The organism is Yersinia artesiana, from assembly GCF_902726545.1.
Classification (GTDB): domain Bacteria; phylum Pseudomonadota; class Gammaproteobacteria; order Enterobacterales; family Enterobacteriaceae; genus Yersinia; species Yersinia artesiana.
The window spans coordinates 1-93,672 of record NZ_CACVAD010000016.1; the positions used below are offsets into that span (position 1 = coordinate 1).

Below are 93,672 nucleotides of genomic sequence, written 5' to 3' on the forward strand. Positions count from 1 at the left end.
GCATATTGTTTGTCAATATCAGGATAGAGGACTGAAATGCGAAAAAAAATAATACAAATAATGTATATAAGTGTTTTTCTTAGTGTAGGGATAGGGTATGTATTGGGTCGAATCTATTCATTTTATCACCCCATGAACGGCTTGGAAGGATACTGGGAAGTCAATTATGATCTTAATGATTTTAAGGAAGGCTATCATATTTGCTCAAGAGTTAGTGTTTTAGACAGAAAAATAGATGTGTCAGCAGACGTATATGACGGGAGGGATTATCTGAAGGCCAGGCGAGATATAATGTTTAATGTGCAAGATGTTAAGCAAAATATATTTATTGGTAAGGTGTTATCTCTTTCTATTGTTGATGGCAACGATTGCTATTTGAATGATTTCCTAAATACACCTTATGGCGTAAGTCATCCTGTTTTTTATCAGTTGAATGAAAATACTATTTTAATGGAACAATCACAGGGACACCCTGTTAATAGCTTACGTTTATTGACTCGTACTGACACATAACTATGTCTTTTTATTGATTGAAATATGTTTGTCATCTTGGGGAGGTAATATTGCCGTATCTATCATAGCTAAGTGTAAAAAATAATGCTCTCTCACGTTGGCTTTTTGTTATGAAACTCGTTCCTGGTGTTAAATCTATAAGCTCACTTACGAATGGAAGATTTGGTATCCTGGCGGGTCTTGTTTTGGTTATTAGTCTATTCTCTTTACTCCAATTATTTTCCATCGGATTTTTATCTCATATATTAGATAACACAAAAGCTAATGTTGAAAAAACACGCCATAGCCATCAGCAAGAAGTATTAATGGATCGTGCAAGAATGGAGTTATTAATCGCTAGCGATAAACTCAATCGAGCAGGAATCTATTATATGGAGGATAAAGAGACCGGTTCTGAAGGTAGTTGGCAAAGTCTCTTGAGTGAAGCAACACAATCTATGCGGCAGTCACAAGAGGATTTCAGTCAGTTGTTATTGGTTTCTGCGCACGATGATCGGCCTGAGTTCATTGCTGTGAAGGAGAGTTATCTACAGTTATATCAAGGTCTATCAGAAATTAGTCAGGGATTGGTCAAAAACAACAATATTGATGTCTTTTTTGAAGTCCCTATTCAGGGTTTTCAAAGTGATTTTACTGAAAAGTATTACCGTTATCTGCAGGAAAGCGAAAATAACCGCACGGAAATGGATAACCAATTGCTCGCTTCTTTGTCCTCTGCAAAGCAGGCCGTTATCATTGCTTTGATTATCTTATTGTGCCTTGCATTCTCTGTTTGGTTAGGTGTGACTCGCTGGGTCATTCGGCCGCTTAATTATCTGATTGCCCAAATTCATGTGATTGCTGCGGGGGATTTATCCCATCAGATTGAGCATAACACTTTTACCAGCCGGGAAGTTCGGCTGTTGGCGGTCAGTATATACCAGATGCAACAAGGCTTAGTTGCATTGGTTAGCCAGGTACGTGGTGGTGTCGATGTTATTCTGACTGGCGTAAATCAAATCGCCGCAGGCAGCCATCGTATTTCTGAGCAAACACAATCACAAACAGAGTCACTGGCTGCCACGACACAAAATATGTATCAACTTACTGAACGTGTAAAACAGAATTCTAAGAGTGCTGATCAGGCGAATCAATTGGCGATTGAAGCCAAATTTATTGCCAGTCAAGGGGGAGATATGATGTCTGGCGTGGTGAATTCGATGGCTGATATTTCTGCGGGATCGCAGGAGATAGCCGAGATTATCACTTTGATTGAATCGGTAGCTTTTCAGACCAATATTTTGGCCTTAAATGCGGCAATTGAAGCTGCTCATGCTGGTCAGCACGGGCGGGGATTCTCTGTTGTTGCACGTGAAGTGGGAATATTAGCGCATCAAAGTGGTCATTCTGCTCTAAATATTAAACGCCTTATTGGTAACTCTTCAAAATCCATATCGGCAGGTGCTGATATGGTGGGGCGTTCTGGTGACAACTTACGCGCAATTATTGGAGCGGTCATAAAAGTGACTAATTTGATGGCTGAAATATCGACTGCATCACAAGAACAAAGTAAGGGTATTGAAGATATCACTGCTCGGGTAGGAATGATTAATGACGTCACCCGACTGAATGCTGATTTAGTCGAGCAATCCACTCAAGCCTCAGAAGTGTTGCAGAAACAAATATTTCAGCTTAACCAGTCGGTGGCACGTTTTTGTTTACCTGCCACTGTACGCCCCCCTCAACATGTTCATGAGGAGGTCGCAGTTAGTTTTTAATGTGCCATGACAGTTGTTAATAATTTGCGCCAGCCAGACGGGGTTCCATAATACTCATTCCGTCGCCGTGTAATACCAGAGTGAGCTTCGGAATATCTTGCGCAGCTTGTACCCGTGGTGCGGCGCCATAACACCAGCCACATAAATGGATCGAAAATGTAATGTAACTTCGTGGCGGTCATCGTATCTTACTCTATTGTCTTTTCTGGCTAGTAAGTGACGAATAGCATTAGCCGTTTACTGCGGCCATTTCATTTCGTTTTTAAGTACCTTGGCACTTAATTCCAAACTGGATTCATCTTTCAGTTCGGGGTAATGTTTTTTCATTGCTGTTATCAGTTCAACTGAGTCTTTTGCTTTGGGAATTTCTGTATTTAACGTGGTTAAATAGTTTTGAGTAAATGTCACTGATTCCAATGTTTGTGGTGCGTTATCAAGATAATGTCCCGGAACCACTATAATGGGTTTTAATGCTTTGATTTTTCCCAGTGTCGTCAGCCAATTCTGGCGAGACTCAGGAGTTTGAGTATCGGCGACCCATAAATGAATATTGCCTGAGACCGCAACACCGCCGACTACTGCTTTTAATGACGGGATCCAGACAAATGTCTTTTCTGGTGATGGTCCATCTAAGCCTTCGACGTTAATTTCCTGCCCATCAACAGTAAAGCTTTTGCCTTGCAATTCTTGTGGAACAATGACTTGTGTTGGAGCATTCTCTTTGAGAATAGGGCCCCAATAAGCCATTTTCCCCTCTTTAGTGGCCTTAATTTCTTCAATAGTCTGCGGTGTGGCGATCACTTTAGCTTGTGGGAATGCTTGGGCAATGACATCAAGGCCGAAATAGAAATCAGGATCTGCCTGGCTGATATAAATAGTGGTCAGCTTTTTGCCACTTTGCTTAATTTTCTTCACTAGCGCTTCAGCATCATTGCGCTGAAATTGCGCATCAATCAGAGCCACTTCTGTTTTACCGCTAATAATTTCAGATGATACCGGGAAGATACTTTTTTCTCCGGGATTATAGACTTCCATTTTTAGCTGTTCAGCGGCATGAGCTGTTGAGACAGCAGCGAAAGTTGTCAGGCCCGCAAAGGCCATTTGTAATAGTGTTTTATTTAACATGTTTGTATTCCTGAGAGTCACTGGGGGATGGGCTAGATAATAGATTGCTTATATCGATAGAAAAACTCGATAATGGACAATTATTTGTTGCTTAAATCGAGCTAATTATGGATAGAATTACCGCAGCAGAGGTATTCGTCACCATTGTTGAGCGGGGCAGTATGATTGCCGCTGCAGAGGCTTTGGAGATGTCGCGGGCTATGGTGACACGCTATTTGGCTGAGATGGAGCAGTGGGCAGGCGCTCGTTTGTTACACCGGACAACCCGTAAGTTAAGTTTAACTCATGCGGGGGAAGCGACCCTGGCGCGTTGTCGGCATATGCTTGAATTTGCTAAGGACATGGATTTAGTCGAGGGGCAAGAAAATGAAGAACTGCGCGGTTTATTGCGGATCAGTTGCTCTCAATCCCTTGGACAAAGTGCATTAGTTATTGCTGTTAGTGAGTATTTACGCCGTCATCCACAAGTGGCAGTGGATTTGCAGATGAATAACCGAGCTGTCAATCTGGTGGAAGAGCGTATTGATTTAGCGCTGCGTATTACCAATGATTTAGATCCAAACTTAATCGCTCGTCCGCTATCTATCTGCCATTCCGTTGTTTGTGCTTCTCCGGGTTACCTTTCCGCCAAAGGAACGCCGAAAACCCCAGCTGATTTGGCCGTCCACAACTGCCTGACATACTCTTATTTTGGCAAAAGTTTATGGCATTTTGACCAACAAGGCGTCAAATCATCAGTTGCGGTAGGCGGAAATCTCAGTGCCAATGAGTCAGTGGTGTTACTCAGCGGAGCATTAGAAGGGGCGGGAATCACCTTGCAGCCTGGTTACTCTGCCGCGCCGTATATTGCCAGTGGTGAGTTAATCAAGCTATTACCCGATTATCAGCCTCAAGAGATGGGAATTTACGGTATCTATACTTCACGTCGGCAAATGCCAGCCACATTAAGGTCGATGTTGGACTTTCTGGTGGAGTGGTTTACTACCCACCCACTGCCGACTTGAAACCGCAGCGGTGTTAGCTGCATTCACTCACCCGAATCACTGACTTGAGTCAGCTCATCGGGATTCGTTTATTTGCTGCCTTGCTGCGCCTCCAATTAGTTTGTGGGCCTGCCGGCTTGAAACCGCAGCGGTGTTAGCTGAGCGGTTACATTCTCAAACATATTTTTATTATTGGCACAGAGCTTAAATTATTTTAAATTTCATTTAGTTATCAATGAATAGAGAGATATATTACTTATCATGCTATTTATAACTCTGTTCATTACTGGTTATTATTCCTTAACTCATGCTATTTCTATCTGTACCCGTCACCTGGCATTCGATTGGGTATACAAATTAAATAATTATAAATAATAGGGTTATTGCGGCTTTATCCGGCAATTCGGCCCTCATCTACCTTTTCTATTCACTACAACATACCGGTTAATTAATCATTTACCGGCAACATTTTGATCTGCCTGGGAGCTTTATTATGCCTGTTGCGCTACTGGCATTAGCACTAAGTGCTTTTGCTATTGGAACCACTGAATTTGTCATTATGGGGCTGCTGCCTCAGGTGGCGGGTGATCTGCACATTTCGATTCCAACGGCAGGTTGGTTAATCAGTGGTTATGCATTGGGAGTGGCTATCGGCGCGCCTATCATGGCTGTCCTGACCGCTAAATTGCCGCGCAAAAAGACATTGTTGTTATTAATGGTGATTTTTATCATTGGTAACCTGATGTGTGCATTGGCATACAGTTATGATTTCCTGATGTTATCCAGGGTTATTACCGCACTGAGCCATGGGGCCTTTTTTGGTATTGGTGCCGTGGTTGCTTCTAATTTGGTGGCCCCTAACAGGCGGGCATCCGCAGTGGCTCTAATGTTCACCGGCCTGACACTCGCCAATGTGCTGGGGGTTCCCTTGGGAACGGCGTTGGGGCAAGCTTTCGGCTGGCGCTCGACCTTCTGGGTGGTGTCGGTCATCGGTTTATTCTCACTGGCAGCACTTTACCGCAAGTTGCCTTCTTCTCAGGAGGAAGCCCCAACCGAGTTACGTAAGGAGATTGCTGCGCTGCGCGGAGGGGGGATCTGGTTATCTTTGCTGATGACGGTCTTTTTTGCCGCGGCGATGTTTGCCCTGTTTACTTATATCGCCCCAATTCTGACTGAAGTGACTCAGGTTTCTGAGCATGGCATCAGTTGGACCTTGTTGTTGATGGGCGTGGGCCTGACATTGGGCAATATTGTGGGTGGGCGGTTGGCGGACTGGCGTTTATCCGTGAGTCTGACGATGACTTTCTTACTCATCGCGATATTTTCCGCTCTATTTAGTTGGACAAGTTACTCATTACTGGCCGCGGAAGTGACACTCTTCTTGTGGTCTGCTGCGGCATTTTCAGCCGTGCCTGCCTTGCAAATTAATGTGGTCGCTTACGGTAAAAAAGCCCCTAATCTGGTCTCAACACTGAATATTGCGGCCTTTAACGTTGGCAATGCCTTAGGCGCGTGGGTCGGAGGTGTGGTGATTGCCAAAGGATTGGGATTGACCGTCGTCCCGCTGGCCGCCGCAGCACTGGCGGTTGTTGGTTTGCTGCTATGCCTGTTTACGTTTTCCCGCGCGCGCGCCGGTAAGATCAGCGCGGTTTAATTAAGAGATGAACACTGTTGGGCAATCACCGTCGCCAGACGTTGTTGGAAGGTGATTGCCTGCTGTTTTAAATGCTCGATAAAGGTATCGACCAGGCTGGATGATGGGCGATGTATCGGTTGTATCAAGCTGATAGTAAAAGGAATATCAACACTAAATGGCCGAATGCAAACACCTTCATTGACTCCAGCACCAATATAATCCAGAGCGGTTAATGGATTAACAATAGAAACCCCCACCCCTTCTCGCACCATGGCACAAACTGAAGCTGCGCTGTGAGTTTCCAAAACTAATCTTCGATTAATGCCTTGTTCAGTAAAGAGATTATCCAATAACTGTCGGTAACTGTCGGTGACTGACAGGCTGATAAAGTTCTCGCCCTGAAAATCTTGCGGAGTCAGTACGGCTTTTTCCTGCAAGGGGTGGCCACTGGGTAATACGCAAACTTCATTTACGGTCATCAGCGCATGGCGCACCGTGCCCGCCGGGGTTTGCGTATTCTCAGTCAAGCCGAGGTCGTGCCGCTGGGCCGAAAGCCATTCCTCTAATAAAGGTGATTCTTGCGGGATAACGCTCAGACTAACTTCCGGATAGCGGTCAATAAAAGGTTTACACACCGCTGGAAGCAATGACTGAGAAAACACTGGCAGGCAGGCAATAGAAAGCTGCGCATGCTGGAATTGGCGTATCCCTTCGGCAGCCTGTTTAATACGATCAAGCCCATAATAGGAGCGCTGAACCTCTTCAAATAAGCGCAGACCTTGCACTGTGGGGTATAGCCGCCCGCGCACGCGTTCAAACAATTTTAATTGGACTAATTGCTCAAAACGAGCCAATTCGCGGCTGACGGTAGGTTGTGATGTTTGGAGTAATAACGCGGCTTCAGTCAGATTACCGGTAGTCATAACACCATGAAAAATCTCTATTTGTCGTAGGGAAATAGTGGGCATGACAGCTCTCCTGCGGTGGTGACTGTTTAATCTAACCCATATCATAAATGAATAGACTAAGGGTAAATAGATATTTTCTTCACACCCACGATGTTGTTAATAATAACCCATCAGCGAAATCCTTATTTTCGCCCCGTATATTGACCCAATTATTAGGAAGACCTATGCCGCGCGCCCTTAACGACACTTCTTCGGCACTGACCGCCCAAAACCTGATTACCTTACCCGAACGTTTTGGTTGCCCGGTATGGGCTTATGATGGCGAAATTATCACTCAAAAAATCAATCAATTGCGTCATTTTGATGTGATTCGATTTGCCCAGAAAGCCTGCTCGAATATTCATATTTTGCGCTTGATGCATGAGCAAGGTGTGAAAGTTGACTCGGTATCTCTGGGGGAAATTGAGCGCGCGTTGCAGGCTGGTTTTCAACCGGGGCAAGAACCTGCTGAGATTGTCTTTACTGCCGATTTGCTGGATCAGGCTACCTTACTGCGGGTGACGGAATTAAACATTCCGGTTAATGCGGGTTCCATTGATATGCTCGATCAACTGGGGCAGCATGCGCCCGGTCACCCGGTTTGGTTGCGGGTTAATCCAGGTTTCGGTCACGGACATAGTCAGAAAACCAATACCGGCGGTGAAAACAGCAAACACGGTATTTGGCATGAGGACTTGCCGCAAGCCATTGCGAAAATTCAACAATATGGATTAACCCTGGTGGGGATACATATGCATATTGGTTCCGGTGTTGATTATCAGCATTTGGAACAAGTGTGTGATGCCATGGTGCAGCAGGTGATTGCGCTAGGGCAGGATATCAGTGCTATTTCCGCCGGCGGTGGGTTATCAATCCCCTATCAATCTGGCGATGATGAGATTGATACCGAGCATTATTACGGCTTATGGAACAGCGCGCGCGAGCGGATTGCCGCGCATTTAGGTCATCCCGTCAATCTTGAAATTGAACCCGGTCGCTTCCTGGTTGCTGAAGCTGGAGTGTTAATCGCGCAGGTTCGGGCGGTGAAAAATATGGGGCGTCGGCACTATGTCTTGGTGGATGCGGGCTTCAATGATTTGATGCGACCAGCCATGTATGGCAGTTACCACCATATTTCAGTATTACCAGCTGACGGGCGCTCACTTGCCAACCAACCGCTGATTGATACTGTGGTTGCTGGCCCGCTTTGCGAATCGGGGGATGTGTTTACTCAGGAAGCGGGGGGCGGGCTAGAGACTCGTAAATTGCCCGCCGCCAACATTGGCGATTATCTGGTATTCCATGACACCGGGGCCTATGGTGCTTCAATGTCTTCAAACTACAATAGCCGGCCATTATTGCCAGAAGTCTTGTTTGAACAGGGGCAGCCGCGGTTAATCCGCCGCCGCCAAACCATTGCAGAACTTATTGCGTTAGAATTGATTTAATCATAGTGAGCCAGCATCTCAATCATCAACCGATGCTTGCGGGCTGGCGACCGAATGGCGACGCACCAGTGTTGGGCTGAACATATTGGTGGTTTCAGGAAGTGGCGTGTTATTGGCTAGCGCCAGTGCTAATTCTGCGGCCTGTGTTGCCATCGCCACGACGGGATAGCGAATGGTGGTCAGCCGCGGGCGCAGATAACGGGAGATCAACACATCGTCAAAACCGATCAGTGAGATCTCTTGTGGCACTTCAATACTGTTATCGCTGAGCACAGACAATGCCCCTGCAGCCATCGAGTCGTTATAACAAGTGACCGCAGTGAAGTTTCGGCCACGACCAAGTAAGTCGGTCATGGCTTGTTCACCGCCGATTTCATCCGGCGTACCGTAGGAAATTAAACGGTCATCAACCGCAATACCAAACTCTTCCAGAGCATCCAGATAACCTTGCAGACGATCAGTGGCATCAGAAATTTGATGATTGGAGCAAATAATCGCTATTCGTTTATGCCCTTGCTGAATCAGATGACGGGTTGCCAGCCAGGCACCATAACGATCATCCAACGCCACACAGCGGGTTTCAAAACCGGGGAGGGTGCGGTTAATCAATACCATGCCAGGGATTTGCTGCATTAATGACGTCAATTCTTCATCAGATAATTTTTTGGCATGAACCACCAGTGCGGCACAGCGATGGCGAATTAATTGTTCGATAGCCTGACGCTCTTTTTCTGCATCATGGTAACCGTTTCCAATCAATAGAAAATTACCGGTGGCATAAGCCACTTGCTCTACCGCTTTGACCATAGAACCAAAGAAGGGATCTGATACATCAGAAACAATCATACCGACGGTTTCTGTGGATTGCTGCGCTAGCGCCCGCGCATTGGCATTCGGGTGATATTGCAACTGCTCCATGGCGCTGCATACCGCCTTTCTTGATGTTTCACTGGCCTTGGGCGAATTATTGATAACACGAGATACCGTAGCGACGGAAACACCCGCCAACTTGGCAACATCCTTAATAGTGGCCATTTTTCTTCCAGAGATTTTCAGGGTAATCGCTTACATCACTCAGTTTTACGGAAAACGAAGCTATCTGCAAGGGGGGATGATCGCAACTTGGTGAGAAAAGACCACAGAAAAGAAAATTAGGAGTATGGCGCGCAATTGGTGACAAACAGAGTCACTCCACCAGATATCGGCCAACAAAATAGCCAGCGGTAGCTTAGTCCAAAACGATTATGCTTAGTCAAAATTATGCTTTGGGCTTACATTCATGTGAATGTTACTTTTATGATCTATTCAATTGCCTGAGATCGCCATGTCCATCACCCGTTACCCCCAGCTTGCCCACTGGGGCGCTTATACCGCAGTTGTCGAAGATGGCAAACTGATCCGCTGTGAACCTTTTGCTGATGATCCCAATCCTTCACCATTATTGGATTCCATTACCCCGATGGTGTATTCCGACAAACGTATTCGCAAACCCGCCGTGCGTCGCTCGTGGCTACAGCAACGTGAAAAAAGTGATCGCACTTTACGTGGACGGGAAGATTTTGTTGAGGTGGACTGGGATGTCGCGCTGGATTTAGTCGCAGAAGAGAATCGCCGTGTGAGAGATCAGTATGGCCCATCAGGGCTATTTACCGGTTCCTACGGCTGGTCTTCTGCTGGGCGTTTACATCACGCTCGCTCATTAGTCAGGCGTTTCTATTTCAGTGGCGGTGGTGGTGTTGATCAGTTGGGTAACTACAGTTGGGGTTCGGCACAGTTTTTCTTACCTTATGTCATCGGGACTTTTAGCCCACTGACCGGCAGGGTGACCTCCTGGCCCAGTGTGGTGGAGCACTGCGAACTGTTTATCGCTTTCGGCGGATTGGCGCTGAAAAATGCTCAGGTGTCCTCTGGCGGTTCGGCGGAACATTCATTAAAACCCTGGCTGGAGAAATTGGCACAAAAGGGCACGCCGGTGATTAATATCAGCCCGATGCGCGATGATTGCCCGGACTTTGTGAATGCAGAATGGATCCCCATTCGCCCTAACACCGATGTGGCACTGATGTTGGCACTGGCGTATGAAATTCAGCGCCTTGAGGGGGAGGATAAGGCTTTCCTGGCTTCTCATTGTGTGGGCTATGAGCAATTAGCTGATTACATTCGCGGAGTGAATGATGGCGTAGCGAAAACGCCGGACTGGGCCAGCGACATTACCGGTATTCCGGCGGCAAGAATTAGTCAGTTGGCACAGCAACTTATTGGTGTGCGCAGCTTTATGACTTGCTCCTATTCCATCCAGCGCGCGCATCGCGGTGAACAACCTTACTGGATGGTCATTGCGTTATCGGCCATGTTGGGGCAAGTGGGCTTACCCGGCGGCGGTTTCTCATTTGGTCACGGCTCAATGAATGGTGTGGGTAATCCCAGAATTGATACCCCAGGGCCAAGTATGCCGGTGGGGAAAAATCCAGCGGGGCTGGCGATTCCGGTGGCGCGGATTTGTGACATGTTGCTGCAACCGGGGCAGCCTTATCAGTTTCAGGGGGAAACTCATAACTATCCGGACATTCATTTGGTGCACTGGGCGGGCGGCAATCCTTTCCACCATCATCAGCAATTGAACCGGCTGGTGGAGGGCTGGCAAAAGCCGGATACCGTGATTGTGCAGGATATCTGGTGGACACCCGCGGCGAAAATGGCAGATATCGTGTTGCCGGTGACCAGCTCGCTGGAGCGCAATGATATTGGTGGATCGTCTCGGGATCGCTATGTATTGGCAATGCATCAGGCCATTGCCCCGCAACATCAGGCTCGGCACGATTTTGATATTTTCGCTGACTTAGCTGAGCGGCTAGGTTATCGCGACACCTTTACTGAAGGGCGCGATGAAATGGCGTGGATCAAACATATTTATCAGGAGTGCGGTGTCGCACAACAGCCCCATGAGGTGGAATGGCCTGATTTTGAGACGTTCTGGCAACGGGGACATGTGGATTTACCGGCTCCGCAGAAAGAGTTCGTTTTCTTCGATGCTTTCCGCACCGATCCGCAGGTTAATCCTCTGCAGACGCCGAGCGGTAAAATTGAATTATTCAGTGAAAAAATCGCCAGTTATCAATATGAGGATTTTGCCCCGCATGCCCAATGGAAGCCACCTATTGAATGGCTGGGTGCGCCGCAGGCTGAGCAATGGCCGCTGCATTTGATTTCTATCCAGCCGAGTGATCGTCTGCATAGCCAGCTTGATCCTGCTCCCTTGGCGCAGGGGAATAAAACCGCCGGTCGCGAAACCCTCTATATGCACCCACAGGATGCTGCTCACCGTGAAATAACGGAAGGCAGTCAAGTTCAGGTGAGTAATTTACGCGGCAGTTGTCTGGCGGGGGTACGCATTACTGACGGTGTGACACGTGGTGTGGTGCTAATGGCAACGGGGGCCTGGTTTGATCCCGGCTTTGGTGGCAAGCAGCCTTTTGGTAGCGAACAACATCAAGTTGAGCAATCCGGTAATCCTAATGTCCTGACATTAGATATTGGCACTTCTCGTTTGACCCAAGGCCCGAATGCGATGAGTTGTCTGGTTGAGGTGGCACTGTATTAATACAGTTGTACTTATTCAGCGGTACTGGTGCATCGGATGTACCGCAATGAATTACAAACCTTTTCGTCTTTCTGACAATGTTCACTCCTGGTTACACTTTGCACGTAAATGTTGCGATTGCTTGCTGGCTGAGGTTTCACTTAAACGGATAGAGTAGTGATCCCAGAGGTATTAATTGGTGAGTAATCAACATACGCTGTGTGTTAAAGCCAGTTTTTTATTTGCACCGACCTACGCAGATGCGTAGGTTTTTTTTTATTTGTTACCTCTGCGGCACCCTCTTCGCGCTATTCTCTCTCATACTATAGTATTCTCTCCTGTGTATATTCATCGACTTATAGAGAAACAGACATGGCTTATCGTTTGCTGCGCGCTCTTTTCCGTGGGTTATTTCGCGTCACCATTGATGGTATTACTGACCAGTTTTCGCATCCAAAACTGATTATCACGCCTAATCACGTTTCTTTCCTTGATGGGGCTTTGTTAGCGCTGTTTCTCCCGATAAAACCGGTATTTGCGGTCTATTCCAACATTACTGAAAGCTGGTATATGCGTTGGTTGAAACCCTATGTGGACTTTGTCGCGCTTGACCCGACCAAACCAATGGCAATCAAACACTTGGTTAGAATGGTCGAACAGGGCAGGCCGGTGGTGATATTCCCCGAAGGGCGCATCACGGTGACCGGCTCATTAATGAAAATCTATGATGGTGCAGCATTTGTTGCCGCGAAATCAGGTGCAGCGGTGGTTCCTATCCGTCTGGAAGGCCCTGAATTTACCCGCTTTGGGCGACTGGGGGAGGTGTTAAAAGTCCGTTGGTTCCCGAAAATCAGTATTCATGTACTGCCCGCGACCACTTTACCTATGCCACAAGCACCGCGTGCCCGTGACCGCAGGGTGCTGGCGGGTGAGCGCTTACACGCCATTATGATGGCGGCGCGGATGGCTATCGTGCCACGGGAAACACTTTTTGAAGCGTTGCTATCCGCACAAACGCGTTATGGGCGTTTTAAACCGTGCATCGAAGATATTTCCTTTAAAGAAGATAGTTATCAAACTCTGCTAAAGAAAATCTTAGGTGTCAGCCGTATCCTGCAACGTTTTACTGCGCAGGGAGAGCATGTGGGGATGCTATTACCCAATGCGACTATCACGGCTGCGGCGATTTTCGGTGCGACCCTCCGTGGCCGCATCCCGGCGCTACTTAACTACACCTCCGGTGCCAAAGGCCTGAAAAGTGCCATCACTGCTGCGTCCCTGAAGACTATTATCACCTCGCGCCAGTTCCTGGAAAAAGGCAAGCTGACACATTTACCTGAACAAGTCACAGAGGCCAATTGGGTCTATCTGGAAGATTTAAAAGATACGGTTACGCTGGCTGATAAATTATGGATTTTATTCCATTTATGCTGCCCACGTCGGGCGATGGTGCCACAACAGGCCGATGATAGTGCCTTGATTTTGTTTACCTCCGGTTCAGAAGGCAACCCGAAAGGCGTGGTGCATTCACATGCCAGCTTATTGGCAAACGTTGAACAGATTCGCACCATTGCAGACTTTACGCCGCGTGATCGCTTTATGTCATCACTGCCACTGTTTCATGCTTTTGGTCTGACGGTCGGTTTATTCACACCGCTAATGACCGGCAGCCGGGTATTTCTTTATCCAAGCCCGCTGCATTATCGGGTGGTGCCAGAATTAGTGTATGACCGTAACTGTACCGTATTATTTGGTACGTCCACTTTCCTGGGGAATTATGCCCGCTTTGCCCATCCATATGACTTTGCCCACTTGCGTTATGTGGTAGCTGGCGCTGAAAAGCTGGCTGATAGCACCAAGCAGATTTGGCAGGACAAGTTTGGTATTCGTATTTTGGAAGGTTATGGCGTGACAGAATGCGCGCCAGTCGTGGCAATTAACGTGCCGATGGCGGCAAAAGTGAATACTGTGGGCCGCATTTTGCCGGGCATGGAATCTCGCGTGATCCCTGCGCCGGGAATCGAACAGGGCGGGCGCTTACAATTGCGCGGCCCGAATATTATGCGCGGTTACCTGAGAGTAGAGAAACCGGGCGTGCTGGAGCAACCCTCCGCTGAAAATATACAGGGTGAGCAGGAAGCGGGTTGGTATGACACCGGTGATATTGTGGCTATCGATGAACAAGGGTTCTGCGCCATTCGTGGCCGCATGAAGCGCTTTGCTAAATTAGCCGGAGAAATGGTATCACTGGAAAGTGTCGAGCAGCTTGTACTGCGAATTTCACCAGAAGGGCAGCATGCGGCAGCCACGAAAACAGATAGCGCCAAAGGGGAAGCCTTGGTGCTGTTTACCACCGACAGTGAGATAACACGCGAGAAATTAGTTAAAGCAGCGCGGGAAAGCGGTGTGCCTGAACTGGCTGTACCGCGCGACATTCGGGTGGTGAAAGCCTTGCCTCTGTTGGGGAGCGGCAAACCTGACTTTGTGACATTAAGTAAAATGGCGGAAGATCCGGAGATGAGCGCATGAGTCAGCAAGCATTAGCAGATAAGCCGTTGTTATCCAGAGGGATGATAGCGGTTCTATGTGCGCAGTTTTTCTCGGCTTTTGGTGATAACGCACTGCTTTTTGCTACGCTGGCATTAATTAAGCAGCAGTTATATCCCGACTGGAGTCAGCCTATTTTACAAATGGCATTCGTCGCGACCTATATCATTCTGGCTCCGTTTGTCGGGCAATTTGCCGATAGCTTTGCCAAAGGGCGAGTGATGATGGTGGCGAATGGCTTGAAGCTGGCCGGTGCGCTGGTTATCTGTTTTGGTTTTAATCCGTTTCTGGGATATAGCCTGGTGGGCGTGGGGGCTGCGGCCTATTCACCCGCTAAATATGGTATTTTGGGTGAAATCACCTCTGGCGAACAGTTGGTTAAAGCCAACGGTATGATGGAAGCTTCAACCATCGCCGCTATTTTACTCGGCTCGGTCGCGGGGGGCGTGTTGGCAGACTGGCACTTGGGCGCGGCATTGGGTGTGTGCGCACTGGTATATGCCATTGCGGTGGTCGCTAATATGTTTATCCCAAAGCTGGCTGCTGCTCGTTCAGGCAGCTCATGGCGACCTCTGGCAATGACCGGCAGCTTCTTTACTGCTTGCCGGGTCTTATGGCGCGATGGTGAAACTCGCTTCTCATTGGCGGGAACCAGTCTATTTTGGGGGGCAGGGGTTACTCTGCGTTTCCTGTTGGTGCTCTGGGTGCCTATCGCGCTGGGGATCACGGATAATGCCACCCCTACATTGCTCAATGCGATGGTGGCAATTGGGATTGTTGTGGGCGCAGGAGCTGCGGCCCGTTTCGTCACACTGAAAACCGTGAAGCGCTGCTTACCGGCGGGTGTACTAATTGGTGTGGCAGTGGCGATTTTTGCTCTGCAACACAGTATGCCGATGGCCTATCTGCTGCTGATTATCATCGGGATTTTGGGCGGGTTCTTTGTGGTTCCGCTTAATGCTTTATTGCAGGAGCGCGGCAAGAATAGCGTCGGTGCCGGTAATGCCATTGCGGTGCAAAATCTCGGTGAAAACACCGCGATGTTGCTGATGTTAGGTTTGTTCTCAGTGGTCGTGAAACTTGGCGTGCCGGTGATAGCGGTGGGGGTTGGTTTCGGCGTGATATTCGCACTGGCAATTGCGTTACTTTGGGGCTGGCAGTGGCGTCAACAGCGACATAAAGCCGCTGAATGATTTGAAAGGTTACATAAGCTGTCTACAGACAAACCCCGACAACTCGATCTTGCAAAGTGAAGGCAGGCAGAAGAGTAAAGCGTCCGCGCCAAGGATGGCGCGGGTCGAGCCTACATGGATGTATTGACGGCGTCTTTACGATCTGCCTGTTTTCACCGCTACGGGCACTTTGTCATTAACCTCAAGGCCGCATCCAGCGGCCTTTTGGCTATTTGAAGAGAGACAGGATTAAGGCGCAGGGAAGGTAAAGCGGGTGTGAATCTCTTCCAATGCATTCAATACTTCCTGACTTAACACCACATTCTGGCTATCAATATTGCTTTTCAGTTGTTCCAACGTGGTTGCACCCAGCAATGTGCTGGCAACAAAAGGTTGCTGGCGTACAAAAGCCAGTGCCATCTGCGCGGGATCCAGCCCATGACGTTTTGCTAACGCCACATATTCAGCCGTGGCTAATTGAGCTTGTGGCCCGGTATAACGAGTGAATCGGCTAAATAAGGTATTACGCGCCCCGGCAGGTTGTGCACCATTAAGGTATTTACCGCTCAGGGTACCAAACGCCAGGCTAGAGTAAGCCAGCAGTTCCACACCTTCGTGTTGACTTATCTCGGCCAAACCGACTTCAAAACTGCGGTTAAGCAAACTGTAGGGATTTTGAATCGACACAATACGCGGTAAAGCATGCTTTTCTGCCAGATGCAGATAACGCATCACCCCCCAAGGTGTTTCATTTGATACGCCGATATAACGGATTTTACCGGCGCGCACCTGCTCGCTCAGCGCTTCCAGTGTCTCAAGCAGGGTGGCTAGTGCCTTATTTTCACTTGTTTTATTTTCAATGGTCTTATCTTCAGTGTAACGGTAATTCAGTTTACCAAAACAGTTGGTTTCTCGTTGCGGCCAATGTAGCTGATAAAGATCAAGATAATCGGTATTAAGGCGTTTAAGGCTGGCATCCAGCGCGGCACGGATGTTTTTCCGATCCAGTGCCATATCATGGCGAATGGGCTTATCGTTGCCGCGTGATGGCCCGGAGACTTTGCTGGCTAAAATAATTTTGTCTCGACTACCGCGGGCTTTGAGCCAGCTACCAATGTATTGCTCGGTTAACCCTTGGGTTTCTGGTTTTGGGGGAACCGGGTACATTTCTGCGGTATCAATCAAGTTAATACCGGCTGCAACGGCATAATCCAGTTGAGCATGGGCATCGGCTTCACTGTTTTGTTCACCAAAAGTCATGGTGCCCAGACCCAGCAGGCTTACTTCTAATGAACTGTGGGGGATACGATGATATTGCATTGCCGACCTTCCTTTGTGTCTGAAGTTATCAGGCTAAGTCAAACCCGCCTTACCCGACTATAACTAAGCACTGCGGCAGGGGGAAGAGGACAAAGAAAAAGTGCAGAAAATAGTGGGAAAGGGGCGCGACGAATCGCACCCGAGATATTTTTATTTTACTGGCTTATTTTTCTTTCCGCGCATGAGGTTGAGGGTTTCAACACCCATTGAGAAGAACATGGCGAAGTAGATGTAGCCTTTCGGAATATGAATCTGGAAACTTTCCAACATCAGGGTAAACCCGACCAAAATCAGGAAAGATAATGCCAGCATTTTGACGGAGGGGTGGCGGTTAACAAACTCACCAATCGGCCGGGCAGCAAACATCATTACGCCCACGGCAATAACGACTGCGGCCATCATAATGAACAGATGATCTGACAGCCCTACCGCAGTTATCACCGAGTCCAGGCTAAAGATGATATCCAACAGCATGATTTGCACGATAGCTGCAAAGAAAGAACTGACATTACTGCTATGGTCGGTATCACTGCCCTCAATGGTCTCATGAATTTCTTTGCTGGCTTTCCAAATCAGGAACAAGCCACCCAACAGCAAAATGAGATCCCGCATCGAGACGCCATGACCGGCCAGAGTAAACAACGGCTCCGTCAGGCGGATAACCCAGGCGATAGAAGCCAGTAATGCCAAACGCATAAGCATCGCACCGGCCAAACCAAGGCGACGGGCTTTGTTTTGCTGCGCTTTAGGTAATTTTGCGACCACTAAAGAAAGGAAAATAATATTGTCTATGCCGAGAACGATCTCGAGGATAGTCAGTGTGCCTAGCGCCAACCAGGCATTTGGATCGGCAATCCATTCAAACATTGTGCCTTACACCTTACGGAAATTACGGAGTTTGCGGAAACACAAAGATACAATTATACGCGTTTATTGGTTAAGCGGAATAATAGGATTCATCCGTTAAAGCAAAAAGTGTCGGGCCAGCATTGGGCCGGTAAAGGTTTTTTTCAGATAAAAGCCACGGGGTAAGGTCATGATGGGCTGCCCGTGTTCGCCGATGGCTTCAGTTAATGCGCGGCTATTGGCCGCTTTCGGGCGCAGCTGTAAGACTTCGCCATGACGAGCCGTAATAGTTTCAACTTTGCCCAAAACGATAAGATCCATTAACTCTTCCCAATCGCGGCGCAGCAATTCTTCCTCTTCCTCATTCGGGCTCCACAATAAAGGAGCGCCAACCCGGCGCAGTGCTAACGGAATTTGCCGTTCACCTTCAACAGGCACCCACAACACGCGGGCCAATTTATGCCGTACATGGCTGCTTTCCCAGGTGATGCCGCTATTACCGGTCAGGGGGGCAACACAGACGAAAGTGGTCTCCAGCGGTTTACCTTGGGCGCTGATAGGAATGGTTTTCAGCTCGATACCAATATTGGCAAAGTCCTGTTCAGGTTTACTGCCCGCGCTGGCTCCCAGATAGAATTCCAGCAACATACCAACCCAGCCCTTTGTCCGTTTTAAATCGGCCGGAATGTTCCAGCCCGCTCTGCTTGCCAATTCGCCGAGAGTAAAACCTGAGAGTGCTTCAGCACGTTGAAAAAGTTGATATTCATCAGTGGGCGGTGCCGGGGGCAGTGAATAAACAGACATAAAATGAAAACCTGCTAAAGTCGGTTAAAAAGTGAACTGAAATAAAAGTGACCGTAGATGTATTGTTATCCCGTCCAGCAGAAACAAATAATAGCATGATTTAACGGAAGTTTTCTTTCCTTCCGCCCGATAAATACTTCCAATTGAGCTATCTTGTGCACCTGCTGACAGGAATAATGAACAGGATCTTACACCTATTTATCCACAGATTTATTGGATAACCTCAATAAATCACGATCACTGGTTCAATTTACAGCCTTGACGGCAGGTTTTTTTGCGCGTTTTGCCTTTTTTTGCATAACTTTGCCTCATTATCTGTGGATAAAAACCACATTGATGGATCTTTAGCCAGACTCAGATCCAAAACGGATATAGATCACATTTTGAGGTAGTAAATACCTGTGGGAAACCTGTTATTTTATTGAAATTAATCATTTATTTTTTCTGGTATTTTTGTCGTATAATTACGTTAAAATGAGTTGTACCTGCTTTTCCCTAGAGTTCTACACACCTATATCCACAGAAAAAGTGAATAAAATGGCGCGCGCGGCCCTTAGGGTGTTTATAACTTTGCCAATATCTGTGAGTTATCCCAGAGTTATCAGGTTTCGCTGGCGGATAAGCAGTGGTTTACCGCCTGTTGCTAGTGTGAAACAATCAGAGCATCTTTGAGTTTTAAGCTTATCGAGGTAGTCCGGTGATCGATGATGATGGCTACCGCCCGAACGTGGGTATCGTAATTTGTAATCGGCAGGGCGAAGTGTTGTGGGCCAGGCGTTACGGTCAGCACTCCTGGCAGTTTCCCCAAGGGGGGATAAACCCCGGTGAGACACCAGAGCAGGCAATGTATCGTGAACTTTTTGAAGAAGTAGGACTTAACAAAAAAGATGTCCGAATTCTGGCTTCAACTCGTAACTGGTTACGCTACAAATTACCAAAACGTTTGGTGCGTTGGGATACAAAGCCGGTATGCATCGGCCAAAAACAGCGATGGTTTCTACTACAGTTAATGTGTAATGAAGCCGATATCAACATGCAACGCAGTAGTACTCCGGAGTTTGATGGCTGGCGATGGGTCAGTTATTGGTATCCGGTGCGTCAGGTGGTGTCTTTTAAACGGGATGTTTATCGTCGCGTGATGAAAGAGTTTGCTCCAACCGTAATGCCTGTGCAGGAGGCAGCTCCGCCACGGGTACCGCCCGCTTATCGCCGTAAAAGAGGTTAAGTTAAGCCGATCATGCTCACGCGTTTGCGAGAAATAGTTGAGAAAGTGGCGATGGCAACCAGCCTAACGGATGCGTTAGAGCTGTTGGTCAATGAAACCTGTCTGGCGATGGACACGGAAGTCTGCTCGATTTATCTGGCAGATAATGACCGCCGTTGTTATTACCTGATGGCGACACGGGGTTTGAAAAAGCCCCGTGGTCGCACCATTACGCTGGCTTTTGACGAAGGGATTGTCGGGCTGGTAGGGCGCCTGGCCGAGCCTATTAACCTGGCCGATGCACAGAGCCACCCCAGTTTTAAATATGTTCCCCAGGTTAAAGAGGATCGCTTCCGGGCATTTCTCGGCGTGCCTATTATTTATCGCCGCCAATTGCTTGGTGTGCTGGTGGTTCAGCAGCGTGAACATCGTCAGTTTGATGAGAGCGAAGAGTCGTTCATGGTCACGCTGGCAACACAACTGGCGGGTATTCTTTCTCAATCTCAGCTCAATGCCATTTTTGGCCAATACCGCCAAACACGTATCCGCGCACTGGCTGCGGCACCCGGGGTTGCGGTTGCTGAGGGCTGGCAGGATACTTCGCAGCCTTCCCTCGATTTGGTTTACGAGGCCTCGACACTCGATACTGCTCAAGAGCGTGAACGCCTGACACAAGCGCTGGAGGAGGCCGCGGCCGAATTCCGCCGCTTCAGTAAGCGTTTCGCCGCCAGCTCACAAAAAGAGAGCGCGGCGATTTTCGATCTCTATTCCCACTTGCTCAATGACGCTCGCCTAAAGCGCGAACTTTTCGCTCAAATTGACGCCGGATCAGTGGCGGAATGGGCGGTTAAGCAAGTCGTCGAACAATTTGCCGCGCAGTTTGCCAGCTTGCAAGATACTTATATGCGCGAGCGCGCCAGTGATCTGCGGGCATTGGGCCAGCGCTTGTTGTTTCATCTCGACGACAGCACTTCTGGTGCCAGCCAGTGGCCTGAGCGTTTTATTCTGGTGGCCGATGAACTCACCGCCACACTATTAGCTGAAGTACCACAAGATCGCCTCGCCGGTGTGGTGGTGCGTGATGGGGCTGCTAACTCCCATGCCGCCATTCTGGTGCGCGCCATGGGGATCCCGACAGTGATGGGCGCAGATATTCAACCTGCGCTGCTGAATCAGCGGTTACTGATTGTTGATGGTTATCGCGGAGAAGTGCTGGTTGATCCTGAACCGGTGCTGGTCAAAGAGTATCAACGGCTGGTCACGGAAGAGATTGAACTTAGTAAGCTGGCTGAAGATGATGTTGAGCAACCCGCCGCGCTGAAAAGTGGTGAGCGGATCCAGGTGATGCTCAATGCGGGCCTTAGCCCGGAACATGAACAACTGTTGGGCGGGCGAGTGGATGGCGTGGGCCTCTATCGCACCGAGATCCCCTTTATGCTGCAAAGTGGCTTCCCATCAGAGGAAGAGCAGGTGGCACAGTATCAAGGTATGTTGCAGCTTTACCCGAACAAACCAGTCACACTCAGGACTCTGGACATTGGTGCCGATAAACAGCTTCCTTACATGCCGATCAGTGAGGAAAACCCCTGCCTGGGCTGGCGTGGTATCCGTGTCACACTCGATCAGCCAGAGATCTTTTTGATCCAGGTCAGAGCGATGCTTAGGGCTAATGCCGGAACCGGTAATCTGGGTATTTTATTGCCGATGATCACCAGTTTAGAAGAGGTCGATGAGGCAAAACGCTTGATTGATCGTGCTGGTCGTGAAGTTCAGGAAGTTTTGGGCTATGAATTGCCCCAGCCTAAACTGGGTGTGATGGTTGAAGTGCCAGCCATGATATTTATGCTGCCGTATCTGAAATCACGAGTCGATTTTATCTCGGTCGGCACTAACGATCTGACGCAATATTTGCTGGCGGTAGACCGTAATAACACGCGTGTTGCTTCGCTGTATGACAGCTTGCATCCGGCGATGCTACAAGTGCTGAGTCACATTTTGGCTCAGGCGACACAGTATGGCCTGCAAGTGAGTTTATGTGGTGAAATGGCGGGCGACCCGATGGGCGCTTTGTTGCTGGTTGGGCTGGGGTATCGCAACCTCAGCATGAATGGCCGCAGTGTGGCGCGCATTAAATATCTGCTGCGCAATATTGATTTAGTGGATGCACAAGCTTTGGCTGAGCGGGTATTAAACGCCCAAATGACCACGGATGTACGCCATCTCACGGCGGCATTTATGGAGCGTAGAGGGTTAGGTGGTTTGATTCGCGGCGGAAAGTAATGTTACAGAACTTTACCTACTGTGGCTCCCCTGAGTGGCCTTGGGCTATGCTATTATGCGCAACTTGTGGCCCTAACCGGGCAAGTATATTCATTTTCTCAAAATATGAGACATTTCGTGGTGATAGATGAGCAATAGCTATCTGGCGTTTCCTAAATTCGATCCGGTCATTTTCTCAATTGGCCCGGTTTCCCTGCATTGGTATGGCCTGATGTACTTGGTGGGCTTCGTCTTCGCTATGTGGTTGGCGGTTCGTCGGGCCAATAAGCCGGGCAGTGGCTGGACCAAAGAAGAAGTCGAAAATCTCCTTTACGCCGGCTTCCTCGGGGTGTTTGTCGGTGGTCGTGTTGGTTATGTTCTGTTCTATAACCTGCCGCTGTTCCTCGATAATCCACTGTATCTGTTTAAGGTGTGGGATGGCGGCATGTCGTTCCACGGCGGTTTGATTGGTGTTATCTGTGTGATGCTGTGGTTTGCTCGCCGCACCAAGCGCCATTTCTTCCAGGTTGCTGATTTTATTGCGCCACTGATTCCATTTGGCTTAGGCGCTGGCCGCTTGGGTAACTTTATCAATGGCGAGCTGTGGGGCCGGGTCACCACGGATACTCCATGGGCGATGCTGTTCCCGACTTCTCGGGGCGAAGATATTGCGATTGTTGCCGCCGACCCTGCTAAGTGGCAGGCAATCTTTAATCAATACGGTGTATTGCCGCGCCACCCTTCGCAATTATATGAAATGATTCTGGAAGGGGTGGTGCTGTTTATCATCCTGAACCTGTTTATCCGCAAGCCGCGCCCCATGGGCAGTGTTTCAGGCCTGTTCCTGATTGGTTATGGCGCGTTCCGTATTATTGTGGAATGTTTCCGCCAGCCTGACGCCCAGCTTGGCTTGTTCGACGGCGTGATCAGCATGGGGCAGATCCTCTCTGTACCTATGATTCTGGCCGGTATCATTATGATGATTTGGGCGTATCGCCGTCCTGCGCAACAACTTTCGTGAGGTAACATGAAACAGTATCTGGATTTGATGAAAAAAGTGCTGGAAGAAGGCACGACCAAAGATGACCGCACCGGTACTGGAACGCTGTCGATTTTTGGGCATCAGATGCGTTTCAATTTACAAGATGGTTTCCCACTGGTAACCACCAAGCGTTGCCATTTGCGTTCCATCATTCATGAGTTGTTATGGTTCCTCAACGGCGATACCAATATTGGTTATCTGAAGGAAAATAACGTCTCAATCTGGGATGAGTGGGCCGATGAAAACGGTGATCTTGGCCCGGTTTATGGTAAGCAGTGGCGCGCTTGGGGCGCTGCTGATGGCCGCCAGATTGACCAACTGAGTAAGGTAGTGCAGCAGCTTAAGCAAGACCCAAACTCCCGTCGTATTATCGTTTCTGCATGGAATGTGGGTGAGTTGGATCAAATGGCTTTGGCACCGTGCCATGCTTTCTTCCAGTTTTATGTGGCTGATGGCAAGCTATCTTGTCAGCTATATCAACGCTCTTGCGATGTGTTCCTCGGCTTACCATTTAACATTGCCAGCTATGCATTACTGGTACATATGATGGCACAGCAATGTGATTTGGCTGTGGGTGATTTTGTCTGGACGGGGGGCGATACGCACTTATACAGCAACCATATTGAGCAAACTCACCTGCAATTAAGCCGTGAACCGCGGGCTCTGCCAAAACTGATTATCAAACGTAAACCTGCTTCATTGTTTGATTATCGTTTCGAAGATTTTGAAATTGAAGGTTACGATCCTCACCCTGGCATCAAAGCCCCGATTGCTATCTGATGTTAAACCGGAGCCAAATGGCTCCGGTTTATACCCGTCATACTTCAAGCTGCATGTGCGTTGGCTACGTTCAATAACCCGAATCACTTACTTGTGTAAGCTCATCGGGATTATCTCTCTTGCCGCCTTCCTGCAACTCGAATTATTTAGGGTATATACCACTAATTTTTAGCCTGCAACAACCCCTTTAATAGCCATTCCTTTCATTTTATCTACTACGTCTACTGGCAAAAAATTGCGAAGCGCGCCGCACCTTTATTGGTATTTATGTCGCTATAAATAAAATTTTGCGTACCACTTCCAGCCTTCATTAAGCGCTACTGGATCTCAATTTTTCACGACGTAAACTCACGCCATGAAAACCAATCTACGACTCAATAAACTGCGTTTGATCAGTGGAAATATTATTAAAAAACAAAAAGGTATTAGCCTTATTGAACTGCTATTAGTCATTGCCTTGGCCGGTATGATGACTGTATGGGGGGTACAGAGTTGGCACCATTACCGCCAACGGGAAAGACTTGCGGACAGTGCTCGCCAGTTACTTGCTTTTTTAACACATTTACAGGCCAAGGCTAATCGCAGCAACAGCACAACATTACTGTGGATACGGCAAGACAAACAGGGGTGTTTAGGCAGTGGCAATGAGCCAACAGGAGCTTGTTCATTATTAGAGGGGGAAATATTTATTCCACCTTATTCTAATGTTTCTATGACGATTTCTTTAAATAAAGAAATCGGTTTTTATGGCATCAGAAACACGGCGCAGGCAGGAAATATTGTGCTCAGTAACCCGGCCGGGCGTATCCGGTTAATTATCTCTAGCCGTGGGCGAATCCGGCTATGTAGTGAGGGGCAATCAATAGCAGGGATTCATTTATGCCAGAAATAGCAAAGAAGCTGGATGCCTCTGTACCTGAGCATTTTTCGCAGAAATACAGGGCCGGTTTTACCCTGCCAGAAATGATGCTGGCACTGAGTATTGGCAGCATGATTATTATGGCCGCCACACAAGTTTTCCCCCAATTACACAAGCAAATATCAATATTGCAGCAACATTATCATCTGGAGCTGGCGCTAAGCCAAATTATGGCGGCCCTGGAAAAGGATCTTCGGCGGGCGGGATTTTGTCACGGCGAGTGTCAGGGAAAGGCAATTACAACAGCTAGTTACCCAAATGAAGCCTCAAACTCTTGCCTGATTGTTGCTTATGACCTCAATCGCAATGGCCGGTGGGAAGGGGAGAAACATCAGGAATCTGAATACTTTGGTTACCGTCTGCGTAATAAAGCATTGGAAGGTCAGCGTGGCGCACTGAATTGTTCGGGCAGCGGTTGGGAAAAACTGTTTGATCCGAAAGAAATCACTATAACGCATTTTTCTGTTAACCGATTGCTGCTGCAAACCGCAGAACCGGTTTATCGTGTGCAACTGGCGGGGCAAAAAAAAGGTCATCCAGAGATACACCGCCGACTGACTTATACCATTCGCGGGAATAATTTATGAGACTGGAACAACAGCAGGGGACGAGTACTTTGGCTGCCATCGCTACTCTTTTTGCACTTGGTTTATTTCTGCTATCAGCTTTACATCGGCAATTGGATAATATTCAGAGAATTACCGTGGAGGAACAGCACCACTTACGTGCCTTTAATCAAGCGGCATCTTCATTGAATTGGGGCGTAACCCAGAGTTGGTCATTCAGCTTGCCGTGGCAGAGGGGAGCAGTATGGCATTGTCATGAGCAGCCACAATATGGCTTAAAAGCCTGCATTAGACCGTCATCGCTGGCTGGCTTTTTTATTCTTAGAGGAGAGAGCCAATCTTTCGGAACTCAGCCGCCTTTGATGCTCTACCAGCGAACTAAACTGAATTCAGAACAAGGAAATAAAGGGCAGTATCGATTGATGAAAGCTGCTCATGGTTGGCTAGATTTTTGCCCGGACAAGGATGCTAAATTTTGTATTTAGTCAGATATCGTGACCCGCCACAACATGCTAAAAATCATACTCAACAGGGGTTTAGCCTGCCAGAGGCCTTAATTGCAGCACTTTTTTTCTCAGTCTCGCTGCTGGGATTGCTGCAATACCATCAGGTACTTTTGCAGGGTTTCTCTTCTTTATGGCAGCAACGGCAAGCGTGGTCTTTGCTTAATCAACATATTGACAGTGGTGGTGACAAGTCTGCTAAGGCGCTTATCTCTGGAATCAAACCTCACTGGCAATACCGTCAGTTTATAAAGCGAATTGACGGGGAGTGCACTGAGTTTACATTCACCCTGAGAATACAGCCGAAGCAGCAGGCAGAATTAAGTCGTTGGTTTTGTAATACGAGTGAGGGTAGTTAGTCGTATGGCTATAAAGAGGATAATGACGATAACCTATTGCGCTCATTCATTATCAAGCTAGAGTATTAAACTTCAGGATTTATCCACAAGTGATAATCAGCTGGTTTAATCATTTATGGATATTCTCCATAGTGCCTTAAGGGAGTCATCATGTTCACGGTTTATCATTCTAATCAATTGGATTTACTCAAAGCGCTAACAACTGCGCTGATAGAACGAGAACCGTTGGATAACCCTTTTCAGCAAGAAGTGGTACTGGTGCAAAGCCCTGGTATGGCTCAATGGCTCCAAATGCAATTGGCTCAACAATTTAGCATTGCAGCTAATATTGAATTTCCATTGCCAGCAACCTTTATCTGGGAAATGTTTACCCGTGTGTTACCCGGCATCCCAAAAGAAAGCGCATTTAGCAAAGATGCCATGACATGGAAACTCATGTGGTTATTACCGGATTTATTGGAAAATCCGGTATTTTCTGCGATGAAACGCTATTTAAGCGACGATAGCGATAAGCGTAAAATTCACCAACTTGCGGCACGAGTCGCTGACCTGTTTGACCAATATCTGGTGTATCGCCCTGAATGGCTTGAGAGCTGGGAACGTGGTCAACTCATTGATAATTTGGATGATGCCCAGCAGTGGCAAGCTTTACTGTGGGTTGAATTAACGCGCTATACCCGCCAATTAGAACAACCGGAATGGCACCGCGCCAATCTCTATCAGCGTTTTATTCGCACACTTCTTGAATCCGATGTTTGTCCGGCAGGGTTGCCCAAACGAGTATTCATCTGTGGTATATCCGCATTACCCCCAATCTATTTACAGGCCTTACAAGCACTGGGTAAACACATCGATATCCATTTGATGTTTACTAACCCGTGCCGTTATTTCTGGGGGGACATTCAGGATTATGCTTTTCTGGCGAAATTACAAAGCCGTAAACGCAGGCATTATCGTGAATCGCTGGAAGTAAAATTGTTCCGTGACCCTGAGCGGGCGGAGCAACTATTTAATGCTGATGGTGAACAAGACCTTAGTAACCCGTTATTGGCCTCATGGGGGCGACTTGGCCGTGACCACATGTATCTGTTATCCCAGGTTGATGAGATCCAAGAGGTTCATGCTTTTGTTGATATCGAACCTGATAACCTATTACATGGTATTCAACACGATATGCTGGAGCTTGAAGACCATGCCGTTATTGGTACTACACCAGAGACATTAGCGCATAGCCACCAAAAGCGAGTTTTAGATCTCAGGGATCGCTCCCTAAGCATACACGTCTGCCACAGCTCTCAGCGCGAAGTTGAAGTCTTACAAGATAATCTGCTGCGATTATTGGAGGCCGACCCTGAACTGACTCCGCGTGACATTATTGTCATGGTCGCTGACATTGATAGCTATACCCCCTATATTCAGGCCACATTTGGTAATGCTACAGGGGATCGCTATTTGCCATTTGCGATTTCAGACCGCAAGGCTAGCCAGGCACATCCCGCACTTCAGGCTTTTATCTCTCTACTTGATTTGCCCCAGAGCCGTTTTACTTCTGAGCAGGTATTAACCCTGCTGGAAGTGCCCGCTTTAGCCAATAAATTTGGTATTACCGAAGATGGATTGCGCCGTTTACGGCAATGGGTTGGCGAGTCAGGTATCCGCTGGGGATTAGATGATGACAATGTGCGTGAGTTGTCTCTGCCCGCAACCGGTCAGCATACCTGGCATTTTGGCCTGACTCGTATGCTGCTGGGTTATGCTATGGACAGCAATGCCGGTGACTGGCAAGGGGTTTTGCCCTATGACGAATCCAGCGGTTTAGCGGCTGAGCTTGCCGGGCAATTAGCGGATATGTTGATGCAATTGAGCCAGTGGCGACAGCAATTAAGCGAATCTCGTTCACTGAGTGAATGGCTACCATTATGCCGTCAATTATTAGAGACCTTCTTTGAGCCCGATAATGATACTGAAGCGGTGCTGGTTCTGATTGAGCAGCAATGGCAGAAGGTTATCAGCTATGGTATTGCTGCCCAATATCCGGATATCGTGCCACTGAATCTGTTGCGGGATGAACTGGCTTCGCGCCTGGACAATGAACGTATTAGCCAGCGCTTCCTCGCGGGGCCAATCAATTTCTGTACACTGATGCCAATGCGTTCAATCCCGTTTAAAGTGGTGTGCTTATTAGGGATGAATGACGGTGTTTACCCACGAACACTACCGCCGTTGGGTTTTGACTTGATGGCTAAACAGGTTCGCCGTGGTGACCGTAGCCGCCGTGATGACGACCGCTATCTGTTCCTTGAAGCATTACTCTCCGCCCAGCAGCAACTCTATATCAGTTATATCGGACGCTCGATTCAAGACAACAGTAAGCGCTATCCTTCAGTTCTGGTTAGTGAGTTGATTGAATACATTTCACAAAGTTATCACTTGCCAGGTGATGAAGAACTCAGTGCAGATGACAGTGCCAAACGGGTCATTCAACATTTACTCTGCTGGCATGCGCGTATGCCGTTTGCAGCAGAGAATTTTACCCAAAATAGTGAGTTACAAAGCTATGCCGCTGAATGGTTACCTGCTGCTGAGTCCCGAGGGGCGGCACACCCAGAATTTACTCAGCCTCTGCCGCCAGAACCCTTACCTGAAATCACTCTTGATGAATTAATCCGCTTTTATCGCCACCCTGTGAGGGCATTTTTCCAACGCCGGTTGGGGGTGAATTTCGTTATTGAAGAAACGGAACTGCCCGATGAAGAACCCTTTACTTTGGATAATCTCAACCGTTATCAGTTTAATACTCAACTATTGGATGCATTGATAGAAGAAAGTGATATCAATACTGTCTTCACCCATGCCCGTGCGGCGGGTAACCTTCCTTATGGTTCTTTCGGCGAGCTTTACTGGGAAAGCCAGCAAGAAGAAATGCTGCCATTAGCTGAACAAATTCGTGCTGAACGCAAAGATAGTCACAGTATTGAACTAAATATTGAGTTTGGGGATACCACCCTGACTGGATGGATGCATCAAATTCAGGAAGATGGCTTGGTTCGCTGGCGACCCGCGGCACTGACAGCGGTCGATGGGCTTTTATTGTGGATTGAACATGTGGCGTATTGCGCCGCCGGCGGTGAGGGTGACAGCCGAATGTATGGCCGTAAAGGAACCGCATGGCGTTATGCCCCACTGGATTGTGATGAAGCCCGGCAATATTTACAGCAGTTAATCAGTGGCTATCAGCAAGGTATGTGCGAACCTTTACTACTACTGAGTAAAAGCGGCTGGGCATGGTTGAGTCAGTGCTTTGATCGCGAGTCTGGTCAAATTTTGTGGGATGAAGAAACACAAACCAAAGCCCGAATGAAACTTTTACAGGTTTGGCAAGGTGACCAACGGATTGCCGGAGAAGGTGAGGATAACTATATACAACGGGTATTCCGCCTGATGGATAATCAACATCTCGACACGATATTAAACGAAACTGAACGTTATTTATTACCCATAGCTCGCCATAATAAGGCGTGATAGCTGTGCATGACCAAACCAGATTTTAGTGCAGATTGAATACCAGAAGCCGGATATATGTTTTAGCGGCAATTTTAAGGGGTTAGGGGAGAAACGGAATGCATAAACAGTTTGCCCGTATCATTGGCATATTTTTCTTATTAGGTCTGCTGGCCCCATTGAGTTGGGCCGACACTCCTGCATGGCAACCACTGGCAGAAGTTATTCACAAAAGTGAACATGATCTGCGTAAATATCAGGCAATAAAATTGCCTAATGGTATGACAGTGTTGTTAGTCTCTGATGAACAAGCGCCGAAGTCTTTAGCTGCTTTGGCATTGCCTGTTGGATCACTGGAAGATCCTAATAACCAACTGGGATTAGCCCATTATTTAGAACATATGTTACTGATGGGTTCTAAGCGTTTTCCTGAGCCAGGTAGTTTCTCTGAGTTCTTGAAAAAGCATGGTGGTAGCCATAATGCGAGTACGGCTTCGTATCGAACCGCTTATTATCTTGAAATTGAAAATGATGCATTGGCCCCGGCGGTTGACCGTTTGGCTGATGCTATTGCGGAGCCGCTACTAGACCCCATTAATGCCGATCGTGAACGCAATGCGGTGAATGCAGAATTGACGATGGCTCGTTCACGCGATGGCATGCGGATGGCGCAGGTGAATGCGGAAACACTTAATCCAGCTCATCCCAGCGCGCGTTTCTCCGGTGGCAATCTGGACACACTTAAAGATAAGCCAGATGGTAAATTACATGATGAGCTTCTGAGCTTCTATCATCGCTACTACTCGGCCAATCTGATGGTGGGGGTACTGTATAGCAATCAATCTTTGGAGCAATTAGCACAATTAGCCGCTGATACCTTTGGTCGAATTCCGAATCGGGATGCAAAAGTACCACCGATTACAGTACCCGCGGTCACACCAGATCAAACCGGTATTATTATTCATTATGTGCCGGCTCAACCGCGTAAACAGTTGAAAGTCGAATTCCGTATTGAAAACAACAGCGCAGAATTTCGTAGTAAAACAGATACCTATATCAGTTATTTGATAGGTAATCGCAGCAAAGATACCTTGTCTGACTGGTTACAAAAACAGGGGCTGGCTGATGCAATCAATGCAGGTGCTGACCCGATGGTAGACAGAAATGGCGGCGTATTCTCCATTTCAGTATCCCTTACCGATAAAGGCCTGGCTAATCGGGATATCGTGGTAGCGGCCATTTTCGATTACATCAACATGCTACACAAAGATGGCATTAAAAAGAGTTATTTTGATGAAATCGCCCATGTATTAAATCTGGATTTCCGCTATCCCTCAATCACGCGGGATATGGATTACATTGAGTGGCTGGTGGATATGATGCTGCGGGTGCCTGTCGAGCATGTGCTTGATGCCCCTTATCTGGCTGACAAGTATGACCCGAAAGCCATTGCTACACGACTGGCTGAAATGACACCGGAAAATGCCCGTATCTGGTTTGTCAGCCCAGAAGAACCTCATAACAAAGTCGCTTATTTTGTTGATGCCCCTTATCAGGTCAACAAAATCAGCCCGCAAGAGATGCAAGAATGGCAGAAATTGGGGAAAGATATCACGCTGAGTTTACCGGCACTTAACCCGTATATTCCGGATAACTTCTCTTTAATCAAAGCCGATAAGAATATCACCCGACCACAGAAAGTGGCTGAACAGCCAGGGCTGCGGGTGTTCTATATGCCAAGTCAGTATTTTGCTGACGAACCTAAAGCCGATATCTCCGTTGCTTTCCGTAATCCACATGCACTGGACACCGCCCGTCATCAGGTTCTTTTTGCTTTGACTGACTATCTGGCTGGGCTGTCATTGGATGAGCTGAGTTATCAGGCTTCAATCGGTGGGATCAGCTTCTCGACCGCGCCGAATAATGGCTTGTATGTCAGTGCAAATGGCTTCACTCAGCGGATGCCGCAATTGCTGACTTCTTTGGTTGAAGGCTATTCCAGTTTCACGCCAACAAAAGAGAGATTGGCACAAGCTAAGTCTTGGTATCGTGAGCAATTGGAAGTCGCCGAGAAGGGTAAGGCTTATGAATTGGCTATTCAGCCAGCGAAGTTACTGTCTCATGTCCCTTATGCAGAACGTAGCGAGCGACGTAAATTGCTGGACAGCATCAGCGTGCAAGATGTTGTGACTTATCGCGATGACCTGCTCAAGCAGTCTGCGGTAGAAGTCTTAGCAGTAGGTAATATGACTGCCGAGCAAGTGACATCTCTGGCCGAGTCATTGAAAAAACAACTCAGTTTGACTGGAACAACCTGGTGGACTGGTGAGGATGTCATTATTGATAAAGCCCAACTTGCCAATATGGAACGGCTGGGTAGCAGCTCTGACGCTGCACTGGCAGCCGTCTATGTGCCGACGGGTTATACCGAAATTGAGGGTATGGCTTACAGTGCCTTGTTGGGGCAAATTGTGCAGCCGTGGTTCTATGATCAACTGCGCACCGCAGAACAACTTGGCTACGCGGTATTTGCCTTCCCAATGTCAGTTGGGCGTCAATGGGGCTTAGGCTTCTTACTGCAAAGTAATAGCAAGCAGCCTGATTATCTTTATCAGCGCTATCTTGCGTTCTACCCACAAGCTGAGAAGCGGCTGCGGGAAATGAAACTGACTGATTTTGAGCAATATAAACAAGCGTTAATCAACCAATTACTGCAACGCCCACAAACGCTGGATGAAGAAGCTAGCCGATACAGCAATGATTTTAATCGCAATAATTTTGCCTTTGATAGCCGTGAGAAAATGATTGCTCAGGTAAAACTGCTGACGAACACGGCATTGGCAGATTTCTTCCAGCAAGCGGTTATCAAACCACAAGGCTTGGCACTGCTTTCTCAGGTTAAAGGTCAGGGGCAAACCGAAGGGGGGTATGCGGTGCTTAAAGGATGGACGACCTACCCAACAACGTCAGCCTTGCAAGCAACCTTACCGCAGAAGGTATTGGCTCCATGACATCAATGACTCCCCAGCGGCTGGAACCGCTAACGCTCCCCTTGTATGGCGAGAGGCTAATTGAAGCTTCCGCCGGTACTGGTAAGACTTTTACCATCGGGGTTCTTTATCTCAGATTGTTGCTTGGCTTAGGCGGGGAGGCGGCGTTTCGTCGCCCCTTAATGGTCGAGGAAATCCTGGTGGTGACTTTCACCGAGGCGGCAACTGAAGAGTTAAGAGGGCGAATTCGTAACAATATTCATGAGTTAAGAATCGCTTGCGTTCGGGGAGTCAGTGATGACCCAATGCATCAGGCTTTGTTAGCTGAAATCATTGATTTGAGTGAGGCCGCAGCACAATTACTGGCGGCTGAGCGCCAGATGGATGAAGCGGCAATTTATACTATTCATGGTTTTTGTCAGCGAATGCTGGCTAACAATGCCTTTGAATCGGGTATCTTATTCGAGCAAACCTTGGTGCAAGATGAGCTGCCATTACGTAGGCAAGCTTGCGCCGATTTCTGGCGGCGTCATTGCTACCCACTCCCGTTGGCTGTCGCCAGAGCGGTTAGTCAGGAGTGGAGCGGGCCGGAGGCATTACTTAAAGATCTTTCTGCTTACTTACAAGGTGAAACGCCAAAATTTCGACAAGCGCCCGGTGATGATGAAACGATACTCAGTCGACATCAGCAGATAGTGGAACAAATTGATGCAGTTAAGGCGCAATGGCGCGCTGCGGCTCCAGAGTTAGAGGCGTTAATTAGTGGGTCTGGTGTTGATAAACGCAGCTATAGTGCTCGATATTTACCTAACTGGCTGGAAAAAGTCGGTAGCTGGGCTGAACAAGAAACGGGTGATTATCAGTTACCCAAAGAGTTAGAGAAATTTCGCCAATCAGTATTATTTGAAAAAACCAAAAAGGGTGAGGCTCCCCAGCACGATGTCTTCCATGCTATAGACCGTATATTCGAACAACCGCTGACACTCAGAGATCTGATTTTAGCCCGGGCTATCAGCGAGATACGAATCTCTGTGCAGCAAGAAAAACGCCAGAGGGCAGAGTTGGGGTTTGATGACCTGCTCAGTAAACTGGATGCGGCATTGCAACAACCTGGCGGAGAATTGTTGGCTCAATCCATTCGCACTCGTTATCCCGTAGCAATGATTGATGAGTTTCAAGATACTGACCCGCAACAATACCGTATTTTCCACACACTTTATGGTGGGCAAGAAGAGTGTGGCCTATTGCTGATTGGTGACCCTAAACAGGCTATTTATGCTTTCCGTGGTGCCGACATTTTTACTTATATTCGTGCTCGCTCAGAAGTAAGTGCCCACTACACATTAGAGACTAACTGGCGCTCATCCTTCCCAATGGTGCAATCAGTCAACCGACTTTTTAGTCTGGTCGATATTCCTTTTTTGTTTGAGCAAATTCCCTTTATAAATGTGGCACCTGCACAAAAAAATAAACATTTATCATTTGAAATAAAAGGGAAAAAACAGCCAGCTATGTCTTTCTGGTTGCAGCCTGGGGAAGGTGTAGGGGTTAGTGAGTACCAACAGTTAATGGCTCGGCAATGTGCCGTCCAAATCCGAGACTGGCTTACTGCCGGGCAAAAAGGCCTGGCGCAATTAGTGACAGCCACAAGTTCAAGGCCGGTTCAGGCATCAGATATCACCATATTGGTGCGGAGCCGGGCAGAGGCGGCACTGGTGCGCGATGCCCTGAGTGCATTGGCTATCCCATCCGTGTATCTCTCCAACCGTGACAGCGTATTTGATACTGCGGAGGCCAAAGATCTGCTGTGGCTATTACAGGCTGTTTTGGCTCCCGAGCAGGAGCGGGCATTACGCAGCGCTATGGCGACCGGCATCTTGGGGCTGGATGCGCGAATGTTGGATGAGCTGAATCACGATGAGCGGGCTTGGGATGCTTTGGTTGATGAGTTCGATGGTTATCGCCAACACTGGCAGCGCCGTGGAGTGCTCCCGATGCTGCGGGAGATTATGGCTCAGCGCCATTTAGCTGAGAATTTGCTGGCAACTCAGGGCGGTGAACGGCGGCTAACAGATTTGCTGCATCTGGGGGAGTTATTGCAAGAAGCAGCATCACAGCTTGATAGTGAGCACGCACTAATCCGTTGGTTGGCACAACAAATAGCACAACCGAATCATCAGTCTGATAACCAACAACTTCGTTTGGAAAGTGATCGCCATTTGGTGCAAGTCATTACTATCCATAAATCCAAAGGATTGGAATACCCGCTGGTTTGGTTACCTTTTGTGGGCAATTTCCGCCAGCAGCAAGATGTGCTTTACCATGATCGCCACAGCTTTGAAGCATTACTTGATCTGAATTCTGATGAAGAAAGTCAGGCTTTGGCGGAGGAAGAACGTCTGGCTGAGGACTTACGGTTATTATACGTAGCACTTACCCGTGCGGTTTATCATTGCAGCATAGGTATTGCCCCGCTGATTAAAGGGGGGCGAAAAAAACAGGGTGAAAGTGATATGCATCTCAGCGCGTTAGGCTATCTGGTGCAACAAGGTCAGGCGGGAGATGCGCAGTATCTTGCAGATAAACTGGCAGAGTTGGCGGCGCTGGCAGATGGAGAGATTTCTGTTTCACAAGCCGGGCAACTGGATGAGACACCTTGGCAGCCGCAGCAGGATGAGTTGCCAGCCCTTGCCGCTCGTCAGTTTAACCGCCAAATTAACGATTTTTGGCGGGTCACCAGCTATTCCGGCCTACAACAGCATGGTTCGAGTAAAGGCGGAGCCTCACCGGCGCTGAGTGTACCATTACTGGAGTTATTACCAGGGTTGGATACTGACGCTGTTGGTGAGCAAGCATTAATAACTGAGCCTCAGTTAACCCCTCATACTTTCCCAAGAGGCGCGGCACCCGGTACTTTCCTGCATGATTTACTTGAGCCTTTGGATTTCAGTCAGCCTCTTGAACAAGACTGGCTGACAGAACAGTTACAGCAACAAGGTTTTGGTGAGCAGTGGTCACCTATGCTGTATCAGTGGTTAAATGACATTGTACAAACCCCTCTGAATGAAACCGGTGTGACATTGGCGCAATTGACGCCACAGAGCAAGCAAGCAGAGTTGCAATTTTATTTGCCAATAGACACTTTGCTGCAAGCCCGTGAGCTAGATAGCTTAATCAAGCGCTATGACCCACTCTCTCGCCAGTGCCCGGTGCTGGATTTTCAGCAAGTCAAAGGAATGCTGAAAGGGTTTATTGACCTGGTTTTCTGCTGGCAGGGTAAATATTATTTACTGGATTACAAATCCAACTGGTTGGGTGAGGATAGCAGTGCCTATACCCACGATGCTATGACCCAAGCCATGGCGGAGCATCGTTATGATTTACAATATCAGCTTTATACTCTGGCATTACACCGCTATTTACGTCATCGGTTGAGTCATTATGACTATCAGCGCGACTTTGGTGGTGTCATTTATCTCTTTCTACGTGGTGTTGATAAACAACATCCGGGGAATGGCATTTTTAGCTGCCGCCCAGAGCGAGAACTCATCGAAGGGATGGATTGTTTATTCAGTGGCCGTGAAGTAGACCCGCATATGAGTGACAACAGTGGTATGGCGATATCCGCTGAGGGTACATCGATATGATGACGTTACTGGAGCAAGCGGTTCGTGACCACTTACTACGGCCACTGGATGTTCAGTTCTCGCGGATGATAGCCGGTGATAATGATCCCATGCTGCAACTGGCAGCCGCTGTTCTCAGTGCTGAAGCTGGCGCTGGGCACGTGTGTCTACCATTGAGTTATTTGCAGCCAGATCAACTATTTGGTGGCCGACAGCCAGCGCTATCACAAGCACTGTGGCAGGCTGTCGGTGCGCCAGATCCATTACATTGGATACAAAAACTCAATAGCTCTCCGGCAGTTAGCGATGGTTCGCGGCCCACCCCCTTAGTGTTGCAAAATAACCGTTTGTATCTACAACGGATGTGGCAATACGAAGGGGATGTGGTGCGCTTTATTGCCAGTGACAATACGTCGTCGCTTATTAACCAAGGCAGTGACGACAACGAAACCAGAGACGTCAACGAAACATTATTAAGAGATACGCTTGATCGCCTATTTGGGCCGGCAGAAAATGAGGTCGACTGGCAAAAAGTGGCTGCTGCGGTAGCCGCTACCCGGCGTATTTCTGTGATTTCCGGTGGCCCAGGGACGGGGAAAACGACGACGGTAGCCAAGCTATTGACTGCGCTGATACAACTGAGCCAAGGGCAACGTTTACGTATCCAGCTTGCCGCTCCAACCGGTAAAGCTGCCGCGCGGTTGACTGAATCCCTGGGGAACGCTATTCGCCAACTCTCACTGACTGACGATGAACGCAAATTATTCCCAGATCAAGCATCTACATTGCACCGCTTATTGGGCGCGCAACCTAACAGCCAGCGCTTGCGGTATCACTGCGGTAACCCGCTAAGCCTTGATGTGCTGGTGGTTGATGAAGCATCAATGGTGGATTTACCCATGATGGCGCGGCTTATTGCCGCATTACCCAGCAAAGCTCAGGTGATTTTTCTCGGTGACCGAGACCAATTAGCTTCGGTAGAGGCGGGGGCGGTACTGGGGGATATATGCCGCTTTGCTGAGTTGGGTTACAGCGAGCCTAGAGCTAAACAGTTAACTCGCTTAACGGGATGCACATTGGTGGGAAACATCCCGATTGGTGAAGTGGAGACAGATACCGTCAATGTCCGTGATAGCTTGTGTTTGCTGCGCAAAAGCTACCGCTTCGATGAAAAGTCCGGTATTGGGCAACTTGCTTTAGCGGTTAATGCTGGGAAATACCGTGATGCGTTAACCGTTTTTAACGGTACATATTCGGATGTTGAGCGCTTTTCTCTGGCAGATTCCGATGATTATCAGGTATTGCTGGAGGACTGTGCTGCTGGTTATCAGCGCTATCTTGAACTGGCAGCCGCCGGTGCTCATGCGGTGGATGTACTTGCTGCATTTGGCCGCTATCAACTGTTATGCGCATTACGCGCTGGGCCATTTGGTGTCAGTGGCTTAAACGAGCGGATCGAACAACTATTGCATCGCAAACGATTAATCGAGCGAACTCCAGGACCATCGGGGCGTTGGTACGTTGGCAGGCCGGTGATGATAGGGCTTAATGACAGTGCACTCGGTTTATTCAACGGCGATATTGGTATTGCTTTACCTGATCCTGAAGGTGAGTTGCGGGTGCATTTCCAATTACCAGACGGCAATATCAAATCGGTGCAGCCGAGTCGTCTTCCCAGCCATGAAACTGCTTATGCTATGACCGTACATAAATCTCAAGGGTCGGAGTTTGAACATACTGTATTGGTTCTACCTAATACATTTATGCCCGTGTTAACTCGGGAATTGGTCTATACCGCGATTACCCGCGCACGCCAGCGTTTGACACTGTATTGCAGCGATACAGTATTAAGCCATGCGATACGTACTCCTACACTTCGCGTAAGCGGATTGGTGGATCGTTTGAATCAATTGAAGTGAAAATATCGAAGGGGCGAATGCCCCTTCAGATTACAAATCGGCCAATAAAATCTTTGAGCGGCGCTGATAGTTATACAACTCCTGCTTCTGAATTGGTAATACCTCAACCTCTGCGGGAGTAAAACCGCGCTCCTGGAACCAGTGGATACTGCGGGTGGTTAACACAAACAGTTTTTTAAGCCCCATTTGTCGCGCCTGATTCGCTACCCGTTTTAACAACATTTCACCACGGGAGGAACTGCGATAATCCGGATGTACCGCGACACAGGCCATTTCACCAATTTGCTCTTCGGGGAAAGGATAAAGTGCGGCACAGGCAATAGTCAGATTATCTCGTTCGATAATGGTGAATTTGTCTATTTCCATTTCAAGCTGCTCGCGTGAACGGCGCACTAAAATACCTTGCTGCTCCAGTGGGCGAATCAGTTCTAATATGCCGCCAATATCATTAATGGTTGCGCGACGGACTTGCTCCGCACTTTCCATGACAATCTGGGTGCCGATACCATCACGAGAAAACAGTTCTTGTACCAGAGCGCCATCTTCCTGATAACTCAGTAAATGACTCCGGCGTACACCGCTGCGGCACGCTTTCACGGCCCCACGTAGAAAACGTACTGTTCCTGAGTTGTAATCACCTTCTTGTTCCAGTTCTTCAATTCGTTTTTGAGCATCATTCGGGAACAGTTCTGAAATAATATTACCTTCGCTATCTGTCACCCCTTGGGATGAACAGAAACCGATCATTTTCTCAGCTTTCAGTTTGATAGCTAATTGAGTTGCAACTTCTTCAGAGGTCAAATTAAAGCTCTCGCCGGTCACTGATACTGCCACTGGCCCCAGCAACACAATAGCGCCATTGTCCAATTGGCGATGAATAGCCTCTTCATCGATCCGGCGAATACGACCGCTATGGCAATAATCAACCCCATCATCCACACCCAACGGCTGAGCAATAATGAAGTTACCGCTGACCACATTGATATGCGCGCCCTGAAGCGGAGTATTATTCAAACTCATCGATAATCTTGCAGTGATATCCAACTGCAATAAACCCGCCGCTTGCTTAACCATTTCTAACGTACGGGCATCAGTGACTCGGATATGCTTGTGATAAATAGGTTCGTAGTGATGCTGTGCCAGATTGCTGTCGATTTGTGGCCGGGCACCATAGACCACGACCAGCCTGATCCCAAGGCTATGCAGCAAGCCTATATCGTTGACGATATTAGAGAAGTTTTCATGTTCAATCGCCTCGCCACCCAGCATGACAACAAATGTCTTGCCGCGGTGCGCGTTGATATAGGGAACTGAGTGGCGAAATCCCTGGACCAGTTCAGTACTACGTTCCTTCACGGCAGACCCTCTTTGAATTTTTATTCGATATTTTTGTATTTTTATTCTTTTTTGATCAAGATGGCAAGCACGAAATTGCTATTAAATGCATATGTATGGCACAGACGTATTAATAAATTGAATAACATAAAAATGTTTTTCTGATGACAGCGTGGGAGTGATTCGTTAAAGTTTTTCCTCGTGAATTTTTTTTGTTCGATTTTTATTCATATTTTGGTAGTTACTTTGGAGTTACATGGCAGATTCAAATCATAATTCTGGGCGCCGGCGTCTACTACAAGGTGCTGCCGCGACCTGGCTACTGAGTGTCAGTCGGGTTGGATTTGCTGCTACTTCCCATATTATTGCCGTCAGGATTTGGCCGTCTTCAACCTATACCCGCGTTACGTTGGAATCCAATACACCGCTTAAATATCGTCAATTTGCGCTAACGAATCCGGATCGGATCGTGGTTGATATTGAAGGCGTACATCTCAATAGCGCATTGAAAGAGATGACTAAGCAAGTTCAGTCCGGTGACCCTTACCTTAAGCAGGCACGGGTTGGGCAGTTTGATAAGAATACGGTTCGCCTGGTCTTGGAGCTGAAGCAAAGTATTAGTCCGCAACTGTTTACTCTTAAACCTTTTGCCGAGTTCAAAAATCGTTTGGTGGTAGATCTCTATCCACAAGAGGGGAAAACCTCGGCGGAAGATGATCCGTTACTGGCACTATTGGAAGATTACAATAAAGGTAATGTAGAGCGCACTTTGCCCGCAGAAGCCCCCAAAGCAGGTAAGGCAGGACGGGACAGGCCGATTGTTATTATGTTAGACCCAGGGCATGGCGGGGAAGATCCAGGGGCGATTGGCCGAAATAAAACTCGCGAGAAAGATATTGTGCTGCAAATTGCCCGTCGGTTGCAGGCGCTGATTAAGAAAGAATCAAATATGCGGGTATTTATGACGCGTAATGAAGATGTCTTTATCCCACTAAAAGTCCGGGTAGCGAAAGCCCGTAAGCTGCGTGCGGATTTATTCATTTCGATTCATGCCGATGCCTTTACCAGCCAGGCGGCCAGAGGTTCCTCTGTCTTTGCGTTATCGACTAAAGGAGCAACCAGTACTGCTGCGCGTTTTTTAGCGCAAACACAGAATGAGGCCGATCAGATTGGTGGGGTTAGCAAAAGTGGTGACCGCTATCTTGACCATACCATGATTGATTTGCTGCAAACCGCGACGATTAATGACAGCCTGAAATTTGGTAAAGAAGTGCTCAATCGCATGGGGAAAATTAATAAACTACACAAGAACCGTGTTGATCAAGCGGGCTTTGCTGTGTTGAAAGCACCCGATATTCCATCGATTTTGGTTGAAACGGCGTTTATCAGTAATTTGGAAGAAGAGCGAAAGTTGCGAACCAGCCATTTTCAGCAACAAGTGGCCGAATCCATATTTGCCGGTATCAAAGCTTATTTTGCTAATGGTGGGGCGATGGCCCGACTTTAATGAATGGATGTTGCTATTAATCGAAATATAGCAGGGGGCGGGATAGCCCTTGCTTTACTTGAATGCCAGAAACAAAAAAACACCCGTAAGGGTGTCTGATGGCGATATGAAATGATTAAAAATTGGTTGCGGGGGCCGGATTTGAACCGACGACCTTCGGGTTATGAGCCCGACGAGCTACCAGGCTGCTCCACCCCGCGTCCGATTGAGCGCACTATACTCTGGATGAGATCTGTTGCAAGTAGTTTTGCCACTTAATTATGGTAAAAAAGGTTTTTCGATTAATTTATCAACTATCTGTTTCCTTTTTCCCCACAACAGCGTCAGGGGATTTTTTTCTGCATGCTGATTCCTTTATCTATAGGCGTTTGTTATCGTTCGCCGGTAGATAAAATAAGTAAGAGAAGGCGTGAAATGACAAGTCGTTGGGGCAAATACCTACTGAGTGGAATAATGATTGCCGTTCTGGCCGGTTGCCAATCTCGGCCAACCGATCGTGGGCAACAATATAAAGATGGGCGTTTGGAGCATCCACTGGAGCTGGTGAATGAGCCACACGCAACAGGTAAGCCAGTCAACGCCAAAGATTTCTCTGATCAGGTGAAAGTGATTAACCAATCTTCACCGGGTCTGTATAACCGCAACAGCAGTACATTCAATGCAGTAGAAAATTGGATGTTAGCCGGAGCAGATACCAGTAAGTTAAGCCTGTTTGGTTTGAATGCTTATCAGATGGAAGGTGTGGATAATTTCGGTAATGTACAATTTACCGGTTACTACACGCCGGTGCTTCAGGCCCGTTATACCCCACAAGGCGAATTCCGCCACCCACTTTATCGTATGCCTGCCAAAGGAAAGGGGCGTCTACCTGAGCGCGCAGCTATATATGCGGGCGCATTGGATAACAAAAATTTAGTTATTGCGTACACCAATTCGCTGGTAGATAACTTTATGATGGAGGTGCAGGGCAGTGGATATGTTGATTATGGTGATGGGCGACCACTGACTTTCTTCGGCTATGCGGGGAAAAATGGTCATGCTTATCGCAGTATTGGCAAAGTGCTGATTGACCGTGGGGAAGTGGCGAAAGCGGATATGTCGATGCAAGCTATCCGTCATTGGGCTGAAACTCACAGTGAAGCTGAAGTTAGAGAGTTATTAGAGCAGAACCCATCCTTTGTCTTCTTCAAGCCGGAAATGTATGCGCCGGTGAAAGGAGCCAGTGCTGTGCCATTGATTGCCAAAGCCTCGGTTGCTTCTGATCGTTCACTGATCCCACCGGGCACGACCCTGTTGGCCGAAGTTCCTTTATTGGATAATCAGGGTAAATTCACCGGGCAATATCAGATGCGTTTGATGGTGGCATTGGATGTCGGTGGCGCGATTAAAGGCCAACATTTTGATATTTATCAGGGGATTGGTCACGAAGCAGGGCAAGCTGCTGGCTTCTATAACCATTATGGCCGCGTTTGGGTGTTAAAAAATGCGCAAAGTAATGGGCCGCTGTTTACCGCTTATCAAAGTGGCAAAGCAACAGCTCAATCAGGCGATGGTTCCTCACTATTAGTCAGGAATCAAGGCCAGTAGGTCAGCGGTTGATGTGATTGATTCTACTCTTTCTCAGGCGGCCAATTGGCCGCTTTTGTATTCGTATTATTTCTACAGGCTATAAAGGTAATCAGTTATGAAGGTAACAAGTCTATGAACACAGCCTATTCCGACGCTTATCTACAGCGATTTGGTGGCATTGCTCGCCTTTATGGGCAGCAAGCGCTGACACTTTTTTCGCAGGCGCATATTTGTGTTATCGGTATCGGTGGCGTGGGTTCATGGGCGGCTGAAGCGCTAGCGCGTACAGGTATTGGTGCGATCACCTTGATTGATATGGATGATGTTTGCGTCACAAATACTAATCGCCAGATCCATGCTTTACGCAGCAATGTCGGCCAGGCTAAAACAGAAGTGATGGCAGAACGTATTTTAGCTATCAATCCTGAATGCCAAGTGACTTGTATTGATGATTTTATTACTGCGGATAATGTTGCGGAGCTTTTAGATAAAAACTTTAGCTATGTTATTGATGCTATTGATAGTGTTCGCCCCAAGGCAGCACTGCTGTCCTATTGCCGCCGGTATAAAATCCCGGTAGTGACCACTGGTGGTGCCGGCGGGCAAATTGATCCGACTCGCATTGAGGTAGTGGATCTGGCGAAAACCATTCAGGATCCGTTAGCGGCGAAGTTACGTGAAAGGCTAAAAAGTGATTTTAACGTAGTGAAAAACAGCAAAGGTAAATTGGGAATCGACTGTGTGTTCTCCAGCGAGCCATTAGTTTACCCGCAAAGTGATGGTTCGGTGTGCGCGTCGCGTAGCACGGCTGAAGGGCCGAAGAAGATGGATTGCACCTCAGGTTTTGGTTCGGCTACCATGGTCACCGCCACGTTTGGCTTTGTTGCCGTTTCTCATGCATTGAAGAAAATGATGGCGAAAGCCGCCCGTCAGGGGCAGTAGCCATCATTGCACATATTTAGCCGCAATCGCCCGCACACCCTGCGCCAGTGCTTGTAAACCGCTGGCGCGCGAGGTGCTTAATTGCTGCCGTAACCCCAATTGGTCAAACAGTGCCAAGGGATCTTCTGCCAGTACCTGCTGCGGGGTTTTGCCTTCCACCGCAGTCAGAATAACGACCAGCAACCCACGAACAATGCGGCCCTCGCTATCACCGTAGAAATGTAAACGACCATCCGGTAAGCACTCATGACCCAGCCACACTCGGTTTTCACACCCCGTTAGCTCCAGTTCATTTTGTTTTAATGCTTCGGGCAATGGCGGAAGTTGTTTGGCCAGCAGGATTAACTGGCGGTAGCGGTCTTCCCACTGTTTATAAGCACTAAATGTCTTAAGCAGATGGGCGGCAGTAATATCGTGACCAAACGGGTGTGGGGCTATCATTATTTTTTCTCTTATTAACGACGTTAATCTTGCAATAATTCCAGAGCCTTGGCGATCGCCGAACACAAAGTATCAACGTCGTTTTCTGTATTATAAGGCGCAAATGATGCGCGCAGGCTGCCACTGACTCCTAGCGCCGCCATTAGTGGCTGAGCACAATGTTGCCCAGCACGCAGCGCGATCCCTTGTTCTGCCAGTAACGTCACTAAATCGCTGTGATGAACGCCATCAAAAGTGAATGCTAACAAGCTTGCTTGCTGGCAGCGGAAGCTACGAAAACCGGGCAATTGAGCCAGTTTATTCTCCGCTAACGTCGCCAGATTTTGGCTATAAGCTTCGGCCTCGTCCAGGTCGATATGTTCGAGCCAGCTAAGCACGGCCGATAAACCAATCACGCCAGCAATATTAGGAGTGCCAGCTTCAAAGCGGTAGGGCACTTCGTGGGGGGTAAAACCGCCGAATGAGGCATGAGTTAGCATTTTACCGCCGCCTTGCCAGGCAGGCATTTCTTTTAGCAGTTCAGCTTTGCCATACAGTACGCCAATACCGGTTGGCCCATACAATTTGTGGGCGGAAAAAGCATAAAAATCAATATCAAGTGCTTGAACATCTGCGGGACTATGAACAATACCTTGCGCGCCATCGACCATAACAATACAGCCATGTTGATGGGCGAGTTCAATGGCTTCTGCTAATTGTGGACTACCGCCTGTCACATTAGACATCTGACCCAGCGCTAATATGCGGGTTTTATTGCTAAATAACTGCGGCAATAACGATAGGTTGGGCAGATGATCCAAGTCGATCGGCAACTTAATGATTCGGGCACCTGTTTGTTCGGCAACCATAATCCAGGGTATTAAGTTGGCATGATGTTCTGCTTCACTAACAATGATTTCATCCCCGGCTTGTAGGCGTGGGCGAGCATAACTTTGTGCTACCAAATTAATGGCTTCGGTTGTGCCGCGAGTCCAAACAATATCTTCTGCGTCTGGCGCATTGATAAAGTCAGCTACCTGCTGGCGGGCCTCTTCAAAACGAGCAGTCAATGACAACGCCGATTGGTGTTGACTGCGATGCACTGTTGCGGCGTCTTGCTGATAAAATAACTGTGTTGCTTCAATCATGGCGCGTGGTTTCAGGGCCGTCGCTGCGCTGTCCAGATAGATTATTTCATCATTAATTGCCGGGAATTCCTGGCGAAAATCCGTTGGATTAAAAGACTTCATTCTGTTGTTCGCATCCTTTGGTTCACTTCGGAACTGTCTCATTTTAGCCACAATTAGCCTACTAATGGCCTTGGTGGCTGGCAATATGTCTCAAGAGGGTTATGCTGAATAGTAACGGACATAACCATTTGTCTGGTAATGGAAACGATTTTTTTAGCATTTTAATCTGCAAGGAGTCACCCATGAAAAAGACAGCTGCCGTAATCTCTGCACTTATGCTCACTTTTACCTTAGCAGCCTGTTCAAGCAACTATGTCATGCACACTAATGATGGTCGCACTATCGTTGCTGATGGTAAACCTAAAGTAGATGATGAAACTGGCATGATAAGTTATATCGATGCCAATGGCACCGAACAGCAAATTAATCGTTCAGAAGTCAAAGAAATGGCTGAAGGCAAGTAGTTAAGCCGTGAAGTTGTTCTCAAAAAGAAGCCTGATCCGGTTTGGAAACCCGCTACAACAACTTAAATTTAAGCATAACTATGTGCAATGCAAAGTGGCGCTTACATTTAGTTTTTGAAAAGAAATAAGCGGGCTCTGAAAATAAGGCCAAAAAAAAGCACCGCGAAAATAGCGGTGCTGCATAAAATCACTATGGACAGACAGGGTAAATGTACAGGAAGTGAAAAAAAACAGTAGCTTAGCTACTATGTCTGGTACACCAGACCATTTGCAAACACAACATCACAACCACAAAGCCAAAAGCAATTCAGTACCTGGATACTAAACCTACTTTTCGTTCCGGCTTGGGAAGTGCCGCCACTATAGGTATTTGCTGGCGCATCATCAACGGACAATTTATAATGTCTCGGATTACAAAAACTAATAAGTAAACAAAGGGTTTCATCTGAAGATGAGCCGTTATAAAAAAGTATCCAATTCATGTCAAAACGATTACCACCACTGAACGCCTTGCGGGTCTTCGATGCGGCCGCACGCCACCTGAGTTTTACTAAAGCGGCTGATGAATTATTTGTCACGCAAGCCGCGGTTAGCCACCAGATAAAGTCACTGGAGGATTTTCTCGGACTAAAACTGTTCCGTCGGCGTAACCGTTCTTTGCTGCTGACCGAAGAAGGGCAGAGTTATTACCTCGATATCAAAGAGATTTTTACCTCCATCAATGAAGCCACTCGCAAATTGCAGGCACGCAGCGCGAAAGGTGCTCTGACCGTCAGTCTTCCCCCCAGTTTTGCTATCCAATGGTTGGTTCCTCGTCTGTCCGGATTTAATGCGGCTTATCCGGGCATTGATGTCAGAATTCAGGCGGTAGACCGGGAAGAGGATAAACTCGCTGATGATGTCGATGTGGCGATATTTTATGGTCGGGGAAATTGGACCGGTTTGCGTACTGAACGCCTGTATGCCGAATTTTTGCTTCCAGTTTGTGCTCCCAGCCTGCTAATGGGCGAGAATGGATTAAAAGTACCGGCAGATCTGGCTAATCACACCTTGTTGCATGATACTTCCCGCCGGGATTGGATGGCGTATACCCGTCAATTGGGGGTACCGCAGATTAATGTGCAGCAAGGCCCAATATTCAGCCACAGTGCGATGGTGGTTCAGGCTGCTGTTCATGGTCAAGGTATTGCGTTGGTGAATAACGTTATGGCGCAATCTGAGATTGAAGCGGGTCGATTGGTGTGCCCGTTTAGTGATGTGCTAGTGAGTAAAAATGCTTTTTATCTGGTTTGTCATGACAGTCAGGCAGAACTGGGTAAAATAGCCGCCTTTCGTCAGTGGATATTGGCAAGAGCGGCTAGCGAACAGGAAAAGCTGCGTTTTCGCTACGAAAACTAATTTTACTCGTTCCCAGACGATATCAATTCAAGGTTAATGGCGATGAATGGTCGTGTAATGCTGATATTTGCCGCTCTGAGCGGTTTTTTCTATGTTGCTTTCGGTGCCTTTGGTGCTCATGTATTGAATGCCTCTTTAGGGCCGAATGAAATGGCCTGGATCCGCACCGGGCTGGAGTATCAGGGGTTCCATACATTGGCGATCCTGGCACTCGCTGTTGCCATGCAACGGCAGATAAGTATTTGGTTTTATTGGAGTGGAGCCTTGTTAGCGCTCGGAACGCTACTCTTTAGTGGCAGTTTATACTGCCTGGCTCTATCGCACCTGAAATTGTGGGTATATATCACGCCAGTGGGCGGAGTATGTTTTCTGGCGGGATGGATTTTGATGTTGGTTGGCGCGCTGCGTCTAAGAAAAAGGGCAGAACGCCATGAATAATAAAATTGCTTTATATTGCCGCTCAGGTTTTGAGAAAGAGTGTGCGGCGGAAATTACCGCCAAAGCAGCACAGCTCGAAATCTTTGGTTTCGCGCGGGTAAAAGAAAATAGCGGTTATGTGCTGTTTGAATGCTATCAGTTGGAAGATGCGGATCGTTTGATTCGTGAAGTGCCATTCCGCGAATTGATTTTCGCCCGCCAAATGATGGTTGTGGGCGAGCTACTGAAAGACTTACCGCCGGAAGATCGCGTATCACCAATTGTTGGTATGCTAACCGGTGTTGTCGAGAAAGCCGGTGAACTGCGCGTTGAAGTTGCTGATACCAATGAAAGCAAAGAGTTACTTAAGTTTTGCCGTAAGTTGACGGTGCCGTTGCGTAATGCAATGCGTGAGCAAAAAATTCTGTCTGCTCGTGAGAACCCTCATCGGCCAGTGGTGCATGTATTCTTTATTGCATCGGGTTGTTGTTATGTTGGTTATTCTTATAGCAACAATAACTCTCCGTTCTACATGGGTATTCCGCGCCTTAAGTTCCCATCTGATGCGCCAAGCCGTTCAACTCTTAAACTGGAAGAAGCTTTCCATGTGTTTATCCCCGCAGACGAATGGGAAGAGCGTTTAGCCAGTGGTATGCATGCTGTCGATTTAGGCGCTTGTCCCGGTGGTTGGACTTATCAGTTAGTCCAACGAAGCATGATGGTTCAGGCCATTGATAATGGTTCTATGGCGCAAAGTTTGATGGATACCGGGCAGGTTACGCATCATCGTGTGGATGGCTTTAAATATGAACCAACACGCAGCAATATTTACTGGTTAGTGTGCGATATGGTGGAGAAACCGGCCAAAGTCACGCAACTCATTATCAAATGGCTGGTCAATGGTTGGTGCCGCGAGGCAATTTTTAATCTGAAGTTACCGATGAAAAAACGTTTTGAAGTTGTTTCGGAGAATCTGGAAATGATTGATGAACAGCTAAAAGAAAATGGTATTAATGCCCATATTCAGGCTAAGCAACTCTATCATGACCGCGAAGAAGTTACGGTGCATGTGCGGCGTATTTGGTCTGGTGTGCCGGGCCGCCGTGATGAGCGTTTTTAAAATTTGGTGATATATACCCTAAATAATTCGAGTTGCAGGAAGGCGGCAAGGGAGATAATCCCGATGAGCTTACTGTCGTAAGTGATTCGGGTTATTGAGCGTAGCTAACGCACATGCAGCTTGAAGTATGACGGGTATACACGCAAAGGGCCAGTTGGCCCCTTGTTTTTATGCTGACATCACCGATTCAAACGTAGCTGCTGCAAGTTACCACTTAATGGCAAATCAGTTTTCAGTGTCGCTATTCGTTTGCAAATAAAGGCCATTTCCTGATGCTGTTGCAACTTTTTACGCCATTTCTCTGGCACCGAGTCTAGCTCTTGATAGAGTTCCTCCAGATTGCTGGCTTGTTGCAATAATAGCGCGGCAGTTTTTGCTCCAATACCGGCGACTCCCGGAATTTTACTGCTACTGATCCCGGCAAGCCCCCAGTAGTCAGGTAATTGGTGCGGCAAAACGCCAAACTCCTGCTTGACGAACGGCATATCCAACCAGCGTTTTTGGAAGTAATCGCGAATCTGAACATTCGGTGCCAATAGTTGGCAATAGCCTTTGTCGGTTGAAACAATAGTAACTTGATGCCCGGCCCCACCAATTTTTATTGCCAACGTTGCAGCAAGGTCATCCGCTTCATGGCCCGGCGAACTCCAGCAATTAACTCCCAATGAGTGAAATGCTTCACGGATCAGCGGCATTTCTTGTTGCAGATTATCTGGCATCGGTGAGCGGCCCGCTTTGTAATCAGGTAGAGCCTGATGACGCCAACTATCCGAACGGTCATCTTCATCAAAAACGGCGACAGCATGTGTTGGTTGGCTATGTGAAATAAGCTGTTGCAGCGCATGCTGACAAGCATTCACACAAGGTGAACCTTGCACCGCATGAATGCGGCGAATCAGATTAAGGGCATCGACAATAAGAAGGTGGATTTGCATGAACGGTCTTAAAACCTATCCCATAGGGGTTATTTATTGGCCCTGCTTTGCTATAAAGAGCTAACCTAACAGTGCTCAAGTAACCTTCAGGTAGCGCCAGCCGAAAGTCCGTGCCAACGCTATCTCTGAGGGCTATTTATTCTTTAACTACAGATTTCATAGCAAGGTGTATAAGCACTGCCTGGTAACTTCATCCGCTGCTGGATAATAAAACCTTGCAACAGCTGGTCCATATGTTTCATTAGTAGAGGATCACCATGCAACTTGAATGGCCCGTGAGCTTCAATGGCATGGATACCCACTTCTTTGACGTTACCCGCCACAATGCCGGAGAAAGCGCGGCGTAATGCGGCAGCCAGCTTCTCAGGGGGTTGATTGTGGGATAAGTCCAGATTAGCCATGTTCTCATGAGTTGGCTCAAAAGGAAGCTGCAAGTCCGGTTCGATACGCATAGACCAGTTGAAGCTATAAGCATCACCGGTATTACGGCGATTTTCTTTCACCAATGGCATCGCTTTTTTCATCTGACGAGCGACTTCATCTGGGTCATCAATAATTATCTGGTAGTATTTGCGTGCTTCATCACCCAGAGTGTTCATGATGAATTCATCCACGACTCTGAAATAATCAGCACTCTCTTTTGGCCCAGTTAGGATCAGGGGTAAAACCTGCTCCTTATTATGCGGGTTCATTAGAATACCTAACAAATAAAGCAACTCTTCTGCTGTTCCCACACCACCAGGGAAAATAATGATGCCGTGGGCGATACGAACAAAGGCCTCTAGCCGTTTCTCAATGTCTGGCATGATAATTAGTTCATTGACTAACGGGTTTGGTGGCTCTGCGGCAATGATTGACGGTTCGGTCATACCGATAAAGCGGCCTTGTCTGTAACGTTGTTGGGCATGACCCACTGCGGCACCTTTCATCGGTGCTTCCATGGCTCCCGGCCCACAGCCGGTGCAGATATTCAATTCACGTAAACCCAGTTGACTGCCGACTTTGCGGGCATACAAGTATTCGGTTTCACTGATTGAATGGCCGCCCCAGCACACAATCATATTGGGATCTTCGTCAAGATGTAGGGCTCGGGCATTACGCAAAATTGAAAAGACCAAATTGGTCAAATGACTGGAGCTTTCCATATTCAGATGTTGGAAACGCCCGGCGTTTACGATTTGACCATTCACAAACAGAATATCACGCAAGACCGCAAACAGGTTTGCCTGCAAAGAGCGAATAATTTTACCATCAACAAAAGCATGCTCTGGTGGGTTAACCAGTTCGAGTTTTACACCGCGTTCGCGGCGCAGGACATTGATATCAAAGGTTTCATTGCGAGATAAAAGCTCTTTGCTGTTATCGGTCAGGCTACCTGAGTTGAGCACAGCCAATGAGCAATTACGGAATAAGCGGTACAGATCACTGCTGGCTGTACGTTTGAGCATATCCACTTCGAGCTGTGATAACAGATCCATTGAGCCAAGTGGGCTGACATGTGTAATCAAAGTTACTCCTTTACACCCCAAGGGGTGGTAGTGCCTGAGTATCAGAGTGCTGCTTTCTGTGTTCCGTGGAATATCAGAGAGGCCACTAAGCATCCATTACTGATTTTTATACTGAAAATAACATAAGGAACCTATAAATAACCTTAACGTCGTCGCTCACTTTTTGCCAATACTAACGTGCTGCTGGTGATAAAGTTGCGCAGGTGTCCGCATTTATTGTCGCGCCAGGCGGCCGGTCGATGGCACAAAATCAGTATTGGAACGCCATGGATTGATATCCAGCCCTCCGCGACGGGTATAGCGCGCATAAACTGACAGTGTATCAGGCCGGCAGAAACGCATAATGTCATTGAAAATGCGTTCGACACACTGCTCGTGAAACTCATTATGATGACGGAAAGAGATCAGATAGCGCAGTAAGGCTTCGCGGTTAATTTGCGGGCCACTGTAGCTGATTTGGACTGAGCCCCAATCTGGTTGGTGAGTTATCAGACAGTTAGATTTAAGCAAGTGGCTGACCAGGCTCTCTTCTACGCGGTTTTTACCCGCAGCATTTTGCAGATAATCGGCATTGAACTCATAGCTATCGATACGAATATCTTGCTCATCCAGACATTCTCCCGCGAAGTTGGCTATCGGTTGATGCGTCATTTCATCCAGATGGTATAGCGTGACACTCACTTCTCCTTGGGCACAGGCGGATAAATCCTGTTGCAAAGTGGTGCGTACACTTTCCCAGTCAGTAAATGCAGTTTGATTAAAACTGTTGAGGTAAAGTTTAAAGCTTTTTGACTCAATGAGATTAACGCTATCCGCATTTAGGCTAATTTCACCCACAGCAACTTGTGGTAAGCCCTTACTGTTTAGCCAGGATAGCTCATATAACGTCCAGATATCAGCACCATGAAAGGGCAGGTTATCGGGATATAAACCGAGAGGTTCGCGGTTCATACTGCGTGGCACGGCCTGCAATAAGGTCACGTCGTAGTGATCACAATACGCGGTGGGTTTGCCTAGCGTCAGTTCCGCCAGAGCCTTGTGGTCTTGATATGAAGACATGCTGTTACCATGATGAGAGAAAGGTACAATAGCTGTAGTTTATCAATTTATGCCGCGTTTAACTGCATTTCTAAGTAGGGCAACGCCTTTTACCTTGGTGCAGCGCAAGTCGCCGCGATACAGAGAATTAACAATGGATCAGAACGTTTCAACGGCACTCAAGAGCTTTACTCAGCGCTATATTGACTTATGGCAGCAGCAAACCGGGCGGCCACCAGCCAGTGAGGAGCTTTATGGGGTACCTTCCCCCTGTAATGTAGAAACTCAAGATAATCAGGTGTTTTGGTTGCCGCAGCCTTTTGTTGGTGAAGCTAATCTTGCCAATATTGAACGGGCACTGGAGATTCAGCTTCATCCAGATATCCATGAGTTTTATACCCAGCAATATGCCGGAGACATGAAAGCTGATTTAGGTGATCACCGTTTTACCTTGCTCCAGGTCTGGAGCGAAGATGATTTCATCCGTTTACAGGAAAATCTCATTGGCCATCTGGTGACACAGAAAAGGCTGAAACTCTCGCCGACACTGTTTTTAGCGACAACGGAATCGGAAATGACCATGGCTTCACTGTGTAATGTCAGTGGTAATGTTGTGTTAGAGGAGTTTGGTAGCGGAAAACGGACCTTACTGGCATCGACTCTTGCTCATTTTCTGGATGCATTACGTCCTGTATTTCCTGAAGAAAGATAGGATTATTGCCCATTTGAGCACAACGCGTGTGAGAGATCTCGCACACGCGTTGTGAGACATCACTTCTATTCCTTTTATGTGAAATTATTGTATTAGATTTATCTTCAATAAAATCATTTTGTTATAAACATTCATTTTTTTATATATAAAAGCATCGCCTTCATTCTCCTTACAGTACCTTGTCTCTCTTTGTCGATTAAGCGATCCTTTACTTGCCCGATAGGATCTGGCGGAAAGGAAGGTGTCAGGATGGTGCCACTTCAGGATGAAGGACACAGGGACTGCTTAGGACGAGTGAAGGGATGTTTCAGGAAGAAACAAAGGACACCTCCAGGATGGAGATTGAGAGCCAGTTCAGGATGATTGGTGGGTTAGGATAACTTCAGGATTGACACCGGGATGGTGTAGAACAACGCGATGGATTGCTGGTTAGGATAACCGCACGGAAAAGTTTTCAAGGATTGAGCAGGGAGCATCACTTTTAGCTGGATTGCTATGAAACGAATAGAGGGGTACTGGTCAAACAGTACCCCTTTTTTTATCTTCATTTTGCTCAATCCACCTCTGTCGTCTAGGGTGTGAGTTTGGGCATATTGTTCTTCAATGGTATGCTTGGCCGCCGTTGAACCAGCACGGTGAATGGTTGTTTTTTGGTTGAGAGCATAATCATGAATACAGAAAATCAGGTGCGCCTGAGCCTACAGAATATCGAGCTTGCCATGCGGGAAATTGATCTTTGGCAATCAGTTCCGCCACAAGCCGAGGCTTTTGAAAGTAATGAGCCTTTTAGCATTGACACCATGGATGCTGAGCAGTGGTTGCAATGGGTACTTATCCCGCGAATGTATGCATTGTTGGAGTCGAAAGGGCCACTCCCCACACGTTTTGCTATTACACCCTATTTTGAAGAAGCGCTGACTGGCGAGGGTCGCCCGGATTGCACCTTACTGCTGGTAGAACTACAGCGTCTCGATGACCTGCTGAATAAAGAAAGTCACTAATGCTGGAAATACTCTATCAAGACGAACATATAGTTGCGGTAAATAAACCTGCCGGCTGGTTAGTTCATCGCAGTTGGTTGGATAGCAATGAAACCGTTTTTGTCATGCAAACGGTACGTGATCAAATTGGTCAGCATGTTTATACCGTTCATCGCCTGGATCGCCCGACATCGGGTGTCCTGCTAATGGCGCTGTCCAGCGATGTGGCTCGTGCCCTTTCGTTGCAATTTGAACAACATCAGATTCAGAAAACCTATCATGCGGTCGTTCGTGGATACGTGCTGGAAGATGGCACTATTGATTATGAGATGACTGAAGAGCTAGACAAGATCGCGGATAAATTCGCTCGCCCCGATAAGGCACCACAGCCTTCAGTGACCCATTATCAGGCTCTGTCTCAAGTAGAAGTACCTATTGCCATCGGGCGCTATGACACTGCGCGCTTTAGTTTAATGGAGTTAAAACCAGAAACGGGCCGCAAGCATCAACTTCGCCGGCATATGGCGCATATTCGCCACCCGATCATCGGTGACAGCACCCACGGCGATCTGCGTCAGAATCGTGGGATTGCAAAGCATTTTGATTGCTCGCGGCTGATGCTTCATGCCAGTCATTTGCAGTTGAATCACCCTGTGACCGGAGTGCCACTAAGTTTGACGGCGCGTTGGGATGAATCCTGGCAACAACTGATGTCACACTTTGGTTGGCTGGATATTGCCCCTCATCTTGAAAGGGTTGAGTTTGCAGTAACGGCGAGTCAGGATAGTGCGTAATTTTTTTCGTTAAAAGGAAATGTTTTTTATGGCTCAGGTCGGGATTTTTGTCGGCACGGTGTACGGTAACTCACTGTTAGTTGCAGAAGAGGCCGAGAGCATACTGAAAGAACAGGGGCATGAGGTCAAAGTGTTCGATGAGGGGACTTTAGAAGCCTGGCAGTATTATCGTCAACATTATGTGCTCGTGGTGACCTCGACAACCGGACAGGGGGATTTCCCTGACAGCATTGCTCCGCTTTTTGTCGCTGTCCGTGATCAGGTTGGATTTCAGCCAGAATTGCGTTATGGCGTCATTGCGTTGGGTGACAGCAGTTATGATAACTTCTGCGGAGCCGGGCGTGCATTTGATGAGTTATTACAAGAGCAGGGTGCGACACGAATTGGCGAAAGGCTGGAGATTGATGCCATTGAACATCCGGAACCTGAGGTTGTTTCAGCTTCGTGGGTGGAGCAGTGGGGTCGTCTACTTCAATAACTATTTATTTCAATAACTGTTTATTTCAATAATTATACCACCATGCTTTAACTCGAGCTATTTAGGGTATTAATCCTTTACTCATGAAGTTGCAGGTGAGAGCGATGTTTATTCACCTGCAACAACAATGACTTTAGTGATACAACGATGCCACCGATTTAGCGGCCGCTGGTCAGTTTTTCCAGGTCAGCTTCAATCTCGGCAATCTTATTGGTCACTACACTCTCTAAATGACGCAAGTCATCCAGAATCTTACGTTTCAAATCAACTTCAACTTGATCGCGTTTGCACAGTTGATCAAGTTCATCAATGACATAGCGTAGATTTGGGTTGATTTCATTGATTTCTTTATAGCCATGACCAGCATTATCAGCAACTACAGTTTTGCGTTGGCGTGGGTATTTGAACTTCACACTCTTAGCAAAAAATTCACCTTTATCTTTGCGGAAGTAAATTTTCAGAATGTCGTTATTGGCCTCCTGACGCAGGCTATAGCGATCGACATCTTCTGGTTGTGTGATTCCTAAGCTTTTCAGATTGTCATACATAGCGCCACCTTTTTAGTTTTATATTCCACAGTTTATGATTATGACGGTAATTTTCGCCAAAGAATGTGATTAACCCACAAGGCAAAAAAATAGCGGGGGATTAGCCCGCTATCTTCAATCTTAGTCGATAGTGCGTAATAACTCATTGATGCCGACTTTTCCGCGGGTCTTCGCGTCAACTTTCTTCACGATAACCGCGCAGTACAGACTGTAGCTGCCGTCTTTCGATGGCAAATTGCCTGAAACAACGACCGAGCCTGCGGGAACGCGACCATAATGGATTTCACCGGTTTCACGATCATAAATACGGGTGCTTTGACCGATGAATACGCCCATAGAAATAACCGAGCCTTCTTCAACGATAACCCCTTCGACCACTTCTGAGCGCGCGCCGACAAAGCAGTTGTCTTCGATAATGGTCGGGTTAGCTTGCAGTGGCTCCAACACGCCACCAATGCCAACACCGCCGGACAGGTGAACGTTCTTGCCGATTTGTGCGCAAGAACCGACAGTTGCCCATGTGTCCACCATGGTGCCTTCATCAACAAAAGCCCCGATATTCACGTAGGAAGGCATTAGCACAGTATTGCGCGCAATGAATGCGCCTTTACGCACGGTTGCCGGTGGTACGACACGGAAGCCTTCACGTTGGAAACGGGCTTCATCATAGCCAGCAAACTTCATTGGGACTTTATCGTAGTAACGCGTTTCCGCACCTTCCATGACTTGGTTGTCATTGATGCGGAAAGACAGCAGCACGGCTTTTTTCAACCACTGATGGGTAATCCATTGACCGTCAATCTTTTCTGCAACCCGCAGGGCACCGGTATCCAGTAAATCAATTACATGGTTAATCGCTTCGCGCGTTACGGTGTCTACGTTTGCCGGAGTGATATCTGCACGGCGTTCGAAAGCGGTTTCAATAACGTTCTGTAGTTGCTGCATACTGTTCTTTCCCGATGTTATACCCTTCGAACTTGAAACCATTGCAATGTAAGCAATAACATCAATGATCTTGGGGGCGATTGTAAGAAAATTAATGACTAAAAAGCTATTTGTATCACAGTTTATCGTTCGGATTGAGGGTATCTGTCAACCGTTGTGCTAATTCACGACGCGTTTCAATGCTTAAAGCACGGCGATCCTTATCAGCTAACACAAATAAATCCTCCACTCGTTCGCCGATCGTGGTGATACGTGCACTATGCAGTGATAACCCTAAATCAGCGAAAATGTCACCGACGCGTGCCAGTAAGCCCGGCTGGTCCAGAGCAATAAGCTCCAGATAAGTCCGGCGTTCATTATGTGTTGGCAAGAAATTGGTTTCGGTCGGGACACTGAAATGGCGTAATTTGGGCGATAAACGTCTTACCCGTGGATGTTGATAGTTTTGTCGGGTCATCGCTTGCTGCAAGGCATGGATGATAATAGGGTGCCTATCTTGCGCTAATGGGCTGCCATCAGGTTCCAACACAATAAAGGTATCCATCGCCATGCCATCCCGGTTGGTAAAAATTTGCGCGTCATGGACACTCAGGTTGCGGCGATCCAGCTCACCCACCACCGCAGCAAACAACGACGGGCGATCAGGGCACCAGATAAAGATTTCAGTCCCACCACGCGTTGCCTGGCGGCTTACCAGTACCAATGGTTTGGTTGAGTCATGTTCCAGTAGATGGCGAGCATGCCAGGCTAATTGATTGGGTGAATGACGCAGGAAATAATCCGCCCGACAGCGGCTCCAGATATGGTGCAGCGCTTCTTCATCAATATTATCCATGCGCAGCAATGCTAACGCCTGAAGCCGATGATGGCGAACGCGTTCGCGTAAATCCGGGCTGTTTTGCATTCCGCGACGTAGCTGTTTCTCTGTAGCGAAATAAAGTTCGCGCAGCAGGCTTTGTTTCCAGCTATTCCACAGGTTTTCATTGGTGGCACAAATATCAGCGACGGTCAGGCTGACTAAATAGCGCAAGCGGGTTTCACTTTGTACTTCTGCTGAAAATTGCTGTATCACCGCCGGGTCTTGAATATCACGACGTTGAGCGGTTACTGACATCAATAAATGGCAACGGACTAGCCAGGCAACAAGCTGGGCCTCGCGGGAGTTCAGCCCATGCTGTTCGGCAAATTCCAGCACATCGTGCGCGCCTAATATTGAATGGTCACCCCCCCGTCCTTTGGCGATATCATGAAACAACGCCGCGAGCAGCAAGAGTTCAGGCTGAGGTAAGCGCGGATAAAGTTCGACACAAAGAGGGTGACGCGGGCGGGTGGTTTCATCGGCAAAACTTTCGAGTTTAAGTAACACTCGGATTGTATGTTCATCGACGGTATAAGCATGAAACAGGTCAAACTGCATCTGCCCGACAATACTGCCCCACTGCGGCATATAAGCCCACAGCACACTGTGGCGATGCATAGGTAATAGCGCTCGGGAAACGGCACCCGGATGTCGTAAAATGGCCATAAACAGTTTGCGTGCTTCAGGGATATTACATAGTGGCTGCTTCAGGTGACGACGTGCATGGCGTAAACGGCGTACCGTGGTGGAGTAGATACCTTTGATGTCCTGATTGCGCACCATGAGATAGAACATGCGCATAATGGCTTCAGGTTTCTCAACAAACAGATTTTCATCACGCAAATCGATTAAATCGCCACGTAATTGAAATTCATCATCCAGCGACCGCGGTTTCTCATTGGCATCCAGCGCCAATATGGCTTCATCAAATAGCTGCAATAGCATGTTGTTCAGCTCACTGACCCGGCGAGTCATGCGATAAAAATCTTTCATCATGCGCTCGACCGGCTCATTCCCTTCGCCCTGATATTGCAAAAGTTGGGCAACACTCAGTTGGCGGTCAAACAGCAGGCGGTTATCGTAGCGGGTGAGTACCAAATGCAAGGCAAAGCGGATACGCCACAAAAAACTTTGGCTTTCAATCAGTTCGTTGCGCTCGGCTTTAGTGAGAAAACCAAAATCAACCATCTCACTCAATGACGTCGCACCAAAATGGCGGCGGGCAACCCACTGAAGAGTATGAATATCCCTTAATCCACCGGGGCTGCTTTTGATATCCGGTTCCAGATTATAACTGGTACCGTGATAGCGTTTATGCCGCTCTTGTTGCTCCACCACTTTGGCATGGAAAAATTTTGGCGAGGGCCAGAAGTTGTCGCTGAAAATATGTTTTTGCATCTGTAGGAATAGAGCAACATCGCCACAAATGAGGCGCGATTCAATCATATTGGTAGCAACGGTGAGGTCAGCCAAGCCTTCCAGCAAACACTCTTCCAGAGTACGCACACTGTGGCCGACTTCCAGTTTTAGATCCCAGAGTAAGGTGATCAACTGGCCGACGCGCTGCGCGTGTTCATCATTGAGGCGCTGTTTGGACAGAATTAGCACATCAATGTCTGAAAGCGGATGCAGCTCGCCACGACCGTAACCGCCGACGGCGACCAGCGCAGTTTCTGGCACGTCATCGAAGCCATAGAATGTCCACAGTCGACCTAACAGGCGATCAATGTAATCACTGCGTGCCGCAATTAATGTCTCCGCACTGATTCCGCCATTGAATGCATCAGCCTGCCAGGACTGGAAAGTTTCCAATCGCTGCTTGAGCTCTGGACAATTAAGCTCGCTATCAAGATAGGTTGTCGGAGATGCGGGCTGCTCAGGAATGACCTTCGTTACCACGGGAGGTACAGAGTGCTCGGTGTGATTGTCAGACATATGCTTACCTGGTAAAAGACGCAGCCCATAAAAAAGCCGGCGGCTGCCGGCTTATCATTATTACTCGTGCGTTATGATGTTGGGGATAGTGTCATCCTTGCGCAACGTCATTATTTCGCAGCCGTTATCAGTTACCACAATAGTATGCTCATACTGCGCCGACAAGCTGCGATCTTTAGTTTTTACTGTCCAACCGTCTTTCATGGTGCGGATGCGATAATCGCCAGCATTGACCATAGGTTCAATGGTGAAAGCCATACCGGCTTGCAGCACAACACCACCATCATCAGCATCATAGTGCAGAACCTGTGGCTCCTCATGGAAACCTTCACCAATGCCGTGACCACAATATTCACGCACTACTGAGAAGTTTTCTGCTTCTACAAACTTCTGGATCTCTTTGCCCAAGGTGCGCAGACGGATGCCCGGTTTAACCATTTTGATGGCCAGATACAGGCTCTCTTGTGTCACTCGGCATAAGCGCTCACCAAGAATGGTAGGCTTGCCGACAATAAACATTTTTGATGTGTCGCCATGAAAGCCATCTTTAATCACGGTAACGTCGATATTGACGATATCGCCATCTTTCAGGACTTTTTCATCACTTGGAATACCGTGGCAGATAACTTCATTTACTGAAATACAAACTGATTTTGGAAAGCCGTGATAACCGAGACACGCGGAAATAGCTTGCTGGTGGTTGGTGATATGGTCGTGACAAATACGATCAAGTTCGCCAGTGGTGACGCCTGGTTTGACGTGAGGCTCAATGATTTCCAGCACTTCAGCAGCCAAACGGCCAGCAACGCGCATTTTTTGAATATCTTCAGGTGTTTTGATTGAGATTGCCATGCAAAAGTGTCCGTAGGGGCTATAGATGACCAGCCGCCGTTAATAAATAGATATGAATAAGCAGGTAAATATCGATTAATAAAAAATCTACGCTAAAAATCTGTTGCTAATGGTACCAGCCCTGCAATTTGCTGCCAAACTTTCGTTTGCAATGGCGACACTAAATTCAACAAAAGTTGGTGTGTTGTGGCTGTTTATGGTATAAAGCGCGCCGGCGAACCGCACTCTCTTCTTGGGTATATCCTGATAAGAAAGTGTTGTTTAGTCGAGTAATACCAATCGCACTCATATGTGTAAATAACACACACGTGTCGACACATACGCCGGGGTGCCCTAAAGTTTTTGATTATCATCAATCGCTTATGGGGTCGGCGTTATGGGACACGTGGAGGCATAACCCCAACTGATACTATAGAGGTTTTAATCATGGCAACTGTTTCCATGCGCGACATGCTCCAGGCCGGTGTTCACTTCGGTCACCAAACCCGTTATTGGAACCCGAAAATGAAGCCTTTCATCTTCGGCGCACGTAACAAAGTTCACATCATCAACCTGGAAAAGACCGTACCATTGTTCAACGAAGCTCTGGCTGAATTGAAAAAGATCTCTTCCCGTAAAGGTAAGATCTTGTTCGTTGGTACTAAACGCGCAGCAAGCGAAGCGGTAAAAGAAGCTGCCAACAACTGCGACCAGTTCTTCGTGAACCATCGCTGGTTGGGCGGGATGCTGACTAACTGGAAAACTGTTCGTCAGTCCATCAAACGTTTGAAAGATTTGGAAATCCAGTCTCAAGACGGCACCTTCGACAAGCTGACCAAAAAAGAAGCGCTGATGCGTACTCGTGAACTGAACAAGCTGGAAAACAGCCTGGGCGGTATCAAAGACATGGGCGGCTTACCAGACGCACTGTTCGTTGTTGATGCTGATCACGAACACATCGCTATCAAAGAAGCTAACAACCTGGGTATCCCGGTATTCTCTATCGTTGATACTAACTCCGATCCAGATGGCGTTGACTTCATCATCCCAGGTAACGATGACGCAATCCGTGCAGTTAAACTGTACCTGAGCGCTGTTGCTACTGCCGTCAATGAAGGTCGTTCTCAAGATCTGGCCGTTCAAGCGGAAGAAAGCTTCGTAGAAGCTGAATAATAAGTCAGGCTCGTCGTGAGCCCTTATTAACCAGGTATTGAATATGTTGGTTAGGGGGCCTTTTATAGGCCCCCTTTGCGTATCTAATGTGAGATCTTGTTTTCACAAGAGAACCGAGGAAATTGAAATGGTTGCTATTACCGCTGCTTTGGTAAAAGAACTGCGTGAGCGTACTGCCGCAGGCATGATGGAATGTAAAAAGGCGTTGGTTGAAGCTAACGGCGACATCGAGCTTGCCATCGACAATATGCGTAAATCTGGTCAGGCTAAAGCTGCCAAGAAAGCAGGCCGTATCGCTGCTGAAGGTATCATCCTGGCTAAAGTATCAGCCGACGGCAAATTCGGTGTGATTCTGGAACTGAACTGCGAAACTGACTTCGTTGCTAAAGATGCTGGCTTCAAAGCATTCGGCGAAGAAGTTATCAACGCAGCTCTGGCTGACAAAATCGCTGATATCGACGTTCTGAAAGCTAAGTTCGAAGAACAACGCGCTAACCTGGTTGCTAAAATCGGTGAGAACATCAACATTCGTCGTGTTGCTGTTCTGGAAGGCGATGTTCTGGGGACTTATCTGCACGGTGCACGTATCGGTGTTATGGTTGCGGCAACTGGCGCTGATGAAGAGCTGGTTAAGCACATTGCTATGCACATTGCGGCAAGCAAACCTGAATACGTTAAGCCAGAAGATGTTCCTGCTGAAGTTGTTGCTCGCGAGCACCAAATCCAGTTGGACATCGCTATTGAATCCGGCAAGCCACGTGAAATTGCTGAGAAGATGGTTGAAGGCCGTATGCGTAAGTTCACCGGCGAAGTTTCTCTGACTGGTCAGAACTTCGTAATGGACCCAAGCAAAACTGTTGGCGATCTGTTGAAAGAAAACAACGCTGACGTTGTAAACTTCATCCGCTTCGAAGTGGGCGAAGGCATTGAGAAAGTTGAGACTGACTTTGCTGCTGAAGTTGCAGCAATGAGCAAACAGTCTTAATGCTAAAAATGGGGCCGCCATCAGGCGGTTCCATTTTATCCATTCGATACCCGTTATACTTCAAGCTACAGGTGCGTTGACAGCCTCAATCTGGTCAGTTTTCAACGTGCAAAATTACCTGAAGTTCTGATGGTCAATTCCCCAATATTATTACTGCTGCTTAGGACAGAACACCATGGCAACCAATGCAAAACCCGTATATCAGCGTATCCTGCTTAAGCTTAGTGGCGAAGCCCTGCAAGGTGCAGAAGGTTTTGGTATCGACGCAAGCGTTTTGGATCGCATGGCTCAAGAAGTGAAAGAGCTGGTCGAATTGGGCATTCAGGTCGGTGTGGTGATTGGCGGTGGTAACTTGTTCCGCGGTGCCGGTTTGGCACAAGCTGGGATGAACCGCGTAGTGGGCGACCACATGGGAATGCTGGCTACCGTAATGAACGGCCTGGCAATGCGAGATGCACTGCACCGTGCCTATGTGAACGCCCGCCTGATGTCTGCTATTCCACTTAACGGTGTGTGTGATAATTACAGCTGGGCCGAGGCAATCAGCCTGCTGCGCCACAACCGCGTGGTTATTTTTGCTGCGGGTACGGGTAACCCATTCTTCACTACAGATTCTGCGGCTTGCCTGCGCGGTATCGAAATTGAAGCTGATGTTGTGTTGAAAGCAACAAAAGTCGATGGGGTCTACTCCGCAGATCCGGTGAAAAATCCTGACGCAACACTGTACGAACAGTTAACCTATCAGGACGTTTTAGAGCGTGAGTTGAAAGTTATGGATCTGGCAGCCTTCACTTTGGCCCGTGACCACAACCTGCCAATTCGTGTCTTTAACATGAATAAACCTGGCGCTTTACGTCGCGTGGTGATGGGTGAGAATGAAGGGACGTTGATCACTAAAGAAGTGGCAGCGGTAGCTAAATAAGCGATTTCCCGTACTGTCAGGGGCATCTGGATTGAACGCTTGCCCCTTTAACCAGCAACTGTTGGTTTGTATATTCACCGGCTATACTTAAGTTATGGCCTGACAAGTAACCAGTTTTCAAGGGTTCACAACGTGATTAACGAAATTAGAAAAGATACCGAAGTACGCATGGAGAAATGCTTAGAAGTCTTCCAGAATCATATTAGTAAGATTCGTACTGGTCGCGCTTCTCCGAGCATTCTTGATGGCATTCAGGTTGAGTATTATGGCACTGCTACGCCATTGCGCCAGTTGGCTAACATCGTTGTTGAAGACTCCCGTACTCTGGCGTTGACCGTCTTTGACCGCAGCTTGAGCGCCGCCGTTGAGAAAGCGATCATGACCTCTGATTTAGGTCTGAATCCTTCTTCTGCGGGTACTGTTATTCGTGTTCCACTGCCAGCATTGACTGAAGAGCGTCGTAAGGACTTGATTAAAGTTGTTCGCGCAGAAGCAGAGCAGGGCCGTGTCTCTATCCGTAACGTGCGTCGCGATGCAAACGAAAAAGTGAAAGCTTTGTTGAAAGATAAAGAGATCAGTGAAGATGAAGATCGCCGTTCTCAAGATGAGATACAAAAGCTGACCGATGCTTTCATCAAGAAAGTTGATGCAGCATTGGCGGCCAAAGAAACTGAGTTGATGGATTTCTAATCCTCACCGACAACAGCATAGCGTCGCTTAGGCGGCGCTTTGTTTTTAGATGGCCCAATGTTTTATTGAGTTGATGCTTCATTCAATCAATATATCATTAAAACAAAATGTTATCGGCAGTAAAACGCCATAAGTTGGGTTTGGGGATAATCGTTATACTGCCTGCTATGCAGGTTGGTGAATGCCTCGCCTATCATAAAAACAGTTATTCAGAGCACTCTCATGAAGCAACTGACTATTCTTGGTTCTACAGGTTCCATCGGCAACAGCACTCTGGGTGTTGTGCGCGCTAATCCCGAATTATTCAAAATCACTGCATTGGTCGCTGGTCGCAATGTCCTCCAGATGGCACAACAATGCCTCGAGTTTGCCCCCCGTTATGCAGCCATGTCTGATGAAACCTCGGCAAAAGCGTTGCGCCTGTTATTGGCAGAAAAGGGTTCACGAACTGAGGTTTATTCCGGCGAGAAAGCGGCGTGTGAACTGGCAGCGATAGATGATGTCGATCAGGTGATGGCCGCTATTGTCGGTGTCGCAGGGTTGCCTTCCACGCTGGCGGCTATCCGTGCAGGTAAACAAGTATTACTGGCTAACAAAGAGTCGTTGATTACCTGCGGCAAGCTTTTTATGGATGAAGTGAAGCACAGTCGTGCGCAATTGCTCCCCATCGACAGCGAACATAATGCTATTTTTCAGAGTTTACCTGAAAAGGTTCAGTCTCAATTAGGCTATTCTTCACTGAGTGAGAATGGTGTTTCCCGCATTATTTTAACAGGCTCTGGTGGCCCACTACGTGAAACGCCATTAGCGCAATTTGCAGATGTCACTCCAGACCAGGCTTGCGCGCATCCAAACTGGTCTATGGGGCGTAAGATTTCGGTCGACTCTGCGACAATGATGAACAAAGGGCTAGAGTATATTGAGGCGCGTTGGCTATTTAACGCGAGTGCAGAACAGGTGGAGGTTATTTTACATCCTCAATCTGTCATTCATTCGATGGTGCGCTACCATGATGGCAGTGTGTTGGCACAGATGGGCACCCCAGATATGCGGACACCTATTGCACATGCGATGGCGTATCCAATGCGTGTGAATTCAGGTGTTGCACCGCTGGATTTCTGCAAAATACGTGAACTGACGTTTGCTGAACCGGATTATCAACGTTATCCCTGCCTGAAGCTGGCTATTGATGCCTCTAATGCAGGTCAGGCCGCAACAACCGCCCTGAATGCTGCCAATGAAATTTCTGTCATGGCATTTTTAGATTCGAGAATTCGTTTCACTGACATTGCAGTGATTAACCGTATCGTAGTGGAGCAGTTATCATTACCAGAGCCAGCCAGTGTAGATGAGGTATTGGTGATTGACCGTAAAGCCCGTGATGCAGCCGTTCAGGCAATAGCAAAATTGAATAATTAAAAGCCTCATTGGCTGATGTGGGAATTTGTTAGGTCAAGGCTGAGATGATATAGTCTGCACCGTCAATAGACAGATAGACTGTTGATTAGTGGCCCAATAGGTATTTAAACCGTCTATTTTGGCTGTCACTTAAGAAGCCGTGACTTGGTACACGGCTTTTTTTGTGCGCTTGCTGCCTAATGTTCGGGACGAACAATTGATTTATTGAGGAAATGAGTTCGCATTATGTCGTCTGTAAATGAAGATAGGGCTAACTTGTCCCCCCTGACTCCACGCCATGTTGCCATCATCATGGATGGTAATGGGCGTTGGGCTAAAAAACAGGGTAAATTAAGGGTCTTCGGTCATAAAGCGGGAGTAAAATCAGTTCGTCGGGCGGTCAGTTTTGCTGCCACTCATCAGTTAGATGCGCTCACGCTGTATGCTTTTAGCAGTGAAAACTGGAATCGCCCTGCTCAAGAAGTCACCGCACTGATGGAGCTTTTTGTTCGTGCGCTGGACAGCGAAGTAAAAAGTCTGCATAAACATAATGTTCGTTTATCGGTCATTGGTGATATCAGTCGATTTAGTGAACGTTTGCAGCAACGGATCCGTCGCTCAGAAGAGTTAACGGCAAATAATGACGGTCTGAGACTGAACATTGCTGCCAATTATGGTGGCCGTTGGGATATCATTCAGGGAGTGCGTCACTTAGCTGAACAGGTACAGCGAGGAGAATTGCAACCCAAAGATATCTGTGAAGAATCGCTAAACTCATATATCTGCCTGCATGAACAATCTGAGGTAGATTTAGTGATCAGAACCGGTGGTGAACATCGCATCAGTAATTTCTTGTTGTGGCAAATCGCTTATGCTGAACTTTACTTTACTGATGTACTCTGGCCTGATTTTGATGAACATGTCTTTGAAGGTGCGCTGAATGCATTTGCACAACGCGAGCGTCGCTTCGGGGGAACTACACCTATCGATGCCACTGCATCCTAGGGGGAACTTTTGCTGAAGTATCGTCTCATAACTGCTTTGATTTTGATTCCGGTTGTCATTGGTGCACTGTTCCTGCTTCCGCCGGTTGGTTTTGCTATTGTCACTCTTGTCGTCTGTATGCTTGCGGCGTGGGAGTGGGGGCAATTAGCCGGGTTTGCCAGTCGTTCTCAGCGTATTTGGTTAGCCATACTTTGTGGCTTTTTGTTGGTATCAATGCTGCTTAGCTTACCGGCGTACCAGCATTCAGCTCATCTTCCACAAGTGAGTGTCCCTCTCTGGCTCTCTATGGGGTGGTGGATTGCAGCATTGCTGTTGGTACTGACCTATCCACGTTCTGCATCGGTCTGGCGCGACTCACGTCTGTTACGTATAATTTTCGGCATTCTGACCATTGTCCCATTCTTCTGGGGCATGGTTGCACTGCGCCAGTATGGCTATGAACAGGATCACAATATCGGCGCCTGGTGGCTGCTGTATGTGATGCTCTTGGTGTGGGGAGCCGATTCTGGTGCCTACATGTTCGGTAAATTATTCGGTAAACATAAATTAGCGCCTAAAGTCTCACCGGGTAAAACGTGGGAAGGATTAATTGGCGGTTTACTGACATCAGCTCTGATATCATGGTTGTTTGGTCGATATGCTCCGTTGGATATCATCCCAGAAAAACTGTTAATCTGTTCCGTGGTTGCGGCATTGGCCTCGGTACTCGGCGATTTGACCGAAAGTATGTTTAAACGTGAAGCGGGAATTAAAGACAGTGGTCATTTGATTCCTGGTCATGGTGGGATACTGGATCGTATCGATAGCCTGACCGCAGCTGTGCCGGTATTTGCCTGCTTAATGCTGTTAGTGTTTTAATCCGTCACTGACGGGGAGTTTAGGGAATATGATGAGCATACTCTGGAGCCTGGCCGCGTTTATTGTCGCACTGGGGATCTTAATTACAGTGCATGAGTTTGGTCACTTTTGGGTGGCACGGCGCTGTGGTGTCCGCGTTGAACGCTTTTCGATTGGTTTTGGTAAAGCACTATGGCGCCGGACTGATCGTCAGGGAACTGAGTATGTTATCGCCCTTATCCCGTTGGGCGGCTATGTTAAAATGCTGGATGAGCGCGTAGAGGCAGTTGCTCCTGAATTTCGCCATCAATCTTTTAACAATAAAACCGTCTTACAACGCGCTGCAATCGTCAGTGCGGGCCCTATTGCCAATTTCCTTTTTGCTATTATTGCTTACTGGCTGGTGTTTATCATTGGCGTCCCAAGTGTGCGTCCGGTTGTGGGTGATATTTCGCCACAATCCATTGCTGCGCAAGCCAATATTTCTCCGGGAATGGAACTTAAGTCTGTCGATGGTATCGAAACGCCTGACTGGGATTCTGTTCGTTTGGCTTTAGTTAGCAAAATTGGCGACAAACAAATGCAAGTCGGTGTTGCCCCATTTGGCTCTGCTAATGTGGTGCAAAAGACACTCGATTTGCGTCAGTGGCAATTTGAGCCTGATAAACAAGATCCTGTGGTTGCGCTAGGCATTATCCCGCGTGGCCCGCAGATTGAAGCCGTCTTGGCAGAAGTCCAGCCAGGGTCAGCGGCAGAAAAGGCGGGTTTACAAGCAGGGGATAGGGTAGTTAAAGTTAACGGACAGTTGCTGGATCGTTGGCAAACATTTGTTTTACAAGTTCGAGATAACCCCGGTAAAGCGCTGGTGTTAGATATTGAAAGGGGCGGTACCCCCTTGTCTTTAACCTTGATACCAGATACAAAATCGGTTGGAGAAAACCGCAGTGAAGGTTTTGCGGGTGTAGTGCCGAAAGTTATACCGCTTCCGGATGAATATAAAACGATTCGCCAATATGGTCCGTTCACTGCACTCTACCAAGCTGGGGATAAAACCTGGCAGTTGATGCGGTTGACGGTAAACATGTTGGGTAAACTGATTACTGGTGATGTTAAGCTGAATAACTTGAGTGGCCCGATATCTATTGCACAAGGTGCTGGGGTTTCAGCTGAGTACGGGTTGGTGTATTACCTGATGTTTTTGGCACTGATCAGTGTCAACTTGGGCATTATCAATTTGTTCCCGTTACCGGTGTTAGATGGTGGACATCTGCTCTTCCTGGCGATAGAAAAGCTGAAGGGTGGGCCGGTTTCTGAGCGAGTACAAGACTTCAGTTATCGCATCGGCTCGATTTTGCTGGTGTTATTAATGGGGCTTGCACTTTTCAATGATTTCTCCCGTCTTTAACGGCTGGGGATAGGTTAGGAAGAACGCATAACAACGATGGCGATGAAAAAGTTGCTCATAGCGTCGCTGCTGTTTGGCAGCGCCACCGTATACGGTGCAGACGGGTTCGTAGTGAAAGATATTCATTTCGAAGGCCTGCAACGGGTCGCCGTCGGTGCGGCGTTACTTAATATGCCGGTTCGCGTAGGCGATACCGTCAGTGATGATGACATCGGTCAAACTATCCGTGCGTTGTTTGCTACAGGCAACTTCGAGGACGTCCGCGTCCTGCGCGATGGTGATACGCTGATTGTTCAAGTCAAAGAACGCCCAACGATTGCCAGCATCACTTTCTCCGGTAATAAAGCGGTGAAAGATGACATGCTTAAGCAGAATCTGGAAGCCTCTGGCGTCCGGGTTGGTGAAGCCTTGGACCGTACCACTATATCTAACATTGAAAAAGGACTCGAAGACTTCTACTACAGTGTGGGTAAATACAGTGCTTCAGTGAAGGCTGTCGTTACGCCATTGCCACGTAATCGTGTCGACCTAAAATTGGTCTTTACCGAAGGTGTGTCTGCTAAAATTCAGCAGATCAACATTGTAGGTAACCACAGTTTCACAACGGATGAACTTATCTCACGTTTCCAATTGCGTGATGAAGTGCCGTGGTGGAACGTGGTTGGCGATCGTAAATATCAGAAGCAGAAACTGGCTGGTGACCTTGAAACCTTACGCAGTTTCTATCTGGATCGTGGTTATGCCCGATTTAACATTGATTCAACCCAAGTGAGTTTGACGCCAGATAAAAAAGGTATCTACATCACTATCAATATTACTGAAGGCGACCAATACAAGCTTAACAGCGTGGTTGTGAGTGGTAATCTTGCGGGCCATCAATCTGAAGCGGATAAACTGACCAAGATTGAGCCAGGTGAATTGTTTAACGGCAGTAAAGTTACGCGCATGGAAGAAGACATCAAGAAGATGTTAGGTCGCTATGGCTATGCTTATCCGCGTGTCGTATCTCAGCCTGAAATTAATGATGCTGATAAAACAGTCAAACTGCATATCAATGTAGATGCGGGTAACCGTTTCTATGTCCGTAATGTCCGTTTCGAAGGCAATGACACCAGCAAAGACTCTGTGTTGCGCCGCGAAATGCGTCAAATGGAAGGTGCATGGCTGGGTAATGACCAGGTTGAAGCCGGTAAAGAACGTCTGAACCGTTTAGGCTATTTCGAGACTGTTGATGTTGAAACTCAACGTGTCCCGGGAACGGCTGATCAGGTCGATGTGACTTACAAAGTTAAGGAACGAAATACCGGTAGCCTGAACTTTGGTATCGGCTACGGTACTGAAAGTGGTGTGAGCTTCCAGGTTGGCGTGCAGCAAGATAACTGGTTGGGTACGGGTAACACTGTCGGTATTAACGGCACGAAAAACGACTATCAGACCTATGCTGAATTTACCTTGACTGACCCTTACTTCACCGTTGATGGTGTCAGTCTGGGCGGGCGTATCTTCTATAATGATTTTAAAGCAGATAACGCAGACCTGTCGGGCTATACCAACAGCAGCTATGGTGTTGACGGTACTTTAGGTTTCCCAATCAATGAAAATAACTCGTTGCGCGTTGGCTTAGGTTACGTCCATAACGATCTGTCCGATATGGAGCCGCAAGTCGCAATGTGGCGCTATCTCGAATCTGTCGGCGAACGCCCAGGCTATACAGGCACAACTGGCTTTACCACTGATGACTTCACGCTGAACCTGGGTTGGACATATAACAACCTTGACCGTGGCTTCTTCCCGACTTCGGGTGTGAAATCATCGGTGAATACGAAAGTAACTGTACCAGGCTCAGATAATGAGTTCTACAAAGTGACATTCGATACATCAGCATACCAGCCATTAGATGAAGATCGTTCATGGGTGCTGTTGGGCCGTGGTCGCTTGGGCTACGGTGGCGGCATCGGCTCGAAAGAAATGCCATTCTACGAGAACTTCTATGCCGGTGGTTCCAGTTCCGTTCGTGGCTTCAGGTCTAATAACATTGGTCCAAAAGCTGCGTACTATAATGCTGATGGAACTGTCAGAAATTCAACCGATGCTGTCGGGGGTAACGCGATGGCGGTGGCCAGTTTAGAACTGATTACACCGACACCGTTCATTAGTGAGAAATACTCGAACTCCGTACGTACTTCGGTCTTTATTGACTCAGGTACTGTATGGGATACCAATTGGGAAAATACTGCTCAAACACGAGCTGCAGGTATTCCTGATTACAGTAAAGCCAGCAATATTCGTGTCTCTGCCGGTGTGGCACTACAATGGATGTCACCATTGGGGCCTTTAGTGTTCTCATATGCTAAACCGATTAAAGATTACGAAGGCGACAAGTCAGAACAATTCCAGTTTAACATTGGTAAAACTTGGTAATTGATTGGCGAAGCAGTACTGAATTTTAAAGACAGCACTGGTAGTTGAAATAACCTGAAGTAGCGTTGGTATAGGCTGACGCTCTCTTTGGTATTATTCAGTATTAAGTGCACTTCAAGGTGTCTCTGACACAAACAGGTAATGGTAAGGAGTTTATAGTGAAAAAGTGGTTGTGTGCCGCAGGTCTAGGTTTAGCATTGGCAGCTTCTGCCAGCGTTCAAGCCGCAGACAAAATTGCTATTGTGAACGTTTCCAGCATTTTCCAACAATTACCTGCGCGTGAAACCGTAGCTAAACAGCTGGAGAATGAATTCAAAGGCCGTGCAACCGAACTGCAAGGAATGGAGCGCGATCTGCAAACTAAAATGCAGAAACTGCAACGTGACGGTTCTACCATGAAAGCCAGTGATCGTACCAAACTGGAAAACGACGTAATGAAACAGCGTGAAACTTTCTCTACTAAAGCCCAGGCTTTTGAGCAAGATAATCGCCGTCGTCAGATGGAAGAGCGTAACAAAATCCTGAGCCGTATTCAGGATGCTGTTAAATCTGTTGCTAGCAAAGGCGGTTATGACGTAGTGATTGATGCAAATGCTGTTGCATATGCAGATCCTTCTAAAGATATCACTGCTGATGTGCTGAAACAGGTTAAATAAAACATGCCTTCAATTCGACTGGCTGATTTAGCCCAGCAGTTGGATGCACAGGTGCACGGTGATGGCTCACTAGTCATCACCGGCATCGCTTCTATGCATTCTGCCGAGCCATCGCAAATCACATTTTTGTCAAACAGCCGTTATCAGGAACAACTCGCAACTTGCAATGCAGGTGCAGTGGTGTTGACTGAGGCCGATTTACCGTTCTGTAAATCGGCGGCCCTGGTGGTTAAAAATCCTTATTTGACCTATGCGCGCATGGCTCAGATAATGGATACCACCCCTCAGCCAGCGCAAGATATTGCCCCAAGTGCGGTGATTTCTCCGCAAGCAACGCTGGGTAAGAATGTTTCTATCGGTGCAAATGCAGTGATTGAGTCCGGTGTAGTGCTGGGTGATAACGTGGTTATCGGTGCGGGCTGTTTTATTGGTAAGAATACTCACATTGGTGCTGGTAGCCGTTTGTGGGCCAATGTTTCCGTTTATCATGACGTTGTTATTGGGCAAAACTGCCTGATTCAATCCGGCACGGTCATTGGTGCAGATGGTTTTGGTTATGCAAATGATCGTGGTAACTGGATAAAAATCCCACAACTCGGTTCTGTACATATTGGCGATCGGGTTGAGATTGGCGCCTGTACAACGATTGACCGTGGTGCGTTGGATAATACGATTATTGGTAATGGTGTCATCATTGATAACCAATGTCAGATTGCACATAACGTTGTGATTGGCGACAATACCGCAGTTGCGGGTGGTGTTATCATGGCAGGTAGCCTCAAAGTTGGGCGCTATTGCATGATTGGCGGTGCAAGTGTGATCAATGGTCATATGGAGATCTGTGACAAAGTCACAATCACCGGAATGGGAATGGTGATGCGTCCAATCACTGAACCTGGGTTATACTCCTCCGGTATTCCGCTACAACCCAATAAAGTTTGGCGTAAAACCGCTGCTTTGGTGATGAATATTGATGGAATTAATAAACGCTTAAAAGCTATTGAGCGCAAAATCGATAAAGAATAATCACTTAAGCCCGAAACTCTGAGCAAATAATCAAACTTATTGGCAATTGATGCCAAAAGTAGATACCCAAAGAAGTTAGAGTTGCGAATCGGAAGCTGGTGAATGAACGCAGCTGACACCGTTGCAGCTTCAAGTCCGAAGGGTGTAACGAGTTCCTAATTTGCGGCCTGCCTAATGCCTCCCTTTTGGGGCTATGCAGGCCGTGTTGTTGATAGCATCAGTTTTTTAGACAGGAAGAGTATTTTGACTACTGACACTCATACTCTGCACATCGAAGAGATTTTAGATCTACTCCCGCACCGTTTTCCGTTTTTGCTGGTAGATCGCGTCCTTGATTTTGAGGAAGGCAAATTTCTGCGTGCAGTGAAGAACGTCACTTTTAACGAGCCATTTTTCCAAGGCCATTTCCCAGGTAAGCCTATCTTCCCTGGTGTGTTGATTTTAGAAGCGATGGCACAGGCTACCGGTATTCTGGCGTTTAAAAGTGTTGGCAAGCTTGAACCGGGCGAGCTTTACTATTTCGCCGGTATTGATGACGCTCGCTTTAAGCGCCCTGTCGTCCCTGGCGATCAGATGATTATGGAAGTGACTTTCGAAAAAACACGCCGCGGACTGACCCGTTTTAAAGGGGTAGCTACTGTCGATGGTAAAGTTGTTTGTGAAGCAACTATGATGTGTGCTCGTAGCAAGGAGTCCTGATACGTGATTGACAAAACTGCCGTTATCCATCCAAGTTCTATCGTCGAAGAAGGTGCAGTTATTGGCGCTGGTGTTCATATTGGCCCCTTCTGCTTTGTCGGATCCCAGGTGGAAATCGGCGCTGGCACGGAACTGAAATCCCATGTCGTCGTTAATGGAGTAACAAAAATCGGCTGTGATAATCAGATTTATCAATTTGCTTCCATTGGTGAAGCAAATCAGGATCTGAAATATGCAGGCGAGCCTACGCGCGTTGAGATCGGTGACCGTAACCGTATCCGCGAAAGTGTATCTATCCACCGTGGCACCGTGCAAGGTGGTGGGTTAACGAAAGTAGGCAGCGATAATTTACTGATGATTAATGCCCACATCGCTCATGACTGTATCATTGGCGATCGTTGTATTCTTGCGAATAATGCAACATTGGGTGGTCATGTAGAAATCGACGATTTTGCCATTATTGGCGGAATGACTGCTATCCATCAATTCTGCGTGATTGGTGCGCATGTGATGGTGGGTGGTTGTTCTGGTGTTGCTCAAGATGTGCCTCCTTTTGTCATTGCTCAAGGCAACCATGCGACGCCATTCGGCATTAATATCGAAGGGTTGAAGCGCCGTGGTTTCGACAAAGAATCACTCCATGCTATCCGTAATGCATACAAGTTGTTGTATCGCAGTGGTCGGACATTGGATGAAGTGAAGCCCGAAATTGCTGAATTGGCAGAACAACATCCGGCAGTCCAGGCATTCATTGATTTCTTTGCTCGTTCGACTCGCGGCATTATTCGCTGACTTATGCAAAATACCTCATCATCTGTTGATCGCCCCTCAAACAGCGGGCGTCCTTTAACTATAGGTTTAGTCGCCGGAGAAACATCTGGCGATATCTTAGGTGCCGGGTTGATTCGTGCACTGAAAGCTCAGGTTCCTGATGCCCGCTTTGTTGGTGTGGCTGGGCCTCTGATGCAAGCTGAAGGATGTGAAGCTTGGTTTGAGATGGAAGAATTGGCAGTGATGGGGGTTGTTGAAGTATTAGAGCGTCTGCCACGACTACTGAAAATCCGAAAAGAGCTGACTCAGCGTTTTAGTGAGCTCTCGCCGGATGTTTTTGTCGGTATTGACGCCCCTGATTTCAATATTACCCTTGAAGGGCGCTTGAAACAGCGTGGTATACGTACCGTTCATTATGTCAGCCCATCTGTGTGGGCCTGGCGGCAAAAACGTGTTTTCAAAATTGGCAAAGCCACCGATATGGTGCTCGCCTTCCTTCCTTTTGAAAAAGCGTTTTACGATCGTTTCAATGTTCCCTGCCGTTTCATCGGCCATACCATGGCTGATGCCATGCCACTGACACCGGATAAAAATGCGGCAAAAGCAAAGCTTGGTATTGCAGCAAATATACCTTGTTTAGCCTTATTGCCGGGTAGTCGCCATTCTGAAGTAGAAATGCTCAGTGGTGATTTTCTGCGCACGGCCGCTATTCTGCAGCAGCAGTTGCCGAATCTGGAAGTGTTGGTTCCTCTGGTGAACAGCAAGCGGCGTGAGCAGTTTGAGCGAATTAAAGCCGAAACAGCACCTGACCTGGCAGTGCACTTACTGGATGGCAATGCTCGTCTGGCAATGATTGCTGCTGATGCGACATTGCTGGCTTCCGGTACTGCCGCGTTAGAATGTATGTTGGCTAAATGCCCAATGGTTGTCGGTTACCGCATGAAGCCTTTCACGTTCTGGCTGGCTGAGCGGCTGGTCAAGACTCCTTACGTCTCGTTGCCTAATCTGTTGGCTGGCGAAGAGTTGGTGACAGAGCTGTTGCAGCAAGAGTGCCAACCGCAAAAGTTAGCCGATGCGCTGCTACCGTTATTACAAGGTGGTGCGGCGGTTGAGGCCTTGAAAGAGCGTTTTCTGATTTTACATCAGAGCATTCGCTGTGGTGCAGATGAACAGGCCGCGCAGGCTGTATTGGAGCTAGCAGGGCGATGACTGATATTTTTATTTACCCGCAGGCAAATCTGATTGCGGGTGTGGATGAAGTTGGTCGCGGCCCTTTAGTGGGAGCCGTTGTCACAGCAGCGGTCATTCTCGATCCTAAACGGCCAATAGTGGGCTTAGCTGACTCGAAAAAACTGAGTGAAAAGCGCCGTTTATCACTTTATGACGAAATTACAGACAAGGCTTTATCATGGAGCCTTGGGCGCGCTGAGCCTGAAGAGATTGACCAGCTTAATATATTGCACGCCACTATGCTGGCAATGCAAAGAGCGGTAGCAGGGCTGCATATTACGCCCGATTATGTCTTGATTGACGGTAACCGTTGCCCGAAACTGGCTATGCCATCATTGGCTGTTGTGAAAGGTGATAGTCGAGTGGCTGAGATAAGCGCCGCTTCAATTCTGGCTAAAGTCACGCGCGATCGTGAAATGACTGAGCTGGATCTCCAATTCCCTGAATATGGTTTCGCGCAACACAAAGGTTATCCAACCGCTGCCCATTTAGAAAAGTTAATAACTTTTGGGGCAACTGAGCATCACCGGCGCAGTTTTGGCCCGGTTAAACGTGTGCTGGGTTTAGTGTAAACCACAAAGCAACATCCATAACATATGGATATAATTCCTTAGCAATGATTTGCTAGGGATATGATTCAATCCACTAATTTCTGGTGTCTGGATATGGCCGAACCTCGTTTTGTCCACCTGCGTGTTCACAGCGATTACTCCATGATCGATGGATTAGCCAAGATTGGACCCTTGGTGAAGAGAGCTGCCGCATTAGGCATGCCCGCTCTGGCCATTACCGATTTTACCAACCTGTGTGGCTTGGTAAAATTCTACGGTAGCGCTCATGGTGCTGGGATTAAACCCATCATCGGCGCAGACTTCTATGTGCAAAGTGAAATCTTAGGTGATGAATTAGCTCACCTTACTGTGCTGGCACGCAATAATGAAGGTTATCAAAATCTTACTTTACTGATATCTGAAGCTTATCAACGTGGCTATGGCGCCGCTGGTCCTATTATTGACCGGGACTGGCTGATTAAGCATAAAGAAGGTCTGATTCTGCTGTCCGGTGGCCGGATGGGGGATGTGGGTAAGTTTATTCTGCGGGGTAATCATGCTCAGGTTGATCAGTGTCTTGAGTTTTATCAAGAGCATTTCCCTGACAGTTACTATCTTGAGTTAATCCGTACTGGTCGCCCGGATGAAGAAAACTACCTTCATGCGGCTGTGGCATTGGCAACCGAACGTGGTTTGCCGGTGGTGGCGACCAATGATGTGCGTTTTATCGATGAATCAGATTTTGATGCCCACGAGATCCGCGTGGCTATCCACGACGGCTTTACGCTGGTTGATCCTAAGCGGCCTAAAAACTATAGCCCGCAACAGTTTATGCGCGACGAAGAGCAGATGTGTGAGCTGTTCGCGGATATTCCTGAGGCGCTGATCAACAGTGTTGAAATCGCCAAACGTTGTAATGTGACGATCCGGCTTGGGGAATATTTCCTACCCCAATTCCCAACTGGGGATATGAGCACAGAAGACTTTCTGATTGAAAAGTCTAAACAAGGTTTAGAAGAACGACTGGAATTCTTATTCCCAGATCCGGAAGTTCGGGCACAAAAACGCCCTGCCTATGATGAACGTCTGGAAATCGAACTAAAAGTTATTAACCAGATGGGCTTCCCCGGCTACTTCTTGATAGTCATGGAATTTATCCAGTGGTCAAAAGATAACGGTGTGCCGGTAGGGCCGGGGCGTGGTTCTGGTGCCGGTTCTTTGGTTGCTTACGCGCTGAAGATTACCGACCTTGACCCGCTGGAATTTGACCTTCTGTTCGAACGTTTCTTAAACCCAGAACGTGTATCCATGCCTGACTTCGACGTCGACTTCTGCATGGAGAAGCGCGATCTGGTGATTGAGCACGTTGCGGATATGTATGGCCGTGATGCGGTTTCGCAGATAATTACCTTTGGTACTATGGCAGCCAAAGCGGTGATCCGCGATGTGGGCCGTGTGCTGGGCCATCCTTATGGTTTTGTCGATCGTATCTCCAAACTGGTTCCACCAGATCCGGGCATGACGTTGGAGAAGGCTTTCGCAGCAGAACCGCAACTGCCTGAAATCTATGAGGCAGATGAAGAAGTTAGAGCGCTGATTGATATGGCGCGCAAGTTGGAAGGGGTAACGCGTAACGCCGGTAAGCATGCCGGTGGGGTGGTTATCGCACCAACAAAAATTACCGATTTCGCTCCACTATACTGCGATGCGGAAGGGAATAACCCAGTTACTCAGTTCGATAAGAATGATGTGGAATATGCCGGGTTGGTGAAGTTCGACTTCCTTGGTTTGCGAACACTCACTATCATTAACTGGGCGTTGGAGATGATCAACGCTCGGCGCGCGAAAACTGGTTTAGAGCCAATTGATATTGCTGCCATTCCGCTGGATGATAAGAAAAGCTTCGATATGCTGCAACGTTCTGAAACGACAGCGGTATTCCAGCTTGAATCCAGAGGCATGAAGGATCTTATCAAGCGTCTAAAACCTGACTGCTTCGAAGATATGATCGCACTGGTGGCATTATTCCGCCCTGGCCCGTTGCAATCAGGGATGGTTGATAACTTTATTGACCGTAAACACGGTCGTGAAGCGATATCCTATCCTGATATTGAATGGCAGCATGAATCTCTAAAACCGGTACTTGAGCCGACCTACGGCATCATCTTGTACCAAGAACAGGTTATGCAGATTGCGCAGGTTCTGTCTGGTTACTCACTCGGCGGCGCAGATATGTTGCGGCGCGCGATGGGTAAGAAAAACCCGGCAGAGATGGCGAAACAGCGCTCTGTATTTGAAGATGGTGCGAAAAGTCAGGGCGTTGACGGTGAGCTGGCAATTAAAATCTTTGACCTGGTAGAGAAATTTGCCGGTTACGGGTTTAACAAGTCACACTCCGCAGCTTATGCCTTGGTTTCTTATCAAACGCTATGGTTGAAAGCTCATTATCCGGCTGAATTTATGGCCGCGGTAATGACGGCCGATATGGATAACACTGATAAAGTAGTAGGTCTGGTTGATGAGTGCTGGCGGATGGGGTTGAAAATTCTGCCTCCGGATATCAACAGCGGCCTGTATCATTTCCATGTAAATGATGAGGGCGAGATTGTTTATGGCATCGGCGCAATCAAAGGTGTTGGCGAAGGCCCCATTGAGGCTATGTTGGAAGCCCGTAAAGAGGGCGGCTATTTCAAAGAGTTATTTGATTTATGTGCCAGAGTTGACACGAAAAAACTCAATCGTCGAATTTTAGAAAAGCTTATTATGTCTGGTGCCTTTGACCGTTTGGGGCCGCACCGGGCTGCATTAATGAGCTCGCTGGGTGAGGCATTAAAGGCAGCAGACCAACATGCCAAGGCAGAAGCTATTGGTCAGGTTGATATGTTTGGTGTATTGGCAGATGCACCAGAGCAGGTTGAGCAATCTTATGCTAATGTGCCGCCGTGGCAAGAGCAGATTGTTTTAGACGGTGAACGGGAAACGCTGGGTCTATACCTGACCGGCCACCCGATCACCCAGTATCTGAAGGAAATAGAACGTTATGCCGGCGGGCTACGTTTGAAAGATATGCACCCGACGGATCGGGGCAAAATGACCATGGCTGCGGGGTTGGTTATCGCAGCCAGAGTTATGGTGACAAAACGCGGAAATCGTATTGGCATTTGTACTTTGGATGACCGTTCCGGGCGTCTTGAGGTCATGCTATTCACTGATGCGTTGGAAAAATATCAGCATTTATTGGAAAAAGACCGTATCCTGATAGCCACCGGACAGGTCAGCTTTGATGACTTTAGTGGTGGACTTAAAATGACCGCCCGTGAGTTAATGGACATCAGTGAAGCTCGTGAAAAATATGCCCGTGGGCTTGCTATATCGCTGACCGACAGGCAAATTGATGACCAGCTTTTGAACCGTCTCCGTCAGTCGTTGGAACCCCATCGAGCGGGGACGATCCCAGTGCATCTTTATTACCAACGGGAAGATGCTCGCGCCCGGCTGCGGTTTGGAGCCACATGGCGCGTGACACCCACTGATCGCTTATTGATAGATTTGCGAACGCTGGTAGGTAATGAGCAGGTGGAACTGGAATTTGACTAAAATAGGAATGCTATGAGTCTGAATTTTCTTGATTTTGAACAGCCGATTGCAGAGCTGGAAGCGAAAATTGACTCGCTGACCGCAGTCAGCCGTCAAGACGAAAAATTAGATATTAATCTGGACGAAGAGGTTCAGCGTCTACGTGAGAAAAGTGTCGAGCTGACGCGGAAGATATTCTCGGATCTCGGTGCATGGCAGATTGCCCAATTGGCACGCCATCCTCGTCGCCCTTATACCCTGGATTATATCGCTAATATCTTTACCGATTTCGAAGAACTGGCTGGTGATCGCGCCTATGCCGACGACAAAGCTATCGTCGGTGGTATCGCTCGTCTGGATGGTCGCCCCGTGATGATCATTGGTCATCAAAAAGGCCGTGAAACCAAAGAGAAGATTCGCCGTAACTTTGGTATGCCAGCACCAGAAGGTTATCGTAAGGCATTGCGTCTGATGGAAATGGCTGAGCGCTTTAAGCTGCCAATCATTACTTTCATTGATACCCCAGGAGCCTATCCAGGTGTCGGCGCTGAAGAGCGTGGTCAATCTGAAGCCATTGCGCGTAATCTGCGTGAAATGTCTCGCCTGAATGTGCCTATCGTTTGTACTGTGATTGGTGAAGGTGGTTCCGGTGGTGCATTGGCAATCGGTGTGGGCGATAAAGTGAATATGCTGCAATACAGCACTTATTCCGTTATCTCACCAGAAGGTTGTGCCTCTATTTTGTGGAAAAGTGCCGATAAAGCGCCATTGGCCGCAGAAGCAATGGGCATTACCGCTCACCGTTTAAAAGAACTAAAGTTGATCGACTCCGTTATCCCTGAACCTTTAGGTGGAGCGCATCGTGATTATCTGGCGATTTCAGCGTCACTTAAAGCACAGCTTCTGGCTGATCTCAGTGATCTGGATGTTCTGAATAATGAAGAGCTATTAAATCGTCGTTATCAGCGCCTGATGAACTATGGTTATTGCTGAGTTAATGGCATAAAAATGATATTTGAAAATCCGGTGCTGAGTTAGCGCCGGATTTTTTATATTTAATGATGATTAGATTTATTATAGGGCGGCCATTGAATGGTTGTATCAGTCACCGCTATATCAACTATTGTACTTGCATAGTCTGGGTTAGAGTTTTCCTGAGCATCAATAGTGATATCTTTTCCTAATACATAAGCTAACTGTGCTAATTTACAGATCTTCTCTTTCTCTATGTAGTGCCAAATATTATTGTAGCCAGGCATAGTATTGGTCCTAATTGAAATGTGACAGTTATCTTCTGAATGACGAAGGCCATTAATTTTCCCCACTAATTTATATTCTGAAAAAGCAGGGTGGCATAATAATATCTTTGCTGCGGCGGCGATTAATTTAATCATAAAATATCCCTTTAGTCATTGTTTGTTAATTGCTCCTAATGAAATCATAGATCTAGTGAAGTTAAAGCAGAGGCCAAAGCTTTCTTGTCATAAAAATATCTTGAAGTGATAAATTTTTTATTATTGCAAATTCCCTCAACCGTTCGTTTCTTTCTCATTGCAACATTATTTATGTTTTGGCTATTATTGCATACTGCTCCTGCTAATTGTGCCAGGGGGAGTTGTTGGCCTGATTCACTCTGCGCCATAATTACAAATCCCTGTGGTGGGCCAATAGCTAAATAAGGTTCTGAAGAGCTATGATCTTGATCAAATTCAGTTAGATAAGTAGGGTAAGGCACCCAGTGACTATCCCAGAACCCGGCAGAGTGCAGTTCGGTTTCAGGGTAACAGTTAAGCATGGTACCGGTAAGTACAGCATAAGAAAGTATTCTGCTATCTGTAAAACCGCCATATGCCACCCATTCCGCCATACCCCCCCACTCCTGCAAATAATCACTTAGCATGCTGTACTGTGCCACATTTTGAGATGAGGTATCTATGGCGTGGATAATTGACCCATCAACACTATAAAAATTTTCTGTCGGGCGAATAGCATAAAGATAAGTTTCAAAATCTTCTTGATATGCACCATCTGCCTCCCGATCGAAACTAAATCTGGCATGTTCTACAGCTTGTTCTAATGAAGTCGTAGTTGCAATAAAGCCACTGGTATATCCATAGGGTGCTTCTCCTGAAAAATGATCTAATAAATCTGGGCTTTGGATTGAGTCAAAACGGGGAAACATTCCTCCAGCCTGAGCAATTTCATCTGGGTTACGCTGGTCAATCCTATAAACGATATTTACCGGATTAATAGCTAATGCTGAATTAGTGATGCAAATTAAAGTAAGCCAACATGTATTTTTGATTAAAGATATTATGATGTATTTAGTTTTAAACATAATCCCTCCTGGATATTTTCAAGTTTTTGTTATTTTAGTGCTGTTGTTTAAATGCTAAAGTATCACGGGTCGTCGCATTGCACTTATCTATAAATTTTGGTCAGCCTGATAAAATATATTATTTTCTTGTCTAAATACATTTCAATTTATAGTGGGTCGCGAGTTATTTGTTTTTAGTATTATAATTATATTGGCTTGGGATGAATTGGAATGTATTCTTATGGCAAATAATAAAGTAGGGGGGTATATGTTAGTAATACGTCAGGTTCATCATATTGCGATAATTGGCTCAGATTATCAGGCGAGTAAAAAATTCTATTGTGAGGTTTTAGGTTTTAGCCTCATGAGTGAAGCTTATCGCGAAACGCGGGGTTCCTGGAAAGCTGATCTGGCGCTAAACGGTCAGTATACGATCGAGCTTTTTTCCTTTCCGTCTCCTGCCGCACGCCCCAGTCGCCCGGAAGCATGTGGCTTACGACATTTGGCCTTTCAGGTCGATGACATTGAACTGGCGGTGCGGGAACTTGAAGGCGCAGGTGTAATTTGCGAAGCAGTCCGCATTGATCCCTACACACAAGCACGTTTTACTTTCTTTAATGACCCAGATGGTTTACCTCTGGAGCTCTATGAACTGACTGCGGAATAAGATGAACGCCACTCCTGCTACACCAAACGTTTTACTTAACCCACTGTTCGCGCAGTTGGGCGAGCAGCGCCATGTGCTGGTTGGGTTCAGTGGTGGCTTGGATTCCAGTGTACTGCTGCATTTATTGGTTTGCCTGCGTGATCAACTTATCCCTGACTTAATGATTCGCGCTATTCATATTCATCACGGTTTAAACCCATTGGCAGACAGTTGGGTAAAACATTGCCAGCAGCAATGTGAGCAATGGAAAATCCCGCTCGAAGTGGTGCGAGTCACTATTGATGCACGTCATTCTGGCATTGAGGCTGCGGCGAGAACGGCGCGTTATCAAGCATTTGCCTCACATTTAGCCGCGAATGAAGTGTTAGTTACTGCCCAGCATTTAGATGACCAATGTGAAACTTTCTTACTGGCACTCAAACGCGGCAGTGGCCCGGCTGGCTTATCCGCAATGGCGGCTAAAATGCCTTTTGCGCATAGCCAATTATGGCGGCCATTATTGGCATTCTCCCGAGAAACACTTGAGAACTATGCTCAAGTGCAGCGATTACAGTGGATTGAAGATGACAGTAATCAGGATGATCGTTTTGATCGCAATTTCCTGCGATTAAGAGTTTTGCCTTTATTGACCCAGCGCTGGCCGCACTTCGCTCAGGCCACGGCACGCAGTGCCGGTTTGTGTGCAGAACAAGAGCAGCTATTGGATGAGTTGTTGGCGGATAATTTGCAACAACTGCAAAATGCAGAAGGAGCACTGTCTGTCGAGGGGTTATTAGTGGCTTCAGAGGCTAAACGTGCGGCAATATTGCGCCGTTGGTTAGCACAATGGGGAGCCGCAATGCCATCGCAGAGCCAACTGCAACGTTTGTGGTTGGAAGTGGCTATGGCCAGACAGGATGCAGGACCTCAATTAACTCTTGGCGTACATCAGGTTCGCCGTTTTCGGCAATACTTGTACCTGTTATCGCCACTGGCCGAGATACCCATGTCACATCTGCCTTGGGCTAAAGTTCAGTCAGGATCTGACCAACAGGCGATTATACCAGCCCCTTTGATTTTGCCTGCCGATCTTGGGGTATTGAGCTTGAGCTTTAGCTTTGCAACCGAGGGCGGGCAAGCCATTAAAGTTCCAGCCATCGGCGATGAAATACGTATAGGTTTTGGTTTGCAAGGGGATATTAAAATTGTCGGGCGGCAGCATTCACGCCAAAGCAAGAAAATATGGCAAGAACTAGGCATCCCGCCATGGCAGCGAGAACGCATTCCACTGCTGTATTTTGGCGAGCAATTGATTGCCGCGGCAGGTGTCTTTGTTACTCAAGCTGGGCAGGCTAAAGAAAATGAACCGTGCTGGCACCTTCATTGGGCCAAACCGGAGTTGAATAATAAGAATAAGTAAGAGCGTTTATTTTGAGGAGCAATGATGATACGAGTTGTGAGCATAGTGATATTCAGTTTGTGTAGCTTTTCGGCACTGGCAAAAAATGATGTAGAAGCGGGGCGGGCAAAGTCAGCCAGCTGTGTGGCTTGTCACGGTGCTCAGGGCAAGGTTTCCGTTCCTATGTATCCTAATTTGGCTGGGCAAAATGCCATGTATTTAGAGCAATCATTAAAAGCATATAAAAAAGGAGAGCGGACAGGTGGGCAAGCTGGAGTGATGCAGGCTTATGTTACGCCTTTAACCGATGATGATATCTCTGATCTGGCCGCTTATTACGCGAGTTTAAAGCCTTAAAGCAGATTGGTCAGCCTTGAATGCAAAACGGGCCACTTTTCAGCGGCCCGTCAGTAAAGGTGTAGAAACTATGACTCACTTACTACTTATGATGCACTTACTACTACAGTCCCGATTTCGGGGTGACTGAAGCTGGCTATGTGGTCAAGACGTAACTCACGCATTGTCCCTTCCTGCTCGACAATCAGGTACTCGACCTTTTTTCTCAGCAGCAGATCGCAAGCTTTACCTTCTACGATCTCACCGCCTCTCAACTTCAACGTCAGTATCAGGTGATGTTGGCAGGCGAGCTCCAGATTATCGTAGTCATCACAATTGATGGGTTGATACTCTTCACTCATCGACATAATCGCTCACCAATAAGTTAGCGGCGGCAAAGGCCGCCTGTTCCCTAACGGAGGACGGGAGTGCGTCATTAGCCGCAACTTCGTCCAATGCTTTTAATACACAACCCAGTGCATCTGACACGTAGCCCTGGTCACCACTAGCAATTTGTGCATAAAAACGGCGTACTAATTCACAGTATTGCTGCACAGTAATCCTCCCGGAAAAGTTTAACCCAGTAGATTCTCTGCGGAAACGTCGCGCTGTCAACCTACGAAGATAAACTCTGAACTTATAAGGACTATAGCACAGGAGTGATAGAGATATTAGAGTCAGAACTAAGCTTTCTTTTTAGTATTGATCCCACTAATAACTCTCTTTCCTCCGGGCTGGCTGCAAGCAGACCTAATCAAGTACACTGTCAGCCAGATAATTAAGAGGTCACTCATGGCGCTAAAAGCAACCATCCATAAAGCCGCAGTTAACATCGCCGATATGGATCGTAATTTCTTTCAGGATGTTAACCTGACTATTGCACAACACCCCTCAGAAACTGACCAACGTATGATGCTGCGTTTATTGGCATGGATTTGTCATGCTGATGAGCGTTTGCAGTTTACCAAAGGCCTGAGTGCTGATGATGAGCCAGAAATTTGGCGTCACAATGATCACAATGGTATCGAACTGTGGGTCGAATTGGGGTTGCCCGAGGAAAAACGGTTGCGTAAAGCTTGTAACCAATCACAGCAAGTTGTGCTCTATGCCTATAGCGAAAGAGCCGCTAAAGTGTGGTGGCCGCAAGTTAAAGAAAAGTTGTCTGGGCACCGTAATCTTCGGTTGCGCTTCCTTGATGATGAACAAATGGCGAAATTGGCGGCGCTGTCTAATCGCAATATGTCATTACAGGCCACGTTGCAAGAGGGAACTATTTGGTTATCTGATGATCAGAATAATCTGGAAATTAGTTTTGATGAATGGCAAGGCGATGGGCAATAAGCGTGTTGATCATATCCAATAATGTCAGCTTACCCGACAGTGAGATTGAATTGACGGCTATCCGCGCCCAAGGTGCGGGGGGGCAGCATGTGAATAAAACCTCGACAGCCATTCATTTGCGCTTTGACATTAAAGCTTCTAGCCTGCCAGAGTATTATAAAGAAAGGTTATTATCGCTTAATAGTCACTTGATGACCGCCGAAGGGGTCATCATTATCAAAGCACAAGAATACCGTAGCCAGGATATGAATCGCGAGGCAGCTCAGCAGCGACTGGTGGCATTAATTCGCCAGTCGATGGTGGTAGAAAAAACACGCCGGGCGACGAAACCAACTAAAGGTTCAAAAATCAGGCGCGTTGAAAGCAAAGTCCGCAAAGGAGCGACAAAAGCACTGCGCGGTAAAATACATCAGGATTGATACCGATATCAGCCCCTATGTGAATGAGGCGGCTTCATCCTTTTATATCGGGCACAGTATGGGAGAATGACTGTGAGTAAATTAGCAATAACGCTATTTTTGGCAGTAGGTGCACTGTCACTATTAGGTTGTAATAATCGGCATCAGCCGGTCGAACAGGCTTTACAACCGATGCAGCAAAGCTATCAGGGTATTTTACCCTGTGCTGATTGCAGTGGTTTGGATACCTCGTTATTCCTCGACAGCGATGGAACATTTGTTTTGAAAGAGATTTATCGGGGTAGTAAAGAGGGCGATCAAACCTTTGCCGAATATGGTAAGTGGGCACGGACGGCAGATAAATTAGTGTTAACCAGCGGCCAGGGAGAGAAACGTTATTTCCGACCTGTTGGTAAAAATTTGGTGATGCTTGATCAGCAAGGCCTGCCGATTGAATCTAATTTGAATTATCAGTTAGTACCCAGCGAACAGCCTTTACCTAAAACCCCAATGCCATTAAGCGGTATGTATAAATATTTCGCTGATGCTGCGGTATTCACCGATTGTGTCACGGGCAAAACTTTCCCGGTGGAAAATAATATTGCATTGGAAAAGGGGTATCTAAAAGCTCGCAAAAAAGTGGGTGAGCCGGTATTCCTGACTCTCAATGGTCATTTTGATATTCGCCCGTCCATGGAAGAAGGGCAGTCCGATAAAACGCTGATCCCAGCAGATGGCATTCAGTTTAATGCGAACAAAAGCTGCGAGAATCAATAACGGGCATTGGTGAGATAATAAAAAACCGCTGGTAGCTATTCACTAGCCAGCGGTTTTATTGAGCGCGTAGTCAATTAGCGTTTGATTTGGCTCAACAAGAAATCAATAATTTCGCTGGTTTTAATCATTTGCTTTTCACCGGCACGACGATTTTTGTATTCCACTTCTTCGCTGTCAAGATTGCGATCACCAATGACGATATTGTGTGGCACGCCAATTAATTCCATATCAGCAAACATCACGCCCGGACGCTCTTTACGATCGTCGAGAATCACGTCAATACCCTGTGAACGCAGGGTGGCATACAACTCTTCTGCCAGCGCCTGAACGCGGAAAGATTTATGCATATTCATTGGCAAAATGGCAACCTGGAATGGGGCAATCGCATCCGGCCAGATAATACCGCGCTCATCATGATTCTGCTCAATTGCTGCCGCAACCACACGGGAAACCCCAATACCGTAACAACCCATGGTCATCACTTGATTGCGGCCATCTTCACCCTGAACCGTCGCTTTCATCGCTTCCGAGTATTTCGTACCTAACTGGAAGATATGACCGACTTCAATACCGCGTTTGATTTGCAATGTGCCTTTGCCATCTGGGCTGATATCGCCTTCAACCACATTACGCAAATCAGCAACCTGTGGCAGCGGCAAATCGCGCTCCCAGTTAATGCCAAAGTAATGTTTGCCATCGATATTGGCACCGGCACCAAAATCACTCATCACCGCCACACTGCGATCAATGACAACCGGCAGTGGCAGATTAACCGGGCCTAATGAACCAGGGCCTGCACCGATAATTGCACGAATCTCTTCTTCGGTGGCGAAGGTGAGTGGCTTAGCCACTTGTGGCAATTTCTCGGCTTTGATTTCATTCAATTCATGATCACCACGAACCAGCAAAGCAACCAACTTATGGCCACTCTCTTCATGAGCATGAACCATTAAGGTTTTCACTGTTTTTTCAATTGGCAGGTTGAACTGCTCAACTAATTCAGCAATGGTTTTTGCATTCGGAGTATCAATGATACGCAGCTCTTCTGTTGCGACAGCCCGTGGTTCAGACGGTGCCAGCGCTTCAGCAAACTCAATATTAGCAGCATAATCTGACTCGGTTGAGAACACGATATCGTCTTCACCACTGTCTGCCAGCACCTGGAATTCGTGCGATGCACTGCCACCGATTGAGCCGGTATCTGCCAGCACAGCACGGAAGTTCAGATCCATACGTTCGAAAATCTTACTGTATGCGGCATACATCGCATCGTAAGTTTCTTGCAATGATTCCTGAGTGGTGTGGAAAGAGTAAGCATCTTTCATCAGGAATTCACGCGCACGCATCACGCCAAAACGTGGGCGCACTTCATCACGGAATTTGGTTTGGATTTGGAAGAAATTCAACGGCAGCTGTTTATAAGAGTTAATCTCACCGCGAATCAGGTCTGTAATGACTTCTTCATGAGTTGGGCCAAGCACAAAAGGGCGATCGCCACGATCAACAAAGCGTAACAGCTCAGGGCCATATTGTTCCCAGCGGCCACTCTCTTGCCATAAATCAGCCGGTTGCACCACAGGCATTGAGACTTCAATCGCACCGGCGTTATTCATTTCTTCGCGCACGATGTTTTCGACTTTCTTCAATACCCGAATTCCGGTCGGCAACCAGGTATAAAGACCTGAGGCCAGTTTACGGATCATTCCGGCGCGGAGCATCAGCTGGTGGCTGATCACTTCAGCATCAGCAGGTGTCTCCTTCAAGGTGGAGAGCAAATATTGGCTAGTACGCATGATGTTTTGGTTCCATTAGCGCTGCAACAAATAGAGGCAGCCAAAAAAGTAAAAAGTGGTTTAGTTTACCAGCGAGTACCGGTTGTCAAAAGAGAGCAGGGTGAAATTTAGCATGGGTCGAGTGATAACACTTCCGTTTGGTTTCCAACAACCCGCCAGCGCACATTAAATTCCAGTAGCAAAACAGCATATTCTCGGCTTTCACTAACGCCTTTGCGGTAGGCAGGGCGCGGGTCTTGTGCTAAAACCTGGGTAATAAAACGCCGTAAGTGCGGGTAACGTTGTTGCTGCTCTACTAACTGTTGTTCAGCGATGCTGGAAAAGCAAACTTGCATGTCTGCATCAGGCGCTGTTTGAGCAAAACCCGCTCGTGCATGGGGTTGGCTATCCGCAAAAGGCAAATAGGGTTTGATATCAATCACGGGCGTACCATCAACCAAATCCAGACTGCCTAACACCAAAGTTACCTCACCTCCCTGGCAGCGTACCTCTTTCAGTTCAATAAGAGACATGCCAATCGGGTTGGGCCGAAAGGTGGATCGGGTGGCAAATACCCCCATTCGGGCATTACCACCTAAGCGCGGTGGACGAACTGTAGGCCGCCAACCACCATCCATGGTTTGATGAAAAACGAACATCACCCATAGATGGCTAAAATCAGACAAACCGCGAACTGCTTCTGCTTGATTATAGGGCGCTAAGAGTTGTAACTCACCACCGCCATCCTCAATCAGACCAGGCTGCCGCGGTACTGCAAACTTTTCTTTATAGGGCGAGCGGATAACGCCAATCTGATTAAAGGAAAACACACTCATTTTGATGAAACGTTTAGTGCAGAACCCTGACATACGGCTTGCTGATAACAACCGGGAACACCGCTAATGATTTCACATTGATGCAGCAAGACCGCATTGGCTTTCATATACGATGCACGAGTTTGCATTCTCTTACGGGCGGTTGCAATACTCGGCGGGGAGTCCTGAACGGTGGATTGGCACGACTCACCGGACACCTCACCTAAGTCACGGAAAGGCTTTCCAACCAGTTCTTCTGCACTTTTATAAAGTTTTACCGGTGCCGGGCGCGGGGTTGCCGTAGGGCTGGTTTTGGTAACCGGAGGCGGTTGCTTAACCGGGTTTTCTGTGGTGGATGGCTTTGATTGAAGCATGGAACATCCAGTTAGCGAGAGGGCTAACAGACACAGAGGTAACGCACGCATAGAAATTCCTCAGCCTTTTTATTTAAGAGGCGCTATTGAAGCAATCTATTATGCAAATAACAAGACGGGCTGTAGCCCGTCTTGAAATATATTTAGCAAACACTGAATTTAGGAAACCTAATATTCAGCAAAATGGCCCACTGGTCATTACCAGCCTTTAACTGCGCCACCATTGAATGCTTTGTTTGCTGCATCATTAACTTCATCAGACTGATAAGCCTGAACGAATTTTTTCACATTTTCCGCGTCTTTATTATCTTCACGGGCAACGATCAGGTTAACGTAAGGTGAATCTTTGTCTTCAACAAACAGACCATCTTTGGCTGGTGTCAGGCCGATTTGGCTTGCATAAGTGGTGTTGATAATTGCCAGCGCGATTTGTTGGTCATCCAAAGAACGTGGTAACTGAGGGGCTTCCAGCTCGACCAATTTCAGGTTTTTAGGATTCTCAACCACATCCAGTACGGTTGGCAGCAGACCAACACCGTCTTTCAGTTTAATCAGACCGACTTTTTCCAGCAGTAACAGAGAACGGCCCAGGTTAGTCGGATCATTTGGCAGTGCTACCTGCGAACCAGGTTGCAGTTCTTCCAATGATTTGATTTTTTTAGAGTAACCAGCAATTGGGTAAACGAATGAGTTACCCACTGAAACCAGTTTATAGCCGCGATCTTTAATTTGCTGATCCAGATAAGGTTTATGCTGGAAAGCATTCAGGTCAATATCACCCTTGCTCAGTGCTTCATTTGGCAATACATAGTCGTTGAAAGTGACTAACTCAACATCCAGACCATATTTGTCTTTTGCTACTTTCTGAGCAACTTCAGCAACTTGCTGTTCAGCACCCACAATTACACCAACTTTAATGTGGTTTGGATCTTTTTCCGCGGGGCCGCAACCCACCAGGGCCAGAGTACCAATCAATGCACTGACTGCCGCGATAGATTTGAATTTTAAAGACATATCCTTTCCTCTATAGACATTCGTTAAGATGCGCCGCTGTGTGAGGCAGTCGCTATACCCTTCGTACTTTGGGCTACAAGGTTGTTTGCTACCTACCTGTAACCCCAAGTCCTTTGGGTACTATATGTATTAATAACTATTTGTGAGTAACGGCTTTTACGATCCGATCGCCACTGAACTGAATCAGGTAAACCAAAATGACTAATAATACCAATACCGTATTCATTACTGTGGCGTTATAACCAATGTAACCATACTGATAACCGATTTGGCCTAAGCCACCGGCACCTACTGCACCCCCCATAGCGGAATAGCCCACCAGGGTAATCAGGGTAATAGTTGCTGCATTCACTAAGCCTGGCAGGGCCTCTGGCAACAACACTTTTTTGATGATTTGCATTGGTGTAGCACCCATTGCACGGGCTGCTTCAACCAATCCCGATGGGATTTCCAGCAAAGCATTTTCCACCATGCGAGCAATAAATGGAGCTGCGCCCACTGTTAACGGCACAATAGCCGCCTGTAGGCCAATAGATGTACCAACGATCATCCGCGTGAAAGGAATCATCCATACCAATAAGATAATAAAAGGTATAGAGCGGAAGATGTTCACTACCCCAGACAGGGTGCGGTAAATCTTATTGTTGGCAATAATTTGCCCTGGGCGGGTGACATACAACAGAACCCCAACCGGTAGCCCCAAAACAAAACCAAAGAAGCCGGAGACAAACGTCATCATTAGAGTTTCCCAGACGCCTCGGCCCATTAACCACATCATTGCCTCAGACATAACCCAGAACCTCTACTTTTACATGATGATCTTGCAAAAACTTGATGGCAGCGAGGCCATCCTGATTGTCGCCATGCAGTTCAGCCAGCATGACACCAAATTTAACGCCGCCGGCATAGTCCATTTGCGAGCTAAGGATACCGATATCAATATTAAAGCGACGTACAGCCTGTGATATTAACGGGGCGTCAACCGACTGACCGGTAAATTCCAGTTTCAGCAGTGGTACTCGATCTTTGGTGGGTTCTTGAGTCATACGCAGTGCGTAATCTTCCGGAATATCCAAATGCAGCGTTGATTGAATAAATTGCTGAGCCAGTGGGGTTTTCGGATGAGAGAACACTTCGCTGACGCTATCTTTTTCAATCAATTTACCTTCGCTGATAACCGCAACCTGATCACATATACGTTTCACCACGTCCATTTCATGGGTAATAAGTAGAATGGTCAGGCCCAAACGACGATTAATATCTTTCAGCAGCTCCAGAATTGAGCGGGTGGTCGCTGGGTCCAATGCGCTGGTGGCTTCATCACACAGCAGAACCTTAGGATTACTCGCCAAAGCACGGGCGATTGCAACGCGTTGTTTCTGTCCACCGGACAAATTCGCTGGATACGCGTCTTGTTTGTCGGCAAGCCCAACTAAATCCAACAACTCGGTGACTCTCTTCTTTATATCTGCGCGTGGTGTGTTGTCCAGCTCAAGCGGCAGCGCAATATTGCCATACACCGTGCGGGAAGAAAGTAGATTGAAGTGCTGGAAAATCATGCCAATCTGGCGGCGTGCGCGAGTCAACTGCCCTTCAGATAAGGTCGTGAGATCTTGTCCATCGACCAATACTTGTCCGCTGGTAGGGCGCTCTAACATATTGGCGCATCGAATCAATGTACTTTTGCCGGCACCTGAGGCACCAATAACGCCATAAATTTGCCCAGCAGGGACGTGTAGACTCACGTCCGAAAGCGCGGTAATCGTGCGCGAACCCTGCTGGAATACTTTGCTGATGTGAGAAAGTTTAATCATATTATTCTTATTTTATCGTCATTTCCGTGGCTAGATAAAAAGTAAGCTTTGGCAAAAACCAAAGCATAGATTGGATGTTAAGGCGTCTAGACGGCTAAGTCAACTGACAACACTGATTCTCTTCCATTCTCAATCGGTAATAAAACATGCGATACTAGAGGCGTTAACCGCCCTCAGGAGTAGATAAGTGACTCAGCCCGTCCCCGCAATATTTTTAGATCGTGATGGAACAATTAATGTCGACCACGGTTATGTCCACGAAATTGATAATTTTCAGTTTATAGACGGTGTTATTGATGCTTGCCGTGAATTGAAAGAAATGGGCTTTGCTCTGGTTTTGGTCACCAACCAATCGGGTATCGCACGCGGTATCTTTACTGAAGAGCAATTCCTGAGCCTCACCGAGTGGATGGATTGGTCGCTGGCTGATCGCGGTGTTGATTTGGATGGTATCTATTTCTGCCCACATCATCCCGATGGCAGTGTAGCTGAGTTCCGTGAAACATGTGAATGCCGTAAACCATTACCTGGCATGTTACTGCAAGCACAAAGTGAATTGAACATAGATATGGCTGCTTCTTATATGGTTGGCGACAAGATTGAAGATATGCAGGCAGCATTAGCTGCAAATATCGGTACTAAAGTATTGGTTCGCACTGGCAAACCTGTGACAGCGGAAGGTGAGGCAGCAGCGGATTTGGTACTAAATAGTCTGGCTGACCTGCCGAAAGCCATAAAAATGCGTCACAAGTAATCGTAACGTTCAAATAATCGGCAGTCAGAAAAAACTTTAAGATAAACCCTTGCCATTCTGAAGCGGCTCCCTATAATGCGCATCCATCGACACGGCGCTGTGAGCAACTTCACAGAGTGGCCGGGAAGAGCAGAGAAAATTAACTGATTAAGTGGTTGACTCTGTAGCGGGAAAGCGTATTATCTGCCTCCCGCGTTACCGTAAGATTCGCCGCAAGGCAAGCAGGTAACGAACGCTCTTTAACAATTTATCAGACAATCTGTGTGGGCACTCGCAAGACGATATCGAAGCCTGTTTCG

82 protein-coding genes and 1 tRNA gene are annotated in these 93,672 nt (G+C 47.5%); 55 read left to right on the forward strand and 28 right to left on the reverse strand.

The window, feature by feature from the left end; translation table 11 throughout:
* Positions 1–36 precede the first annotated feature (36 nt).
* Positions 37–513: a hypothetical protein gene (locus HU019_RS07185; RefSeq protein WP_174848558.1), complete on the forward strand. Its 477-nt coding sequence runs from the start codon at positions 37–39 to the stop codon at positions 511–513.
* Between the two features lie 110 nt (positions 514–623).
* Positions 624–2,270 (forward strand): methyl-accepting chemotaxis protein, encoded by a 1,647-nt coding sequence (locus HU019_RS07190; protein WP_174848559.1) that lies wholly within the window; start codon positions 624–626, stop codon positions 2,268–2,270.
* Between the two features lie 237 nt (positions 2,271–2,507).
* Here the strand turns inward: HU019_RS07190 and HU019_RS07200 are convergent, their stop codons facing one another.
* Positions 2,508–3,395, reverse strand: a complete 888-nt coding sequence (locus HU019_RS07200) for an MBL fold metallo-hydrolase (protein ID WP_174848560.1) — start codon at positions 3,393–3,395, stop codon at positions 2,508–2,510.
* Positions 3,396–3,502: 107 nt separating this feature from the next.
* Between HU019_RS07200 and HU019_RS07205 the strand changes: the two genes are divergently transcribed.
* Both HU019_RS07205 and HU019_RS07210 read left to right on the forward strand, forming a co-directional pair.
* Entirely contained in the window at positions 3,503–4,399 is an 897-nt protein-coding gene (locus HU019_RS07205; protein WP_174848561.1) for a LysR family transcriptional regulator, read from the forward strand.
* A 472-nt stretch (positions 4,400–4,871) separates the two neighbouring features.
* Positions 4,872–6,032: an MFS transporter gene (locus HU019_RS07210; RefSeq protein ID WP_174848562.1), complete on the forward strand. Its 1,161-nt coding sequence runs from the start codon at positions 4,872–4,874 to the stop codon at positions 6,030–6,032.
* Here HU019_RS07210 and HU019_RS07215 read toward each other — a convergent pair.
* Entirely contained in the window at positions 6,029–6,982 is a 954-nt protein-coding gene (locus tag HU019_RS07215; protein ID WP_174848563.1) for a LysR family transcriptional regulator, read from the reverse strand. The two genes, HU019_RS07210 and HU019_RS07215, sit on opposite strands and share 4 nt — an antisense overlap.
* Before the next feature lie 164 nt (positions 6,983–7,146).
* On the opposite strand from HU019_RS07215, the gene lysA reads away from it, so the two are divergent.
* Positions 7,147–8,409, forward strand: coding sequence for a diaminopimelate decarboxylase (gene lysA, locus HU019_RS07220; protein WP_174848564.1), 1,263 nt, complete (start codon positions 7,147–7,149; stop codon positions 8,407–8,409).
* Between the two features lie 18 nt (positions 8,410–8,427).
* Here lysA and galR read toward each other — a convergent pair whose 3' ends face one another.
* Positions 8,428–9,444: an HTH-type transcriptional regulator GalR gene (gene galR, locus HU019_RS07225; RefSeq protein ID WP_174848565.1), complete on the reverse strand. Its 1,017-nt coding sequence runs from the start codon at positions 9,442–9,444 to the stop codon at positions 8,428–8,430.
* Positions 9,445–9,733: 289 nt separating this feature from the next.
* On the opposite strand from galR, the gene HU019_RS07230 reads away from it, so the two are divergent.
* The 3 genes from HU019_RS07230 to lplT all read left to right on the forward strand — a co-directional run bounded on the left by HU019_RS07230 (position 9,734) and on the right by lplT (position 15,729).
* A complete protein-coding gene (locus HU019_RS07230) occupies positions 9,734–12,010 on the forward strand; it encodes a molybdopterin guanine dinucleotide-containing S/N-oxide reductase (protein WP_174848566.1) in 2,277 nt (758 codons plus the stop codon).
* A gap of 351 nt (positions 12,011–12,361) precedes the next feature.
* Entirely contained in the window at positions 12,362–14,518 is a 2,157-nt protein-coding gene (gene aas / locus HU019_RS07235) for a bifunctional acyl-ACP--phospholipid O-acyltransferase/long-chain-fatty-acid--ACP ligase (protein ID WP_174848567.1), read from the forward strand.
* Positions 14,515–15,729 carry a lysophospholipid transporter LplT gene (lplT, locus tag HU019_RS07240; RefSeq protein WP_174848568.1) on the forward strand — a complete coding sequence of 405 codons (1,215 nt, stop codon included), beginning with the start codon at positions 14,515–14,517 and terminating at the stop codon, positions 15,727–15,729. Before aas ends, lplT begins: the two co-directional genes overlap by 4 nt.
* 228 nt (positions 15,730–15,957) lie before the next feature.
* Here lplT and HU019_RS07245 read toward each other — a convergent pair whose 3' ends face one another.
* The 3 genes from HU019_RS07245 to mutH form a co-directional block, all read right to left on the reverse strand.
* Complete coding sequence (locus HU019_RS07245) at positions 15,958–17,028, reverse strand: NADP(H)-dependent aldo-keto reductase (RefSeq protein ID WP_174848569.1); 1,071 nt, start codon at positions 17,026–17,028, stop codon at positions 15,958–15,960.
* Between the two features lie 150 nt (positions 17,029–17,178).
* Positions 17,179–17,895, reverse strand: a complete 717-nt coding sequence (locus tag HU019_RS07250) for a TerC family protein (protein ID WP_050078662.1) — start codon at positions 17,893–17,895, stop codon at positions 17,179–17,181.
* Between the two features lie 96 nt (positions 17,896–17,991).
* Positions 17,992–18,678, reverse strand: a complete 687-nt coding sequence (mutH, locus tag HU019_RS07255; protein ID WP_174848570.1) for a DNA mismatch repair endonuclease MutH — start codon at positions 18,676–18,678, stop codon at positions 17,992–17,994.
* 697 nt (positions 18,679–19,375) lie between these two features.
* Here mutH and rppH point away from each other — a divergent pair.
* The 12 genes from rppH to recD all read left to right on the forward strand — a co-directional run bounded on the left by rppH (position 19,376) and on the right by recD (position 38,346).
* Positions 19,376–19,903 carry an RNA pyrophosphohydrolase gene (rppH, locus tag HU019_RS07260; RefSeq protein WP_005165374.1) on the forward strand — a complete coding sequence of 176 codons (528 nt, stop codon included), beginning with the start codon at positions 19,376–19,378 and terminating at the stop codon, positions 19,901–19,903.
* Between the two features lie 12 nt (positions 19,904–19,915).
* Positions 19,916–22,162 carry a phosphoenolpyruvate--protein phosphotransferase gene (ptsP, locus tag HU019_RS07265; RefSeq protein WP_174848571.1) on the forward strand — a complete coding sequence of 749 codons (2,247 nt, stop codon included), beginning with the start codon at positions 19,916–19,918 and terminating at the stop codon, positions 22,160–22,162.
* Positions 22,163–22,289: 127 nt separating this feature from the next.
* The gene (lgt, locus tag HU019_RS07270) at positions 22,290–23,162 is read left to right on the forward strand and encodes a prolipoprotein diacylglyceryl transferase (RefSeq protein WP_011816984.1); all 873 of its coding nucleotides are present in this window, start codon (positions 22,290–22,292) and stop codon (positions 23,160–23,162) included.
* A gap of 6 nt (positions 23,163–23,168) precedes the next feature.
* On the forward strand, positions 23,169–23,963 hold the full coding sequence (gene thyA / locus HU019_RS07275; protein ID WP_005165383.1) for a thymidylate synthase: 795 nt from the start codon (positions 23,169–23,171) through the stop codon (positions 23,961–23,963).
* A 355-nt stretch (positions 23,964–24,318) separates the two neighbouring features.
* The gene (locus HU019_RS07280; protein WP_174848572.1) at positions 24,319–24,855 is read left to right on the forward strand and encodes a prepilin peptidase-dependent protein; all 537 of its coding nucleotides are present in this window, start codon (positions 24,319–24,321) and stop codon (positions 24,853–24,855) included.
* Entirely contained in the window at positions 24,843–25,469 is a 627-nt protein-coding gene (locus tag HU019_RS07285; RefSeq protein WP_174848573.1) for a prepilin peptidase-dependent protein, read from the forward strand. Before HU019_RS07280 ends, HU019_RS07285 begins: the two co-directional genes overlap by 13 nt.
* The gene (locus HU019_RS07290; RefSeq protein WP_174848574.1) at positions 25,466–25,933 is read left to right on the forward strand and encodes a YgdB family protein; all 468 of its coding nucleotides are present in this window, start codon (positions 25,466–25,468) and stop codon (positions 25,931–25,933) included. The genes HU019_RS07285 and HU019_RS07290 overlap by 4 nt, the downstream gene beginning before the upstream one ends.
* A complete protein-coding gene (locus HU019_RS07295) occupies positions 25,924–26,310 on the forward strand; it encodes a prepilin-type N-terminal cleavage/methylation domain-containing protein (protein ID WP_174848575.1) in 387 nt (128 codons plus the stop codon). The genes HU019_RS07290 and HU019_RS07295 overlap by 10 nt, the downstream gene beginning before the upstream one ends.
* Positions 26,311–26,460: 150 nt before the next feature.
* Complete coding sequence (recC, locus tag HU019_RS07300) at positions 26,461–29,832, forward strand: exodeoxyribonuclease V subunit gamma (protein ID WP_174848576.1); 3,372 nt, start codon at positions 26,461–26,463, stop codon at positions 29,830–29,832.
* Between the two features lie 98 nt (positions 29,833–29,930).
* Complete coding sequence (gene ptrA / locus HU019_RS07305) at positions 29,931–32,822, forward strand: pitrilysin (protein WP_174848577.1); 2,892 nt, start codon at positions 29,931–29,933, stop codon at positions 32,820–32,822.
* Positions 32,819–36,448: an exodeoxyribonuclease V subunit beta gene (gene recB / locus HU019_RS07310; RefSeq protein ID WP_174848665.1), complete on the forward strand. Its 3,630-nt coding sequence runs from the start codon at positions 32,819–32,821 to the stop codon at positions 36,446–36,448. The genes ptrA and recB overlap by 4 nt, the downstream gene beginning before the upstream one ends.
* Positions 36,448–38,346 carry an exodeoxyribonuclease V subunit alpha gene (recD, locus tag HU019_RS07315; RefSeq protein ID WP_407083983.1) on the forward strand — a complete coding sequence of 633 codons (1,899 nt, stop codon included), beginning with the start codon at positions 36,448–36,450 and terminating at the stop codon, positions 38,344–38,346. The genes recB and recD overlap by 1 nt, the downstream gene beginning before the upstream one ends.
* Positions 38,347–38,376: 30 nt before the next feature.
* Here the strand turns inward: recD and argA are convergent, their stop codons facing one another.
* Positions 38,377–39,702, reverse strand: a complete 1,326-nt coding sequence (gene argA / locus HU019_RS07320; protein WP_174848579.1) for an amino-acid N-acetyltransferase — start codon at positions 39,700–39,702, stop codon at positions 38,377–38,379.
* 235 nt (positions 39,703–39,937) lie between these two features.
* On the opposite strand from argA, the gene amiC reads away from it, so the two are divergent.
* Positions 39,938–41,188 (forward strand): N-acetylmuramoyl-L-alanine amidase AmiC, encoded by a 1,251-nt coding sequence (gene amiC / locus HU019_RS07325; protein ID WP_174848580.1) that lies wholly within the window; start codon positions 39,938–39,940, stop codon positions 41,186–41,188.
* A gap of 123 nt (positions 41,189–41,311) precedes the next feature.
* On the opposite strand, the gene HU019_RS07330 is transcribed toward amiC, so the two are convergent.
* A tRNA-Met gene (locus HU019_RS07330) sits at positions 41,312–41,388 on the reverse strand.
* Between the two features lie 214 nt (positions 41,389–41,602).
* On the opposite strand from HU019_RS07330, the gene mltA reads away from it, so the two are divergent.
* Together mltA and tcdA are read left to right on the forward strand one after the other, a co-directional pair.
* Positions 41,603–42,775 carry a murein transglycosylase A gene (gene mltA / locus HU019_RS07335; protein WP_174848581.1) on the forward strand — a complete coding sequence of 391 codons (1,173 nt, stop codon included), beginning with the start codon at positions 41,603–41,605 and terminating at the stop codon, positions 42,773–42,775.
* A 114-nt stretch (positions 42,776–42,889) separates the two neighbouring features.
* On the forward strand, positions 42,890–43,699 hold the full coding sequence (gene tcdA / locus HU019_RS07340; RefSeq protein WP_174848582.1) for a tRNA cyclic N6-threonylcarbamoyladenosine(37) synthase TcdA: 810 nt from the start codon (positions 42,890–42,892) through the stop codon (positions 43,697–43,699).
* A gap of 3 nt (positions 43,700–43,702) precedes the next feature.
* On the opposite strand, the gene csdE is transcribed toward tcdA, so the two are convergent.
* Together csdE and csdA are read right to left on the reverse strand one after the other, a co-directional pair.
* Positions 43,703–44,140, reverse strand: a complete 438-nt coding sequence (gene csdE / locus HU019_RS07345; protein ID WP_174848584.1) for a cysteine desulfurase sulfur acceptor subunit CsdE — start codon at positions 44,138–44,140, stop codon at positions 43,703–43,705.
* 23 nt (positions 44,141–44,163) lie between these two features.
* On the reverse strand, positions 44,164–45,369 hold the full coding sequence (gene csdA / locus HU019_RS07350) for a cysteine desulfurase CsdA (RefSeq protein ID WP_174848586.1): 1,206 nt from the start codon (positions 45,367–45,369) through the stop codon (positions 44,164–44,166).
* Positions 45,370–45,551: 182 nt separating this feature from the next.
* On the opposite strand from csdA, the gene HU019_RS07355 reads away from it, so the two are divergent.
* The 4 genes from HU019_RS07355 (at position 45,552) to rlmM (ending at position 48,708) form a co-directional block, all read left to right on the forward strand.
* The gene (locus tag HU019_RS07355; RefSeq protein ID WP_174848588.1) at positions 45,552–45,773 is read left to right on the forward strand and encodes a YgdI/YgdR family lipoprotein; all 222 of its coding nucleotides are present in this window, start codon (positions 45,552–45,554) and stop codon (positions 45,771–45,773) included.
* Positions 45,774–46,253: 480 nt separating this feature from the next.
* Positions 46,254–47,171: a transcriptional regulator GcvA gene (locus HU019_RS07360; RefSeq protein WP_005166353.1), complete on the forward strand. Its 918-nt coding sequence runs from the start codon at positions 46,254–46,256 to the stop codon at positions 47,169–47,171.
* A gap of 42 nt (positions 47,172–47,213) precedes the next feature.
* Positions 47,214–47,609 carry a DUF423 domain-containing protein gene (locus tag HU019_RS07365; RefSeq protein ID WP_174848590.1) on the forward strand — a complete coding sequence of 132 codons (396 nt, stop codon included), beginning with the start codon at positions 47,214–47,216 and terminating at the stop codon, positions 47,607–47,609.
* Positions 47,602–48,708: a 23S rRNA (cytidine(2498)-2'-O)-methyltransferase RlmM gene (gene rlmM / locus HU019_RS07370; protein WP_077175354.1), complete on the forward strand. Its 1,107-nt coding sequence runs from the start codon at positions 47,602–47,604 to the stop codon at positions 48,706–48,708. Before HU019_RS07365 ends, rlmM begins: the two co-directional genes overlap by 8 nt.
* Positions 48,709–48,887: 179 nt before the next feature.
* Here rlmM and xni read toward each other — a convergent pair whose 3' ends face one another.
* From xni to queF, 3 genes are all read right to left on the reverse strand, one after another.
* Positions 48,888–49,643 carry a flap endonuclease Xni gene (gene xni, locus HU019_RS07375; protein WP_174848592.1) on the reverse strand — a complete coding sequence of 252 codons (756 nt, stop codon included), beginning with the start codon at positions 49,641–49,643 and terminating at the stop codon, positions 48,888–48,890.
* A 143-nt stretch (positions 49,644–49,786) separates the two neighbouring features.
* The gene (gene ppnN / locus HU019_RS07380) at positions 49,787–51,151 is read right to left on the reverse strand and encodes a nucleotide 5'-monophosphate nucleosidase PpnN (protein WP_174848594.1); all 1,365 of its coding nucleotides are present in this window, start codon (positions 51,149–51,151) and stop codon (positions 49,787–49,789) included.
* Positions 51,152–51,364: 213 nt separating this feature from the next.
* Entirely contained in the window at positions 51,365–52,210 is an 846-nt protein-coding gene (queF, locus tag HU019_RS07385; RefSeq protein ID WP_174848596.1) for an NADPH-dependent 7-cyano-7-deazaguanine reductase QueF, read from the reverse strand.
* A 133-nt stretch (positions 52,211–52,343) separates the two neighbouring features.
* Between queF and syd the strand changes: the two genes are divergently transcribed.
* Positions 52,344–52,901, forward strand: coding sequence for a SecY-interacting protein (syd, locus tag HU019_RS07390; RefSeq protein ID WP_174848598.1), 558 nt, complete (start codon positions 52,344–52,346; stop codon positions 52,899–52,901).
* 371 nt (positions 52,902–53,272) lie between these two features.
* Here the strand turns inward: syd and HU019_RS07395 are convergent, their stop codons facing one another.
* Positions 53,273–53,449, reverse strand: a complete 177-nt coding sequence (locus tag HU019_RS07395) for a hypothetical protein (protein WP_174848600.1) — start codon at positions 53,447–53,449, stop codon at positions 53,273–53,275.
* Between the two features lie 120 nt (positions 53,450–53,569).
* On the opposite strand from HU019_RS07395, the gene HU019_RS07400 reads away from it, so the two are divergent.
* The 3 genes from HU019_RS07400 to HU019_RS07410 are packed head-to-tail and all read left to right on the forward strand — an operon-like array spanning position 53,570 to position 55,153.
* The gene (locus HU019_RS07400; RefSeq protein WP_174848603.1) at positions 53,570–53,902 is read left to right on the forward strand and encodes a YqcC family protein; all 333 of its coding nucleotides are present in this window, start codon (positions 53,570–53,572) and stop codon (positions 53,900–53,902) included.
* Positions 53,902–54,675, forward strand: coding sequence for a tRNA pseudouridine(65) synthase TruC (gene truC / locus HU019_RS07405; RefSeq protein WP_174848605.1), 774 nt, complete (start codon positions 53,902–53,904; stop codon positions 54,673–54,675). The genes HU019_RS07400 and truC overlap by 1 nt, the downstream gene beginning before the upstream one ends.
* A gap of 28 nt (positions 54,676–54,703) precedes the next feature.
* Positions 54,704–55,153: a flavodoxin gene (locus tag HU019_RS07410; protein ID WP_174848607.1), complete on the forward strand. Its 450-nt coding sequence runs from the start codon at positions 54,704–54,706 to the stop codon at positions 55,151–55,153.
* Positions 55,154–55,311: 158 nt separating this feature from the next.
* On the opposite strand, the gene HU019_RS07415 is transcribed toward HU019_RS07410, so the two are convergent.
* The 4 genes from HU019_RS07415 to map form a co-directional block, all read right to left on the reverse strand.
* Complete coding sequence (locus HU019_RS07415; protein WP_005164058.1) at positions 55,312–55,701, reverse strand: DUF3461 family protein; 390 nt, start codon at positions 55,699–55,701, stop codon at positions 55,312–55,314.
* Positions 55,702–55,821: 120 nt separating this feature from the next.
* Complete coding sequence (dapD, locus tag HU019_RS07420) at positions 55,822–56,646, reverse strand: 2,3,4,5-tetrahydropyridine-2,6-dicarboxylate N-succinyltransferase (RefSeq protein ID WP_174848609.1); 825 nt, start codon at positions 56,644–56,646, stop codon at positions 55,822–55,824.
* Between the two features lie 115 nt (positions 56,647–56,761).
* Positions 56,762–59,440, reverse strand: a complete 2,679-nt coding sequence (glnD, locus tag HU019_RS07425; protein ID WP_174848611.1) for a bifunctional uridylyltransferase/uridylyl-removing protein GlnD — start codon at positions 59,438–59,440, stop codon at positions 56,762–56,764.
* Between the two features lie 60 nt (positions 59,441–59,500).
* Complete coding sequence (gene map, locus HU019_RS07430; RefSeq protein WP_050078629.1) at positions 59,501–60,292, reverse strand: type I methionyl aminopeptidase; 792 nt, start codon at positions 60,290–60,292, stop codon at positions 59,501–59,503.
* A gap of 426 nt (positions 60,293–60,718) precedes the next feature.
* Here map and rpsB point away from each other — a divergent pair, with 426 nt between their 5' ends.
* The 17 genes from rpsB to accA all read left to right on the forward strand — a co-directional run bounded on the left by rpsB (position 60,719) and on the right by accA (position 80,609).
* Positions 60,719–61,444 carry a 30S ribosomal protein S2 gene (rpsB, locus tag HU019_RS07435; protein ID WP_004706703.1) on the forward strand — a complete coding sequence of 242 codons (726 nt, stop codon included), beginning with the start codon at positions 60,719–60,721 and terminating at the stop codon, positions 61,442–61,444.
* 127 nt (positions 61,445–61,571) lie between these two features.
* Positions 61,572–62,429, forward strand: a complete 858-nt coding sequence (gene tsf, locus HU019_RS07440) for a translation elongation factor Ts (RefSeq protein WP_050078628.1) — start codon at positions 61,572–61,574, stop codon at positions 62,427–62,429.
* Positions 62,430–62,604: 175 nt separating this feature from the next.
* Positions 62,605–63,351, forward strand: a complete 747-nt coding sequence (pyrH, locus tag HU019_RS07445; protein WP_050078627.1) for a UMP kinase — start codon at positions 62,605–62,607, stop codon at positions 63,349–63,351.
* 132 nt (positions 63,352–63,483) lie between these two features.
* Positions 63,484–64,041 carry a ribosome recycling factor gene (frr, locus tag HU019_RS07450; protein ID WP_174848613.1) on the forward strand — a complete coding sequence of 186 codons (558 nt, stop codon included), beginning with the start codon at positions 63,484–63,486 and terminating at the stop codon, positions 64,039–64,041.
* Positions 64,042–64,263: 222 nt separating this feature from the next.
* The gene (ispC, locus tag HU019_RS07455) at positions 64,264–65,460 is read left to right on the forward strand and encodes a 1-deoxy-D-xylulose-5-phosphate reductoisomerase (protein ID WP_174848615.1); all 1,197 of its coding nucleotides are present in this window, start codon (positions 64,264–64,266) and stop codon (positions 65,458–65,460) included.
* A 225-nt stretch (positions 65,461–65,685) separates the two neighbouring features.
* Complete coding sequence (gene ispU / locus HU019_RS07460; RefSeq protein ID WP_174848617.1) at positions 65,686–66,444, forward strand: (2E,6E)-farnesyl-diphosphate-specific ditrans,polycis-undecaprenyl-diphosphate synthase; 759 nt, start codon at positions 65,686–65,688, stop codon at positions 66,442–66,444.
* A 9-nt stretch (positions 66,445–66,453) separates the two neighbouring features.
* Positions 66,454–67,302, forward strand: a complete 849-nt coding sequence (cdsA, locus tag HU019_RS07465; protein ID WP_174848619.1) for a phosphatidate cytidylyltransferase — start codon at positions 66,454–66,456, stop codon at positions 67,300–67,302.
* Positions 67,303–67,330: 28 nt separating this feature from the next.
* Positions 67,331–68,686 carry a sigma E protease regulator RseP gene (gene rseP / locus HU019_RS07470; protein ID WP_174848621.1) on the forward strand — a complete coding sequence of 452 codons (1,356 nt, stop codon included), beginning with the start codon at positions 67,331–67,333 and terminating at the stop codon, positions 68,684–68,686.
* A gap of 36 nt (positions 68,687–68,722) precedes the next feature.
* Positions 68,723–71,107 carry an outer membrane protein assembly factor BamA gene (gene bamA / locus HU019_RS07475; RefSeq protein ID WP_174848623.1) on the forward strand — a complete coding sequence of 795 codons (2,385 nt, stop codon included), beginning with the start codon at positions 68,723–68,725 and terminating at the stop codon, positions 71,105–71,107.
* A gap of 158 nt (positions 71,108–71,265) precedes the next feature.
* On the forward strand, positions 71,266–71,763 hold the full coding sequence (gene skp, locus HU019_RS07480; RefSeq protein WP_011816966.1) for a molecular chaperone Skp: 498 nt from the start codon (positions 71,266–71,268) through the stop codon (positions 71,761–71,763).
* A gap of 3 nt (positions 71,764–71,766) precedes the next feature.
* Complete coding sequence (gene lpxD / locus HU019_RS07485; RefSeq protein WP_174848625.1) at positions 71,767–72,789, forward strand: UDP-3-O-(3-hydroxymyristoyl)glucosamine N-acyltransferase; 1,023 nt, start codon at positions 71,767–71,769, stop codon at positions 72,787–72,789.
* A 243-nt stretch (positions 72,790–73,032) separates the two neighbouring features.
* Entirely contained in the window at positions 73,033–73,488 is a 456-nt protein-coding gene (fabZ, locus tag HU019_RS07490) for a 3-hydroxyacyl-ACP dehydratase FabZ (protein WP_174848627.1), read from the forward strand.
* Positions 73,489–73,491: 3 nt separating this feature from the next.
* Positions 73,492–74,280, forward strand: coding sequence for an acyl-ACP--UDP-N-acetylglucosamine O-acyltransferase (lpxA, locus tag HU019_RS07495; protein WP_174848629.1), 789 nt, complete (start codon positions 73,492–73,494; stop codon positions 74,278–74,280).
* Positions 74,281–74,283: 3 nt separating this feature from the next.
* Complete coding sequence (gene lpxB, locus HU019_RS07500; RefSeq protein WP_174848631.1) at positions 74,284–75,468, forward strand: lipid-A-disaccharide synthase; 1,185 nt, start codon at positions 74,284–74,286, stop codon at positions 75,466–75,468.
* Complete coding sequence (gene rnhB / locus HU019_RS07505) at positions 75,465–76,061, forward strand: ribonuclease HII (RefSeq protein ID WP_174848633.1); 597 nt, start codon at positions 75,465–75,467, stop codon at positions 76,059–76,061. Before lpxB ends, rnhB begins: the two co-directional genes overlap by 4 nt.
* Before the next feature lie 93 nt (positions 76,062–76,154).
* Positions 76,155–79,637 carry a DNA polymerase III subunit alpha gene (dnaE, locus tag HU019_RS07510; RefSeq protein ID WP_174848635.1) on the forward strand — a complete coding sequence of 1,161 codons (3,483 nt, stop codon included), beginning with the start codon at positions 76,155–76,157 and terminating at the stop codon, positions 79,635–79,637.
* Positions 79,638–79,649: 12 nt separating this feature from the next.
* On the forward strand, positions 79,650–80,609 hold the full coding sequence (accA, locus tag HU019_RS07515; protein WP_174848637.1) for an acetyl-CoA carboxylase carboxyl transferase subunit alpha: 960 nt from the start codon (positions 79,650–79,652) through the stop codon (positions 80,607–80,609).
* Positions 80,610–80,671: 62 nt separating this feature from the next.
* Here accA and HU019_RS07520 read toward each other — a convergent pair whose 3' ends face one another.
* The gene (locus tag HU019_RS07520; RefSeq protein ID WP_174848639.1) at positions 80,672–81,010 is read right to left on the reverse strand and encodes a hypothetical protein; all 339 of its coding nucleotides are present in this window, start codon (positions 81,008–81,010) and stop codon (positions 80,672–80,674) included.
* A gap of 44 nt (positions 81,011–81,054) precedes the next feature.
* Positions 81,055–81,954, reverse strand: a complete 900-nt coding sequence (locus HU019_RS07525; protein ID WP_174848641.1) for an enterotoxin A family protein — start codon at positions 81,952–81,954, stop codon at positions 81,055–81,057.
* A 247-nt stretch (positions 81,955–82,201) separates the two neighbouring features.
* Here HU019_RS07525 and HU019_RS07530 point away from each other — a divergent pair, with 247 nt between their 5' ends.
* From HU019_RS07530 to HU019_RS07540, 3 genes are read left to right on the forward strand one after another with little or no spacing between them, the layout of a single operon-like run.
* Positions 82,202–82,600 (forward strand): VOC family protein, encoded by a 399-nt coding sequence (locus tag HU019_RS07530; protein ID WP_174848643.1) that lies wholly within the window; start codon positions 82,202–82,204, stop codon positions 82,598–82,600.
* A gap of 1 nt (position 82,601) precedes the next feature.
* Positions 82,602–83,999, forward strand: a complete 1,398-nt coding sequence (gene tilS, locus HU019_RS07535) for a tRNA lysidine(34) synthetase TilS (RefSeq protein ID WP_174848645.1) — start codon at positions 82,602–82,604, stop codon at positions 83,997–83,999.
* A 21-nt stretch (positions 84,000–84,020) separates the two neighbouring features.
* Positions 84,021–84,335 carry a c-type cytochrome gene (locus HU019_RS07540; protein ID WP_174848647.1) on the forward strand — a complete coding sequence of 105 codons (315 nt, stop codon included), beginning with the start codon at positions 84,021–84,023 and terminating at the stop codon, positions 84,333–84,335.
* 86 nt (positions 84,336–84,421) lie between these two features.
* On the opposite strand, the gene rof is transcribed toward HU019_RS07540, so the two are convergent.
* Together rof and HU019_RS07550 are read right to left on the reverse strand one after the other, a co-directional pair.
* Positions 84,422–84,682, reverse strand: a complete 261-nt coding sequence (gene rof, locus HU019_RS07545; protein WP_032817050.1) for a Rho-binding antiterminator — start codon at positions 84,680–84,682, stop codon at positions 84,422–84,424.
* Entirely contained in the window at positions 84,669–84,869 is a 201-nt protein-coding gene (locus tag HU019_RS07550; protein WP_004391680.1) for a YaeP family protein, read from the reverse strand. The genes rof and HU019_RS07550 overlap by 14 nt, the downstream gene beginning before the upstream one ends.
* A 237-nt stretch (positions 84,870–85,106) precedes the next feature.
* On the opposite strand from HU019_RS07550, the gene HU019_RS07555 reads away from it, so the two are divergent.
* The 3 genes from HU019_RS07555 (at position 85,107) to nlpE (ending at position 86,830) form a co-directional block, all read left to right on the forward strand.
* Complete coding sequence (locus HU019_RS07555) at positions 85,107–85,655, forward strand: YaeQ family protein (protein ID WP_174848649.1); 549 nt, start codon at positions 85,107–85,109, stop codon at positions 85,653–85,655.
* A gap of 2 nt (positions 85,656–85,657) precedes the next feature.
* A complete protein-coding gene (gene arfB, locus HU019_RS07560; RefSeq protein WP_046050359.1) occupies positions 85,658–86,074 on the forward strand; it encodes an alternative ribosome rescue aminoacyl-tRNA hydrolase ArfB in 417 nt (138 codons plus the stop codon).
* Positions 86,075–86,146: 72 nt separating this feature from the next.
* Positions 86,147–86,830, forward strand: coding sequence for an envelope stress response activation lipoprotein NlpE (nlpE, locus tag HU019_RS07565; protein ID WP_174848651.1), 684 nt, complete (start codon positions 86,147–86,149; stop codon positions 86,828–86,830).
* 74 nt (positions 86,831–86,904) lie between these two features.
* On the opposite strand, the gene proS is transcribed toward nlpE, so the two are convergent.
* From proS to metN, 6 genes are all read right to left on the reverse strand, one after another.
* Positions 86,905–88,623, reverse strand: a complete 1,719-nt coding sequence (gene proS / locus HU019_RS07570; RefSeq protein WP_174848653.1) for a proline--tRNA ligase — start codon at positions 88,621–88,623, stop codon at positions 86,905–86,907.
* A gap of 107 nt (positions 88,624–88,730) precedes the next feature.
* Positions 88,731–89,438: a tRNA (N6-threonylcarbamoyladenosine(37)-N6)-methyltransferase TrmO gene (tsaA, locus tag HU019_RS07575; RefSeq protein WP_174848655.1), complete on the reverse strand. Its 708-nt coding sequence runs from the start codon at positions 89,436–89,438 to the stop codon at positions 88,731–88,733.
* Positions 89,435–89,842: an Rcs stress response system protein RcsF gene (gene rcsF / locus HU019_RS07580; protein ID WP_174848657.1), complete on the reverse strand. Its 408-nt coding sequence runs from the start codon at positions 89,840–89,842 to the stop codon at positions 89,435–89,437. Before rcsF ends, tsaA begins: the two co-directional genes overlap by 4 nt.
* Before the next feature lie 147 nt (positions 89,843–89,989).
* Positions 89,990–90,805, reverse strand: coding sequence for a MetQ/NlpA family lipoprotein (locus HU019_RS07585; protein ID WP_057621323.1), 816 nt, complete (start codon positions 90,803–90,805; stop codon positions 89,990–89,992).
* 136 nt (positions 90,806–90,941) lie between these two features.
* Positions 90,942–91,595 (reverse strand): methionine ABC transporter permease MetI, encoded by a 654-nt coding sequence (locus HU019_RS07590; RefSeq protein WP_050078607.1) that lies wholly within the window; start codon positions 91,593–91,595, stop codon positions 90,942–90,944.
* Positions 91,588–92,619: a methionine ABC transporter ATP-binding protein MetN gene (gene metN / locus HU019_RS07595; protein WP_174848659.1), complete on the reverse strand. Its 1,032-nt coding sequence runs from the start codon at positions 92,617–92,619 to the stop codon at positions 91,588–91,590. Before metN ends, HU019_RS07590 begins: the two co-directional genes overlap by 8 nt.
* 187 nt (positions 92,620–92,806) lie before the next feature.
* On the opposite strand from metN, the gene gmhB reads away from it, so the two are divergent.
* Positions 92,807–93,373: a D-glycero-beta-D-manno-heptose 1,7-bisphosphate 7-phosphatase gene (gmhB, locus tag HU019_RS07600; RefSeq protein WP_005173139.1), complete on the forward strand. Its 567-nt coding sequence runs from the start codon at positions 92,807–92,809 to the stop codon at positions 93,371–93,373.
* The last annotated feature ends 299 nt before the right edge of the window (positions 93,374–93,672 follow it).

Coding starts and splice junctions, on each gene's coding strand:
- lpxB (WP_174848631.1), top strand. CDS start 74,284: ATGCAAAATACCTCATCATCTGTTGATCGCCCCTCAAACAGCGGGCGT.
- csdE (WP_174848584.1), bottom strand. CDS start 44,140: ATGATAGCCCCACACCCGTTTGGTCACGATATTACTGCCGCCCATCTG.
- lpxD (WP_174848625.1), top strand. CDS start 71,767: ATGCCTTCAATTCGACTGGCTGATTTAGCCCAGCAGTTGGATGCACAG.
- HU019_RS07395 (WP_174848600.1), bottom strand. CDS start 53,449: ATGAAGATAAAAAAAGGGGTACTGTTTGACCAGTACCCCTCTATTCGT.
- HU019_RS07290 (WP_174848574.1), top strand. CDS start 25,466: ATGAGACTGGAACAACAGCAGGGGACGAGTACTTTGGCTGCCATCGCT.
- queF (WP_174848596.1), bottom strand. CDS start 52,210: ATGTCTTCATATCAAGACCACAAGGCTCTGGCGGAACTGACGCTAGGC.
- HU019_RS07245 (WP_174848569.1), bottom strand. CDS start 17,028: ATGCAATATCATCGTATCCCCCACAGTTCATTAGAAGTAAGCCTGCTG.
- HU019_RS07285 (WP_174848573.1), top strand. CDS start 24,843: ATGCCAGAAATAGCAAAGAAGCTGGATGCCTCTGTACCTGAGCATTTT.
- rlmM (WP_077175354.1), top strand. CDS start 47,602: ATGAATAATAAAATTGCTTTATATTGCCGCTCAGGTTTTGAGAAAGAG.
- glnD (WP_174848611.1), bottom strand. CDS start 59,440: ATGTCTGACAATCACACCGAGCACTCTGTACCTCCCGTGGTAACGAAG.
- syd (WP_174848598.1), top strand. CDS start 52,344: ATGGATCAGAACGTTTCAACGGCACTCAAGAGCTTTACTCAGCGCTAT.
- bamA (WP_174848623.1), top strand. CDS start 68,723: ATGGCGATGAAAAAGTTGCTCATAGCGTCGCTGCTGTTTGGCAGCGCC.
- rseP (WP_174848621.1), top strand. CDS start 67,331: ATGATGAGCATACTCTGGAGCCTGGCCGCGTTTATTGTCGCACTGGGG.
- ispC (WP_174848615.1), top strand. CDS start 64,264: ATGAAGCAACTGACTATTCTTGGTTCTACAGGTTCCATCGGCAACAGC.
- HU019_RS07215 (WP_174848563.1), bottom strand. CDS start 6,982: ATGCCCACTATTTCCCTACGACAAATAGAGATTTTTCATGGTGTTATG.
- tilS (WP_174848645.1), top strand. CDS start 82,602: ATGAACGCCACTCCTGCTACACCAAACGTTTTACTTAACCCACTGTTC.
- HU019_RS07530 (WP_174848643.1), top strand. CDS start 82,202: ATGTTAGTAATACGTCAGGTTCATCATATTGCGATAATTGGCTCAGAT.
- HU019_RS07585 (WP_057621323.1), bottom strand. CDS start 90,805: ATGTCTTTAAAATTCAAATCTATCGCGGCAGTCAGTGCATTGATTGGT.
- mutH (WP_174848570.1), bottom strand. CDS start 18,678: ATGTCTGTTTATTCACTGCCCCCGGCACCGCCCACTGATGAATATCAA.
- tcdA (WP_174848582.1), top strand. CDS start 42,890: ATGAACACAGCCTATTCCGACGCTTATCTACAGCGATTTGGTGGCATT.
- truC (WP_174848605.1), top strand. CDS start 53,902: ATGCTGGAAATACTCTATCAAGACGAACATATAGTTGCGGTAAATAAA.
- pyrH (WP_050078627.1), top strand. CDS start 62,605: ATGGCAACCAATGCAAAACCCGTATATCAGCGTATCCTGCTTAAGCTT.
- HU019_RS07190 (WP_174848559.1), top strand. CDS start 624: ATGAAACTCGTTCCTGGTGTTAAATCTATAAGCTCACTTACGAATGGA.
- HU019_RS07540 (WP_174848647.1), top strand. CDS start 84,021: ATGATGATACGAGTTGTGAGCATAGTGATATTCAGTTTGTGTAGCTTT.
- ispU (WP_174848617.1), top strand. CDS start 65,686: ATGTCGTCTGTAAATGAAGATAGGGCTAACTTGTCCCCCCTGACTCCA.
- lysA (WP_174848564.1), top strand. CDS start 7,147: ATGCCGCGCGCCCTTAACGACACTTCTTCGGCACTGACCGCCCAAAAC.
- mltA (WP_174848581.1), top strand. CDS start 41,603: ATGACAAGTCGTTGGGGCAAATACCTACTGAGTGGAATAATGATTGCC.
- tsaA (WP_174848655.1), bottom strand. CDS start 89,438: ATGAGTGTGTTTTCCTTTAATCAGATTGGCGTTATCCGCTCGCCCTAT.
- HU019_RS07200 (WP_174848560.1), bottom strand. CDS start 3,395: ATGTTAAATAAAACACTATTACAAATGGCCTTTGCGGGCCTGACAACT.
- csdA (WP_174848586.1), bottom strand. CDS start 45,369: ATGAAGTCTTTTAATCCAACGGATTTTCGCCAGGAATTCCCGGCAATT.
- recC (WP_174848576.1), top strand. CDS start 26,461: ATGTTCACGGTTTATCATTCTAATCAATTGGATTTACTCAAAGCGCTA.
- dapD (WP_174848609.1), bottom strand. CDS start 56,646: ATGCAGCAACTACAGAACGTTATTGAAACCGCTTTCGAACGCCGTGCA.
- lplT (WP_174848568.1), top strand. CDS start 14,515: ATGAGTCAGCAAGCATTAGCAGATAAGCCGTTGTTATCCAGAGGGATG.
- map (WP_050078629.1), bottom strand. CDS start 60,292: ATGGCAATCTCAATCAAAACACCTGAAGATATTCAAAAAATGCGCGTT.
- thyA (WP_005165383.1), top strand. CDS start 23,169: ATGAAACAGTATCTGGATTTGATGAAAAAAGTGCTGGAAGAAGGCACG.
- dnaE (WP_174848635.1), top strand. CDS start 76,155: ATGGCCGAACCTCGTTTTGTCCACCTGCGTGTTCACAGCGATTACTCC.
- rcsF (WP_174848657.1), bottom strand. CDS start 89,842: ATGCGTGCGTTACCTCTGTGTCTGTTAGCCCTCTCGCTAACTGGATGT.
- tsf (WP_050078628.1), top strand. CDS start 61,572: ATGGTTGCTATTACCGCTGCTTTGGTAAAAGAACTGCGTGAGCGTACT.
- HU019_RS07280 (WP_174848572.1), top strand. CDS start 24,319: ATGAAAACCAATCTACGACTCAATAAACTGCGTTTGATCAGTGGAAAT.
- lgt (WP_011816984.1), top strand. CDS start 22,290: ATGAGCAATAGCTATCTGGCGTTTCCTAAATTCGATCCGGTCATTTTC.
- amiC (WP_174848580.1), top strand. CDS start 39,938: ATGGCAGATTCAAATCATAATTCTGGGCGCCGGCGTCTACTACAAGGT.
- HU019_RS07365 (WP_174848590.1), top strand. CDS start 47,214: ATGAATGGTCGTGTAATGCTGATATTTGCCGCTCTGAGCGGTTTTTTC.
- rof (WP_032817050.1), bottom strand. CDS start 84,682: ATGTCGATGAGTGAAGAGTATCAACCCATCAATTGTGATGACTACGAT.
- galR (WP_174848565.1), bottom strand. CDS start 9,444: ATGGCCACTATTAAGGATGTTGCCAAGTTGGCGGGTGTTTCCGTCGCT.
- HU019_RS07415 (WP_005164058.1), bottom strand. CDS start 55,701: ATGTATGACAATCTGAAAAGCTTAGGAATCACACAACCAGAAGATGTC.
- recD (WP_407083983.1), top strand. CDS start 36,448: ATGACGTTACTGGAGCAAGCGGTTCGTGACCACTTACTACGGCCACTG.
- HU019_RS07410 (WP_174848607.1), top strand. CDS start 54,704: ATGGCTCAGGTCGGGATTTTTGTCGGCACGGTGTACGGTAACTCACTG.
- xni (WP_174848592.1), bottom strand. CDS start 49,643: ATGCAAATCCACCTTCTTATTGTCGATGCCCTTAATCTGATTCGCCGC.
- rpsB (WP_004706703.1), top strand. CDS start 60,719: ATGGCAACTGTTTCCATGCGCGACATGCTCCAGGCCGGTGTTCACTTC.
- proS (WP_174848653.1), bottom strand. CDS start 88,623: ATGCGTACTAGCCAATATTTGCTCTCCACCTTGAAGGAGACACCTGCT.
- HU019_RS07590 (WP_050078607.1), bottom strand. CDS start 91,595: ATGTCTGAGGCAATGATGTGGTTAATGGGCCGAGGCGTCTGGGAAACT.
- metN (WP_174848659.1), bottom strand. CDS start 92,619: ATGATTAAACTTTCTCACATCAGCAAAGTATTCCAGCAGGGTTCGCGC.
- rnhB (WP_174848633.1), top strand. CDS start 75,465: ATGACTGATATTTTTATTTACCCGCAGGCAAATCTGATTGCGGGTGTG.
- recB (WP_174848665.1), top strand. CDS start 32,819: ATGACATCAATGACTCCCCAGCGGCTGGAACCGCTAACGCTCCCCTTG.
- HU019_RS07185 (WP_174848558.1), top strand. CDS start 37: ATGCGAAAAAAAATAATACAAATAATGTATATAAGTGTTTTTCTTAGT.
- HU019_RS07400 (WP_174848603.1), top strand. CDS start 53,570: ATGAATACAGAAAATCAGGTGCGCCTGAGCCTACAGAATATCGAGCTT.
- HU019_RS07205 (WP_174848561.1), top strand. CDS start 3,503: ATGGATAGAATTACCGCAGCAGAGGTATTCGTCACCATTGTTGAGCGG.
- HU019_RS07555 (WP_174848649.1), top strand. CDS start 85,107: ATGGCGCTAAAAGCAACCATCCATAAAGCCGCAGTTAACATCGCCGAT.
- HU019_RS07230 (WP_174848566.1), top strand. CDS start 9,734: ATGTCCATCACCCGTTACCCCCAGCTTGCCCACTGGGGCGCTTATACC.
- ptrA (WP_174848577.1), top strand. CDS start 29,931: ATGCATAAACAGTTTGCCCGTATCATTGGCATATTTTTCTTATTAGGT.
- ptsP (WP_174848571.1), top strand. CDS start 19,916: ATGCTCACGCGTTTGCGAGAAATAGTTGAGAAAGTGGCGATGGCAACC.
- HU019_RS07250 (WP_050078662.1), bottom strand. CDS start 17,895: ATGTTTGAATGGATTGCCGATCCAAATGCCTGGTTGGCGCTAGGCACA.
- HU019_RS07210 (WP_174848562.1), top strand. CDS start 4,872: ATGCCTGTTGCGCTACTGGCATTAGCACTAAGTGCTTTTGCTATTGGA.
- accA (WP_174848637.1), top strand. CDS start 79,650: ATGAGTCTGAATTTTCTTGATTTTGAACAGCCGATTGCAGAGCTGGAA.
- HU019_RS07355 (WP_174848588.1), top strand. CDS start 45,552: ATGAAAAAGACAGCTGCCGTAATCTCTGCACTTATGCTCACTTTTACC.
- HU019_RS07525 (WP_174848641.1), bottom strand. CDS start 81,954: ATGTTTAAAACTAAATACATCATAATATCTTTAATCAAAAATACATGT.
- aas (WP_174848567.1), top strand. CDS start 12,362: ATGGCTTATCGTTTGCTGCGCGCTCTTTTCCGTGGGTTATTTCGCGTC.
- HU019_RS07360 (WP_005166353.1), top strand. CDS start 46,254: ATGTCAAAACGATTACCACCACTGAACGCCTTGCGGGTCTTCGATGCG.
- HU019_RS07520 (WP_174848639.1), bottom strand. CDS start 81,010: ATGATTAAATTAATCGCCGCCGCAGCAAAGATATTATTATGCCACCCT.